Origin of the sequence: Pseudodesulfovibrio sp. zrk46 (assembly GCF_012516435.1) — a bacterium.
In the GTDB taxonomy this organism is placed as follows: Bacteria; Desulfobacterota; Desulfovibrionia; order Desulfovibrionales; family Desulfovibrionaceae; genus Pseudodesulfovibrio.
This window is the reverse complement of record NZ_CP051216.1, coordinates 3873713-3985278: the sequence shown is the minus strand read 5'-3', so window position 1 is coordinate 3985278 and position 111566 is coordinate 3873713. Positions and strand designations below refer to the sequence as shown.

Here is a 111566-nt window from a genome sequence, read left to right as displayed (position 1 = left end):
TCTTATACACCCAAGCGCCCCGGTCTCTATGCATTTGTCTTCGATCCGGTCCCGTACAAGGAAGATGCTGAGAACAACTACATTCGCCACATCACCAAAGTGGTAATCGACGCCTATGGTGAAGGCGAAGAATGGAACAAGCCCCTTGGTCTCAAAACCGAGATCGTTCCGCTGACCCGTCCTTTCGGCAACTATGCAGGTAATGTCTTTCAGGGCATCGTCATGCTGGACGGCAAGCCCGCTCCTTACTCTCGTGTAGAGGTTGAGAATTACAATAAAGACGGCAAGCGCACCGCACCCAATGACCGCATGGTCACGCAGGAAGTGATCGCCGACGGTAACGGTGTGTTCACTTTTGCTTGCCCCTGGAAAGGTTGGTGGGGTTTTGCCGGGCTGAATGCTGACTCCAAGCCCTACAAAGGTCGCGAGCTGGAACTCGGTGCAGTTATCTGGGTGGAAATGAAGTAGAAGCAGATTATTCCCCAAAATCTTCAAAGCCCCGGCAGTAATGTCGGGGCTTCTCTGTTTTGGCAGGGAGAGGAAGTTAACGTAATGTTCGCTCCTGTTCAGCCATATGACGGGCGGCGCGTTCTGCATGCATGAGTCGCAGAATTGGTGTGACAAACTCATCAGGGAATGCCCCGGACATAGCACCGAAGTATGCTCCAGCCATGGATCCGATGACAATGTTTGCCCCTGTGGAGCTTTGTGCGATCTGGAAAAGAGTTCCGATAAAGGTGCCCATGAATGCGCCCATCATCCAGCCATCATTGTTAACGCCTCGGTAGGGTTCCATGCCGCGCATGGTTCGAGAAAGATCTTTAAGGAAGAAACCTGAGAATGCGCCGACAAATGCGGACACTAGTGTGAGCATCATCCCAGGGAAAACAGTGTGGAGGGTGAAAATACCTTCTTGAAGGCTTCCTTCCATGATTCCGGCCAGCCCACCAATGGCGAGCATTCCGTGGAAATTTTTCTCTTTGATATCGAGCTTTGGCAACATACGTATCCCTTTTCAAGGTAGGTAAGGTTTTCCCATCGCTAAGTAATTGCCAGAATCATGCCATTGCAAATGAAATGAACATGGGCTTTAAACGTGCGTTTTAATTGCGTGTTTGTCGTTTCCCTAGTTTACATAATGTTACGATTTGGTTATAGGATCGACGTTTGTGCAAATTGATAACTCGTCGGTTTCGGGGTGGTTTTACGGCCATCATATCTGGGAGGGTACCGGGTCCGATGAAAGACAGGCGTCGTAGTGCAAGCGGCGCTCTTTTAGGGGGAAGGATGAAACGTGCATCCGTTCTGTTTGTTTGTAGTCTTTTCGCATGCCTGATGATGGCCTCCATGGCTCAGGCTGGCGGTTTCCAACTTTTCGAATACAGTAACCGCGGTGTCGCAATGGCAACCACTGGTTACGCTATTGCCGGTGATGCTTCCGTCATCGCTACCAACCCGGCCTTGATGACCAAACTGGAAGGGCAGCGAGCTCTTGCCGGTGCGGTTACCATCTCTCCGCAGACTTCTGTTTATCTTGATGGCAATAAGAATAAAACCAAAGCTAATATCCACTACGTACCTCACGCTTACTACACCCGTCAGCTTGAAGATAACGAGAATGTCTGGTTTGGTATCGGTATGTTCACCCGTTTTGGGCTTGGTACTGAGTATGACGAGAATTGGGCTGGTAAATCCGGTCTGCAGAATGTTCTGCTGGAATCGGTTTCTTTAAATCCCAATCTTGCCTTCAAGTTCAATGATGATTTCTCAATGGCAGTTGGTTTGGAAGTGATTAAGGGTGGCATTGCTCTGAAGCGGACTATTGGTACCTCTGAGGTTAGCGCTGATACTGAAGGGTACGCTGTTGGTGGTAACATTGGTTTTACTTACGACATCAATGATGAACTGACTGCCGGTTTTCACTATCGTGCTCCCATGCGTTTTGTTGCGCATGGTAAGGCTACCTCTGGTACTCAGAATACTCAGAACGGACAGACTATCAAATCTACTCTGCCTTCCAGCTTCACCCTTGGGCTTGGGTATAAGCCGATGGACAAATGGTCCATTGAGTTCGATACCATCTACACTCGTTGGGAAAACACTAAGAGTTTGATTTACGACGGTTTAATTAACTCCGAAACTTCATTGAAGTACAAGAATACTTGGCGTTTCCAGCTCGGAACTGAGTACTGGGCCCAGGATTGGCTGGCGCTGCGTTTTGGCTATGCTTATGACCAGACCCCGACCCGAGCAGGTGATGCTTCCTTCATGCTGCCCGCAAACGATCGACAGCTCTTTTCCACTGGCTTAGGTTTTAAGTGGGACAAATGGACTGCTGACTGGTCCTTCATGTACGTCATTGCTAAGGAGCGAAAAGGCTTAGCCATTGATAACGGTCTTGCCGCAGCTCATCCTGCCTATCAGAAATGGAATGTTGACTTCAAAGACGGCAAAACCTGGATCACTGGTATGTCTATCGGATACGAATTCTAAGGTTATATCCAAACCGTTTACTCAAGCCCCCGCTTCGGCGGGGGCTTTTTTGTTTGTTGACAGGGGAGTTGCCATTGGCGAGCATTGAGTGAGCCATGATAAAGGACGTAATATGATAACGTTTTCGCAGGTAGATTTCAGTTATCCCACGGGGGATAAGGTGCTTTCATCGGTCACACTCGATGTGACTGAAGGGACGCTTGTAGGACTTGTCGGCGCCAATGGGAGCGGCAAGTCCACGTTCATGTCGCTCGTGGCTGGTTTGTATACTCCGACCAAAGGCTCACTATCAGTTGACGGCATGGTTTCTCCCGGCAAGGAGCAGGATATTCGAGCGGTATGCCGCATGGTCATGCAGGACGCTGATTTGCAAATCCTGGGTGCCACGGTAGAAGAGGATTTATTCCTTGGGCGTAAACGGAACGAAGAAAACGTTGTTGCAGCGAAAGCCATGGCAAAACGATTTCGACTCCATGATGTATGGGATAGCCCGGTGCAAACGCTGTCCTGGGGTATGAAACGAAAACTCTGTTTGGCAGCAGCCTTGCTGGATGAGCCTCAAGTGATCTTGTTGGACGAGCCCTTTAGCGGACTAGATTATCCGGGTATGCGTGAGATGCGGCGAATGATTGAAGAGAACAAAGCTGCTGGCTTGACGCAGATTGTCTCCTCGCATGATCTCGAATGTTTCGTGGATATTGTGGATGAGCTGGCTGTTCTTGATGAAGGGCGGTTGGTCCTTGTCGGGCCTCCGGAGACCATATTGGATCACGTAAGTGATCACGGCGTACGTCCGCCTTGCTCTTGGAATGCCGGTCTCGGCATCAAGCCGTGGGAAGGGCGATGATGATTGGTCTGGCAGCGTTTGTCAGGGCTCTTGATCCTCGCCTCAAATTAGCCTTGGCATTGGTGATTGGACCATGCATGTGGCTGCTGTCGCCGTTGTCCGTTGCCGCTTGTCTTGTGATTCTCCTTCCAATTCAGCTTTCTTTGTCCATTTGTCAGCCGTTGGGGCCCAAGATGGTCCGAAGTCTTGGCGTCTTCGTTCTGGTTTGGGTCGTAGTAAAATGTGTGGTGGATGCCTTATCGGGTATTGCTGCAATTACGGTGGTGGAGAATAGTGCTGTGTTGGCTCTCAGGTTGGGTGGACTATTGCTGGTTGGTTTGAGCCTCGCCATGTCGACCTCTCCCCGCGCGCTTGGATTGGCTGTATCATGGGGCCTCCGACCGGTCGTTGGAAAAGAACGTGCTTGGCGTGTTGCTCTGTCCTTGGCGCTCATGGTTCATTTTCTTCCTTTGTGCCTCTCCACCATGAATCAAGTACGGGAAACACTTGCTCGTCGTTATCCCAAATGTAGTTTTCGTGAGCGAATGGTCATTATCCCACAAGCCGTTCTACGTAATCTGGGGCAGAAGACCTGGAATCAGACCTTGGCCGTTGCCGGGCGTGGTTTGGAGCAGCCTGAAGCATGGGAGCCTCATTTTGCTTGGGGGATACGAGACTCTCTCTGTGCGCTCTCTGCCGTTTGTTTGGCAGGAGCATACTTTATCATTTGATGTATCTTGCATTGACGGCATCTTGTTTCCTGCCGTAAATATCGATGGTAGTGTCTTCTCCACTCAAGCATGCGCGAGGTTACCATGACGAATCTCATCAAAATGTTCTCTACTGATCAGGCAAAGCAGTTTTTGGACGCCAATAAGCCAGACTCTTACATGTTGATCGATGTTCGCCAGGAATGGGAATACGAGGAGTTTCATCTCCCTGGGGCGTATTTGATCCCATTGGTGGACTTGGCTGACCGATTGGATGAAGTGGTCACAGATAAGCCTGTATTGGTCTATTGCCGTTCAGGAGGACGGAGCATGGCTGCGGCTATACTTTTGGAAGGTCAAGGCTTCAAGGATCTTACCAACATGGTTGGCGGTGTAATGGCCTGGCAGGGGGATGTCGCATATGGCCCCATGGAACTTGGTATGGCGGAATTCACAGGCAATGAAACGCCTGAGGAGATTGTCTTCAAGGCATATGCCATGGAAGAAAGTCTGCGTGTTTTTTATCTGGGACGAGCTGATTACGCCGAAACCCTTGAGCGTATAGAGCTGTTTACGGAGTTGGCTGAATTTGAAGAGAAGCACAAAAAGACCTTGTTCAACCTCTATGGTCGAATGGCTGGAGCTCCATTATCCCGTGAGGAGTTTGAGAGAAAGGCATTACAGGGCGCATCTGGTGCAGCAGAAGGTGGTATTGAGATAGAGGCTTTCCTGGAGGAATTTGGGGGCGCCTTTGAGGGCGACACAGGCATGCTTGAATTGGCCTCCATGATCGAGGCTCAGGCCCTTGATTACTATCTGCGATGCGCCATGCAGGCGGAGTCGACAGAAGCCAAGGATATGTTCCAGCTCTTGGCAAGAGAGGAGAAAGCGCACCTTAAGGTGTTAGCTCGCCACATGGTGAAGCGTCAGGGTGAGGATTAGCTTTCGAAGCGGCGTTTGAGCATCAGCATCCTCATGTTTGGAATGACGATGCCGAGGATGATAAGTGCAGCTCCACTCATTTGAAGCAGGACTACATTTTCATTGAGGAACATGACGGCTGCCGCCAAAGTAGCGACCGGTTCAACCGATGAAAAAATGGATGTATAGGCGCTTCCGATTTTCTCAATGGACAAATAGAGGAACGTTACAGCCAATACACCGGGGAAGATGCCAAGCCCCAGACCGATGGATACGCTATTCCAGGACTGATTGAGCCAGGCCGTGATGTCGCCTGAAAGGGTGAAGGAAACGGCGGCAAAGGACATGACGTACAATGTCGCGGTCAGTGGTTTTATCCCCTTCAAAAGCACCTGTACCAGTACAAGGTAGCAGGAAAATACCAGCATGGCTCCTACGCCGAACATGAGGCCTGTAGGGTCTACCGCTTTAAGAAAAGCGTCGTAGAACACCAGGCAGCATCCGCCCATGACTAGGGTGAGCGCAGCGACCGTTATCCGGTCGATTTTCATTTTGAGAAATGCCGCTGAGAGCAGCGTGACCGTTACTGGATAGACATACAACACCAGTGCGGCTGTAGAGGCTGGAATGGTTGCCAACGCATTCACGAAGCAGGACGTTTGCGCCCAGTAAACGACCAATCCGATAAAAGCGCATTTGCCTAGATCTCGCAGAGAAATTCGAAGTAAGGAGCGGTCCTTGATGAATAGGTACAGGGCCAGCAATACCGCTGCATAGGTGAAGCGGTACTGCATCATTTCGTTGCCATCGAGTCCGGCATTATAGCCGAGCTTCACGAGGATCGCCATGGAGGCGAAGCTGAAGGCCGAGATGAGAGAGTAGAGAAGGCCCTGAAGCATGTCTTAGCCGAGGAACTTCATATACGTCATGTATTCCTGATTGCCCTTGGGTCCAAGAATCTTGGACGGTACAACCCCCTCAATGACGAGGTTCAGTTCCTCACGGCAGAAGTTGGTGACGATATCCACGGCCTGCTGCCGCAGAGAGTCGTCACGTACGACACCTTTGTCAGTCAGTCCGGGGCCAAGTTCGAATTGGGGCTTGATAAGCACAACCAACTCGCCTCCGGGCCGCAGGAACTGCATGCAGGCGGGCAGAATCTTGGTCAGGGAAATGAAGGAAACGTCGGCAACGATGACGTCCACCGGCTCAGGGATAAGATCTGGTTCGGCGTGACGCACGTTGGTGCGCTCAAGATTGATAACGCGCTCGTCCTGTCGAAGCTTTTCATGCAACTGGCCGTAACCAACATCTACTGCATAGACACGGGTGGCGCCGTGCTGGAGCATGCAATCGGTAAAGCCGCCCGTGGACGCTCCTGCGTCCAGAGCGACTTTGCCGTTGAAGTCGATGTCGAATTCTTCGATGGCGGTAAGAATTTTGTATGCACCGCGAGAAACAAAGCGGCTATCGTCTGGTACCGTGAATTCAGTATCCGGCGCAAATTGCTGGCCCGGTTTGGACACGGGAATCTTCTGGCCCTTGTCCATGTAATGAACCTTGCCGGCCATGATAAGGCGCTTGGCCTTTTCTCGGCTTTCAGTGTAGCCGCCCGAAGCCAGCAAATGATCTGCGCGTTGTTTCTTTGCCATCAATAAATCCAAATTGCTCTGAAGCTAATCTCAGCGCGAAGCGCACAATGGGATTCCAAAGGGTCATAGCCCTTTGGCCGCCGGAGGCGAAATTGTCTGACATCGCCGCCAAAGGCGGCCTCCAATCCTGTCTTTACTTCTTCTCCAAGCCCAGCTTGGCAACAACATTGTTGGCAGTGGTACGGGTGTACTCTTCTGCGGACAATGCTTCTTTCTCTTCCGGGGAGATGACCAGCTCCGGCTTGTTAGCAAGCGCGGTGTCGGGGGTCACTTCAAATTCCGGCGGGAAGGCGTTGTCGAAGTACATGTTCTGGAAGTCCACGAACTTGAGCTGATGAGCGGTGGAATCGAGAATGCAGAGCTCCTCGTTGGAAACAAGACCAAGCTCAAGGGCGCGCTTGGCACCGGCAAAGGTCTCGCCGCCCTGAGTGCAGGCAATGTGGCCGTTCATGTTGGCCTGAATCATGGAATCCATGATCTGCTGCTCCGTGACCTGAATGACCTGGAAGGAATCCTTGCCTCCGATGGCTTCGAACTTCTCTGCGAAGTATTTGACGCGGGGGAAGGAGACCGGGTTGCCGATCATGGCAGCCTGCGCCACGGAGGCGGTAACGGTCATGGGCTCGTACTTGCGCTCCTTGGGATCGTCCACGGAGTAGTAGCGGTAAACCGGGTCGGCGTGGTGAGACTGTACACCGAAGATGCGCGGCAGCTCAGTGATGACGCCGAGATCGTAGAGCTTGAGGAAACCAGCCATGATCGCGGTGATGTTGCCTGCGTTGCCGATAGGCACGAAAATGCATTTGCCCTTCATGTCCCAGTCATACCACTGGGCGCATTCAAAGGCGTAAGATTCCTGACCGAGGATGCGCCATGCGTTCTTGGAGTTGAGCAGGGCAACGCGGTAGTTGTCAGCGAGATGCTCAACGACCTTCATGCAGTCGTCGAAGACGCCGGGGACTTCCAATACGACTGCGCCGGAGCCAAGGGGCTGGGCAAGCTGGGCCGGGGTGACTTTGCCATGGGGCAGGATGACGACAGACTTGATGGCACCGCCAACGTAGGAGGCGTACAGAGCGGCTGCTGCAGAGGTGTCACCCGTGGAGGCGCAAACAGTCAGGATTTCATCCCAGCCGTGTTTGCGAATCAGGGAACGAAGGTAGGAGAAGCCGCAGGCCATGCCGCGATCCTTGAAGGAAGCGGACGGGTTCTGGCCATCGTTTTTGTATGCAGTGGTGAGGCTGGTCTTGGCGTTGAGGACAGGGCTGGACTCCACCACAGGGGTGTTGCCTTCACCGAGATAGACGATGTCTTCTTCCTCAAGTACCGGAGCCATGAGCTCGTAGAAACGGAAAATGCCGCGCAAAGCGGTCTTCTTGGACGCGGCGCGCGCGTCGAAAATCTTTCTCCACTCTTCTCCGGAGGTCTTTTTCAACTCGTCAAAGGTGAGGTTGTCCAGCAGGAACACGCCGCCACAGTCGGGGCAGGTGTAGTAGAGTTCGTCTGTGGGGAATCGCTTTCCGCATCCGAGGCAGAAGTATTCCATGTCACCACGATAGGAAGGAAAGATGTCGGCAGTCATTGTCTCATCCGGATAAAAGGTTTCTCTCTCATTACAATCTAATTGTAAGCGGCGTACACGTTCGCTTAAAACGGTTCGGGGTGCAACCAAAAATACGACACTTGGTTGCAGGCAATTGTTCTGTTTTACCCTTTTTTACGGTTTGAAACCGTATTTCTTGTTTTTTCGGACCTTATGAGTGGAGAAAGTTCTCTTTTTTACAGAATTGTTGACAAAAACGGAAACATTATTCATGTATTCTCCGCATTAATTACCGGGAGAACCGGATACTAACATTAAGGGGATGGATGGAATAATGGATAACCTTCAAAAAAAGTATGGCTTTTGGACAGCCACGGCCATGGTCGTGGGTATCGTCATCGGGTCTGGTGTCTTCTTTAAGGCGGACGACGTACTCAAAGCGTCCGGCGGAAGTCTGACTACGGCTCTTACTGCCTGGCTGATCGGTGGCTGTATCATGATCGTCACGGCGTACGTCTTTTCTAACATCGCCACCCGCATCGAGCGCGTGAACGGTGTTGTTGATTACTTCGAAACCGCTTACGGCGAAAAGGCCGGGTACATGGTTGCCTGGTTCCTTACCTTTATTTACTACCCGACCCTCGTGGCAGTCCTCGCCTGGGTCTCCGCAAACTACACGCAGGGCTTGCTCGGTTGGGAATCCGGCGTTTGGCCCATCTCTGTCGTGTACATGACTCTCTTCTTTCTGCTGAACTATTTCTCTCCGGTTCTGGCCGGCAAATGGCAGGTAACCTCTACCGTTATCAAGCTGATCCCGTTGGCACTTGTCGCCGTTGTGGGTGGCATTGCCGGTATGACCAGTGGCCAGACCATGCAGAACTTCATGCAGAGCGCACAGACCGTGGCTGGCAGCGGCGGTGGTTTGGCCGTGGCCACCCTGTCCACCGCGTTCGCTTATGAAGGTTGGATCATTGCTACCGTCATCAATGCGGAGTTGAAGGACGCCAAGCGTACTCTTCCTCGCGCGCTCGTTGTCGGTACTCTTGCCGTGGCCGTCATCTACATGGCGTACTACCTCGGTATCTCCGGCGTTCTGACTAACGACGAGGTGCTTGCCGCTGGTGACGCTGCTCCTGTTCAGGTCATGGGCATGGTCTTCGGTAACGCTGCAGGCACGCTGCTGACCGTGTTCGTTATCATTTCCTGTCTGGGTACCCTGAACGGCCTGATCATGGGTTCTGCACGCGGCATGTTCTCCATCGCCTCTCGTGACATGGGGCCCTGTGCAAGCCTGTTCAAGCGCGTCAATCCCAAGACCAACTCTACCACCCATTCCGCTCTGCTGGGCTATGTTCTGTCCGCTTTCTGGCTGATGGTATGGTACGGCAACTTCAACGGCTGGTGGGGCGGTTTCATGGATGTTTCCGAACTGCCGATCGCGTTCCTGTACGTGATTTACCTCTCCATCTACCTGTGGGTTATGAGAACTTTCACCGACCTCGGCGTCATCGGGCGTTTTGTCGCTCCCGCGCTCGCTGCTTGTGGTTCTCTCTACATCATTTGGGGTGCGAGCCAGAAGGACATGTTCATCACTTTCGTGGTGGTCACCTTGATCATCGCAGGTGCGGGCGTCGCCCTCATGAACAGCTCGAAGAAGTAACTTCGATTCGGATATGGCAATAAAAAAGCCCGGCTCCATTGGGGAGCCGGGCTTTTTTTGTCGGAGTTGATCAAAGCCTAGATAAACTGGGCGGCGTTGTAGCTGGATCTGACTAGTGGGGCGCTGAACATGTTCTTAATGCCGCGCTTCTTGCCTTCCTCGGCATATGTCTCGAAGACTTCGGGTTCGACGTAGCGTTTGACCAGTGGATGCTGGCGGGTGGGCTGCATGTACTGGCCGATGGTGACAATGTCGCAATCGATGGCTGCAAGATCGTCGAGGACAGGCATGATCTGTTCATCAGTCTCGCCGAGACCGACCATGATACCGCTCTTGGTGGGAATCTCGGGCGCGTACTTTTTAGCCCGGGCCAGGAGCTCCAGGCTCTGCCTGTAATCGGCCTGAGGGCGGATGGTGTCGTACAGATCAGGCACGGTTTCCAGATTGTGATTGAGGATGTTTGGGCGCGCGTCGAGCACGACCTTGAGAGTATCTTCGTCTCCCTGAAAATCGGGGATGAGTACTTCGATGGTGCATTCGGGCATGGCTTCGCGGACAGCATTGATGGTGGCCGCGAAATGGGCTGCGCCGCCGTCCGGGATATCGTCGCGGGTGACAGAAGTGATGACTACGTGCTTGAGCTCAAGACGCTTGGCGGCTTCAGCCACACGAGCCGGTTCGTCCGCGTCGAGAGGTTCCATGGTTCCGGGCGCGATGTTGCAGAAGGCGCAGTTGCGGGAACAGTTGCGGCCCATGATGAGGAAGGTCGCCACGTTCTTGGAGAAGCACTCCCATTTGTTGGGGCACTTGGCAGACTGACAGACGGTGTTGAGTTTCAGGTCGTCAATCAGACCGGTTGTGCAGGAAAAATTTTCGGATTTGGGCAGCTTGATCCTAAGCCACGGCGGAATCCGCAAAGGCTTTTCGGAATTCGTTTGCGAAGACATCTTTTGCTTCCTTCATGTCGATATCTTTACCGGCTTCCTCGGAGATAGACGTGGGCGTCGCTCCCTGGATGCCGCAGAGGGTGATCATTTGAAACAGGCTGACGTCGCGTCCCACGTTGAGGGCCAGACCGTGATAGGTGACCCACCGCTTCACGCCGATGCCCATGGAACATATTTTACGCGACTCGTCCACCCAGACGCCCGGATGGCCGGGGCGGCGCATGGTCTCCACACCAAAGTGGGCGCAGGTCTGGATGACGGCTTCTTCCATGTCGTGGAAAAACTTCTTCATGCCGCCGGGACGTTTTTCAACGCGCCAGATAGGGTAGGCCACCAACTGACCGGGAAAATGGCAGGTGATGTTGCCGCCGCGGGTGGTTTGAGCAAGAGTGATCCCCTGTGCATCCAGAAAGGCTGAATCAACATGGAGATTTTCTGCCCCGCCCTGACGTCCCAACGTGATTACCTTGGGATGCTCCAGCACGTAAACCGTATTTTCCTTCTCGCCAGCCGTGACAGCCTTGAGCGTCTCTAATTGGAGCGCCTCGGCTTCCTTGTAGTCAATTAGACCAAGATCAATAATATTCATTGGACTCTTTCAATATGAACTGTGCGCCGAAGGCGCATATATGGGATCCGAGGCGCGGGGCTTTGGCCGCCGGAGGCAAATCACCTTGCAACACCACGAAGCGGTATCCCTATTATTTCTTTTCCTCTTTTCCTCTGTACGGCAAGATCACTGCCTTGGACTTGAAGTCGATCTTCGGATTGGCAGGCCATTCTTGGGTGATCAACTGGCCGGGGAACAGCGGGCGCTGTTTCTCCCCGTAATCAACGAGAGTGAGGCCTTTGTGTGAACATGCGTACTGTCCCTGACCGCCATGCAGACGGAAGGGTTCGGAAATGGTGCGGACAGCACCCCAGTTTTTACTTCCCTTGCGGGAAAGGTAGAGGAAATTCATGGTTACGCCGTCTTTTTCAAGGCGGGCTTCAGAGGAGAGCAAGCCGAGCCACTTGGGAGCACCCTTGACCGAGAAGTTGAAGTGGCACCATGGCATGCCTTTTCCAAGCGCCGGCATGGGGCATTCTTCAACGTGGGGACAAGGTGCAATGGGCTTGAAGCCGCTTTCAAGCATCTGAACGCGTAGTTCTGAAATGATGCGGCCGGTAAGGCGGACGCCTGTCTCAATGAGGAGAATTCGTCCGGTCTCCTTGACAGAGTTGACCATGTGCTTGGTCAGTTTGTCGGCTTGCGGACGTGCGACACGGCCAGACCAATCCAGTTCGTTGAATGCATTGGCCGCAATGAGGAGGTCTGCCTTGCGGTTGATGCGGTCCATGAAATTGGCTTTTACCGTGCGGACGCGCCATGGAGTGTCTTCTCCTGCGAGCTCCTTGAATAGTTTCAGCCCAGCTTGCAGCGACTTGGGCGCACGGTCCATGCACGTGAAATTGAGTTTGCGGTCACGCAAGTGAGGACGGGACATCCAGAGGGCGATGACTGCCGTGAGCGGGCCAGACCCGAGGTCGACCACTTCGCTGCCGTCAGGGATATCGAGTTCCAGCCCGGTAAAAAGGCGGGACATGCGGTAGAGATTCCATGGCAGAAAATATGTGAGATAGGGCGACAGGAACTTCGCATCGCTCATATACTCGGCTTTGCGTTCAGAACGCTCAGAGGTGAGAGCGCGAGACATGTCGCGGATATCGTATTTGAGATGTTCGCGGTGACGTCCCTTGAGGGGCCATACTTTCTTGAGGATCGCGCCGAAGCGTTCCAGCTCAGCCTCGTTGGCCTCAGTAATATTGGGGAAAAGCCTATCAATCGACATAGGTGAATCGCATCCTTTTGAGATACCGGTCGCCGAAGGCCTCGTCCGAGGTCAGGTCCAGCGCGGTGATGGTGTGGGGCAGCTTGTGGGCGAAGTCGCGCGCCGCCGGGTCGGTGAGAAGCAACGCCGTGCCTTTGAGCGACGTGTTGCCTGCCTTGACGGTTTTGGAACGTGTGCCGGGAGGCAGGAAACCGATGGTTTCGAGATCTCCGAGTCGGACATGTTCGCCCAATGCGCCTGCAATGTATATTCGTGCCAGTCCTGCCGGGCCAATGCCTGCGTGTTTGAGCAATTCTGACATGGCGAGGTTGAAAGCGGCCTTGACCTTGAGAATTTCTTCCACATCCGAAGCGGGCAGGAATAGTCCATGGGGTAGGGCAAAAGCTGGCTCGTCTGCAATGGTTGTCACGCTGGCAGCCAATTTGGTGGCCAACGGAGTGCTTCCCTGCCCGAAGCGGCCGGATTCGTCAAGCACACCGTGGGAAAGCAGGGCGGACGTGAGAGACAGATATCCAGTCCCTGACATGCCGGCAGGAGTAGTGCCGGACCTGTCGTAAAATTCCATCTCAAGACCTTTGGGAGTCAACCTGAAGCCAGTAATAGCTCCCGGTCCGGCCGTACGGCCAAAGGAGAGACCAACGCCCTCAAGGGCAGGGCCCATGGGAACGCTGGCACAGATGCGCTCTTCGGGGGATAGTGCGAGTATGAACTCGCCGTTGGTACCAAGGTCTGCCAGAAGAAAAGGATATTCAGGCTCTTCGCCATATTCGATGGCAACCAACCCGGCGCTGATATCGGCCCCAACAAAGGGGGCGAGCAGGGGCGGAATATATGCGGGCGGCAAACTGGGGCCGAGTTTTTTCTCATCGCCGCCAGTGTAGGAGAGCGTGTAAGGAGCCGAGGCAAGGTCATCGGGCTTCTTGCCAAGCAGGAGGTATGTCATGGCCGAGTTGCCAGAGATGGCAAGGGCGTTACATTGGCCCTGCATATTGATGCCAACGGTTTGGCAGACTCTGGTGATATGATCCACCAGCAAAGCACGAAGAACAAAGCGGCCTTCAGCAGTAGAGGCTGCAGCCAGTCTGGACATGACTTCGCTGCCCAACCCGGTCTGTGGGTTGAGCTCGTTGCCCGTGACGGCTACTTCGCCGTCCACAAGTGCGGCCCAGTGGATGGAAGTCGTGCCCAAGTCCACAGCCAGGGCAAAATCTCCGGTCAGAGCTGCCTGCGCATGGACGTTGCGTTTGCTGCGGAGCGGTTCGGGGATTTCGATCTTACACGGCTCGGATGGATGCAGGCAGGAAAGTCTCCAGCCTTGATCCACCGCTTCCTGGCCGAGCTTCTTCAATTCGTCCCGGTTATAGTCCGGTGCATCAGAGAGGTAGCGAACGCGACAGAAACCGCATTTGCCCAGGCCGGAACAAAGAGGAACGCCGTGCCAGAGTCGGCTCAGAAATATGGTTTTCGCCAGAGTGTCTCCCGGAGAATGTTCCAGGGCAAGGCGGGTGCCATCGTGTGTGGTAACGAAGATGCTCACGTGATTCTCCCTTGATGCCGGGAGACTAGCTCATGGTTACGGGGCTGTAAATGATCAACTGGAGCCTTGGCAAATTGGATGGTGCCTGCTAGCTTCCGTGCCGGGAGTTCCGGAGATATGGTTAAGAATCCGTTCAAGATTAGTTTTGGAAAGAAGTCCGAAGGCGACAGGCAGGCCTATCGCGCTAAAATCGATGGACTGCATGTAAAGATAGATGGTCGACCGGCCGTGTACGTGGCCAAGGATTTGAGTCCCTCTGGCGTGGGGATTGGTTGTCCTATCGGAAAGCGTGAAGGACAGTCGTTGACAATCCACCTCTTTGCAAACGGGAAGATGGTCGCATCGAATTTGAAAGCACGAGTTGTTCGGGCCGCACCAGCCTTTACTGGGCTCACCTTCTTCGACCTTGATCGCAGACAGGCTGATACTGTTCACCGTATTGTTTTGGACGAGCAGAAGCGCCAGGCCGAAGTACGCAAAGGCAACAAGGATACTTCGGATTATACTTTCAATTTTTAGGGCCTAACCGAATTGAAACAAAAGGGGCTGCATCGATTGAGATGCAGCCCCTTTTATTGTCTTGTAACTCGAAAGAATCTAGCAGCGGGAAAGGCGCTTGAGGGCGTCGTTCAGATGTGAGAGCCAGAAGCAGACAAGGCGGTCATATTCTCCTGCCCCTTTGAGAACAGCTTCACACTCGATGCCTTCGGCCTCGAGACGGGATCGCCAACTGGTGTCGTGTTCACCAACCATATCACGGGCAGCGTGCCAGCCTGAACCGAACAGGAAGGGCAGCAGGTATGCCTTTTTGACGCCGTCCTTCTTAAAACGCTGGATCATGACATCAATGCCGGATTCCTCCTGATGTTCCATGACGCCCATGTGTACGGTCTTGTCTCGCTCCTGGAATGCATGGTGAAGCGCTTCGTAATACACGCTGCCGTCGAGCTGGCGCGTGCCGTGGCCCATGAAAAGGACCGCGTCGTGATCGCCTTTACCTTCAAGACCGATGGAGAGGATGGCCTCGGCCACCGGCTCAATGTCAGTCTCGCCGGAAACGAGGGGGAATCCAATCTCTACGCGGTTGAAACCGTCGTCTTTGAGCATGTATTCGTTGGCCAGTCGCAGGAGTTCGTGAAACTCTTTGCCGGGAACAAGGTGGAGTGACTGGATGGCAACGTGTGTCACGCCTTCTGCCAGCAGCTTATCCAATGCCTGTGGGACAGAATCTATAGTCTCGCCTGCTTTTTCCATATGGCCGCGAATGATCTTAGAGGTATAGGCGACACGCACCGGAACGTCAGGATGGGTTTCCTTCACACGTTCGGTGATGTGATTGATGGAGGCCTGGGAATTCTTGTGCCGTGAACCGAAGGCAGCGAGGACGATGGCTGTTTTCATTTATCTCTTATTCTTTTTGACCAGTGCCAGAGAAAAGTAGTGCGGGGTCTTGGGGGCGTCCTTGATGTCCATGAGGATGGACTCGCCTTCCATGCCGAGACGGGAGACCAACACGGTCTTGTCGTCAAGGCGCAGCTTCTCCAGCGTGGCGCGGATATCTTCGAAGTTTTTGTAGGCCTTTAGGATAACAGCGTTGTCGGCCACGTCAAGCTGACGTTCCAACTCTTCGGGATCGGCTACGCCCGATGTGATGAGCAGGGATTCCTTGGATTCGGTCATGATCAGACCGATTTTGGAAGCGGCAGCCTGAAAGGAGGTGATCCCCGGAATGGCTTGCAGATGAAAGCTGGGGTCCATTTTCAGGAGTGTACGCTGGAGGTAGCCGTAAGTGGAGTAAGTCAGCGGATCTCCCAAAGTCAGGAAAGCGGCGTTTTCTCCCGCGTTCAGCACCTTGGAGACGATGTCAGCGTTCTTCTTCCATGCTGCTTCCAACTCATCCTGGTCCTTGGTCATAGGGAAGCCAAGGTGCTCGACGCGAACGCCTTTTTTCAGATGCGGCTCGGCAATGGCATAGGCCGTGGAATAATCGTTCTTGGTGGATGCGGCGGCAAAGATGACGTCTACTTCACCCAACGCCTTGACGGCTTTGAGGGTGAGAAGATCTGGATCGCCGGGGCCGACGCCGATGCCGTAGAGAATGCCTGTCTGAGTCACTGATGGGTTCCTTTAAATGATTTGAAAACAATATTCGTTGATGTGGGACGGATTAATGATTTCCGCCCGGATGCAGCAAGCGATGGACAGCGTTAATGCCCTCAAGCAGTCGCATGGTAGGGCGGGACACGAGGTGCTCATCCACCAGGAAGACGTTGCGATCACGTACTGCTTTGATTCGTGAGGCGGCAGGGCCGTTCATTATACGGCGTACTTCAACCTGATTCATTGCGCCGTATTGGGCCAGATACACATCAATCTTGGCGGCCTTGTGAAGCATACGCTCCAGACCGTAAGAGGCGATGTTGGTGCCGTGGCGCGGTTTGGCGTCAGCGGCAATATTACGACCTCCGGCTGTCTTCATGACAAAGATAGGCATGGAGCCGGGGGAAAACGTAGCAAATTTCTTGTGGATTGATTCGAAAAAGACCCACGGACGTTCGTTCATGGGGATTGTGTCGATGCGCTGCAGGGCCGTCTCGATACCTTCCTTGAATTCTCCGATCATTCTTTCGGCCTGAAGTTCCCGGCCGGTGAGTCGTCCCAGCTTGCGCCAGTATTTGTACATTTCATCAATGGTGTTGGGTTGAAGTGCCAGAACACGGATGCCGTGTTTTTTTAAGGCGTTCCAAAGGCCGGGATAACCACGGAATTGCATGGGGCGAATCAGGACGAGATCAGGCTTGGCTGCAAGGAACTTTTCAACGCCATCATGAGTGGAGAACCGGGGTTTGTTCAATGCCTGATAGGGGTAGTCTTCTGTTTTGCTCACACCAATGATTTCGGTATCGAGGCCAAGATTGAAAAGATTCTCTGTGTGAGCTGCATAGAGAGAAATGATGCGGGTGTAGGGCTTCTCGAAGAAGAAGGTCGTGCCGACGTCATCGGCCATCTGTTCCGCGCGAGCGGATGTTGCGAACAGGAGCAGGAAGAGGAGTGTGTAGAAGAGCTTTTTCACAATAAATCCTATGGTACGTATGTAATAACAAGAGAGTTGGACGAATCACGCATGACCTGTGCCGTGACGCCAAATACGTCGCGGATAGTCTCGGGCGTCAGTGCGTTTCCGGGAGTACCGTGGGCGTGAATCCGGCCGTCCTTGAAGATGAGAACGCGGTCGCAGTAACTGGCGGCCAGATTGAGATCGTGGAGCACGGCGATGATCGTGCGATTATCCTTGCGGGCCAGTCGACGCAGTTCGGTCATGGCGGCCAGCGCGTGTCGGATGTCCATACTTGATGTGGGCTCGTCAAGCAAGAGTCCCGGTGTGGATTGTGCCAATGCACGGGCAAACACCGTACGCTGCTTTTCACCCCCTGAAAGCTCGGACAGGGGGCGTGCGGAAAGATGGGCGATGTCCATGGTGATCATGGCTGCGTGGGCCGCGGTAATGTCTTCGTCAGATGGCCGGGAAAAGCGTGGGATGTGTGGATGGCGTCCCATGAGCACGGCATCGAAAACCGAGAAGGGAAAGTTGAATCGGAACTCTTGCGGTACCATGGCGCAAAGGGTTGCCTGCTGTTTGGGAGAAAGTGCAGTTACGTTGCTGTCGTTGACAAGCGCCTGGCCGAAGACCGGTGAATGGTGGCCTGCCAACAGCGAAAGCAGTGTGGATTTGCCGCTACCGTTGGGCCCGACAACGGCGTGGACCAATCCCGGCTCGAATACGTGATTCAGATTGCGCAATACTTCTGTACCGCCATAGTCGAAACTCAGGTTGTCCAGAGTATAGGTGACGCTAGTCATAACGCCTCCCACTGCGGGTGCGGGTGCGGGTGAAAATCCAACAGAAGACCGGGCCGCCTATGAGGGCGGTGAGTACGCCGATTGGTACCTCGTTGGGCAGCACTGCGCGTGTGAGCGTGTCGGCCAGTAGAAGGAGAATGGCACCGCCAAGACCGGATGCAGGCAAAAGCCAGCGATTGTCGGGGCCGACCACAAAACGCATGAGATGCGGAATGATCAGACCGACAAAGCCGATGATGCCGGAGACGGAAACGCAGACCGCGCTGATGAGGGAGGCGGTGAGCAACAGAACTAGGCGAACCCGTCCGGTGTCCACGCCGAGGCTGCGGGCCGAACGCGCACCGAGCGACATGATGTTCAGGTCACGGGAAAAATAGAGGCAAAGGCAAAAACCGAGTAGGGCGGTGACGCCGGTTAGCGTAGCGTCAAGCCAAGTGCGGGAAACGAAGCTGCCCATGAGCCAGAATACGATGGCAGCAACCCGTTCGTCTGCCATGTATTTTATGAAGCTGATGCCTGCCGACAGTATGGCTGAGACAATGACGCCGGAAAGGATAAGGTTTGTCGGGGCGAATTCACCATCACGACCAGACATGGCGATTACTGCCAGTAAGGTGAGGATCGCACCAAGGAATGCCATAAGGCAAAGAGTGGTCGGTCCCAGGAAGGTCAAGCCGAGGAGCAGGGCGAGAGCCGCTCCGAAAGCTGCTCCTGAAGAAACGCCGAGGGTGAATGGATCGGCCAGAGGGTTGAGCAACAAGCCTTGGAACACTGCACCAGACACGGCGAGACCGAAACCTACAGCGGCAGAGGTGAGGATACGGGGCAGGCGAACTTCAAGCACGACGCTCTGGTAGAGTGGGTCTATTGAATTCACCGCCCCCCGCACGGCATCACACAGGATGACGAGGACGTCTCCCGGTGCAATGGCGATATAGCCCATGCCGGTGGCCAGGATCAGGGAGATGCCCAGAAACAGGGCAAGCATGACGATCATGAGACCGGAGCGGGTATGTGTGCGGAGAGCAGTGGTCATAGTCTTACGGCAGCATGTGAGTCTGGGACTGAGCGTCCTTGAGGTGTTTCACGTAGAGGTCGGCCCATGCGTCCAGAGACCCGAGGCCGCGCAGCTCGGTCTTTACCTTGTAGCCGGCCTTGGTCAGCATGACCTTCCACGAATCGTCCTCGTCGCCAGCCATGTCGTTGGAGGCGTGGTCACCAGCAACTACCATGAAGGGTTTCATGAGGATGTTCTTTTTGCCGGACAGTTTGAGGGCTGCCAGCAGGTCATTGAAATTGGGGAAACCTTCCACGCAGCCCACGAAAATGGGGTACTTGTAGGTAACCTGCATTTCGCGCTGAAGTTCAGCGTAGATGCCGGTGGAGTAGAAATCGTTGCCGTGGCCCATGTAGACAAGAGCCGCGTCCATCTTTTTGGCTTCCTCTACGTCACCCTTGAGGGCAGCAACGCCAGCGGCGATGTCATCCAGATAGGGGTATACGTCACCGGGCATGCCCAGCGCGGGACGACCAAGGCGCATGCGTTTGAAGGGAACGAATCTGGCCTTGAGAGCACGAATGGAGCGGAGGCCTATCATCAGGCTTTCCAGATCGGCAAACTCTTCACCCGCGAAGATATGCAGAGACTGAACAGCGATATCCTCATAGCCTTCGTTCTGCAGGTTTGCGATGGTTGCCAAAGGATTCTTTACGTACAGAATCTCCTTGGGAACTCCCGCATTGGCCTTCTGCCAGGCCGTGTCATTCTGGCGTTTCTGCCAGATTCCGCGGATGATGTCAGAGGTGAACGCGAGCTTAACAGGCACGCCCGGGTTGGCCTTCTCAACCTTGGACTTAATGTTCAAGATGGAATTGAGAGCCTGGGGATAGGACGTTCCAAAGGCCGCCAAAACGATGGCTTTCTTGGTAGGACCTTTCTTGTGGTGCCCAGCCATTGCCGGAGCGGCCAGCATCAAGGTCAGGGCGAATAGCAGCGCAATATTTGCGCCTTTGCAAAAGAGTTTCATGCTTCCTCCAAAAGGGAAGAAGGGCGGTTGAGGGAAATAAAAAATCCCCTTCCTCAACGTTTTCGAGGAAGGGGAACCGTTTTTTCCCTTCTATGCCAGTGGCGGTAAGCCCACGTACCACCGCGGCAAACCAATTACGTCCCAGGCAGGTCTTCCGGCTGGTTCCTCCCACTTTCGCCTTCCCAGGAATAATCCCAGTGGCATATTGAAAGCAGTTCATCGGAACGTCACGGCGGCGGGTCCGCTCCCGAGTCTCACGGGATTCCCTATCAAGTTCAAAACACCTGAGGAGGAACGTATTATGTCCTGTAAGGCCTTTACGTCAAGGCTTCTTTGTTTTCCATGTGCACTCGCGCCTGGAAATTCTGAAGCATTTCCTCTGTATCGATGACCAGAGCATCGGACTCACCCATCATGCCGTAACCGAGAATGGGCACCTCGAAGATCTCTTCAACTGGTACGGTGAAGCCGGTGATGACCACCTGCTGCTGGCGGAGCACTTCGTCCACCAGAATGGCGGCCTTGTATTCGCCTACGCGAACCACGATGGCCTGAGCCATTTCGATGTCCGTTACCAGCGGTACCAGGTCTAGGAGATCGGCCAGTCTGAGCAGCGAATGAACTTCGCCACGCACGTCTACGGTCTCTCGTCCATCGGGCAGTTCCACTACTTCGTTCTTGCGCGGCATGTAGATTTCGACAACGTCGCGGCTGGGAACGATGTATGTGTCGCCGCCCACCTTGCAGACCAGAGCGTCAACAATACCCTCGTTGGCCGAGCGATCCAAGGGAATGGAGATGGTGAACTTGGCGCCCTTGCCGAGCTCGCTATCAATAGTGATGTCGCCATCAAGGGTGACACGGATGGCGTTGACCACTGCATCCATGCCAACGCCTCGCCCGGAGACATCGGTGATCTTCTCAGCGGTAGAGAATCCGGACTGAAGCACGAACTGGAGGATTTCCTCGGTATTGTATTCCTGCCCTTCTTCGGCGATGCCTTTTTCGAGAGCCTTGGCAAGGATGCGATCGGGGTCGAGACCGCGACCATCGTCCTGTACCTGAATGAATGCGCTGTCGCCCTTGCGCCATGCGGAAAGGGTGACGTTACCCGTCTCGGACTTGCCCGCTTCCACGCGGCCTTCCGTCGTCTCAAGACCGTGGTCAACAGCGTTGCGTAAGAGGTGGACAAGTGGCTCGTTAAGGCTTTCCACAATGGTCTTGTCGAGTGCCAGTTCATCGCCACGCACGATGAATTCGAGCTTCTTGCCGATCTTTTGGCTGAGGCTCTTCACCAAACGGTGCATGGGCATGAAAATCTGTTTGAGCGGCACCAGTCTGATGGCATCAACTTCCTTCTGGAGTCGGCTGATGACGTTGTCCAGTTCGCGCAGTGAAGAAGCCACCTGACTCAGGTTGGAGGTGCCTCCCTGAGCGATGACAGCGTAAGTGACCATGAGCTTTCCGACCAGCTCGATAACGCGGTCCAGTCGGTCTGTAGGTACGCGGATGGATGAAATGGCCTGCTGTTGTGCGGGCTTCTCCTGCTTGCCCTTGGCAGCAGGCTTTTTCTCCGGCTCGGCTTTCTTTTCTTCGACAGGCTCTGCTGCTTCCTCTGGTTCTTCTGCCGTTGCAGTGGGGGAATCATCGAAAGCCTTGGCAGCATCTTCCTCGGATTCAATAATTACTTCGGGAGCGGGCTTGGATTCAACAATGCCCATGGAGGAAGTGCCGGTTTCCAACTGGCCGCTGAGAGCGAAGAGAAAACGCTTCTGGGCTTCGCATATGCCCAGCATGGCGGTGATAATGTCGTCGTTTACCGGCGTGATGCCGTCGGTCAGCATGTCGAGGACCGCGATGACGGCCGCGCTGGAGATCTTCATGTGTGACAGCCCAAGCGCATCCACAGCACTCCCGGCGTCCTGTCCGGTAGCTGCCACGTCGAGAATCTGTTTCTCGATTTCTTCGATGCACTGGATGATATTGTCCTGCATGGAATCTCCTGTTTACTGCGTCGTGAAATAAGTGTCTTCGTCAGGGTATACGGCAATGGTGGCATCAAAGCCCCAGCCGTAGAGAGTTTGTTTCGTATCGGGGGTAAGGTTGCACGCTGCAATCTTGAATGTGGTGCCCATGCTGGCCACAGCTGCCCAGGCGGTGGAGCCGAAGGTCAGCACTTCCGTGAGATCGATAAGAATTTTGTCTCCCGGCTCAACCGTCATGATTGCGCCCATGATAGGTTTGAACTGGGTGTCCAAATGTACCCGTGGGTCCTTGACCCTGAGGATGGTCACGCCATCTCGATTCTCAACGGAAACACCCGCGCCAACACTTTGCGACTCATCTTGTCCAACACTGGAGGCTTCCTTGATGAGGTCGAGGATCTCATTCTGTTCCTCATCGTCGTCGATGCCGTCGCGCAACTGCTCAAGCACCTGAAAAATCATGTTTACACCGCGGGAGAGGAGGACGACATTGCTTGAAGTTGCCTCTACTTCTCCAGCCTGAACTTTTTTCAGGAAGTCCTCGATCTTGTGAGTAAAATGCGACGCAGGTTCAAAGCCAGGCATGAACCCTGTTACACCCTTGATGGTGTGCAGGGGGCGTGCAAGGATTTCAATACTCTCAGCGAGGTCGTCTCCCTCGAGCATCTCCAGTCCTTCCATGACCTGAGGATAGTATTTGTCGTTGAGCTCAGAGAAGAACTCTTCAACCATCGGATCGTCGCTCATGAGCTGTCCTACTTATTCAAAAGTCCGAGTTTTTCGAGTTCTTTGTACAACTTGTCCTTGGCGACTGGCTTGACGATGTACGCAGAAGCTTCTCCGTCATAAAATGACTTGAGTACTGTCTGAGGATCATCGAGAGCCGTTGTCATGATAACTTTTGCTCTTGGTTTAAGGGATTCCTCGGCTTCCATCTTGCGGATTTTGCTGAGTGCTTCCACCCCGTCAACTTCCGGCATCATGATGTCCATGAGGATAAGATCGTAGGGCTTGCCTTCGGTGTGAGCCAGCTTGAATGCTTCAACTGCTTCGCGACCGTTGACCACAATGTCCACTTCAAACAGCGTCATCAAGAATGACCGAAGTATCTTTCTGCTTAAAAATTCATCTTCGACTATGAGCGCTCGCATTCATTCCCCCGTCTATCTCAGTATTGCTGACTGCACTTCCTATTCTTATGTAATCGGAAATTTTGTCAATATGTTGATTGAAAAATATAATGCCTCTGAATGGGTGGGTAGTAGCTTCAATGAATATCCTTTCTCATAGCATGTTATTTGCGCAGAATGTTACATAAATCTCGATAATTGGATGCGTTTTTGTAAAAAACTAGCAATTCCATAATGATGTGGTGTTTTCTTCTGAGAGAGCCTTCTGGGAAATCGGTGAGAGGCCAAGGCTTGCTAAACCATATGGGAATCAGGTACCAAGCCTCCCATGTCACGCACCATTACAGAAAAAAGAAAAAAGAAAATCGATGCCGTTTTGGATCAGAGGCAGAAAGACCTTTCTCTGGTCATGGATAACATTTGGGATCCGCACAACGTTTCGGCTGTTTTGCGCAGTTGTGATGCGTTCGGAGTATCCGATGTTCATCTTTATTACACCACTTCACAGTGGCCGGATCTAGGCAAGAAGAGTTCCGCCTCTGCAAAGAAATGGATTCGCCGAACCCGTCACATTGATCCTGCTGCCATGGTCGATCAGTTGAAAGCGGGAGGTGGGCAGATCCTTCGGACCGGTTTTTCCGCGACCGCACGACCTGTTCATGATTTCGATTTCACCAAGCCCACATCCATTATCTTGAGCAACGAGCACAACGGCACTGCGCCGGAAATAGCCGAGTTGGTGACGGATGAAATTTATATCCCCATGTTCGGCATGGTGCAGAGCTTCAATGTGTCCGTTGCCGCGGCAATCATTCTCTACGAAGCTTCCACACAGCGGCAGCGTGCTGGTATGTATGACCAGCCTTCTTTCAGCGAAGAAGAGTTGGCGCAACTTCGTGCAGAGTGGTACGAACGATAAATTTTCGCTCTAGCGTGATTTTTTAATTGAAAGACGGCTTGTTCGGGGCTACATAATCGTCCAAATAGGTTTGCAGGCTTTTACAGTGGATTGACGCTCGCAAGGGAGGAAACTTGCACGACTTGATCAAAGCAATGAACGACGGTGAAGCCGTCGTCTACCCGACCGAAACCCTGTACGCCCTCGGTTGCGATGCGACCAGCGAGGCCGCTTGTCAGAAGATTATCGACATAAAAGGAAGACCGGGGTCAAAACCGCTTCCCATGATTGTCGGTGGAATAGACATGCTGAAGCTGGTCACACAAGAGCAGCCTTCCATGTTGTCCGAGCTGGCCAAATCCTTTTGGCCCGGCCCCCTCTCCATACTGGTGAAAGCTCTTCCCGAACTGCCTTCTGTTTTATCTGATGAGGAAGGCTACACCTCTGTACGTTGGAGCGGGCATCCCTTTGCGGCAGAACTGTCCCGTCGTATGAAAAAGCCTATCGTTGCAACAAGCGCCAATTTGAGCGGCAAACCTCCGGTAGCTTTGCCTGAGGATCTGGATTCTGACTTGCTTGAGCAGGTGGGAGCGACCTACTTGGATCCGCCGTGGCCCAAGGGTGGCAAGCCTTCCACGGTAGTTCGTGTCAAAAGCTTCAATCGTCTGGAAGTCATCCGTGAAGGGGCCGTTACCGTGAAAATGCTCTGCGACAAGGGCTTTTCCGTAACTCTCGCCAAATAGAAAATAACGGGGTTTTTCCCGTTTGAGTGACATGGTAGTCTCCTCGAAAAGGGGGAATGCCTGTGGCAGTATCGGATGAGCCTTTGGCTCCACGAATTCTCATTGTCGAAGACAGCAAAGTTGTCTATCGAGAGCTCAAGCGTTGCATCGAAAGTCAGCTTGGCTATGATGTTGATGTTGTCTCTTCATACGCTGATGCTGATGCATATCTGAAGCAGAATAGCCGTAATATATTTCTCTCCATAGTCGATCTCTACCTCCCTGACGCAACAGAAGGGGAAATAGTAGATCTTTTCTGTGCTCGCATGGTTCCTACCATCGTGTTTACATCCGATTTTTCCGAGGAAACTCGTAAGCGAATGATGTCCAAGGACATCATCGACTATGTGGTCAAGGACGCTCGTGCTGTCGAGAATGTTATTGATTATGTTAAGCGCCTATCCCGAAACAGGGATATCAAAGTGCTGGTGGTGGACGACTCCGGTTCCTTCCGTTTTCATCTCTCATCGCTTCTTCATAAGCAGATGTTTCAGGTAGCTGATGTCGTCGATGCCGAAGGTGCATTGGCGGAGATCGAGAAGAATGATGAATATACTGTGGTAATCACGGATTACCAGTTACCTGGGATGGACGGTGTGGCTTTGACCAGGAAGTTGAGAGAACTTCATAGCAAGGCCGAGATGATTGTTATTGCGATCTCAACAGCTGGGGACCCTTCTCTTGCTGCCCGTTTTTTCAAGACAGGCGTGAATGACTTCCTGTCGAAGCCTTTTGAAGCAGAGGAGTTTTATTCGCGAGTGAATCATAATGTTGATGTTCTTGAGACGATCCGTGCTCTCAAGGATGCTGATAAGGTCAAGAATCAGTTTCTAGGGATGGCCGCTCATGATTTGCGTAGCCCCATCAATGGCATTCACGGGCTTTCGGAAATGTTGTTGGAGGATATGTGCGGTCCCATCAACGAAGAACAGCGCGAAATGATCAGCTACATTCATTCAGCTAACAAGCATATGAATTCACTTGTTAATGATCTGCTTGATATTTCAGTTATTGAGTCCGGTAATCTCAAGCTGCTCAAGGGAGAAGCCGCTCTGGCCGATATGTTGGCTGAACGATGCCGTATTCATTCTCTCGCCGCCTCACGTAAGTCCACCTCCATTGGTTCTACAGTGGAAGAGGTTCCGAATTTTGCCTTTGACTATCGTCGGATGGGACAGGTCATGGACAATTTGTTGACCAATGCCATTAAGTTCTCACCTCATAATTCGAAGATCGAAGTGACCCTCGGGATGGAAGACGGGCATGCCAAGGTCTGCGTATGCGACAATGGTCAGGGAATCCCTCCGGGTGAGGAAGAATTGCTTTTTCAGAATTTTAAGAAGACCAGCGTGAAACCAACTGCTGGTGAGTCGAGCACCGGATTGGGGCTGCCTATCGTCAAGAAGATCGTTGAAGCCCATGGCGGTCGTGTCTGGGTTGAGAGCGTCTACGGTCAAGGCTCATCATTTTGTTTTACCCTGCCTCTTGATTGATTGCTTTTCCCTTCATAGTGTTTGGCCTTTGGGGCGACATCAGGTACAAGGATTCCACTTTGTACCCGTGGCATTTGCTGTCCGGACGGTTATGATTTTACAGACACAGGAGTGTGCAGCGTGGAAGTCAAGGAACCATGCCCTCATTGCGGCGGCGAGATAGTAAGATACCACAACCCCACACCGACGGTAGACGTCGTGATTCTCGTCCCTGACGGAACTCCGGAGGGTGATGGAGTGGTGCTGATTGAGCGACTGAATCCGCCGTATGGCTGGGCGTTGCCCGGAGGTTTCGTGGACGCAGGTGAAACCTGCGAACATGCTGCTGTGCGTGAGATGAAAGAAGAAACCGGGTTGGATGTAGTCTTGACTGGATTACTCAATGTCTACTCTGATCCGAAGCGTGATCCTCGTCAGCACACTATGAGCGTAGTGTATACTGGTGTGCCTCGTGATATCGCCAAGCTTCAGGCGGGCGATGATGCGGGTAAAGTAAAGGTGTTCCCGTTGAACGAGTGGCCGGAATTGGCTTTTGATCACGGCGATATATTGAATGATTTTATGATGACCTATGGTCGTTTGAACGCAAAATAATAAGGTTGATTGCAGGTTATGTCCCTGAAAACCCTTTGTATGACCCTTGGCGATCCGTGCGGGTTGGGCCCAGAACTTGTGGTGCGTCATTTTGCCGATGAAACACCTCGTGCCAATGAGCGGTTGATAATCATCGGGCCTGAGGTGGCCTTGAAGCGCGAGTTGAATCGTTACGGCGTGCCTCAGTTCCATGAAAAACTTGATTCACTCGATGAATTACAGGGCAAAGGCGCTGGTATCTATCTTTTCGAACCTCCGGAATTGTCGAGACTAGGCTTTCCTCCGGGCAAAGCCGTTGTTGAAGGCGGGTTGGCCGCCGGAGCAAGTCTGGATGATGCCGTATCGCTGCTGAACAGTGGTGTGGCTGACGGTCTCGTTACTTGTCCGCTGAATAAGGCCATGCTTCAGAAGGCTGGCTATAAGTTCCCGGGACATACTGAATTCTTGGCTGAGAAATTGGGCGTAGGGGCAGACAAGGTGTGCATGCATCTGTGTGGTCACGATCCTCACAACCACGAATCGCCCAAACTGCGTGTGAGCTTGGTAACGACGCACCCCCGTCTCAAGGATGTTCCCGGATTGGTGACTCGTCAGCGTATCTTGCACTGTTTGCGGCTGACCGCTGATTTCGTGCGTGCCATGAAGCTGGACGGGGAGATCGCAGTCTGTGGATTGAACCCGCATGCTGGAGAGTCTGGCCGCATTGGTGATGAGGAGATCAAGACTATCTCCCCAGCCATTGAAGCAGCCAAAGAAGAAGGGCTGAAGGTCGCCGGACCCATTCCAGCGGATACATTGTTCCACTTCGCAGCCAAAGGCGATTATCCGGCAGTGTTGGCTATGTACCATGATCAAGGTCTCGGCCCCCTCAAGCTACTGCATTTCAGCGAGGCTGTGAATGTGACTCTTGGTCTGCCGTGTCCTCGCACATCGCCTGATCACGGCACCGGATATGATCTGGTGGGCACCGGCAGGGCGTCCATCAAGAGTTTTCAGGCTGCGCTGGATATGGCTCGTCGACTGGTGGAGGCGCGATAGCCATGGCGGACAAGTATATTTTGCTCGATCGGGACGGCACCATCATTTACGACAAGCACTATTTGCATGATCCTGATGGTGTTGAATTGCTGCCTGGGGCCGTGGATGGCCTCAAGCGTATGCAGGAGCTTGGCTACCGATTGTTGGTTCTCACCAATCAGAGCGGTGTGGGGCGCGGTTATTACGACGATGCTTCGGTCAACGCCTGCAACGGCCGGATGGAAGAACTGTTGGCTCCCCACGGCATTACTTTTGATGGCATTTATTATTGCCCTCATACCCCTGAGGATGAATGTGATTGTCGGAAGCCTGCGACCGGACTCATGAATCAGGCTGCAGCTGAGCACGGGTTTGAGCCTGCTGATGCTGTGATGATCGGGGACAAGGAAGCAGACATGGGCGTTGGTAAGAATTCAGGTAGCATCACGATACTGGTTCGGACAGGTAAAGGTGCCAAGCATGAAGAACGATGCAAGGATATCGCCGACCATGTGACTGATGACTTGCGAGGGGCTGCCGAGATCATTGCCAACTTGTAGCTTTGAATTTTGACAAACAAAAAAAGCCGGACTTGCTGCGAAGTCCGGCTTTTTTTTAATGGCGAATGTTAGCGTTTGTTACGCTTGTCGAGGATGTGAGCACCAAAGCACATAATGGCGGTGAACCCGACCTCGATTGCGGTCATGGGAAATGCCATCCATCCAAGTTCTGTCCAGTAATTCATCGTCGCTTCCTCCCTTTGGCAAAAAATCGACCTAACAAGTATGAAATATGCTGTAAAGGATAAAACAAAGGCGGCCAGTGGCCGCCTTTGTGATTTTGATGTGTGTATGGGAAGTTACGCCATTTTCTTTTGGGCGAATTTGAGCATCTTGGCCGCTTCGTTGAAGTCGGGGTTGATGTTCAGAGCATTCTGCGCAGACTGAGCCATCTTGGCCCATTTTTTCCAGTCATAGTACAGTCGCCCAACATTGTAGTGGAGATACTCGTCTTCTGAGGTCAGGGTTAACGCCTTGAGGTAGTACTTCTCGGCAGTGTCAAAGTCCTGCATCTTGCGCAGAACCATGCCGATACGGTTGTACAGATGGATGGCGTTGGGATCATCCTTGAGGGCGTCGTCAAGCATATGGAATGCTTCTTTGTAACGTCCTGCATTGAGGTAGCGGTCCGCAATGTCCGCTTTGAGATCGGTGTCGCCGCCAAAGTCTTTGACCAATTGGTCGAAAACGTCCTTGGCTTCATCCCAATTCTGGTTGTCGAGGTGTTCCTGACCCTTGTCCAGCTCTTCCTGCTTACGGGCTATCAAAGCCTGTGCATCATTCTGTACAGACTGGTTAAGAGCCTTTTGCAGTTCCTGCAGGAGTTCCCGCATTGCATCAAGCAGTGCCCGTTCTTCGCCCGGGGTGTAGCTGATGATGAGCGGGTATACTTCGCGAATCTTCTTGTCGTTGTTGAGACTCTGAGTAACCTTGAAAATCAGCTCTTCAAACTCGTCTCTCTCTCCCTTCATAACCGGGTTTTTCAAGAAAAGAATTAACCCGTCATGGATTGCCTGTACGGCGGCCATGTACTTGCCCTTCTTGAGCATTGTCGTGACGGTATTGAGTTTCTTACGTGAACTTATCAGCTGATTGGACATGTGTACCCGCTCTTGTCAGACGTCGATGCGCTATGCTTATTTGCCGGTGGCCTCTTTCACCATCTCACGGAAGCGTGCAAAAAAGTACTGGCTGTCGTGAGGGCCGGGGCCGGCCTCGGGATGGTGCTGGATGGCCAGCAGCGGTTTTTCTTTGTGGCGAAAACCTTCCAAGGTTTTGTCATTTAAATTAATATGCGTGGGTTCGAGAAAATTCAACCCCTCGATATCTACACAAAAACCGTGGTTCTGGGAAGATATCTCGATCTTTTCAGTGCCGAGGTCCATGACAGGGTGGTTGCAGCCGTGGTGGCCAAACTTCAGCTTGAAGGTTTTGCCGCCCATTGCCAAGCCAAGAATCTGGTGGCCGAGGCAGATGCCTGCGATGGGGAAGTCCTCGTACAGATCCTTGGTAGCTTCTACGGCAGTAGTGACAGCTGCCGGGTCGCCGGGACCATTGGAGAGGAAAATTGCATCGGGTCCGAGCTCGCGTATCTGAGCAGCGGTGAAGTGGGAAGGCACGACGAGCATGTCAAATCCTTCGGCCGCCATGAGGCGCAGGATGTTCCACTTGATACCGAAGTCGTACACGGCCAGTTTCGGGCCAGTGCCTTTCCAGGAAAAATTCTTGAGATCGTCGATGAACTCGCGATCCTTGCCATTCCATATGTAAGGCTTCTCGCAGGAAACACGGTCGGCAAGGTTGAGGCCTTCCATGTTCTCGATGGATTGGGCCTTCTTCACCAGTTCGGCAGGATCTACATCACCGGTAGCCATGTAACCGCGCTGTGCGCCGTGGATGCGCAGATGGCGAGTCAGGGCACGGGTGTCGATGCCTTCGATGCCCATGACGCCGATCTCGGTCAGGTATTCAGGCAGCGGAATGGTAGAGCGCCAGTTGCTGGGGTTCTTGCAGCATTCCTTAACGATGAAACCTCCAACCTGAACTTTGTGAGACTCTACGTCCTCAGGGTTCACGCCGTAGTTTCCGATGAGGGGGTAGGTCATTGTGACCATCTGCCCGGTGTAGGACGGGTCGGTGAGGATCTCCTGATAACCGGTCATGCCGGTGTTGAAGATAACCTCGCCGCTCGCTTCGCCGTTGCCGGTGAAGCTTTTGCCTTTGAATATGGTGCCGTCTTCAAGGGCCAGGATAGCTTTCATCACTCTCTCTCCAAAATGGTCTTCGCTTTTTCGAGGTCTTCAGGCCTGTCTACGCCGTGACAGGTGTGCCTCGTTTCAGTCACGTAAATATCAATACCGTCTTCAAGCAGACGAAGTTGCTCCAGCTTTTCTCGTTGTTCGAGTGGGCTGGGATCGAGCTCGCCGAATCGCATGAGCGCTTCCATGCGGAATGCGTAAAGCCCTATGTGCAGCAGGAATCCGTGGACCTTCTCGTCGCGGTCAAAGGGAACCAACGAGCGAGAGAAGTAGAGGGCTCGTCCGTTCTTTGCTCGAACCACTTTAACGCGATCCGGTGACTGGGCGTCCTCATATCCTATGGCCGTTGCCAGTGTGGCCACATGGACCCTGCAGTTTTCAAACGGCGTCAGCAGGTCGGTGAGCATGTCCGGTTCCAGGCATGGTTCATCACCTTGGATGTTAACCACGACTGCGTCCGAGTCAATGTCGAGCTTGCGTGCGGCCTCCAGAACACGGTCTGTACCGCTCTGGTGATCGCTGGCGGTCATGACCACCGGCACGCCGTGCGCTTGGGCAGCGTCGAAGATGCGCTGGTCGTCTGTAGCCAGTGTAACACTGGACATTTGCGGACATTTTTTTGCCCGGTCGTAGACGTGCCAGAACATGGGCTTGCCCATGATTTCAGCCAGGGGCTTGCCCGGAAAACGCGAGGATTCGTATCTCGCGGGAATGATTCCATGACACTCGGGGAATTTGCTCATCGTCTTGTGCGCTGTGGCTTGTTAAACTTTATTGAGGAATTCGGCAACCTGTTTAGACACGGCTTTCGCGCCGCCCTGACGGTCCCTGATATACGCCTTGGCTTCCTTGACTACTTCCTTGCGTGGCTTGGTGTTGTCCAGGATGTCGATCAGAAGATTGAGCACGTGCTCGGCATCTTCGCCCTCATGGGCAATGCCTTCATCAATTATGTCCCTGCCAACCCAAGCGAAATTAGTCCAATGTGGGCCGGTAACAGGGGTGACCCCGCAGGTGAGCGGCTCCAGAAAGTTCTGTCCGCCCAACGGTGCCAGCGAGCCTCCTACGAAGGCTGCTTTGGCCAATCCGTAGGCCGGAACTAATTCGCCGAAAGTGTCCCACAAAATAGCGGTGCCGGGTTTTGCCGGACCAGTCATCTCTGAACGAAGGGTCCATGTGAGGCCCGCAGAGTCCAGTGCTTTGCCCCATATAGGGACGTGATGCATGTGCCGGGGGAAAACACCAATGATGGCCTTGGTACGGTATCTGACCAAAGCCCGGGCGATTTTCTTGACCGGTGTGGTTTCCTGCTTGCGAACTGAGCCGAAGACTACAAAATCGGAGCGCGTCGGGATCAGATCCTTGAGAGGGTTGTCCTTGCGGGCCATGGGGCCAGCTCCTGCCATGCGGTCGAACTTGATGTTGGGCATGACCCAAACACGGTCACGGCCAAACAGGGTTCCAAAACGGCGACCGTCGGTCTTGGACACGGCCATGACTTTTTCAGGACCGAGTGTCCGAAACAGTTCTGGCCAGGAAAGATACCCACCAAGACTTTTGGTGGTCATGCGTCCGTTGGCAAGCAGAACTCGCACGCCTTGCTTCTTACAGGCGTTCAAGAAGCCGGGCCAGATTTCCGTCTCCAGAATCAGGGCAGCGGTGGGGCGCACATAGGCGACCATGCGTTGCATGATGGCAGGAGAGTCAAACGGAAAATACCATGGCTGCACTGCAATGCCCTGACGGCTTTCGTTAATCTCTTTGGCGGCGCGGCACAGGGTGTCATAGCCCTGTCGGGTGTTGGTAGTGACCAGTACACGCAGGGTTTGGTCAAACTGAAGCTTGAGATTCTTGAGTACTTCCCAGGCAAGATAGGCCTCGCCACCACTGGCTGCCTGTATCCACAGATGAGCCTGTGCGGGCATGCCGTCGGCGAGAGTGCGTTGTTCCCAGCCTTCCTTTAAGCGATGATTGAGTTTGAGGAGAGGGAGAGCGGCCTTCCATGCCACACTGTAGACGGCCAGAGCCGATTTGATGGCAAACTGGCTCATCTTAGTTTTTCCTCTCTTTCATACCTACTTCAATAAGTTTGGCGATCAGGTCGGAGAAGGATAAGCCGATTGCCTTGGCTGCACGAGGCAGCAGACTGGTGGGCGTCATGCCGGGCAGCGTGTTGACTTCAAGCAGATAGGTGTCGCCGGACTCTGTCATGATGAAATCGCCACGACTGTATCCGGTCAGGCCCAGCGCGTCGTGAGCAACGATCATCTGCGCCTGAATGGAAGTGGTGACAGAGTCGTCCACAGGAGCAGGGCAAATCTCTTCGGCGCCATCTGCAGCGTATTTGTTTTCGTAATCGAAAAAGTCGGAGTCGGCTTTGGGAGTGATCATTACCAGCGGAAGCGGGGCGCCATCGAGGATGCCACAGGTTAACTCCACGCCGGGGATAAACTCTTCCACGAGTGCGGATTGGCACATGGCGAACACCTTATCCAGTGCAGCAGGAAAGTCTTCGGCTTTTTTCACCAGCGACATACCCAGACTGGAACCGCCTTTGTTGGGCTTGACAAAAACCGGGAGTTCCAGTTCCAGCGCTGTTTCACGCCCCTGAACAGGTGTCACAAGCTGCCATTTGGGTGTCTTGATCCCCTTGTCTTCAAAGACTTCTTTGGATGCTGCCTTGTTCAGGGCCAGATAGGAGGCAGCGGCTCCAGCACCCTGATAGGGACAGTCTGCCTTGTCGAGCACAGCCTGAATCAGGCCGTCCTCGCCGGGCGTTCCGTGTAAGTTGATGAAGGCAAAGTCAGCTTTCTTGGCGATGGACAGGAGGTTCTTGAAATCATCGGCGGGGTCGAAAAAAGTGACGTCGTGGCCCAGCTCAATGAGGGCCTCTCGGATTTTCTTGGCTCCGGAGAGAGAAACCTCGCGTTCGTCAGACCAGCCGCCCGCTATCAAAATCACATTCATTCAGGTCTACCCCTATGGTGTCGCTCATCATTTGCTCGAGCCTCAGGCCCTGTGCCTTGGTGATCTCGATGCGAGAGCGGATGTAGTCGTTAACGCCGTAGCGTTCAATAAGGTCATCGAAACGGGATTCGATGGTGACGATGGTGTCGTGGCGCACACGCTTGTCCGCATAAATAACGGCCATGGGCATGAAATAATTGGCGACGTCCATCTCGAAAGGCCAGAAAACATGGTGGGTAACACCGCTGGCAATGGCAGGATTGTTAGTGAGTTCAGCCACCCATCCGCCGCCCAGCTGGCTATGATTGCCGCCGTGGCGAATGCAGTAGGTCTTGGCAATGTCGTGAAGCAGTGCCGATGCGCGTACTGTAGGCACGTCTACATTCATGCCGATTTCTTCGGCCTTTTGTGCCAGGAAAGTCGCTACTTGTGCCACTTTTCGACTGTGGGCTGCGATGTGGTCCAGCATGGCGAACTGTTCCCAGTATACTGCACACCGAGCATCATCTGGAACGTCCCAAGACGGGTCGACAACGACCGGCATTGGTGCTGGTAATGGGGAGCGAAATTGCTCTTCAAGAATTTCAGGTGTTTCTTTGCTGCTCATGCGGTGTGTGAAACGGCTCTGTCTTGCTGGCTGCATCATCGTAGCCACCATTTCATTGCTTACCAGCATGTCTGGGAAAAATAAAGCGATGGCATACGGGTTTTGATCAGAATAAGTGGGCTAAATCAGGTTTAGTGTGCTGGTTCATATCTTGTGCAAATAAAAGCCCCGGCCAACAACGAGTCGCTGGCCGGGGTCGCATCCCTTACCTGTCCATATGTGATTTAGTGATTGCCGCAGCCGCCGTGTTCGTGACTGTGGTCAGCACCGCCGCCGCAGGTGTGCTCCATGGCGAAGCGGGGCAGGCTGTCATGGATCAGTGCTTCAACAGCCTGACCGACAGTGGGGGCACCAGAGCCGTGGTATACGTCGATGCCTACTTGATTGAAGCCCTGAAGCGGACGGAAGCCCATGCCACCGGAGATCAAGGTCTTTACTTCATTTTGAGCAAGGTAATTAACCGGAGCCATGCAGCCGCCCTGTTCGTGGGGGATGGCAGGCAGGGTTTTTACTTCCTTGATTTCACCGCCGGCGATCTCCACCAGAGTGTAGATGGCGCAGTGGCCGAAGTGGGCGTCCACACCGGCTTCGAGACCGCCGGGCATTGCAGAGGGAATAGCGACAATGGTATCCATGTCTGACTCCTTATTTTGAATCATGTAAAAGGTTGAGCATATTTGACCAGGCGGCTTCCAATAGCTGGGAGGCCGTCGAGTCTCCTGTTTCATTGATCGCCTTGCCCTGAACCATGGCCTCGGTAACTGCGTTGTCATGGGGGAATCGGCAGATAACCGGATACCCTTTCTCTTGGCAGTATTCTTCAATGGCTTTGGCTTGGGCAAGATTGAGGTCGTGCTTGTTGATGAGCACGGCCACTTTGGTTTTGAATCCTGTGCAGAGCTTTGCCACGCGCTTCAAGTCGTGCAGGCCTGACAAAGTCGGCTCAGTAACAACCACGGCGAGATTGGTCCCAGCCAGTGAGCTGATAACTGGGCAGCCGATCCCCGGGGCTCCGTCGCTGAGGACAAGCTCGTGCCCTTCTTCTTCAGCTCGTTTTCGTGCGTGCTGTTTAAGCAAGGTGACAAGTCGTCCGGAGTTCTCTTCACCGGGGAAGAGTTGTGCGTGAACCATGGTGCCGAATCTTGTTTCGGATTCGTACCATGTGCCACAGTGTTTGGACGGGAAGCTAATGGCCTGTGGCGGACAGAAGCTGACGCAGACGTTGCATCCTTCACAGCGCATGGGGTCGACGGCAAAGCCCTCATCAGTTTGGGTGATGGCGCTGAAGCGACACATGGCCTCACAGAGGCCGCACTTGGTGCATTGCTCCTGGTTGATGATTGCCTCGTTGCCGGAGTAAAACTCCTCGATGCGCTTATGCTCAGGCGAGAGAAGCAGGTGGAGATCCGGTGCGTCCACGTCAAGGTCGCAGAGAATGGCGTTATCTGCGAGGTTGGCGAAGGCGCCGGTGATGGAGGTCTTTCCTGCACCGCCTTTACCGCTGATGATGACTACTTCATGCATGAGACACCTCGTTCACAGCCTTTTGCATGCTGTTCTTCAAGGATTCGAACGTCGGCTTCAATGTCGGAATTGCCTTCACTGGGACGTAGCCGTTGGAATACGCTTCTGCCACGGAACGGTCGAAGGGAATCTCCGCCCAGATTGGGATGTCCTTCTCTCGACAGAAGTCATAGACGTCGTTGTTCCCCACTCCGGCACGATTGATGACTGCGCCCATGGGTTTTCCTATGGGAGAGAATGCTTCCCAAGCGAGGCGGAAGTCGTGCAAGCCGAAGGGGGTAGGCTCAGTGACAAGAACGATGCAATCGGCTCTCATGACGGCAGTGATAGCTGGGCAGCTTACGCCGGGAGGAGCGTCGATGAGAACATCTCCCTGGCTATTTATAGGCAGGTCATTAAGGATCTGCTTCATGAGCGGAGGGCTCATGGCCTCACCGATGCGCAGTCGGCCCATGATGAACTCATTGCCATGAGACTTGCCGGTGACGATTTCGCCCAGCTCCCGTTTGCCGGGAGTAAGGGCCTTTTCCGGGCAGATGGCGATGCATCCACCGCATCCGTGGCACATCTCAGGGAAGGTGAGCAGGGTGTCGCCCATTACCGTGATGGCTTTGAACTGGCAGAGTTCGGAGCAGGCGCGGCAACCCGTGCATTTATCCTCATCCGCATCCGGGACCTCGATATGAGCTTTACCTGTGATCATTTCTTCCGGTTTGAGGAAGAGATGAAGGTTAGGTTCTTCCACATCGAGGTCCACGGCGGTGAGCGGCGTTTCCCAAATGGAGGCAAGGGAGGCGGTAACTGTTGTTTTTCCGGTACCGCCTTTGCCGCTGGCTATGGCGTAAATCACTTGTTGGAACCTTGTTCAGCGTTAGCTTGGCTGGCAACTGAGATTTCACCGGCCTTGAACTTGTCAACGGCTTGGCCAACGGTCATGCCGTCTACATCCTGACCAACCTGAATACCGGCAGCACTCAGCGCGGTGAAGGCTTTGGGACCGACGTAGCCGCTCAGGACAGCCTGTGCTCCGGCGTTGGCTACGTTTTCCGCAGCCTGGATGCCTGCACCCTGATTCATGACCTGAGAGCCGCCGTTATCCACGTATTCTGTGTGCATGGATTCAAGGTCAACAATCACAAATCCTGCCGCACGGCCGAATCGTGGATCTACCTCGTCCTGCAGGGTCGGGCCCTGACTGGTGATGGCGATCTTCTTAATTGCAGCTGAGTCCATCGGGGTGGCTTGGGAAGCGGTTGCAGGACGTTGGCCCTGTCTCGCGCACTGGCCCATGCCTGCGCCTGTCTGTCGGCCCATTCCCTGACCTCGACCTTGACCATTGCCATTACCTCGACCCTGGCCCATTCCTTGGCCACGGCCTTGACCTCGTCCCTGACCGCGCGCTCCTGCGCGGGGGCCTGTTCCGTCAAATCCGGGCATAGCCTCTTCTCCTTGTATTTTTGGGCACTCCCACTTTGGTTCGTTTTCGGCGATATGGTAGTCGCCGCCTTCCAGTTCAATGGCCCAGCCATTGGTCAGGGCCAGCGCAACACCCTTGCGGGCTTCGGCGAGGATGCGGCTCAGGGTGGGGCGGGAGACTCCCATCTTGTCCGCAGCCTCCTGCTGCATGAGCCCTTCTCCGTCCACCAATCGTATGGCTTCGAATCCCTCTATGGAGATCGCCTGGCGAGAAAGGGCGCGCATGGGAACCCCTTGGGGCTTGAAAAAAACAGCCTCCGGCATCCCCTCGACAAATCGTTTTTTCTTTCTTCGGCCCATTCATCCTCCTGGTAGAGTTTTGAACCTATGTTCAAAATAATGATATGCCCATGAAGGTTGAAGTCAAGATAAATATGAACATATGTTCATAGATAAAAGAGTGCAAAGGTAGGGAATAGAAGAGATATATCTGGAAGGATTAGACTTCCCGAATCGGTATAATTCAAAAAAAGTTGGAATTGATTGTATGATCAGCCACTTAATCAGGGATTTTGTTTGCCCAGCGACTGTATTAGGTATATGGAAGTTGCTGACCCTGAAAAAGGGGATGTGCAACTGAACGCGAGGATGCTGATTTGAGCTTTGAATTGTTGGAAAAGTTCCGCGACCCGGAACTCTGCAGAAAGATACTCGACAAGATGCGCTCCGAACTGGACGGAGAACTCCGTTTCATGGAGGTTTGTGGTACCCATACTGTGGCCATTTTCCAGAGCGGCCTGCGCTCCCTGCTGCCTGAAGAGGTGGTTCACTTGAGCGGTCCGGGCTGCCCGGTGTGTGTGACTCATGAGTCTGAAGTCAACGCCTTCCTGGATCTGGCTGAGAAAGACAACGTTATTCTGGCCACTTTCGGTGACCTGATGCGCGTGCCCGGTCATAACAGCCGCAACTTGAAAAAGGCACAGGCTGACGGCGCACGTATCAAAGTGGTCTATTCTCCCTTTGATACTCTCAAACTCGCCAAGGAAAATCCTGACGATATCGTCGTCTTCATCGGCGTCGGTTTTGAAACCACGGCTCCGACAATTGCCGGAACCATGAAGATGGCACGTCAGCAGGGCATTACCAACCTGCGTGTTCTCTGTTTCCACAAGACCGTGCCTACGGCGCTGGAGGCATTACTCACTGATTCCATGACCTCCATTGATGGTTTCATTCTTCCTGGGCACGTCTCTGCCATTATTGGTATCGAGCCCTACAAGTTTATTGCCGAAAAATATGGAAAGTCTGCTGTTGTGGCCGGGTTCGAGCCACTGGATATTCTTCAGTCTTTGAATCAGATGATCGAATGGCGCAACAAGGGCGAGGCGCACGTAGCCAACAACTATACCCGCATCGTCAGCGACACCGGCAATGCCAAGGCGCGTGAAGTCATGTACGAGGTCTTTGAGCCCGTTGATGCTTTGTGGCGCGGTATCGGTGAAATCCCGGGTTCGGGGCTGGAAATTCGTCCTGAATGGGATCAGTTCGACGCCAAAAAGGAATTCGGCATTACAATTGAGGAAGGCCCAGCATTGCCCGGTTGCAAGTGTGGTGACATCCTCAAGGGTATCAAACAGCCTGACCAGTGCCCGCTGTTCAAGAAGGCGTGTACCCCTGCCAATCCTGTTGGTCCTTGCATGGTGTCCACTGAAGGCAGCTGTGCAGCCTATTACAAATATAAGTTGGATTAAGCATGAGCGATAAGGTTCTTCTCGATTATGGTAGTGGTGGACGCGCTTCCCAGCGTCTGATTTCCGATCTCTTTCTGGAACATCTGGGGAATGACGAGCTCAACCGTCTTAATGATGCGGCAGAGCTGGCCATGACCGGACGTTTGGCCATGTCCACCGATTCCTTCGTGGTGGATCCCATCTTCTTCCCTGGTGGTAATATTGGTTCTCTGGCCGTTCACGGCACGGTAAACGATGTTGCAATGATGGGCGCTATTCCGCGTCACATTACCTGCGCCTATATCCTCGAAGAGGGACTGCCCATGGATGATCTGGAGCAGATCGTCAAAGCCATGGGTGAGGCTGCCAGGCATGCAGGCGTCACCATTGTCTCCGGTGATACCAAGGTTGTTCCCAAGGGCGCGGTAGACAAGATCTTCATCAATACCACCGGTATCGGTGATATCATCGTAGACCCAGCACCCAGTGGTGATGCCGCCAAACCCGGTGACGCTGTGCTTATTTCCGGTACCATCGGCGACCATGGCCTGACCATTCTTGGCACCCGAGAGGGGCTTGATTTTGAGGCCAAGGTTGAATCAGATTCTGCGTCCCTTAACCATTTGCTGGTCAAATTGGTGCAGGAATTGCCTGAGGTGCATGTGCTGCGCGATCCCACCCGCGGAGGTCTGGCGACGACTCTCAACGAAATCACCACCAGTTCCAATGTCTGCTGTGAACTCGTTGAGAACTCCATGCCCATTCGTCCAGAGGTAAAGGGCGGTTGTTCTATCCTCGGCCTGGATCCGCTGTACCTTGCCAACGAAGGCAAGTTCCTTTGCATTCTGCCTCAGGAACACGCAGACAAGGCTCTGGAGATTATGCGTAATGATCCATTGGGTAAGGATGCCTGTCAGATTGGCACTATGACCGATGCCAACCCCGGCAAGGTCGTGCTCGAAACTCCGTTGGGCGGCAAGCGCCTCCTTAACATGCTGGAAGGCGAGCAGTTGCCGCGCATCTGCTAATTATCTAGTAAAAAACGACTAATTTTGCCCACTCAGCCTCATTGCGAGGTTTGAGTGGGCTTTTCTTTGGACGACCTTGACAAGTTGCCGAGATAATGATTGCCTAGGCAAGTAATTGGAGGTTCATTTGATGATTCAATACGAATTGGAAGAAACAGCTGGGTTCCTTATTTACCGGGTTGGAAGGTTGTTGCGATTTAAGGCTGCGCAATTCTTTCGAGAGCGGAACCTGGAGATAACTCCTGAACAGTGGGTTCTGCTGTTGCAAATTGCTGAGAAAGAGCAGCCATTAATAAGTGATCTTGTAGATAAAACGGCCAACGATCATCCCAATGTAACCCGCTTACTGAAAGGATTATCCAACCAGGGGTACGTGAGCCGAACTGTTAATCCAGAGGATCGGCGTTGCCAGCATGTGTCTGTATCTGAAGCAGGGCAGGCACTTATTGATGAAATACTCATCGATCTCATAAGCGAGAAGGCAGTCTATTTTGAAGGCCTTGATCAGAATGACGTCGCTACTCTTAATCGGATACTCAAGATTGTCTTGGGCAATTTGGAAGGCAGATAATTTTTTTGTCGCATTATTTGCCTAGGCAAATACTCAATAGGGAGGCTATGCAATGTCGGTCTTATGCTCGAAAAGGGTTGTCGAGGAGTCTATGCTCTATGCACGCAAAGGGTGCTCCTGTTCCCAAGCTGTCGCATGTGCATTTGCTGATGCATATGGGCTGGACAAGAGCCTGCTTCTGGGGATGTCCAGTGGACTGGCTGGAGGAATGAGTGGAGCGGGAGAAGTCTGTGGGGTTGTTACGGCGGGAATTGTCGTGCTCGGTGCACTCTTTGGCCCGAAATCTATCCAAGACAGTGAACGTAGAGAACATGTAATGCAGCTGTCTCATGAGTTTCTTGTCGCTTTTGGTCATAAGAATGGATCAACGCTTTGCCGCGAGCTGAATGGAGGAGTGGATTTGCACTCTGCCGCAGGTAAGCTGGCGCTTCGGGAAAGCGGGAAGCCAATGAAGTTGATAGCCAGCGGAACTCATTTGCTTGCTGATTTGATCTCCAGAGAGGATGAGAAAGTAGTGACTCACCAATAAAAACGGCCACCGGAGATCCGGTGGCCGTTTTTATTGGTGAGTTGTTTGCCTATCTGGAAAGTTTTCTGCTTTCCTCTTTGCGTTCTTCAATAAGCCTGGCGGCACGTTGAGCCAGATACGTGATCTCGGGTTTGGAAATCTGGTCATCGGCACCAACTGTTTCGCCGCGATGGCGGAGTTTGTCGGTAATGAGCGAAGAGAAGAGAATCACAGGCAGATCACGCAACACAGGATCTTCTTTGATCTTCTTGGTCAGGTGATGTCCATCCATCATGGGCATTTCGATGTCAGAAACAACAACTTGTACGAAATCGGTGATGGGACAATTTTCTCGCTGAGCCATTCCCTTGAGTTCCAGGAGACGTTCCCAGCACTCTCGGCCATTGGTGGTCTTTTCTACTCGGAAACCGGCTTGGCCAAGCATGTCGCGGATCATTTCACGAATCAGCGGTGAGTCATCAGCGATGAGAGCTCGGTAGCCTGTGGTCTGCCCAACTTCAAAGTTGTCGTCCAGCTTGAGGCGCATCTCCGGGTTCAGTTCAGAAACAATACGTTCAAGGTCAAGGATGAACACAATGCGGTTGTCAAATTTGACCACACCGGTGATGGAATCACTGGAGAGGGCGGAAACATATTTGTTCGGTGCCTCGACATCTTCCCAACTAATTCGATGAATGCGGGTGACACCGGAGACCATGAAGGCGGAGGTTACCTGATTGAACTCAGTAACGATGACCTTGGGGGGTTCGTTCTCTACCCGTCTCTTTTTAAGCCAGACAGAAAGGTCGAGCAAAGGAATGATGCGGGAGCGGAGATTGAATGCGCCGAGGACAGATTCATGCGAAACTTCCGGCATTTCGGTTACATCCGGCATGCGAATGATCTCGAGAACCTTGGCGACGTTGACGCCGAAATAGCTTTTGCGACTTGCGCGTTGCGCTTTGTGGGTATCGCCGTTTTCGTCGAAATCTTCCTGGTTGAGTTCGATATCGTCGCCTGCCTTGGGTTCTTCCTCAAGGTAGAACTCGACAATTTCCAACTCATTGGTACCTGCCTCGAGCAGGATGTCAGTCGTCTCAGTGGACATGAATGTACCGCGTCCTTATTGAATAGTACGAAATAGGTTTGGAACGATTACGCCATCTTGTAACCGTTACATCGGAATTTCGTCAATGAGAGTTTCTGAGGGCAGGCCGTCAGCGGCCTCCATTTCGGCGATAGTTGCAGCGGCCTCCTCAAGGGCTGCCCAGTCCTCACACTCTAATAGAGAAGCGCGAAGGGCTCGGATGCCCTTGAGACCTTTGGCGTAGCGAGGAATAATAGAACGGATCTTTCTGAAAGAACGTGAATCCCCTTCGTACTTTCTGGTGAGGTGGATGTGTTCGCGAACTATTTCGGCAAGAGCTTTGCCATCCCGAGCTGGAAGTTCCTTTTCATTGCGCAGTGCAACAAAGCGGGCAAATATGGAAGGATCATATAATGCACCACGGGCAAACATGACGGCATCGATACCGGTTTCTTCAATGCAGCGATGTCCATCTTCAGCAGTGAATAAGTCGCCAGAGCCGACAACTGGGATGTCGAGGGCTTCTTTTAGCAACTTGAGTTTTGACCAGTCTGCGGTACCTGCAAACATTTGCTTACCATAACGGGGGTGAAGGGTGACCCAGTCCACGCCGACGTCCTGGAGGCGTTTACCTATTTCTATATATATATCTTCGCCCTTATTGAATCCGAGGCGAAATTTGACACCAACACGACCACCCTCAGGGTGTTCAGCCGCTTTTTTGACCATAATGGTGGCAAGATTAATCAGTTTGTCGGGATCTTCCATGAGTTTGACGCCACTACCAGACTTGAGAACCTTGCGAACAGGGCAACCGGAATTGAGGTCGTAGTTGCGGTATCCCATGCCAACCAGCTTTTCCATGACAGGTTCAAAGTACTCTGCTTCAGAACCAAACAACTGGAGGACCATAGGGTCATCTTCAGGACAGGTCGCAATGAGGCGGCGGGTACCATGGTTCTTGAATGCCATGCCCTTGACGCTGACCATTTCAGAACAGCATACGCCGCAGCCGTATTTCTTGGATAAAAGTCGGAAGGGCAGATCGGAATATCCTGCCAAAGGAGCCAGCCACGGAGAATCGGGTGTAATTGTAAACGTACTCATGATGCGATGCACATAATTATAGATAATAGATGAGTCAAATAATCTGGGAACAAATAAAAAAAATGAATCGGATTGAAGGTCAAAATGGATAGGAGGAAGAAAAATATGATCAGATGAAGGAGGTTGAGGTATCAAATAATAAGGAAATCATGGTGGATTTTTGGAAGAAACGGCCCATGATCCAGTAAAAGATTGAGAGTTGTGAGAGAATGTCGATAGCGAGGGTGAAAATAGCATAATCGCCCGTTTTGCTTGAGATACAGCCATTTTCTTGATGTGGTGAGATTCGTAGCTGCCGAGTTCTAGTAGGGAAGAGATCACTTTTTTCAAAAAAATAGGATTGTAGGGTTGACAGGAGATCGAATTTCACATTAAACCAGCCCGTCTTCGAGCGAAAGATGACTCCGAAACACCGCAACAGCGGGTCTCGAAAAAAAGTCAAAAAAACGCTTGCTTTTTGAAATAAAGATGGATTAAGACTTCACTCCCGGAACGCTGGCGTAGCTCAATTGGTAGAGCAGCTGATTTGTAATCAGCCGGTTGCGGGTTCAAGTCCCATCGCCAGCTCCAAAAAGAAAAAAATGGTGGGGTTCCCGAGTGGCCAAAGGGAACAGACTGTAAATCTGTCGGCATACGCCTTCGGAGGTTCAAATCCTCCCCCCACCACCACAAATTTCTATAAGCCGCGCTGTAGGAGATGTCCCCTTGAGGGGCATTGGTGACTACGGAGAGTGAGCGGGAATAGCTCAATTGGTAGAGCATCAGCCTTCCAAGCTGAGGGTTGCGGGTTCGAGTCCCGTTTCCCGCTCCAGCTCTACTTTCTCAGACGTCACATATACTCCTTACATATACGGGCTCGTCCCGAACAGCAGGCAAAGCCTCCTTGCAAAAGGAGCGCATTACCGGTACAAGCCCGGTCATGGATTCACGCGATCCATGACTTTGTTAATTTTAGAGCACTACAAACCTACACAACTTTTACGTTAGGGGGATCACAATGGGTAAAGCTAAATTTGAACGTAGCAAGCCTCACGTTAACGTTGGTACCATTGGTCACATTGACCACGGTAAAACCACTCTGACCGCTGCCATCACCAAGCTGGCTCACATGGCTGGCCACGGCGAATTCGTCGCTTTCGACGAAATCGATAAGGCTCCTGAAGAAAAAGAGCGCGGCATCACCATCGCCACCGCTCACGTCGAGTACGAGACCGCTAACCGCCACTACGCTCACGTAGACTGCCCCGGTCACGCCGACTACATCAAGAACATGATCACTGGTGCTGCACAGATGGACGGTGCTATCCTCGTCTGCGCCGCTACCGACGGTCCCATGCCTCAGACTCGTGAGCACATCCTGCTCGCTCGTCAGGTTGGCGTCCCCGCAATGGTCGTCTTCCTTAACAAGTGCGACATGGTTGATGACGAAGAGCTCCTCGAGCTGGTCGAAATGGAAGTTCGCGAACTTCTCGACAAATACGAATTCCCCGGCGACGACGTTCCGGTCATCCAGGGCTCCGCTCTGAAGGCTCTGGAATGCGAATCCGCTGACGATCCGGCAGCCAAGCCTATCTACGATCTGCTTGAAGCCTGTGACTCCTACATCCCCGAGCCCGAGCGCGACATCGATATGCCGTTCCTCATGCCCGTGGAAGACGTTTTCTCCATCTCCGGCCGTGGTACCGTTATCACCGGTCGTGTAGAGCGCGGTATCATCACCGTTGGTGAAGAAATCGAAATCGTCGGTATCAAGGACACCATCAAGACCACCTGTACTGGTGTTGAGATGTTCCGCAAGCTGCTCGACCAGGGCCAGGCCGGTGACAACGTCGGTCTCCTGATCCGCGGCATCAAGCGTGAAGAAGTTGAGCGCGGCCAGGTTGCTGCTAAGCCCGGCTCCATCAACCCGCACACCAAGTTCAAGGCAGAGGTCTACGTCCTCTCCAAGGACGAAGGTGGACGTCACACCCCGTTCTTCTCCGGTTACCGTCCGCAGTTCTACTTCCGTACCACCGATGTTACCGGTGTTGTTACCCTGGAAGACGGTGTAGAGATGGTTATGCCCGGCGATAACGCCACCTTCAATGTCGAGATGATCGCACCCATCGCTATGGAAGTCGGCCTCCGCTTCGCTATCCGCGAAGGTGGCCGTACCGTCGGCGCCGGTGTTGTCACCGAGATTCAGGAGTAATCATGCGAATCAACATTCAACTGCAGTGCACCGAGTGCAAGCGTAAGAACTACGCTACGCAGAAGAATAAGAAGAATACTACTGGTCGTCTGGAAGTGAAGAAGTATTGTCCTTGGGACAAGAAACACACTGTCCACAAAGAGACTAAGTAGATTCGATAGAGCAGGGGTATAGTTCCAACGGCTAGAACGCCGGTCTCCAAAACCGGATGTTGGGGGTTCGAATCCCTCTACCCCTGCCAATTATGTCTTTGAAAGCGGGTGCTTAGAGGTCTTGTCCTTAGGGACAAGACCTCGAAACCCGCTCAATAATTTGGGAAAAAGAAGTTATGGCCAGAAATAAAGGCAAAAAAGCTGCTGAGAAGCAGGCCGCTCAGGCACCTACCGGTCTCGTCGGAAAGGCCAAAGAACTGACACAGTTCTTTGAAGAGTCTAAAGTCGAGATTAAGAAGGTTGTCTGGCCGACCCGCAAGGAAACCATCACGACCTGTGTGGCTGTTCTGGTAGTGAGCGTTGTTATCGCCATCTACCTCGGCATTGTTGACCTTGCGCTCTCCAAGGCTGTCGAGGCCATACTGTCCTAAGTCCCTTTTACGAGCAAGGCTGGATCACACATATGGATGCCATCATGGAAAATGCCTCTCCTAAGGCACGCTGGTACATCGTTCACACTTATTCAGGGTTTGAGCAGCGTGTAGAGCAGACCGTTCGCGAGATGATGCGGACCGGGCAAGATAAGGGCCTCATTGAGGAGGTCGTCATGCCCACCGAGAAGATCGTCGAAATGGTCAAGGGTGAGCGCAAGACTTCCACCAGGAAATTTTATCCTGGATACATCATGATCAAGATGATCCTGACGGATGACTCCTGGCACCTGATTCAGTCCATCCCGCGCGTCACCGGATTTGTTGGCGGTAAAAACCGTCCCACGCCCATGCGTGACAGCGAGGCGGAAAACATCCTCAACATGATGGAAAGCCGCCAGGAGAAACCCCGTCCCAAGTTCAACTTTGAGCGAGGCGACGAGGTGCGGGTCATCGATGGTCCGTTCAGCGGCTTCAACGGTGTTGTGGAAGAAGTCAATTACGACAAGGGTAAACTCAAGGTTTCCGTCTCTATCTTCGGACGTCAGACTCCGGTTGAGCTGGACTTCGTCCAGGTTGATAAAGGGTAGCCCGTAATATACTCGCAAACAGCGAAATTTCTCATCGAGGAATACAATGGCCAAGAAAGAAATAGGAAAGATCAAGCTGCAGATTCCCGCAGGTAGCGCCAATCCCTCCCCGCCGGTCGGTCCGGCTCTGGGTCAGCACGGCGTTAACATCATGGAATTCTGCAAGGCGTTCAACGCCAAGACCCAGGATCAGAAGGGACTCATCATCCCCGTCGTCATCACGGTTTACGCAGACCGTTCCTTCGACTTCATCACCAAGACTCCTCCGGCATCTGTGCTGCTGCTTAAGGCTGCCAAGCTGGAAAAGGGTTCCGGTGAACCTAACAAGAACAAGGTCGGCAAGGTCACCAAGGCTCAGGTCCAGGAGATCGCCGAGATGAAGATGCCTGATTTGAACGCCAATGACATCGAAAATGCTATGCTGCAGATTGAAGGCACTGCCCGCAGCATGGGTCTCGAAGTCGTAGGCTAGTGAGGATATAGAAATGCCCAAGCATGGAAAAAATTACCGCAATGCTCTTGGTGATCGCGACACTGCAGTTCGCGTTTCCGTCGAAGAAGGTGTAAAGACCGCTGTTGAAGGCGCCTACGCTAAATTCGATGAAACCGTTGATGTCGCCATCAACCTCGGTGTTGACCCTAAGTACTCCGATCAGATGATCCGTGGTGCAGTATCCCTGCCCAACGGTCTCGGCAAAGACGTCCGCGTAGTCGTCTTCTGTAAGCCTGAGAAGGAAGCTGAAGCTAAAGAAGCTGGTGCTGAAATCGCAGGTTCCGATGAACTGGTCGAGAAGATTCAGGGCGGTTGGCTGGACTTTGACAAGGCCGTTGCCACCCCTGATATGATGGCTGTTGTCGGTAAAATCGGTCGCGTTCTCGGCCCTCGTGGTCTGATGCCTAACGCTAAGACCGGTACCGTCACCATGGATGTAGCCACTGCTGTTAGCGAACTGAAGGCCGGTAAGGTCGAGTTCAAAGTAGACAAGGCTGGTATCCTGCACGCTCCCATCGGTAAGGTCTCCTTTGGTCCCGAGAAGCTTCTTGAAAACCTCCGGACTCTGCTCCAGACGGTTATGAATCTGAAGCCTTCTTCTGCCAAGGGTACTTACATGAAGAGCGTGGCTGTCGCCACTACCATGGGACCCGGCGTCAAGATTGATCCCTTGACCGTTCGTAAGTTCCTGGACGCTTAATCACATTATGGAATGCCGGATGCCCTCTCCCGGGGGCATCCTGTAGATAATCGCACGGGAAGTTGAGTCAGAGACGGCAGGCGGGAATGTTTCCCTTAAAAGCCCTGCTCAGACAACGCTTTGACCTGCTTTCCGGGCCTAAGACGAGGAGTGGTAGATGAACAGGCAAGAAAAAGCCCAGATCATCGAGCAGCTGAACGAAAAAGCTGCGCGGGCGAGCATTGCCGTCGTTACCGACTTCAAAGGACTGACCGTTGAAGAGCTGACACAGCTCCGCGCAAAGTGCTTCGAAGCCGGCGTTGACTACCAAGTCGTCAAGAATACCCTGGCCCGGTTGGCTCTCACGGACACCGCACACGGTGACCTGAGCGAACACTTTAAAGAGAACTGCGCTATTGCGCTGGGTTACGACGATCCTGTCGCCGTGGCCAAAGTGCTGGCCGACTTCGATAAGGAAAACAAAAAGTTTTCCATTCGTTTCGGTTCTCTTGAAGGGAAGTTTCTTGATAACGACGGCGTGAAAGAACTGTCTAAGATGCCCAGCAAGCCTGAGCTTCTCAGTTCCGTACTCGGCACCATGCAGGCCGTACCGCGCAATTTCGTTTGCTTGTTCGCAAACATCGAACGCAAATTCCTGTATGCTTTGACCGCGATCAAAGATCAGAAAGAAGCTGCGTAAACAAGGTTCAAAGCGAATCAATTTCTAAGGAGAATTTATCATGGCAGATATCACCAAAGAACAGGTTGTTGAATTCATCGGCAACATGACCGTCCTGGAACTTTCCGAATTCATCAAAGAACTCGAAGACGTATTCGGCGTTGAAGCTGCTGCTCCGGCTGCTGCTGTTGTTGCTGCTCCCGCAGCAGGCGGCGACGCTGGTGGCGCTGAAGAGAAGACCGAATTCGACGTCATCCTCGCTGGTGCCGGTGGCAACAAGATCGCCGTCATCAAGGCTGTCCGCGCCATCACCGGCCTGGGCCTGAAAGAAGCCAAGGCTATCGTTGACGAAGCTCCTAAGGCTCTCAAGGAAGGCGTTTCCAAGGAAGAGGCTGACGAAGCTGCTAAGCAGCTCGAAGAAGCCGGCGCTTCCGTTGAAGTTAAGTAACTTCAATCGCTTAAGCTATTCATAGCAAAGAGCGCTCACCCTGTAATAAGGGTGTTGCGCTCTTTGCTCTGTCTATGTATATAATGGTTAATTAGCTCCAAAAAAGGGTTTTTAAGCGCTGAAGGCGGCATCTACCCGTCGACTCCTCGTTACATGACCGTGAATGCATGCCTCGGTCATGGCTTAACCACCCAATTTCCTCGCAGCGGCTATTCCACGAAGCCGTTGCTCCGACAGAGGGCAGGGGATATTCTCACCCCGACGTCCTAACCATCAACCGCTCATGCATGAGGGTACAATGGGTCATTTCAGAAAAGAATTCGGTAGCATCAAGACCACGCTCCCTATCCCGCACCTGCTTGAATTGCAGGTCGATTCCTACAAGCGTTTCTTGCAGGAAGGAACTGCTCCGGCCAGCCGGGGTGATTTTGGGCTTGAGGGCGTGTTCCGGTCCGTGTTTCCCATTGAAGATTTCAACAAGACCGCTAGCCTTGATTTTGTCAGTTACGACATTGGTGAACCAAAATACGACGTCGATGAGTGCATCTCTAAGGGCCTGACCTATGAGGCACCCATTCGTATTACCGTCCGTCTCGTAGTTTTCGACGTGGATGAAGAGACCGACAATCGCACCATTCGTGACATTAAAGAACAAGACATATACTTCGGGACTATCCCGTTGATGACTGAAAAGGGAACTTACGTCATCAATGGTACCGAGCGCGTTATTGTTAACCAGCTTCAGCGCTCGCCTGGTATCATCTTTGAACATGATTCCGGTAAGTCTCACTCCAGCCGTAAGGTACTGTACTCCAGCCGCATTATTCCGATGCGTGGCTCCTGGCTCGACTTCGACTTCGATCATAAGGACATCCTGTATGTCCGCATCGACCGTCGACGCAAGATGCCGGCCACCATCCTTCTCAAGGCAATGGGTCTTTCCCGCACGGATATCCTTGATTACTACTACGACACTGAGAAATACACCTTGCTGAAGACCAAGGTGCAGCGTCATGTTGTCGCAGACCAGTACCGCAAGGAAACCGCTTTTGCGGATATCAAGATTGGTGACAAGGTTGTCGTCAAAAAAGACACCGATATCACCAAGGGCGCCTGGAAGAAGCTGGTTCGTAACGAGGTCAAGACCATTGAGGTCGACCCTGCTTCTCTCGTCGGCCTGTTCCTGGCCGCTGATATGGTGGACAATACCGGTGAAGTTCTCGCCGAAGCCGCCGACGAAGTAACTGTCGATCTCCTGCAGACCATGCGTGAATTTGGTATCAAGGAACTGAACGTACTGCACACCCGCGGTATGGACGTTTCTGATTCCCTGCGCAATACACTGCTGTTGGACAAGACCACTGACATGGAGACCGCACAGATCGAGATCTACCGTCGTCTCCGTCCCAGTTCTCCGCCGACTCCCGAGATCGCTTCCAACTTCTTCGAGAATCTCTTCCGTAGCTCCGACTACTACGATCTCTCCAGCGTTGGTCGTTACAAACTTAACTCTCGTCTCAATCAGGATGTGGACCTTAACACCCGCACCCTGACCAATGAGGACATCCTTCTGGCAGTCAAAGAATTGATGCGCCTCAAGGATACTCATGGCCCCGCCGATGATATCGATCACCTGGGCAACCGTCGTGTTCGCCCTGTGGGCGAACTGGTTGAGAACCAGTACCGCATCGGTCTCGTCCGCATGGAACGTGCAATCAAAGAGCGCATGTCCCTGCAGGAAGTGGCCACCCTCATGCCTCATGATCTGATCAACCCTAAGCCGGTTGCCGCTGTCCTGAAAGAGTTCTTCGGTACTTCTCAGCTCAGTCAGTTCATGGATCAGACCAACCCGCTCTCCGAGGTTACACACAAACGCCGTCTGTCCGCACTTGGACCCGGTGGTTTGACCCGCGAGCGCGCTGGCTTCGAAGTCCGCGACGTACATACCTCTCACTATGGTCGTATCTGCCCCATTGAAACGCCTGAAGGACCAAACATTGGTCTCATCGTTTCTCTGACCACCTTTGCAAAGGTGAACGATTACGGCTTCATTGAGACCCCGTACCGTAAGGTCGTCGACAAGAAGATCACTGACGAAATCACCTACATGGACGCCTCCAAGGAAGCCGTGGAAGTGGTGGCTCAGGCCAACGCTCCCCTGGACGAAAATGGCGTCTTCTCCAATCCGCGTGTCAACGCACGACTCGCTGGTGATGTTCAGCTGACTGCATCTGAAGATATCACCTGCATGGATATCAGCCCGAGTCAGACTGTCTCTATCTCGGCTGCATTGATTCCGTTCCTCGAGCACGATGATGCTAACCGCGCACTCATGGGTTCGAACATGATGCGTCAGGCTGTTCCCCTGCTTCAAGCAGAGCAGCCGCTGGTTGGTACCGGCATGGAAGGCCCTGTCGCACGCGACTCCGGCGCCTGTGTGCTGGCAGAAGAGGACGGCGTGGTTCACTACGTCGATTCCGAACGCGTCATCGTCAACTATGACAACGGTATTCACCCCAACTCCGGCGGTGCCAAGCACTACGAGTTCCAGAAGTGGCATAAGTCCAACCAGAACTCCTGCTTCGGTCAGCGTCCGAAGGTCCAGGTTGGCCAGGTCATCAAGAAGGGTGATATCCTTGCTGATGGTCCCGGTATTGACGACGGAGAACTCGCCCTCGGTAAGAACCTCCTCGTAGCGTTCATGCCCTGGTGCGGTTACAACTTCGAGGACTCCATTCTTATCTCCGAACGTATGGTCAAGGAAGACGTGTTCACCTCTATTCACATTGAGGAATTTGAACTCGTCGCCCGTGACACCAAGCTCGGACCCGAAGAAGTCACTCGTGACATATCCAACGTCTCCGAAGAGATGCTTCGCAACCTTGATGAATGCGGTATTATCCGCATCGGTGCGCGCATCAAGCCGGACGACATCATGGTCGGTAAGATCACCCCGAAGGGTGAAACTCAGCTGACCCCTGAAGAAAAACTGCTTCGCGCCATCTTCGGTGATAAAGCTCGCGACGTGAAGAACACCTCCCTGAAGGTGCCGCCGGGAATCTCCGGTACTGTCGTTGACGTTAAGGTCTTTAACCGTCGTTCTTCTGATAAGGATGATCGCACAAAGGCCATCGAAGATGCCGAACTCGCTGCATTTGACACCAAGGAAGTCAAGCACATTGCTTCCTTGACTGACGCCACCCGCGAGCGCATTTGGGCTGCGTGTGAAGGCGGCAAGCTTAAAAAGGACCTTGTTGGTTCCAAGAAAGCTGTCTGCGGCAAGTCCGGTGAAATCGTTGAGCGTGAAGCTCTCAATAATGTCCCGGTCAAGAAACTGGTTGGAGTCTTCGACAAGGAGATCAACGACCAGATCAAGCTGATCGTGGCTGATTACGAATCCCAGGTCGCTTTCATCAAGGAAATTTATGATGTGAAGCGCGAGAAAGTCACCGAAGGTGATGATCTGCCTCCGGGCGTTATCAAGATGGTCAAGGTCTATGTCGCCGTTAAGCGTAAGCTGAGCGTGGGCGATAAGATGGCCGGTCGTCACGGTAACAAGGGTGTAGTTTCCTGCATCTTGCCGGAAGAAGATATGCCGTTCTTCGACGACGGTACCCCCATGGACATCGTCCTCAACCCTCTTGGCGTTCCCTCCCGTATGAACATCGGGCAGATCATGGAAACCCACCTGGGTATGGCGGGCCGCAAGCTTGGTCAGCAGCTGCATCAGCAGATGATTGATGGAGTGAAGGACCTTCGCGACAAGGCCAAATTCATCTTCGAAGATCCGGACATGGACGCCTTTATTGACGCCATGACTGACGAAGAGTTCATCGAAACATGCAAGCGTTGGAAGAACGGTATCGTTGCCAAAACGCCTGTATTCGATGGTGCTGACGAAGAAGATATCTGGGGTTGGCTGACTAAGGCCGGTTGTGATGATGACGGTAAGTTCATCCTTTACGACGGCCGCACTGGTGAGCCTTTCCATAATCGCGTCACCGTTGGTATCATGTACATTCTCAAACTCCATCACTTGGTTGATGAGAAGATCCATGCCCGCTCCACTGGCCCGTACTCCCTCGTCACCCAGCAGCCGCTTGGTGGTAAGGCTCAGTTCGGTGGTCAGCGTCTCGGTGAAATGGAAGTTTGGGCGCTGGAAGCATACGGCGCCGCGTACCTCCTGCAGGAGTTCCTCACCGTCAAGTCTGACGATGTGCAGGGCCGCGTCAAGATGTACGAAAAGATCGTCAAGGGCGACAACTTCCTCGAAGCGAGCCTGCCGGAATCCTTCAACGTTCTGGTCAAGGAACTCATGTCGCTGGGTCTGGATGTGACCCTGCACTACGAGGACCGTAAACGTCAGCCCGGCCCCGGTCAGTATTCTGGCCCCAAGCCGCTGATGCCGTAGGTTCAGGACGTTATTAAGGTAATTAGCCTGGCCGGTCGATTGACCGGCCAGGCATCAAATAACTTTTAAGATAGGGGATATCCATGACGTTGGACGATCTGTTCACCTTGCGTGGAGCGCCGAATCAGACGGCTCAGGGCCGAAACCTGAAGGCTATCCAGATATCCATTGCCGCACCTGAGACCATTCGTGAATGGTCCTTCGGTGAGGTGAAGAAACCGGAAACCATCAACTATCGTACCTTTAAGCCCGAACGTGACGGCCTCTTCTGCGCCAAGATCTTCGGTCCCGTGAAGGATTACGAGTGCAACTGCGGTAAGTACAAACGCATGAAGCACCGCGGCATCGTCTGCGAAAAGTGCGGCGTTGAAGTTATTGCTTCCAAGGTTCGTCGTGAGCGTATGGGCCACATTGAACTGGCTGCTCCCGTTGCACACATTTGGTTCCTCAAAACCCTGCCTTCCAAGATCGGTACCTTGCTGGACATCACCATGGCCGACCTTGAAAAGGTACTGTACTTCGACTCCTTCATCGTTCTTGATCCGGGCGAAACCCCGCTCAAGAAGCATCAGGTTGTGTCTGAAGATCAGTACTTCCAGGTGATCGATCACTTTGGTGAGTCTGCTCTGGAAGTTGGTATGGGTGCTGAAACTGTTCGCACCATGCTGGAAGCGCTTGATCTGCCGACCCTGCGTACTGAGTTGCGTGAAGAGTCTGCTACCACTCGTTCCCAGACCAAAAAGAAGAAAATCACTAAGCGACTGAAGATCGTCGAGGCTTTCCTGGAGTCCGGCAACAAGCCCGAGTGGATGATTATGGAAGTAATTCCCATCATTCCGCCCGAACTGCGTCCTCTCGTCCCCTTGGACGGCGGCCGTTTTGCCACCTCCGACCTCAACGACCTTTACCGTCGTGTTATCAACCGTAACAACCGCCTCAAGCGTCTGCTGGAACTCGGTGCTCCCGAGATCATCATTCGTAACGAGAAGCGTATGTTGCAGGAAGCCGTCGACGCACTGTTCGATAACGGCCGCCGCGGCCGTGCCATCACTGGCACCAATGGTCGTCCGCTCAAGTCCCTGTCTGACATGATTAAGGGTAAGCAGGGCCGCTTCCGTCAGAACCTTCTCGGTAAACGTGTCGACTACTCTGGTCGTTCCGTTATCGTTGTTGGTCCTAAACTGAAGCTGCACCAGTGCGGTCTGCCCAAGAAGATGGCTCTTGAGCTCTTCAAGCCCTTCATTTATGCGGAGCTGGAAAAGCGCGATATCGCCACTACCATTAAGTCTGCAAAAAAGATGGTCGAACGCGAAGACCTCGTTGTCTGGGATATCCTGGAAGATGTTGTCCGCGAATACCCGATCATGCTCAACCGTGCACCGACCCTTCACCGTCTGGGCATTCAGGCCTTTGAGCCGCTCCTGGTAGAAGGTAAGGCCATTCAGCTGCACCCGCTCGTCTGTTCCGCGTACAACGCTGACTTTGATGGTGACCAGATGGCTGTCCACGTGCCTCTGTCTGTCGAAGCACAGATCGAGTGCCGCGTACTCATGATGTCTACTAACAACATCTTGAGCCCGTCCAACGGTTCTCCCATCATCAACCCCTCTCAGGATATCGTTCTTGGTCTGTATTATCTGACCACGCCTCGTTCCTTTGAGAAGGGCGAGGGCATGATCTTCTCCGACCCTGCAGAAGTTGTTTGCGCTTATGACCACGGTGCAGTTGGCCTCCATGCCCGCATCAAGGTCCGCGTCAACGGCAAGATTGAAGAGACTACCACCGGTCGTATCATCGTCAGCGAATTGCTTCCTGAAGCAGTGCCGTTCGACATGGTCAACTGCGTGCTCAACAAGAAAAACATCGCCGCTCTGGTTACCGGCGCCTACCGTATGGCAGGCACCAAGGCCACGGTTATCCTGTGTGACCGTATCAAGGATCTCGGATACGAATACGGTGCCCGTGCAGGCGTTACCATTGGTGTGAAGGACCTCAAGATTCCTGACACCAAGCCTGGTATGCTCGAAACTGCCCACGCTGAAGTGGACGAGATCGAAAACCAGTTCCAGGACGGTATCATCACCCGTACTGAAAAATACAATAAGGTCGTCGACGTCTGGACCAAGGTGACCAACGACATTTCCAATGAAATGATGCAGGAAATGTCCACCGATGTTCTGGTCGATCCCAAGACCGGTGAGACCGAGGTTAACTCCTCCTTCAACCCGATCTACATGATGGCCACCTCTGGTGCTCGTGGTAACCAGGATCAGATGCGTCAGCTCGCGGGTATGCGTGGTCTGATGGCTAAGCCTTCTGGTGAAATTATCGAAACACCGATTACTGCCTCCTTCCGTGAAGGTCTGACAGTTCTTCAGTACTTTATCTCCACTCACGGTGCTCGTAAGGGTCTCGCGGATACCGCGCTCAAGACTGCGAACTCCGGTTATCTGACACGTCGTCTCGTTGATGTTGTTCAGGATGTTACCGTTTCCGAAATGGATTGCGGTACAGTGGACGGACTGGAGCTGACTCACCTCATTAAGGGTGGTGAAATCAAGCAGCGTCTGCATGAACGTGTACATGGTCGTGTAACCATGTTCGACGTGTATAATGAAGACACTGGCGAACTCATCGTTCCGGCCAATACCGTTATTGATTCCAAGTACGCCAAGGCTGTCGACGAATCCGGTATCAACTCCATGACCATCCGCTCCGGCTTGACCTGTAAGGCCAAGCAGGGCGTTTGCGCCATGTGTTACGGTCGAGACCTCGCTCGTGGCCATCTGGTCAACGTCGGTGAGACTGTCGGTATTATTGCTGCACAGTCCATTGGTGAGCCTGGTACCCAGCTTACCATGCGTACCTTCCACATCGGTGGTACCGCATCCAAGGAGATTGAATCCTCCTCCATCGAATCCCAGCACAATGGTCGCGTTGTTACCTCTCGTATGCGTACCGTCGTTAACTCCGAAGGCCACAAGATGGTTCTCGGTAAGAGTTGTCAGGTCGGTATCGTTGATGAGCAGGGCCGTGAACGTGAAAAGTACGTGCTGCAGGCTGGTTCCCGTCTCTTGGTCGAAGAAGGCCAGGATATCAAGAAGGGCACCATGCTGGCTGAATGGGATCCCTACATGGAACCCTTCATCGTCGATGCAACCGGTACCATCAAGTTCAAGGACATCATCGAAGGCAAGACCGTTCAGGAAGACCGTACTTCCAAGGCTTCCTTCACCATCATGGAATACCGCACTACCAACTTCCGTCCGTCCGTCACCATTTTGGGTGAAGATGGCGAACCAGTGCAGCGTCCCGGCACCGATATCGATGCCAACTTCGCAATGCCTGTTGGTGCAATTCTGATGGTTAAGGACGGCGACCAGGTCACTGCCGGTGACGTCATCGCACGTAAGCCTCGTGAGTCTTCCAAGACCAAGGATATCGTTGGTGGTCTGCCTCGCGTTGCTGAGCTCTTCGAAGTTCGCAAGCCCAAGGATCAGGGTGTCGTCTCTTCCATCGACGGTATCGTGACCTTCGGTCCTGAGACCAAGGGTAAGCGCAAGGTTGTTGTTACTCCTGAGATTGGCGACACCAAGGAATTCCTTATTCCCAAGGGTAAGCACATCACTGTCCAGGAAGCCGACTTCGTTGAAGCCGGTGACCTCCTCACCGAAGGTAACCCCGAACTGCATGACATCCTTCGAATCAAGGGTGAAAAGCATCTCGCTCGCTACCTCGTCGAGGAAATCCAGGACGTGTACCGCTTCCAGGGCGTTAACATCAACGATAAGCACATTGAAATCATTGTGCGTCAGATGTTGAAGAAGGTCTCTATCCTCGAGCCCGGTTCCACCAGCTTCCTCATTGGCGAGCAGGTTGATAAGCAGCGCTTCATGGAAGAGAACGCCAAGGTGCTCGCAGAAGGCGGTAAGCCCGCAGTGGCCGAAACTCTGGTTCTCGGTATCACTCAGGCTTCTCTGTCCACCGACTCCTTCATCTCTGCAGCTTCCTTCCAGGAAACCACCAAGGTCCTGACCGAAGCTTCTCTGAAGGGTAAGAAGGATGACCTTCGCGGCCTCAAGGAAAACGTTATCGTCGGTCGTCTGGTACCTGCAGGTACTGGCTTCCGTAAATATACTGACTCCGACATCTCTGTGCCGGAGCAGGCTGAGCGTCCAGACAAGTTCCTGGAAGAGCTCGAAGAAAATCCGCTGCTGGTTCATACTGAGCAGTAAGATTATAACACTCCGAAAGGAGTGCCTAATAGACTGAAAAAACTGGAGAGGTCTCGCCTCTCCAGTTTTTTTGCAGGAAATTGGATCATTGTAACTTAATTGATTCGGGCAAATTGCTTGACAAGGTTCGAACTTTAGGATTACTTGCGGTCCTCTTTGCGCAGTAGTGCGCGTGGTATTGTATTAACTAATGACTGGAGGATTAATGCCTACCATTAACCAGCTCATCCGTAAGGGACGTCAAGTTCAGCCCAAACGGAAGAAGACCCCGGCCCTGTTGGAATGCCCTCAGCGTCGCGGTGTTTGTACCAGAGTATACACCACGACCCCTAAGAAGCCGAACTCCGCGCTTCGTAAGGTCGCTCGTGTACGTCTGACCAACGGCATCGAAGTAACCGCCTACATCGGTGGTGAAGGCCATAACCTGCAGGAACACTCCGTGGTTCTGATCCGTGGCGGTCGTGTAAAAGACCTTCCCGGTGTCCGTTACCACATCGTGCGTGGCTCCCTCGACACCTCTGGTGTTGACGATCGTCGCCGCGGCCGCTCCAAGTACGGCACCAAGCGTCCTAAATAAGGTTATAGCCTCATTCGTAATGCCCGGGGTGGGATGACAAAGTAGGGCGGAGGCTGCCCGAAATAATGTCCCCCCGGCCGAAATTCAAGGAGAAAAAAATGCCTCGTAAAGGTCCTGTCCAAAAGAGACAGATCCTGCCGGATCCTGTATACGGCAGCAAGCTCGTGACTCGTTTCATCAACCGTCTTATGTTGGACGGTAAGAAGAGCACCGCAGAAAGAATTTTCTACAAGGCCATCGAGAACCTGGCTGACAAGACCAACGAAGACGGTCTGCGCGCTTTTGAGAAGTGCCTGGAGAACGTTCGTCCGGCTCTGGAAGTCAAGTCCCGCCGTGTTGGTGGTGCTACCTACCAGGTACCCATGGAAGTTCGTCCTGACCGCCAGACCGCTCTGGCCATTCGCTGGATGATCAACTACGCCCGCAGCCGTGGTGAGAAGGGCATGACTGCTCGTCTTTCCGGTGAGTTCCTCGATGCCTTCAACAACCGTGGCGGCGCTGTCAAGAAGCGCGAAGACACCCACAAGATGGCTGAAGCCAACAAGGCTTTCGCTCATTACCGCTGGTAAACCCGGAGTATTAAAGTGGCAAGAAAAGTACCCAGAGATAAGCAGCGCAATATTGGTATCATGGCCCACATCGATGCGGGCAAGACTACCACTACCGAGCGTATTCTGTTCTACACCGGTGTTTCTCACAAGATCGGTGAAGTACATGACGGCGAAGCTACCATGGACTGGATGGTTCAGGAGCAGGAGCGTGGTATCACCATCACCTCTGCAGCAACCACCTGTTTCTGGCGCGACCACCGCATCAATATCATTGATACCCCCGGTCACGTCGACTTCACCATGGAAGTTGAGCGCGCTCTGCGCGTCCTGGACGGCGCTGTAGCCGTTTTTGACTCCGTTGCCGGTGTTGAGCCTCAGTCTGAGACTGTGTGGCGTCAGGCGGACCGTTACCAGGTCCCCCGCATGGCATTTGTTAACAAGATGGATCGTATCGGCGCTGACTTCTTCCGTTGCGTCGACATGATGAAGACCCGTCTTGGTGCCAAGGCCGTTCCTCTTCAGCTCCCCATTGGTGCTGAGGACGAGTTCGAAGGTGTTGTCGACCTGATCGAAGGTAAGGCTTACATCTACGACCATGTAGACCATGGCGCTTCCTTCTCCACCATCGATGTTCCCGCAGACCTGCAGGACCAGTACGAAGAGATGCGTGGCGAAATGATCGAAGCCATCGCCGAGGAAGACGAAGCTCTGCTCGAGAAGTACATGGCTGATGAAGAGATCACTGCGGAAGAAATCCGTGAAGGTGTCCGCAAGGCTACCAACGCTCTCACCATCTGCCCCGTCCTGTGCGGTACCGCTTTCCGCAACAAGGGCGTGCAGCCTCTGCTCGATGCAGTTGTCGACTACCTGCCATCTCCCCTCGACATCGAGGTGATGAAGGGTATCGATCCGGCTTCTGGCGACGAGATCGAGTGCCCCTGCGAAGATGACAAGCCTCTCTCCGCTCTGGCATTCAAGCTGGCTACCGACCCGTTCGTTGGCCACCTGACCTTCCTGCGCCTTTACTCCGGTAAGATCGAGTCCGGTTCCACCTTCATGAATGGTGCTACCGGCAAGAAAGAGCGCATCGGTCGTCTCCTGAAAATGCACGCTAACAAGCGTGAAGAAATAAAAGAGGCATACGCCGGTGACATCGTCGCCGCTGTCGGCCTCAAAAACCTGGCAACCGGTGACACTCTGTGTGACCTGAAGAACGCCGTTGTTCTGGAGTCTTTGGACATCCCGGATCCGGTTATCGAAGTTGCCATCGAACCCAAGACCAAGGCAGACCGTGACAACCTGTCCAACGCTCTCGTCAAGCTCGCTAAGGAAGATCCGTCTTTCCGCGTGCATACTGACGACGAGACCGGACAGTGCCTGATCGCCGGAATGGGCGAGTTGCACCTGGAAATCATCGTTGACCGTCTTCTCAGAGAGTTCAACGTGAACGCGAACGTGGGTGCTCCCCGCGTGGCGTACCGGGAGACCATTTCCCAGGCGACCAAGGTCGATGTCAAGCATGCCAAGCAGTCTGGTGGTCGTGGTCAGTACGGCCACGTTGTTCTGGAAGTCGAGCCGAATTCTGAGAATGGCTACGCCTTCGAGGACGAAATCAAGGGCGGCGTAATTCCGAAGGAATACATCCCCGCTGTTGATAAGGGCATCCAGGATGCCATGAAGAACGGTATCGTCGCCGGTTTCCCGGTTGTCGATGTTAAGGTCAAGCTGGTTTTCGGTTCCTACCACGAAGTCGACTCCAGCGAACAGGCCTTCTACATTGCCGGTTCCATGGCTATCAAGGAAGCTTGCAAGCAGGCCAAGCCGGTTCTGCTTGAGCCCATCATGTCCGTAGAAGTCGTCACCCCTGAGGATTACCTCGGTGACGTCATGGGTGACCTGAATGGTCGCCGCGGTCGTGTTGGCGAAATGGAAGCTCGCCCCGGTGTTCAGGTGGTTCGCTCCTTCGTGCCGCTGTCCGAAATGTTCGGATATGCTACCGATCTGCGTTCCAAGACCCAGGGCCGTGCAACCTTCACCATGCAGTTCGATCACTACGAGAAAGTGCCGAACAGCTTGGCTGAAGAGTTGATGACACAGAAAGATTAACGACGAGCCGGGATTTTCCCTTTGCTTGACAGTTTGGCTGGTCGGGTGTACATCACCCGACCGCTGCAATGAACTGCGCCGTTTTTGTTACGGACGTACAAAAGTGGCGCGAGCAAAGATAAATCCTTTGAGGAGAAAGCACTATGGCTGCTTCGATGGCGAGCGATCGCATCAGAATTAAACTGAGATCATACGATTACCGTATTCTTGATAAGGCTGTCACCGAAATCGTTGACACCGCCAAGAATACTGGTGCGGCAATTGCCGGCCCCGTGCCGCTGCCGACCCGCATTCATCGTACCACCATCCAGAAGTCCGTTCACGTTGACAAGAAGTCCCGTGAGCAGTTTGAAATGCGCATTCACAAGCGCCTTCTGGATATCCTTGAACCCACCCAGCAGACTGTTGACGCTCTCGGCAAGCTTTCCTTGCCCGCAGGCGTGGACGTCGAGATCAAACTCTAGGAGGATTAGTTATTATGGCTAAGACTCTTGGTATTCTCGGCAAGAAGCTGGGCATGACCCGCATCTTTAAAGATGACGGTACCATCTGCCCTGTTACTGTTATTGAGGCAGGCCCTTGTCCGATCATGCAGATCAAGACTGACGACAAGGAAGGCTACAACGCCCTGCAGCTTGGCTACGACGCCATTGCTGAACGCAAGGTGAACAAGCCCATGAAAGGCCACATGGCCAAGGCTGGTAAGGATCTCTACCGCACCCTCAAGGAATTTCCCCTTGATAATGTGGAAGAGTACGAACTCGGCCAGGAAATCACCGTTGATATTTTCGCTGTTGGCGACAAGATCAAGGTAACCGGTACCTCCAAAGGTAAAGGTTTCCAGGGTGTCATGAAGCGTCACAACTTCGCTGGCTCTCGTGCATCCCACGGTGCAGAAAAAGTTCACCGCGTTCCCGGCTCTGTCGGTAACGCCACCTTCCCGGGCCGCGTCTGGAAGGGCAAGAAGATGCCCGGCCAGATGGGTAACGCCCGTGTAACCGTTAGCAACGTGGAAATCGTTGATGTTCGTCCTGAGGATAATGTCCTCGTGGTGAAGGGGCAGATCCCCGGAGCCAACGGCGGTCTCATCATGCTCCGCAAGAACGGTTAGGGGGAATCATCATGGCAAAATTGCAAGTTGTAGATCAGAATAATACTAAAGTTGGCGACATCGAGCTGGCCCCTGAGGTCTTCGAGGTTGAAATTCAGCCCGAGATCCTCAATCTGGTAGTTCGCTACCAGCGCGCAGCTGTCCGTCAGGGCACCCATGCCACCAAGACCCGCGGTCTGAAGCGTGGTGGTGGTCGTAAGCCTTGGCGTCAGAAAGGTACTGGCCGTGCACGTGCCGGTTCCTCTCGTTCGCCCCTGTGGCGCGGCGGCGGAATCACTTTTGGTCCGCAGCCCCGTGACTATTCTTTCAAGGTTAACAAGAAGGTCCGCAAGCTGGCCCTGCAGATGGCTCTGTCCTCTCGCGTCTCTGAAGAGAAGCTGACTGTGGTCAAGTCCATCGACCTCGCAGAGGTTAAGACCAAGGCTTTTGCGGCCGTTGCTGATAAGCTCGGCCTCGGCAAGACCCTGATCGTCGCCAAAGACGCTGACGAGAAGCTGGTGCTTTCCGCACGGAACATGCCCCACATCAAGGTCATCGAAGCCGACAAGCTGAATGTGTATGACGTGCTGCTGTACCCCGAGCTGGTTATGCTCGAGTCTGCCGCTCAGGACGTTCAAGAGAGGTTGAAGTAATGGATTACTCCAAAGTTTTGCTGAAGCCCGTTGTGTCTGAGAAGGCTAACGACGCGAAAGAGCAGTCCAACCACGTTGCTTTCTACGTTCATCCCGATACCAACAAGATCGAGGTGAAGAAGGCAGTTGAGGCCGCTTTCGAAGTCAAGGTCGAGTCCGTTAACATCATTCGCAAGAAGGCCATGCCGCGCAAGAAGTTTGGTCGTATCACCGGTCGTATTCCGGGATACAAGAAGGCCTACGTCAAGCTCGCGGAAGGCGATAAAATCGAAATCTTCGAAGGAGTGTAAACCATGGCAACCCGTAAGCTGAAGCCTACTTCTCCGGGCCGCCGGTTCCAGACGATCTCCGATTTTGCTGAGATCACCCGGACCACTCCCGAGAAGTCGCTGACCAAAGGCCTGACCAAAAAGGCCGGTCGCAACAACAATGGTCGTGTCACCATGCGCCGTCGCGGTGGTGGTCACAAGACTCTGTACCGCATCATCGATTTCAAGCGTAACAAGCTTGGCATTCCCGCCAAGGTCGCTGAGATCGAGTACGATCCCAACCGCAGCGCTCGTATCGCTCTTCTGCACTACGCAGACGGTGAAAAGCGCTACATCCTGGCTCCTGTTGGCCTGAACCAGGGCGATCAGATCCTCGCAGGCGAGGGTGCTGACATCAAGCCCGGTAACGCCATGAAGCTGTCCCAGGTTCCGACTGGTACCATCGTGCACAACATCGAACTGCACCCCGGAAAGGGTGGCCAGTTCTGCCGTGCAGCCGGTACCTACGCCCAGCTGATCGCTAAGGAAGGCAAGTACGCACTGCTGCGTATGCCCTCCGGTGAAGTCCGCAAGGTCCTCGCCACCTGCTGTGCTACCGTTGGTCAGGTTGGTAATATTCATCACGAGAACATCAAGATCGGTAAGGCTGGCCGTAATCGCTGGCTCGGTCGTCGTCCGAAGGTTCGTGGTGTTGCAATGAACCCGATCGATCACCCGCTGGGTGGTGGTGAGGGCCGTAGCTCTGGTGGTCGTCACCCGGTTTCTCCGTGGGGCACCCCTGCCAAGGGTTACAAGACTCGCAACAAGAAGAAGGCTTCCTCGAAGCTTATCGTCAAACGCCGCGGCCAGAAGTAGGAGTATAATTAATGCCTAGATCTCTTAAGAAAGGCCCGTTCATTGACGGCCACCTTATGAAGAAAGTCGAAGCCGCTTCCGAGAACCAGGACCGCCGTGTGATCAAGACTTGGTCCCGCCGTTCTACGATCTTCCCCGAGATGGTCGGTATGACCTTCGCCGTTCACAACGGTCGCAAGTTCATCCCGGTTTTCGTGACCGAAAATATGGTCGGTCACAAACTCGGTGAGTTCTCACCCACCCGTACCTACTTCGGCCACGCCGCCGATAAGAAAAAGAAGTAGGGTAGGAGGACATCATGGAAGCTAAAGCAGTAGCAAAATTCATTCGTGTGTCTCCGCGTAAGACCCGCTTGGTCGCTGAGAATATCAAGGGTAAGGGTGTAGAGGATGCTCTGAACATCCTCCGCTTCACCCCCAAGAAGCCCGCCAAGATTCTCGGCAAGGTTCTCTACTCTGCCATTTCTAATGCAGAGCAGATGCCCGGCGTGGACGTTGACTCCCTGATCGTTGATTCGGTCATCGTCAACGAAGGCCCGACCTGGAAACGTATTCAGCCGCGTGCCATGGGCCGCGCATACCGTATCCGCAAGCGTACCAGCCACATCACCATCGTGGTCAAGGAGCAGTAGTATGGGACAGAAAGTACATCCTTACGGTTTCCGTCTCGGTTATAACAAGAACTGGATCTCTCGCTGGTACAGCAAGAAAGACTACGGTGCATTCGTGCTCCAGGACGACCAGATCCGCAAGTTCGTTAAGAAGAAACTCTACCAGGCTGGTATCGCTCGTCTCGAAATCGAGCGCGCCGGCGGTAAGGTTCGCCTGATCATCCACACCGCGCGTCCCGGTATCGTTATCGGTCGCAAGGGTGTAGAGATAGAAAAGTTGCGCGAAGAACTCCGCAACAAGTTTCAAACTGAATTCACCATTGAGGTCAACGAGATCCGTCGACCGGAGGTTGAAGCTCAGCTCGTAGCTGAGAACATTGCCCAGCAGCTCGAACGTCGAATTGCCTTCCGCCGTGCCATGAAGCGTACGGTGGGCCTTGCCAGGAAATTCGGCGCCGAGGGTATCAAAATCGCGTGTGCAGGCCGTCTCGCCGGCGCTGAAATCGCACGCGGCGAATGGTACCGTGATGGGCGTGTGCCCCTGCACACTCTCCGTGCCGACATCGACTACGGTTTCGCCGAAGCTGCCACCACCTACGGCGTAATCGGTGTCAAGGTCTGGATCTTCAAGGGTGAGATTCTTGACAAAGAGGTTGAACAGTAATGCTTGCTCCAAAAAGAGTTAAATTCAGAAAGCGGCAGAAAGGCCGCCTCAGAGGCAAGGCCCAACGGGGTAACAGTGTGTCCTTCGGCGAAATCGGCCTGAAGGCATTGGAGCACGGAAAGATCACCAGCCAGCAGATTGAATCCGCTCGTGTCGCCATTATGCGTCACATCAAGCGCGGTGGTAAGGTCTGGATCCGTATCTTCCCTGATTTCCCCGTCACCTCCAAGCCCGCGGAAGTCCGCATGGGTAAGGGTAAAGGTGCTCCCGAAGGTTGGGTTGCACCGGTGAAACCGGGTCGTATCATGTACGAAGTAAAAGGCGTCGACATTGAGCTCGCGAAGGAAGCCCTCAAGCGTGCTTCCTACAAGCTGCCCATCAAGACTGCCATCGTTGTGAAGGAGGGTATGTAATATGCTGTCCATCAAGGAACTTCGTGAACTGGATGACGCTAAGCTCAACGAGAAGTTGGTTGAAACCCGCCAGGAGCTGTTTGGTATTCGCTTTAAGCATGCCACTGCCCAGCTGGAAGACACCCGTGCTCTGAGCGGCGCCAAAAAGACCATCGCCCGTATCCTGACTATTCAGAAGGAACGACAGGGAGCGTAGAGAAATGGCTGAGTTCAAATACAAAGGCAACAGGCGCGTGCTCACCGGCCTGGTCGTCTCCGACAAAGCTGACAAGACCATTGTCGTCCGCGTCGAGACCCTGGTGAAGCATCCGCTGCTGAAGAAGTATATCCGTCGCCGTAAGAAGTTCATGGCTCACGATCCGAGCAATGACTGCGGTGTTGGCGATAAGGTGCAGATCGTTGAATCCCGCCCCATGTCCAAGCGTAAGCGTTGGCACTTGGTGCAGATTCTCGAGAAGGCCGTCTAGGGTTTAGGAGGAAATACCATGATTCAGGTTGAATCCAAGCTCGACGTGGCCGATAACTCTGGTGCCAAGAAGGTCCAGTGCATCAAGGTGCTTGGTGGTTCCAAGCGCCGTTACGCCGCCGTCGGCGACATCATCGTAGTGTCCGTCAAGGAAGCCATGCCTCACTCCAAAGTGAAGAAGGGCTCCGTGATGAAGGCCGTTGTTGTTCGTACTAAGAAGGAAATCGGTCGCCCCGATGGTTCCTACATCAAGTTCGATAACAACTCCGCCGTGCTGCTGAACAATAACATGGACCCCGTTGGTACCCGTATTTTCGGACCCGTGGCCCGTGAACTGCGCGCAGCCGGTTTCATGAAGATCGTTTCCCTCGCTCCTGAGGTCCTGTAAGAGGAAAGATGATGAAGACTAAGATCCGTAAAGACGACAAAGTCATGGTCATCGCCGGTAAGGACAAGGGAAAGATCGGCAAGGTGCTCAAGGTTCTGAAGAAGAAGGACAAAGTCCTGGTTGAGAAAGTCAACATGGTTCAGCGCCACACCAAAGCCAATCCCTATGCCCAGCAACCTGGCGGGATTATCGAGAAGGAAGCCCCGGTTCACGTATCCAATGTGGCTGTTGTGTGCGATGCATGCACCAAGCCCACGCGGGTCGGGTACAAGAAGACTGAAGACGGGAAGAAAGTTCGCTTCTGCAAGAAGTGCAACGAGATCTTCAAATAGGTATCAGTATGACACGTCTCGAAAAAGTATATAAAGAAAAGGTGGTCGCCGAGCTCCAGAAGGAATTCGGTTACAGCTCTTCCATGGAGATCCCCAATCTTACTAAGATCTCCCTCAACATCGGTCTCGGTGCAGCTGCTCAGAACAGCAAGCTCATCGAACCCGCTGTGAAAGAGCTGACCGCTATCGCCGGCCAGAAGGCCGTCGTTACCAAGGCTAAGAAGTCCATCGCGCAGTTCAAACTGCGCGAGGGCATGCCCATCGGTACCCGCGTCACTCTGCGCGGCGAGAACATGTGGGACTTCTATGACAGGCTCGTGAGCTTCGCTCTGCCCCGTGTCCGCGACTTCCGCGGCGTTGCTGACCGTGGTTTTGACGGTCGTGGCAACTTCACCATGGGCATCAAGGAACACACTATCTTCCCCGAGCTTGAAATTGATCAGGTAGAGTTAGTTAAGGGCATGAACGTGACTGTGTGCACGACCGCCAAAACCGACAAGGAAGCCAAGCTGCTGCTCGACCTCCTTGGCATGCCCTTTAAAAAGTAGGAGGACGGAAAGTGGCCAAAACAAGCATTCGCGTTAAGGCACGCCGCAAACCCAAGTTCAAGGTTCGCGCCTACAATCGTTGCCCGATTTGTGGCCGTCCTCGTGCTTTTCTGAGGCGCTACGGCATCTGCCGTATCTGCTTCCGTAACAAGGCTCTCGCCGGAGAACTTCCCGGCGTCCGCAAGGCGAGCTGGTAATTAAGGAGAAATGAAATGGCTGTTGTTGATCCTGTAGCCGACATGTTGACCCGCATTCGGAATGCGTACGGTGCCTTCCATAAGGACGTTACCGTGCCCACTTCCAAGATGAAAGCTTCCATCGCGGGTATTCTGAAGGAAGAAGGTTATATTACCGACTACGCTGTCGAGGACAGGGGCATCAGTATTACCCTCAAGTACGCTCAAGGCAAACCGCTTGTCACTGGCCTGAAAAAGGTCAGCAAGCCCGGTCGCCGCGTATACGTAGGTGCTTCTGATATCCCCCGTGTGCAGAATGGTATCGGTATTTGTATCGTGTCCACCTCTAAGGGGTTGCTCGAAGGCGCCAAGGCCAAAGAGGCCAACGTTGGCGGCGAGCTGCTCGCCGAAATCTGGTAGAGAGGTTCCACTATGTCTCGTATAGGAAAGAATCCCATCGACATCCCAGCTGGTGTCGAGGTATCTGTTGGAGCCTCTGAGATCCAGGTAAAGGGACCCAAGGGTTCCCTGACTACTCCGGTTCACGAAACCGTTGAGTACAAGGTCGAGGATGGCAAGGTGTTTGTCACTCGCGTTAACGACACTCGCGCCGCTCGCGGCCAGCACGGTCTTCGTCGGACTCTGCTCGCCAACTGCGTAGAAGGCGTTTCCAAGGGCTACTCTAAAGCTCTGGAAGTTGTTGGCGTTGGTTACAAGGTGTCCGTACAGGGCAAGAAGGTTGTACTGGCCGTTGGTTATTCCCATCCGGTCGAATTCGATCTGCCTGCCGGTATCGAAGCCAAAGCGGAAGGCTCTAAGCTGACCATTGATGGTATCGATAAGCAGCTTGTCGGTGAAGTTGCGGCTCAGATCCGCCGCGTGCGTCCGCCGGAACCCTACAAGGGCAAGGGCATCAAGTACGTTGACGAAATCATCCGCCGCAAGGCCGGTAAGTCCGGTAAGTAGGGGTAATCGCCATGGCTAAAAGCAAAAATGCACAGAGGCTTTCTCGTAAGCCCCGCATCAGAAAGAAGATCTCCGGTACCGAAGCACGGCCCCGTCTGGTCGTCTTCCGCTCCAACCAGCATCTCTATGCTCAGTTGGTGGATGACGTTGCTGGCGTGACCCTCGCCGCTTCCAGCACTCAGGTGCTGGGCGAGGGCCTCAAGGCCAACAAGGAATCCGCAGCCAAAGTAGGCAAGGACATTGCCGCTAAGGCTATCGAGAAGAAGATTGAAACAGTCGTCTTCGACCGGAATGGATACATCTATCACGGCAAGATCAAAGCCCTTGCCGACGGCGCTCGCGAGGGCGGGCTGAAATTCTAGGTAGCTAGGAAAGTACAATGGAACAAAATGAAAGTGGATTGATTGAAAAAATCGTCTACCTCAATCGTGTCGCCAAAGTAGTTAAGGGTGGCCGCCGTTTCAGCTTCAGCTGCCTGGTGGTCGTCGGTGACGGTGAAGGTGGAGTCGGCTACGGACTGGGTAAGGCCAACGAAGTGCCTGAAGCCATCCGTAAGGCTAGCGAGCGCGCTAAAAAGAACATGATTCAGGTTCCCCTGCTGGACGGCACTCTGCCGTACGAGGTCCTGGGTCGCTACGGTGCAGGCCGAGTAATGCTCAAGCCCGCATCCCGTGGTACCGGTATCATCGCCGGTGGTCCTGTGCGCGCGATCATGGAAGCCGTTGGCGTCCATGACATCCTGACCAAGGCAATTGGTACCAACAACCCGCACAACGTGCTGCGTGCTACCATTGCTGGTCTCGAATCCCTGCGTAGTGCCGAGGAAGTTTCCGCTCTTCGCGGTGTCCCGGTTTCCACGCCGAGAAAGTAAAGGAGATTCGCCGTGTTGAAAGTTAAACAAGTTAAAAGCAAGATCGCTTGCAAGCCCGACCAGGTAAAGACCCTGGCCGCTCTGGGCCTGCGCAAGATCGGTCAGGTCAAGGAGCACGACGATAACGCTGTGATCCGTGGCATGATCTATAAGGTCAGGCATCTGGTGGAGGTAGTAGAATAATGAGACTTCATGAACTCTATGCTTTCCCTGAAGAGTACAAGAATCGCCGCCGCATTGGTCGTGGCTCCGGCTCCGGCTGGGGTAAGACCTCTGCTAAGGGTCACAAGGGTCAGAACTCCCGCTCCGGCGGTGGTGTTCGTCCCGGTTTTGAAGGTGGCCAGATGCCTCTGGCACGCCGCCTGCCCAAGCGTGGCTTCAAGAACCCCTTCCGCGTTGAATACGTAGCTATCAACGTGGGCCGTCTGATTGCCCTGTTCGAAGGTAAGGACGAGATCACTCTCGCCGAAATCTACGATCGTGGCATCGCCAAGACCGGAGCTCCGGTCAAGGTTCTCGGAACCGGCGAAGTGGAGAAGGCTGTGACCATTGAAGCACATCGCTTCAGCGCGTCTGCTGCCGAGAAGATTGCCAAGGCTGGCGGTACCGCCAAAGCCATCGAAGGCTAAATAAGAGTACATCGGAAGGGTTGTTATTGTGGCGATGTCAGGAGTTGAGAATCTTGCCCGATTGCCAGAGCTGAAAAAGAAGCTGCTCTGGACGTTCGCACTGCTTGCTGTCTACCGGATGGGCATCCATATCCCTATTCCCGGCGTCGACAGCGCAGCCCTGAGTGAATTTTTCGCTCAGGCGCAGAACACTCTCTTCGGGATATTCGATATGTTCTCGGGCGGCGGACTGTCTAACATGTCCATCTTCGCCCTTGGCATTATGCCCTACATCTCGGCCTCCATCATCCTTCAGCTCCTGACCGTTGTGTCTCCTGAGCTGAAACGCCTCCAGAAGGAGGAGGGTGAAGCTGGTCGTAAGAAAATAACCCAGTACACCAGATACGGCACCGTACTCATTACCATCGTGCAGGGCTTTGCCATTGCCACCGGTCTTGAGTCTGCTGCCAGCCCCACTGGGGCACCGATGGTATTAATCCCAGGTTGGGGGTTCAAGATCATGACGATCTTGACCCTCACCGCGGGTACCGTCTTCCTGATGTGGCTGGGTGAACAAATGACTGAAAAGGGGATCGGAAACGGTATCTCCATTATCATCTACGCTGGTATTATTGCTGGCCTGCCGTCTGCGGTGGTCAACACTGTTCAGCTGATGACTGTGGGTGAAATCTCCCTGTTCGTACTGCTTCTTATCGGAGCATTCATGGTCGCTACCTTGGCGTTCATCGTCTTCATGGAACGCGGCCAGCGCAGGATTCCGATTCACTATGCTAAGCGTCAGCAAGGACGTCGCATGTTCGGTGGGCAGACTACTCATCTGCCTCTCAAGATTAACACTGCTGGTGTTATTCCGCCGATCTTCGCTTCTTCCATTCTGATGTTCCCGGCGACCCTTGCACAGTTCTCGAACGTGCAGTGGTTGCAGGATGTAGCCTCATTCATGAGTCCTGATTCCATTATTTATAACATCTTGTTTATTGGAATCATCATCTTCTTCTGTTACTTCTATACAGCGATCATGTTTGATCCTAAAGGAATAGCAGAGAACATTCAGAAGCAGGGCGGCTTCATTCCGGGCATTCGTCCGGGCGCTCGCACCAGAGAGTACATCGATAAGGTGCTGGCACGAATCACCCTGTGGGGCGCATTCTACGTTGCCTTGGTTTGTGTTATTCCCATGCTCCTGATCTCGAACTTCGGCGTACCTTTCTACTTCGGTGGAACTTCGCTGCTGATCGTTGTCGGTGTTGCAATGGACTTCATGGGCCAGATCGAGTCCTACCTGATTTCGCGTCAGTATGAGGGCTTGATGGGCAAAGCCGGAAAAGGACGATAACCTTGAAAAAATTCAGGGGTGTCTTCCTCAAGAATGATAAAGAGATTGGCCTCATGCGTGAGGCCAATCGTATTGTTTCCCGTATCCTCGATGAGTTGAGTGAGGCTGTCCGTCCAGGCATTCCCACCATGGCTCTTGAGGATATCTGCCGAGCACGCTGCGAAGAATTCGGAGTGCGTCCGGCATTTTTGGGGTATCAGGGATTTCCCTATGCCCTGTGCTGTTCTGTCAACGAAGAGATTGTGCACGGCTTCCCGTCCAAGGATCGTATCCTGGAAGAGGGCGACATCGTAAGTGTCGACATGGGCGTCGTGTATCAAGGCTTCTACGGAGACTCTGCCCGGACCTTTGCGGTAGGAAATATTTCCGAAGAAGCTAAAAAACTCATGGACGTAACCCGTGAGTCTCTTTACAAGGGTATCGAACAGGCCGTCCCCGGCAACAACTTGTATGACATCTCCGCGGCAATACAGTCATACGTTGAAGGGTTCGGTTTCGGTATAGTCCGTCGATTTGTCGGACACGGGATCGGAAGTCATCTCCATGAGAAGCCTGAGATCCCCAACTTCGTCCCCAAGGGCATGTCCGGTGTTCCTCTCAAAGCCGGTATGGTGCTTGCCATTGAGCCGATGGTCACGGTTGGGACTCACGAAGTTGAAGTGTTGGAAGACAAATGGACCGCAGTGACCAAGGACAGGAAGCTGTCCGCTCACTTTGAGCACACAGTTGCGGTTACTTCCGATGGACCCAGGATATTGAGCTTGTCTGACTGATCTATGGAGATGGACAAATAAGACTTGCTCTTTGTCGTTAAACGCTGTATAAAACGCAGCTTCGTTTAAAAGGCCACCCCCCACGAAAGAGAGGGGGGTATTGGCATTATTGTTATTTAGACAGTTTGGAGACGGTCATGAAAGTCAGACCTTCTGTTAAGAAAATGTGTTCCAAGTGCAAAGTAATTAGGCGCAACGGCGTTCTCCGTGTAATCTGCGAGAACCCCCGCCACAAGCAGCGCCAAGGATAAAGGGTAAATACTATGGCACGTATAGCTGGTGTTGATTTGCCGAGAAACAAGCGCATGGATATTGCGCTGACGTATATCTACGGCATTGGTCGTACCACGGCCCTGCAGATTCTCACGGATACCAAGATCGATTGGCAGACCAACAGTGACAACCTCACTGCTGATGAAGTCAACGCTATCCGTAAGGAAATTGAAGACAATTACAAAGTTGAAGGTGATCTCCGCCGTGAAATCACTACCAACATCAAGCGTCTGATGGACATTGGCTGCTACCGCGGTCTGCGCCATCGTCGCGGTCTGCCCGTTCGCGGTCAGAAGTCCAAGACCAACGCTCGCACCCGTAAGGGCCCCCGTCGCTCCGTGATGGGCCGCAAGAAGAAATAGCGCTGGTTCATTAGTTAATATTCGCGACAGTCTTAATAGACTTTGACGCGTTTTTTAAGATTTTAATTCAACTGGAGATTAGCCATGGCTAGACCTCGTCGAGCTGGGAAGAAAAAAGAAAAGAAGAACATTCCCGTAGGCATCGCTCACGTCAAGGCCACGTTCAATAACACGATCGTGACCTTCACTGACGTTAAGGGCAATGTCGTCAGCTGGGCTTCTGCAGGCGCTCACTTCAAGGGTTCCCGCAAGTCCACTCCTTTTGCGGCGCAGATGGCTGCTGAATCCGCTGCCAAGCGTGCTCAGGATTCCGGCATGCGCACCGTAGGTATTTACGTCAAGGGCCCCGGCTCTGGTCGTGAAGCCGCTATGCGTGCCATCAATAACGCAGGCTTCAAGGTGACCTTCATTCGTGATATCACCCCGATTCCGCACAACGGTTGCCGTCCGCCCAAACGCCGCAGGGTCTAATTAAGGAGAACTATCGTGGCAAGATATACTCAAGCAAAATGCAAGCTCTGCCGTCGTGAAGGGGAGAAACTCTTCCTGAAAGGCGATCGCTGCTACACTGATAAGTGCGCTTACGAAAAGCGCCCCTACCCTCCGGGACACTCCGGCCGCATGCGTCACAAGATGAGCGATTACGCCATCCAGTTGCGCGAAAAGCAGAAGGTTCGCCGTATGTACGGTGTCCTCGAAGGCCAGTTCCGTGATTACTACCATCGTGCCGACAGCATGAAGGGCGTCACCGGTCACAACCTGCTGATGCTTCTCGAGCGTCGACTCGACAACGTCATCTACCGCCTCGGTTTCGCGAACTCTCGCGACCAGGCTCGCCAGCTGGTGCGTCATGGCATCTTCATCATGAATGGCCGCCGCGTGAACATTCCGTCCATGCAGGTTAAGCCCGAAGATGTTATCGAGGTGCGTGAAGAAGCTCGCAAGATCCCTGTGATCGGCGAAGCCCAGGAAGTCATCGCCCGCCGCGGCTGCCCCGAGTGGCTCGAGTCCGATGGCGCTAACTTCAAGGGTACGGTTAAGGCCATGCCCAGCCGGGACGACATCCAGTTCCCGATCAACGAGCAGCTCATTGTCGAATTGTACTCCAAGTAAATAGGGGACTTCATGCTTATTGAGAACGGCGACAAACTCATCAACACCCGCAACTGGAATGAACTCGTGAAACCCGAGAAACTCGTGCGTGACGCTAAGTCTGGCGAGAATTACGGCAAGTTCATCTGTGAACCCCTGGAGCGCGGTTACGCTACCACTATCGGTAACGCCATGCGCAGGGTACTTCTGTCCTCGATGCAGGGGTGTGCCATCGTTGCCGCCTCCATCGAAGGCGTGCAGCACGAGTTCACGACCATGTCCGGTGTACTGGAAGACACGACCGAATTGGTACTGAACCTGAAGCAGGTTCGCGTTGCCATGACCACGGACGAGCCGCAGCGTCTCGTTCTGGAGGCCAACAAGAAGGGCCAGGTCACCGCATCCATGATTCAGGAGAACCAGAACGTTACGGTGCTCAACGGCGACCAGCTGATTGCCACCTTGACTGAGGATCGTCCTCTGAAGATGGAGCTGGAAGTACGCATGGGCAAGGGCTATGTCCCGGCCGATATGCATGAAGGCTTGACCGATGAAATCGGCTCCATCATTCTTGATGCGAGCTACTCTCCGGTCAAGAAAGTAGCATACTCCGTGGAGCAGGCTCGTGTCGGCCAGATGACAAACTACGATAAACTTATCCTCGAAGTGTGGACTGACGGTTCCGTCACCCCCGAGGATGCCTGTGCATACAGTGCCAAAATCCTGAAAGATCAGCTCTCTGTCTTTATCAACTTCGATGAACTGACCTCAGAGGCAGCCGAGGAAGAAGAAGATGCAATTGATCTGAACCCGAACCTCTTCAAATCCATTGATGAGCTCGAACTCTCAGTTCGCGCCACCAATTGCTTGAAGGCCGCCAACATTCAGTTGGTAGGTGAACTGGTTCAGCGTACCGAACAGAGCATGCTCAAGACCAAGAACTTCGGACGTAAGTCTCTCGACGAAATCCGCCGCGTTTTGGACAGCATGACCCTTAAGTTTGGCATGTCAGTTGAGGATTTTGACAAGAAATACCAGGAATGGTTGAAGAGGAAAGAGAAAAATGAGGCATAGAAAGTCCGGTCGCAAACTGAATCGGTCCAATTCTCACCGCACCGCTATGTTCAAGAACATGGCCCGTGCGCTCATGACCTACGAACAGATCCGAACCACCGAAGCCAAAGCTAAAGAACTTCGTCGCATTGCTGACAAGCTCATCACTCTGGCTCTTCGTAACGACCTGCACGCTCGCCGCCAGGCCTACAAGGTACTTGGCAGCCACCAGATGGTGCAGCGTCTCTTTGATGAAATCGGTCCTCGCTTTGAAGGCGGTACCGGCGGTTACACCCGCATCATCAAGCTCTCCCAGCCCCGTAAGGGCGACTGCGCTCCCATGGTCATTATTGAACTGACCAAGAAAGCAGCAGCACCTGCCGAGGAAGCAGCTCCTGTAGCTGATACCAAGGAAGACTAGCTGAGATTTAAAGGGCAGGTCATATGACCTGCCCTTTTTTTATAGTTAAGTATAGATAACATCGATAAATGGGATCGGTTCTATATGGATGTCCGTAAGCTGGAAGCATTCTGCAAGGTCTACGAACTGCAAAATTTCTCAAAGGCTGGAGAGGTCATGTATCTCTCTCAGCCAACAATAAGCTCCCATGTCGCCAATCTTGAGGAAGAGTTGGGCGTGCGTCTTTTTGACCGTATGGGGCGTAAGGTTATGCCAACGCAGGCTGGGCATGTACTATACCGAAGTGCTGTATCGGTATTTGAGCACCTTTCCCAGGCTAGAGCATCCATTGAGATGCTTCGTGATAAAATTGTTGGCGAACTTGTTGTCGGTTGTAGCACTATCCCTTCGCATCACATCATGCCTGGACTTCTTGCTGATTTTTCAGCGAAGTATCCGGATGTAACTTTTGTTGTTCGTACTAGTGACTCGGCCGAAGTAATCAAACGTGTCGCCTCTGGGGATTGGCCTGTTGGAATAGTAGGGCAACTACCAGATGAAGACGGTTTATCCTCTGAAATGATCCTTGAAGATGAAACAGCTGTTGTAGCTTCGGCAAAAGCCTCATGGCTGCCTGACACAGGTAAAGCGTTGTCCATTGATGAGTTGGTTAAACTGCCATGGGTCATGCGTGAGAAAGGATCTGGCACTCGCCGGGTCCTTGAGGGAGCTCTGGAAGAAGTGGGACAGACGCTTGATGCTCTCAATGTGCGGTGCTGGGTTGATGGTACGTGTGAGACTATCGCCCATACATTGGGTGGTGTTGGTGTCAGTGTCACCTCCAAGTTGGCTTCTGAACCATTTGTTCAGAATGGAAGCATGGTTCGCCTCAAGGTTCCCTTTATGGAAGGCGTGCGTAAATTTTATCTCGTTTATCATCGTGACCGTCATATGTTTCCTGCGTTACGAACCTTTGTTGATTTTCTTAGAAAATAAAAAAAGCCCGGCCAAATGGTCGGGCTTTTTTTATTGATCTTATATTACTCAGATTAATTTTGAGGCAGAAAGGTGAGTTCTGGAATAGCATCAATTATGCCGTTGTTTTTGAGATGCTGATAAAACAGTTTAAGTCCTTTCTGTTCATTTTCTCCAAAATCGTAGACCAGTCCATCGAAGTACGAGCACATTTCCGTAGCATTAAGACAGCTGTCTTCCGATGCTAATGTGCACATCGCTGTGATGTTTTCTGATCCCCAATTTTTCCCTGCAAGCAATTTGGCGCAGCCAGTGCGAATCACTTCTCCATTCTTTTCCAGACTCGTCCGTTGAACTATCCAAACACCAAATATGAAGGGAAGTGACGTCAGGTCTCTCCACGCTTCTCCCAAATCAGTGCGGTGAGGGTAGTCTGGGTGATATCTTAGATTGAGGGCCTCGTCGCCAATTGCAAGGATAGCATCTGGTCGTTTACCGCTTTTTAATTCGGAAGTGGCATCACCAGAAACATATTTTACGTTCACTTTCCACTCAGCCAATAGAACTTTGAGTAAGGCAGCTGAGGTGTGCGTCTGAGAACTTACGAGAATGGTCTTTCCAGACAATTCTTCAATCGAATACTGACTAAGAAGAAGTACGCTTTGAACCGGACCGCGGCTTCCAATGGCGATGTTCGGCAACAGGTAATACTTCTCTGGATGTCGAGCATACTCAATACTGGAAGCTGCCGAGATGTCCAACTCACCAGCGTCCATGAGACGGTTGAGCGCCGATGGCGGTCCAGAAACAATATCGAAGTCGCCTTCTATGAGTCCTGTCTCCAGTGGGTGATAGATGGGCAGGACGTTGAGGTAGCCGATCTTGCCGAGTCGAATAGTCATCACTCGACCTCCAGAATTGTATAGTCCATGCTACGCTGTTTTGGTGTGAAACCAGCCGCGTCGACGAGGCGGTGTATCTCTTCTCTGGAGAGCCTGAAAGCTACGCCAGCGGCTTTGACCACGTTTTCCTCAATCATTGTCGATCCGAAGTCGTTACCGCCGAAATAGAGGGCAAGCTGAGCGATTTTCGGCCCCATGGTGACCCAGGAGACCTGAACATTGTCGATATTGTCGAGTACAATGCGGGATACAGCCAGCATGCGCAGGTATTCAGTGGAAGTGAGCTTGCGGCAATCTGGCAATTGAGTGAAGTCCGGTTGGAAAGTCCATGGGATGAAGGCAGTGAAGCCGCCTGTTCGGTCCTGAGTGTCACGTACGGCAAAGAGATGTTGGAGACGATGCTCGATAGTTTCTTTGTGCCCGAACATCATTGTGGCAGTTGTGCGAAGCCCTTGATTGTGGGCTTCTTCCATAACGCCCAGCCACTGGTCAGCAGGGCACTTGTTGGGGGCAACCTCAGAACGTACTTCATCCACGAGGATTTCCGCGCCTCCACCTGGAATGGAATCGAGGCCAGCTTCATGCAGACGACGGATGACTTCGGAGACGGGAATCTTGTTCATTTCGCTCCAGAAGACGACCTCGGGCGGCGAAAATGCATGGATATGAACTTTATAGTTGGCCTTTATGTACCGGAGCATGTCCTCATACCAACTCAGAGGCAGCTCGGGGTGGTGTCCTCCTTGCATGAGTATTTGGGTGCCCCCAAGATCCAGGGTCTCCTGAATCTTTTGGCCAATCTCTTCATAAGAGAGAACGTAGCCACCGTCCTGATCCGGTTCCTTATAGAACGCGCAGAACTTGCAAGCACAGACACAAATGTTGGAGTAGTTGATATTACGGTCAACTACATAGGTAACCACTGGCGCCGGGTGTTTGCGCAGGCGAACCTGATGGGCGAGGTGTCCAAGGTCGAAGAAGTCGGCTTCGTTGTACAGCGTCAGCGCTTCGTCGAAATCAATACGCTGCCCGTCGAGTACTTTTTGATAAATTGCTTCGAGTGTCATCTTTATACCTCGTTGAAGTAGCCGTCGCGTTCAACGGGGGTGCAGCCGCAACCGCGGATCATTTCTTCCAGCTCGGAACGGGTCATACCTTGTTGGCTTGTAGCGCCGGCTTCATGGCCGATTTTTTCTTCTACGACAGTGCCGTCAAAGTCGTCCGCACCAAACTTCAGAGCAGCCTGTGCCTGCTTGACGCCAAGCATTACCCAGTACGCCTTGATATGTGGGATGTTGTCCAACATGAGGCGAGATACGGCAATGGTGCGGAGTTCTTCAAGGCCAGTGAGTGGTTGTTCAATGGTAAGCTGGCTGTTCTCGGTCAAGAAGGGCAGGGGGATGAAACAGGTATAGCCTCCTCCACGATCTTGGGATTCACGAAGGCGAACCAAGTGGTCGATGCGGTCCTCGCGCGACTCGATATGGCCGAACAGCATGGTGCAGTTGGTCTTCATTCCGAGGGCATGCGCTTCTTCATGAACCGCGAGCCATTCATCGGCAGTGGACTTGCGCGGGCAGATCTGTTCGCGAACCTCGGGAGCAAATATTTCGGCGCCGCCACCAGGGAGCATGTCCAATCCGGCTTTGTTCAGGCGAGTGAGAACCTCTTTGGTGGTAATGCCTTCGATGGATGCGAAGTGGGCGATTTCGACAGCAGTGAAACATTTGAGAACCACTTTTGGATAGCGCTCCTTAATGGCGCTCAAGATGTCTTCGAAATAGGCAAGGCCGAGTTTGGGATGGCACCCGCCCACAATGTGGACCTCACGTGGGGCAAGGGCTGCCGCTTCCAGTTTGGCGAGGGCATCTGCTTTGGTGAGAACGAAGCTCCCATCTTGGCCTTCTTCACGCTGATAGGCACAGAACACACAGCCATTGATGCAGACGTTGGTGTAGTTGATGTGCTGGTTAACTACGTAGAAAGCCTTGTTGCCGTGCATCCGTGTGCGGACCATGTTGGCCAGCGCGCCTACGGCCAGCGGCTCGGGACATTCGAACAGCTTCATGCCATCCTCGAATGTGAGACGCTCTCCCTTTTCTACTTTGGCGCGTATTTCGGCCAGGCCCATATTGTCGAAATAATCGTTCTTGAGCAGTTGCATAAGCCCTCCTAGTAGGGTGCATTCGCCAGCCCGTTGCGGAGAAAATCCGTCAGCGAGCGAGCTTTATCTTCAAGTGATTGTCCGGCGGCTTCAATGCCATGGTCCAGCGAAGGGACTGCATAGCCTTGGAGGAACCGGTCTAATGTAGAATGGATATTGAACACGGCTGTCTCGATGTCGAGATCGCTCGGCAGTTCTCCCTGCCGGATTCCGTCTTCAATGAGTTGGCGCAGAAACTTGGCGTGCGCCTTGCGAATTTCGCCGAGAAATTTATCGCGCATGGGGAAGTGCTCGTTAAAGAGCATCTTCAGATATATGCGGTAGATTTGCGGATGGGCATCCACGAACGCGCCACTGGCAAGGAAGCTGCGTTCAATGCGTTGAAAGAAGTCGCCCTCCTGATTGTCGCGGATATCTTTGAGCGGCTTCTTGAACTGTTTCACAGCATGTCCAAAAAGATACTCAAAAAGGCCCTGCTTGTTCCCGAAGTATTTGAACAGTGAGCCCTTAGCAATGCCGAGACGACTGACAATGCGGTTGACGCTGGCTTGATCATAGCCGTGATCCGCAAATTCCTGGGTGGCTTCACTCAGGACGCGTTGCCGCTTCTCGTCAGGCAGATTCTCGAAGGTTTTTCGTTCTTGTGTCATGATGGATATACTTGCTCTTTGGCCCTGGTTTAGTTAGAAGTGACCAGGTGGTCACCATGTGTACAGGTGGCTCGGCATCCTGTCAATAGGGGTGTAGAAAATCAGTTATTCAAGTGAGATGTGATGTCAGAAAAAACAACTCTTGGGTACTCGCCCTGTCCTAACGATACCTTTATCTTTCATGGCCTTGCTTCCGGTCTGGTTTCCTGGCCCAACGGTCTGGATATCACCTTGGCTGACGTAGAGGAACTCAACTCCTTGGCTGCACAGGGAAAAACAGATGTGATCAAGGTGTCGGTGGCTGCTGCTGCCGGAATTCTTGACGAGTACGTCCTGTTACGAGCGGGCGGTGCCATGGGGTACGGCGTTGGACCCATTTTAGTGGCGAAGGGCGAGAGTGACCTTAATTCACTAGATGGCAAGACTGTTGCCATTCCTGGTCGTAAGACTACGGCGAATTTGCTGTTCGGGTTGTGTTGTCGTGAGGCAGGGGTAAATCTGACGCTCAAGGAGATGGTCTTTGACGAGGTGATGCCTGCTGTTGCTGCAGGTGAAGTGGATGCTGGTGTGGTAATCCATGAGGGGCGGTTCACCTTTGCTGAGCAGGGCATGACGCGAATTCTCGATTTGGGAGCTTGGTGGGAAGAGTATACAGGGCTGCCGATTCCATTGGGCGCCATTGCCATTAAGCGTTCGCTTGGTGAAGAAGTGGCTCGTGATATGAATGAAGCGATCAGACAGAGCTTGCTTGGATCACGGGCGAACCCCGATGAAGCGCGTGATTATATTAAACAACATGCGCAGGAAATGGATGACGATGTCATCCGTGAACATATCAAGACCTTTGTCACCGATTACAGTCTGGATGTGGGAGACGGTGGTGTTGAGGCGGTGTCCCGGTTGTTGCGGGAAGCTGGATGCGATCGTAAAGATATATTTATCTCCCTCTAGGAAAAATGAGAAAAGGCCCCGGCAGCGAAAGCTACCGGGGCCTTTTTTGTTGTCTTGGTTTACTTGAAAGAGCGTGGTCTGAACTACTCCTGAGTCTTCTTTTTATCCTGACTTACATATACGCCTGCAATGACCACGGCAGAAGCTGCGTATTGCATCCAGTTCAACCTTTCGCTGAGAATCGCCCAACCCAAAAAGAGGGTGATGACCGGGATGAGATTGATGAAGGCGGTAGCTTGACTGACAGGTATTTTGGAGACTGCGTAGTTGTACATGCCATAGCCGCCAATGGTGACGGCAATGCCGAGGTAAGCAACGGTGGCGATGCCTTCCATGGGGAAGGTTGTCGGCAGGGTCGTGCTGGGCAGGAACAGAAGCGGGAAGAAAAATAATGAGCCTACAAAGGCCTGAATCATGGTCAGGAACCATGGGTTGTAGCGAGAGGATAATCCTTTCATAGTGATGATGTAGCCTACGGCGCAAACCATGGCCAAGAATTCGAGAAAGTTGCCGAGGATAGGATTTGGGGCTGTGTCTGTGGAGACAGCAGCTGCAGAAAGGGCAATGGCACCGATAATAGCTATGGTGAAACCGGTAATGTTACGTTTAGTGATGGATTCGCCCAGAACAAAATGGGCGGCCACTGCAACCATGAGAGGCAATAGAGCGCAGATCATTCCAGCCTGAGAGGCATCGGTGTAACTAAGGGCCAGAGCTTCGAATACGAAGTAAAGGCCTGGCTCGCATACGCCCATAAAGAGCATCTTCTTCCAGTCGCCGGGGCGGTAGTCGTTGCCACCGATGCGTTTAAAGACGAACAGGAAGCAGATCGAGGCAATGATCATGCGGCCAAAAATGACCACCATGGGGTCGAAGTGGTTAAAAGCAATCTTGAGGACAACAAAAGAACTGGCCCATACAATAATGGCGAACCAGAGTGCCACATATGCTTTTGCGTTACCTGAAGTTCCTGTCACGTATTATTCCTCGTTGTGATTTAATGGCGCAGGTTTAGCACCGATTAGCCCGGTTGGGAACGAGTATGTGCATTGCAATTTTGGATGGATTCGATTGGGTAATACGAACAGGGGGCCAAAAACAAGAAAGCCCGCTGATGCGGGCTTTCTTGCGGTGTTCTCTACTGGCCGACCCTAGTGAGGGCATACGGCCAGAACGTTGACGGGCTTATATCCGTTCTGCGGATTCAGCGCGTAGCGGCAACCGAGGTGAGAGCCATCGCGTTTGTGAGCGATGTCGTCCTCGCTGCCGAGGTAAAAGGGGCAGCTGTTGGAGTTGCAGATGAGGATGACATCCCAACCGGTCTCTGCCGGGGGGAGCCAGGGCTCCATAAGTTTGCCGCAGTGCGGGCATTTATGATCCTCAAGTTCGGTAACAATACCGGCATATTCGTGAATAACCATTGCTATCTCCTTTCCCCGATGCCTCGGCACGGGATTCTGTGCGTTGTTAGATAGATAATTCCGGTCTGGACCACGTCAAGGGGCGAAGAGTATTATTTTTCTTCTTCCGGAAGTGAGCGCAGCAATTTGAACAGAGCGCGACTGTCCTTGGGCGGTTTGCCCTTGGCCTTTGCGCGTCGAGCACCGAGCGTGAGTTGGCGTATGCGTTGACCTTCTTCCGGGTGGGCTTCGAAGAGTTCCTGTAAAAGATCATCATCTCCTGCAACCAATGCGTCTCGCATTTGCTCCACCCTGTGGAACTCTTCGGTCTTCACCTCATGCCCGAGCTTGGCAGCTTCGACCATTTCTTGGACGTGAGTGGTGTCAAAGGTGCGCATGAGTTTGCCGACATACTGCAGGTGGCGACGGCGGGCTTCATGCTTTTTCAGCTTCTTGATGAGCAGGAGAGCCTTTTCTACTTCAGGTGGCAGGTTGGCCTCTTTGACCACGCGGTCGCCAAGTGCGGCCAAGTCTACGCCGAGTTGTTGCAGGGCATGCATGTCACGCTTCATCTGAGAGCGACTGACAAGCTCCTCTGTTTCATCAAATTCTTCGGGAGCATACATGTCCCGTTTTTGTTTCTTTCTCATATTCTAAATGGGCGCTTGGGCCAGATCCTGTTCAAGTTGCGTGAAGATAGCCGCGACCCCTTTGGTCATGGCCTGTACCAAATCCTGCGGGTCAGGCTTGGCGAGGGGGATACGTTGCCTGTAACTTTGAGAAAAGACAATGTCGTTGTCAGCGGTGGATTCATTGACAAGGAAGAATTGCATTTCCACGACAGCAGCAGGCTGGCCTGACGAGTAATCCCCATAGAGTGAATTGAGTACGCCTTCCAGAGTTAGCGTGGGTACTACCATGCTTCCCGGCTCAATGATGTTGGAAAACTGGCCGCTGGAAGCCAGCCATTTGCGAAGTTCAGTCGTAATGTTGTTGCTGGGCGCGACGAAAAAGAGATTGTAGAAATCGGATTCGATGCGACCGCCTTCCATCTGATAGACTAATTCACGGGTATTGTAGAGATCGGAGACGGACATTCGGCGAACACGAAGAATGATGTCACTCTGTGGCGCCTGTGTTTCGCCTTGGCGAACTGGTGCGAGTCGATAGTATCGCTTGTCCACCGGGTCGCCTCCAAGCTTTACACAGGAGACAGCACTAAAGGCAGTGACAAGAATGAGGATGAGGGAAAGTATCTTTTTCATGATTCATCTCGTTTATTTATTTTCAGGAGCGGCCTTGCTCGGCGGCTTGCCGAAGAAGACGCCAGAGGGGTAACGCTTGGCGTCGCCACTCAGTTCCTTGATGTTTTGCATAACTTCGCGGGTGTCTTGAAGGATGGCGTGAATATTGGCCTCTTCGCTGGCCACAACTGAGTTGAGGCGGTTGACCAATGCGTGCACTTTGGCGATGGCCGCAGTCATGTCATGGGAAGCGCGAGTTACGTTTTCCAGAGTGGGAGCAAGTTCGGACATCGCCTTGTCCATTCGGGGATCGCCCAATGTTTTTCCTAGCACGTTGGCTGCCTGTTTAAAGCTGGTCATGGCCTCACGTGCTTCTGCGGCTGCCGCGATAACGTCATCCGAGGATTGGTTAACGATTTTATTGATGCCAGCAATTGCCCCAGCGGCGTTTGGAATAAGATTCTCGGCTTCGCTTGCAGCCAGAAGTTCATTTGTTCGGGCCAACAGCGTTTGGGTTTCTTGCAGGATGCCGAGCATGCGGTTACCCGCTTCACGACCTCCTTCGGTTTTCATGAAATCATCGATGGTGTTCACGATGGATTTGACGTCACCAATGATGGAGACAATGTCTTCCTGTTTGATTCCGCTCAATGTTTTACTGATAGTAGTAATGGCTCCCTCAATACGGCTGAGAGTGCTCGGAACAGATGGGATGTAGGCCTCACTTGGCTGCCATTCGATGGGGAGCGGCGGATTCGATGCGGGGTCTACATACACGAAATTCAGAAAGAGCTGGCCGGTCAAGCCGAGGGAGGTCGGCATGACACGCAAGCCTCGGTTGATCTCGTTGTTTATGGCTTTTTTGAAAGCATCGTGATCCATGTCGCGGAAAAGAGAGGGGTCAATGTCACACTCTACTATTACGTAGCGTACTTCACTGCGATTGGCGTTTTCATACTTGTTGGCAACAAAGTCGATGTTGGCAACGCGACCGACTTTTACACCTCGCAGTTTGACGGGGGAGCCGACTTCGAGTCCGTTGACCGATTCGTCAAAGTAACTTTCTACTGTATAGGAGGTCTCAAAATACCGGCCAGCGCCCAGTATGATGATGACTGCCACGAGCATACAGGAGCCGAGGATGATGAAGCTGCCGAGTTTGAAGTAGTCATATTTGCGAATCATATAGTTAACCTTGTTCGCCGGTAGGTTCGGCTACGGGACACCGGATGGCGTCTTTGTCGGCCCCTAAAGACGGGAGCCGGTGGAAGAATCGTTTTACGAAGATATTTTCCGACGTATCGCGGAGCTCTTTGGGATCGCCTTCTGCAACGATGGACTTCACTTCCTTGTCGAGCATGATAACGCGATCCGCAGTTTTGTAAATGGATTCGAGTTCGTGGGTGACAATGACAAAGGTGATGCCCAGCGAGCGGGAAAGGTTAAGGATTAATTCGTCCAGTTCTGCGGAAGAAATCGGGTCCAAACCTGCTCCGGGTTCATCGAGAAAAAGTATCTGTGGATCCAGTGCCATGGCGCGTGCAATGGCTGCCCTTTTTTTCATGCCGCCGGATAGAGCAGCCGGCATTTTATAGAGGGAATTCTCCAGATTGACCATGGCTAGTTTGGACTTGGCTATCATGGCCATTGCTTCACGCGGCAAGTCTGTGAATTCCTCGAGAGGGAGCATGACGTTCTGCAGTAAGGACATGGAGCCGAATAATGCGCCCATCTGGTACATAACGCCAAACTGGCGGATGATTTCGTCGCGTTCCTTCCCAGTGGCTGTGACCAGATCGCGGTCTCCGTACAGGACTTGTCCTTCAAAAGGTTGGTACAGACCGATCATGTTCTTGAGTACTGTAGATTTCCCGCAACCAGAACCTCCAAGAATGACGAATACTTCACCCTTCATTATGTCGAAGCTGATGTTGTCGACGACTACCGTTTCGTCATAACCGCACACGAGGTTACGGACGCTGATGACTGGTTCGTTGGAGTGCATCATGTCTGTTTACCAACCCATGTAGTAAAAGGCTACGGCAAAGAGACCATCCGCAAAGGCGATCAGGATGATGCCCGAAACCACTGCGCTTGTTGTGGAGAGTCCCACGGCACTGGCGCTTTCTTTTGTCTGGATTCCACGCAGGCAACCTACACCTGCCACCAGCAGGGCAAAGGTGACGGCTTTGAGCATGCCACCCCAAAAATCCAGAAAATCTACATAGGAAAATACCCGCGAGGTAAATGTCACCAGAGGGAAGCCTATGGAGACCATTACCACTGCGCCACCAACAAGGCTTGCGAGGTTGAAGTACAATGTCATGATTGGAACCATCATGAGGGTGGAGAGCAAACGTGGCATGACCAAAAAACGCATGGGTGAGAGTCCCATGGTAGTCAAAGCGTCCAATTCCTCATTGACTTTCATGGTGCCAATCTCAGCCGCAAATGCTGAACCTGAACGGGCTGCCAGCAGGATGGATGTGACCAGAGGGCCCATTTCACGGAACATAACCAGACCAAGCATGTTCGGAATGAAAATTTCGCCGCCGAATTTCTCAAGAGTGACAGCGGACTGAAAAGACATGATCAGCCCCATGACAAAGCCGATAAGGGTAATGATGAACAGAGAGTCCACGCCTACGTGGATGCAGGAGAGCAGGACATCTTTCCATCGTACTTGTCTGGGGTGCAGGATTGAGAAGGCGATCATCACCGCGGACTCGCCAACAAAAGATACCATCTCGCGGATTCCATCCAGCACTTCTCCGGTTGCACGCCCCACAGCCTCGGCGATTCCGCGTCGTTCCTTTGTCTTAGTTGTCCATTGGGGCAGATCACATTCCCAGGTCAGTTTGATGAGTTTCTGATACTCTTCTCGCAGGTTGGTCAGCGCTACTTTATGCCCAGTCCGGGCAGCCTCTTCGCGAATCTTGAGCAGCAGGGCGAGACCTGTTCCATCCATATAGGTAATGTTCGAGCAGTCAGCAGTGACTACGCCACTACCTGACTGAATCATATTTACGGCGTCATCCCATACATATGCTGTTCCAGCGGCATCGAGATGTCCCTGGATATCCAGACGGATTCCTTGCGAATCAGGAGTTGAAGTTATGCTTGCGCCGGGATGTCCGGTCGGAAGAGTTCTGTCTGACAAGGTGCCCTCCATGGTGTGAGCAGGCCTGGATATCGATTTTTATAAATAGTGATCGTCAAATATATCAGAGGGCTTTGTAAATGAAAAGCCGCAGATTTTTATTTATAACTCTACGTTCTCAGAAGAGTTGACAAAAAAAGAGAAGAACATTATTCCTTTTAGCTATGAATAACAGAAAGATTGACGAACTGGATCTAAAAATCCTGAACATCCTTCAGGATGATGGCAAGGTTTCCAATGCTGAAATCGCTCGCAAAGTAGGTAAAGCACCGTCTGCAGTCCTTGAGCGTGTCCGCAAGTTGCGGAGGAACGGCATTATCAAGGGGTACGAGTGCATCGTTGACCACAAGATTCTTGGGCGCGCCCTTACTGCCTTCACCGCCATTCGCGTTGAAGAAGGTGTCGGTGCCACCGAGGTTGGTCAGCGTCTGTCAGAACTACCTGAGGTTCTCGAGGTTCATTACACTGCTGGCCGTGACTCTTATCTCGTCAAGGTACGCGTTGAGGACACCGAGGCATTGCAAGCGACACTCGCTAAATTCGGCACCATCGCAGCCGTGCGCGATACCAATTCAACTATCGTGCTGACCACGGTCAAGGAGTCCCGCGTTATCCCGCTTCCGACAACCGACAATTAGACTTTAGCTTAAGGAGTCACAGATGACCACAGACATTTCCTCCCTGGACCCGAGAATTATTGCTCGGGGCAGGGAGTTTTTTTCATCCATTTCCGGCGAATCTCCTTCGGTTTTCAACAAAGGATGGTGGACCGGTAAGGTCATGGATTGGGCCATGAAAAACGAAGATTTTAAGGTCCAAATGTTTCGATTTGTTGATGTTCTTCCATATCTCAACACTTCGGAGTCGCTTTCTCGCCATATCGAAGAATATTTTGCAAGCGATGACTCCAACATTCCCGACGTATTGAAATGGGGTGCTACCAAAACTACTTTTGGCGGTGGTTTGGTTGCTAAAGTTTTGAATAAGACTATTCGATCCAACATCGAATCCATGGCTCGCCAGTTTATTATTGGCCAGGTTTCCAAGGAAGCAGTCAAGGGTATCAAGAAACTTCGCAAGGACGGATTTACTTTCGTACTTGATCTTCTTGGTGAGGCAACCGTTTCTGAACAGGAATCTGCCGCTTACCGAGATGGTTATCTTGAAGTCCTTGAGGCGATTCACAAGGAACTCGGAAAATGGAAGCCTCTTGAAGCCAAGTCCGGCAACCTTGATTGGGGGCATGCTCCCATGGTCAATGTGGCCGTGAAACCCTCTGCCTTCTATTCCCAGTCCAAGCCTGTCGATCAGGACGGTACCGTTGAAGGTATGATCTCCAATATCGAGCCTGTCTACCGCAAGGTCATGGAGATGGGCGGGTTCATGTGCATCGACATGGAATCCCTCAAGTACAAGGAAGCCACCGTCGAGCTCTATAAGCGTTTGCGCACCAAATATCCTGATTATCCGCATTTGGGTATCGTGTTTCAGGCGTACCTGCGTAGCGTTGATGATGACGTCCGTGATTTCATCGGCTGGGCTCGCGAAGCCAATCTGCCGGTCTCTATTCGTCTGGTTAAGGGCGCTTACTGGGATTACGAAACAGTCATGGCCAAGCAGAATGGCTGGCCTGTTCCGGTGTGGACTCACAAGCCTGAGTCCGACATGGCTTTCGAGCGTGTCTCCAAGATGATTCTCGAGAACAGTGACATCTGCCATTACGCTTGTGCCTCGCATAACATCCGATCAATTTCGTCTGTCATGGAAATGGCAGAGGATATGAATGTCCCCGAAGAGAGATACGAGTTCCAAGTGCTCTACGGCATGGCGGAGCCAGTGCGCAAAGGCCTCAAGAACGTGGCCAAACGCGTGCGTCTCTATTGCCCTTATGGTGATTTGTTGCCGGGTATGGCCTATCTGGTTCGGCGTCTGCTTGAGAATACTGCCAATGAGTCTTTCCTCAAGCAGACCTTTGCCGATGAGGCAGACATGGACCGCCTCTTAGAAAATCCGGATGCGACCCTGCGTCGTCAGTTGGAGGACAAGCCTGCTCCGAAAAAGCAAGAAGAAGGGCTTGCTCGTTTCAACAACTTCCCCATGGTGGACTTTACTCTCAAGGCAGAGCGTGATGCTTTCCCCGCATCCATTGCAAAAATCCGTTCTTCCATGGGCAAAAAGGTTCCACTGTTCATTAATGGGCAGGAAGTAGAAACGTCCGATACTCTTGATTCCTATAACCCTGCAAAACCCAGCGAGATCATCGGTTCGGTTTGTCAGGCAGGAACCGAGGAAGTGGACCGTGCCATTGAAGCTGCAAGCGAAGCATACCTTTCCTGGCGCGATGTCGCTCCTGAAAAGCGTGCAGAAATCCTGCTCAAGGCTGCACAGTACCTCAAGGATAATATCCACGATATGTCCGCATTGCAGGTACTCGAAGTAGGCAAGCAGTGGGATCAGGCTCACGCTGATTTGGCTGAGGCTATCGACTTCCTTGAGTACTACGCTCGCGAGATGATCCGTCTCGGCAAACCTCGTCGTATGGGCCATGCTCCCGGTGAGATGAGTCAGCTCTTTTATCAGGGCAAGGGCGTGGCCGCTGTCATCGCTCCGTGGAACTTCCCCCTCGCCATTTCAGTGGGCATGGTCTCAGCCGCCATTGTTTCCGGTTGCCCGGTTGTATATAAGCCCGCAGGTATTTCCTCTGTTGTTGGTAATGGCCTTACCGAAATGTGGAAAGCTGCAGGACTTCCTGATGGTGTCTTCAACTACTGCCCAGGCCGTGGATCTGTTATGGGTGACCATCTTGTCGATCATCCCGACGTCTCGGTCATTGCATTTACCGGTTCAATGGAAGTTGGACTGCGCATTCAGGAGCGTGCTGCCAAAGTGCAGCCCGGTCAGCAACAGTGCAAACGTGTCATCGCCGAAATGGGCGGTAAAAATGCCACTATCATTGATGATGATGCAGATCTCGATGAAGCCGTGCTCGGTGTGCTTTACGCCGCTTTCGGCTTCCAGGGCCAGAAGTGCTCTGCCTGTTCCCGCGTTATCGTGATCGATCCTATCTATGACCGCTTTATTGAGCGTCTTACTGAAGCAGCCGAATCCATTAAGCTCGGTCCGGCTGAAAATCCGGCCAACTACATGGGACCGGTTGTTGATAAGGCTGCTCAGGAAAATGTGCTCCGTTACGTAAAGATCGCTGAGGACGAAGGACGTATTCTCGTCAAGCGTGAGGTGTCTGACGATCTCAAGGCTACGGGTGGCTGTTACGTGCCCATGACCATCGTCGAGGGCATTACCAAAGATCATCGCATCGCACAGGAAGAGGTCTTCGGGCCGGTACTTTCCGTCATGCGTGCCAAGGATATGGACGAGGCCATTGAGATTGCCAACTCCACTCGTTTTGCTCTGACCGGAGCCATCTACTCCCGTAGTCCGGCCCACCTTGAAAAGGCGTACAAGGAATTCCGTGTCGGTAACCTGTACCTCAATAAGCCTTCCGTCGGTGCACTCGTCGAACGTCACGCATTCGGTGGCTTCAAGATGTCCGGTGTCGGTTCCAAGGCCGGTGGTCCCGACTACCTGCTTCAGTTCATGGATCCGCGCCTTGTCTGCGAAAACACCATGCGCAGAGGATTCGCCCCCATCGAAGAGGATGACGATTGGCTTAGCTAGGTCGTGAGTCTATTGGAATAAAACATAAGCCCCTTGGCAGAACGATTCTGCCAAGGGGCTTTTCTTACGAATTAAGAATACAGCCTGCGCTCTACAGCGGCAGCACCATTTCGTGCCACGTTGCGCCACCGTGAGTGGAGGCGGAAGGACCGGCATTTTGAAAACCGTATTTGGAGTAGTAGGGAATCAGGTCATCCTTGCAGATCAGGAGAACTTTGGATTTCCCCATTTCACGGGCGTTGTCGATGAAGCTGGAGAGCAGCTTGGAGCCAACACCGGTCTTGCGGTACTCCGGCAAAACTGAAAGGGAAAAAATGACGATGTTCTGACCATCGGGATCATGACCGATGAGCTGCTTGAACTCCTCGTCAGAGATGTCGTCCTTGCTGGTGGAACCGCTGTTCACCTGTCCAACGATTTCCCCATTGCACTCGGCAACGAGAAATCCTTCAGGGTAGTAATTGATGCGGTTTTCAAGAGAGGAAGTCCAGGCTGCTTCGCTGGGCGGGAAACTACGGACTTCGATAGTGTGGCAGGCAGTAAGGTCGTCAGGGTCGACCATACGGATGGTGATGTCGCTCATGATTTAGTCCAGTTCTACGCCTTCAAGGGCGGCTTCAAGTTCTTCCCAAGTCTCATATGCACTTTCGAGTTCTTTTTCAAGAGTTTCCAGACGGTTCTGGTCTGAAGCCATTTCGTCTGCTGAGTGCTTGAAATAATTGGGATCAGCCATCTTCGTATGGAGAGCTTCAAGCTCAGTTTCCAGCTTCTCAATGAGCGCGGGCATGGTTTTTAACTGTTCGCGCTTCTGTTCCAATTCGTACTTTTCTTTGTAGGAGAGCTTTTTCTTCTTGGGTTTTGCGTCGGGCGTGGGTTCAACCTTGGGCTTGCAGGCCTTCACTGGCTCAGGTTTACGTTCAGGACGCTGACGAAGCCAGTCGTCGTAACCGCCTACGTATTCGGCAACTTGTCCATCGCCTTCAAAGGCTATGCTGGAGGTGACCACGTTGTTGAGGAAGGCACGATCATGGCTGACCAGAAGCAGGGTGCCCGGGTAGTCCATGAGCAACTCCTCCAGCAGGTCGAGAGTCTCGGCATCCAGATCGTTGGTCGGTTCGTCAAGAACCAGCACATTGGAAGGGCGGGTGAAAAGACGGGCCAGAAGCAGGCGATTTCGCTCACCACCAGAAAGAACAGAAACTGGGACCTTGGCGCGGTCCGGTGTGAACAGGAAATTCTTGAGATGGCTCATGACGTGGCGTCGATGGCCGTTAATGTCCACGAAGTCATTGCCGTCGGCTACATTGTAGCGGGCAGACTTGCTCTCATCAAGCTGTTCGCGAAGCTGGTCAAAGTAGCTGATCTGCAGGTTCACGCCGTGGCGGATGGAGCCGGTCTGGGGTTTGAGTTCTCCCAGCAAGATATTGAGCAGGGTGGTTTTGCCCGCACCATTGGGGCCGATCAGACCAACTTTGTCACCGCGCATAATGGCAGTGGAAAAGTCCCCAATGAGCACTTTGTCGTCGTAGCCGTGACAAATGTCCTTGGCTTCGACAACCAGCTTGCCGGTGCGGTCGGCTTCCTGGATGACCATCTTGACCGATCCGGTGCGTTCTCGACGCGCCTTGCGTTCATCGCGCATCTTGATCAGGTCGCGGACACGGCCCATGTTACGGGTGCGGCGTGCCTTGATCCCCTGACGAATCCACGTTTCCTCTTCGGCCAGCTTACGGTCGAAGTTGTGGTTCTGCTTGGCCTCGGCTTCGAGGTCGGCTTCCTTTCGTTTGAGGTAGGTCTCGTAGTCGCAGTCCCAGCTATAAAGGTTGCCACGGTCCAACTCCACGATGCGTGTAGCTATGCGCCTCAGAAAAGCGCGGTCGTGGGTGACGAAGAGCAGCGCAGTGTTCTGGCGCAGCAAGAAATCTTCCAGCCATGTGATGGATTCGATGTCCAAGTGGTTGGTAGGTTCATCGAGAATGAGCAGGTCTGGCCCGGAAACCAGAGCACGAGCGAGCAGGGCGCGGCGCTTTGTTCCACCGGAGAGAGTGTCGAATTCTTCGTCACCGTCCAGCTTGAGGTGAGAGAGGACAGCCTCGATTGTCTGGTGATGGTGCCATCCGCCTGCATCTTCCAGAGCATGCTGTGCTCGTTCCATTGCTGCCACGTGTTTGTCGTGATTATCAATGGCATCTGTCAGGGAGCGCGAGGCGTGGTGATATGCGGACAGGTGTTCGCCGATCTTGCCGAGGCCCTGCGCTACCACATCGTATACCAAGCCGCCAAGGTCTTGCGGAACATCCTGAGGCAGCATGGCCACGCGGGAGCCCTTTGCGTAATCTACGGCACCATTGTCCGGAACAGTGGTACCCTGAATAATGCCGAGTAGAGTGGATTTACCTTCACCGTTACGGCCGAGCAGGCAGACCCGCTCACCCGGTTCGATTTGCATGGACACTTTATCCAGCAGGATAGTGCCGGTGAAGTTGATGGATACGTCGCGCAGGGAAACTACAGCCATGATTGTCCTCAAAGAAAAGGGGGCTGTTGCTACAGCCCCCGGATAATTCCGTTGTATTCGGTGCTACTTGCAGGCGTCCTGGAATACCTTGTGGCGTTCTTCGTAGGGCGGGAAGCCGAAAAAGGCAGAACCGGAGACGAGTACGTCAACACCGGCATCGGTCAGTTCCTTGGCATTTTCAGCAGTGACACCGCCGTCGATTTGAATGAGGGTGTCGGAACCGGCCTCAGTGATCATCTGCTTGAGTTCGCGCACCTTGTCCAGACAGAAGGGGATGAACTTCTGGCCACCGAAACCGGGGTTCACGGACATGATGAGGACCATGTAGAGCTGAGGAATCAGGTACTTGATTGTCTCCAGCGGAGTGTGTGGATTCAGGGCTACGGCAGGTTTGGCGCCGGTGGCAGCGATCTGGGCACAAACTCGCTCCAGGTGGTCGCTGGTTTCGGCATGAACGCAGATGAGGTCTGCACCTGCGTTGGCGAATTCCTCAATGTAGCGACCCGGATCCTTGATCATCAGGTGGCAGTCGAAGAAAAGATTGGACTTCTTGCGCATGGCCTTGATGATGGGCGGACCAAAAGTGATGTTGGGGACGAACGAGCCGTCCATGACGTCAAGGTGGACCCACTCGAGGCCCGCAGCTTCCAGAGCCTTCAGCTCGGTTTCCATATTGGCGAAATCCGAGGAAAGCATGGAGGGGGAAAGTATCATTGTATTGCTCCACGTGTGAGTTGATTGCTGCAAGAGGTGTATCTGAGACCGGCGCGGTGCGCAAGTTTACAGGTTTCGTTTGAGTGGGAAAAACAAGGTGGTTGCAAGTGGGGAAGTAAAGTGTATTGTACAGATCATGGAAGTAAGGGATAAATTTCGTTTAATTGATGGATTTCGACTGCTGTGTCTCTCTATTGCAGTCGTTTTCTTTATGATTGGTGGTGTGAATGCTGCTGAGTTTACCGTCTATGTTGGGCGAGTGGCTCCTTTTACCATGGTCGCTCACAATGGTGAGGTCACCGGAGCTGCCGTGGATTTGATGGTAAATGTCATGCAAATGGCTGGGCGCCCCATTGATCGTAGTCAGGTCAAGAACATCAGTTGGGCTCGTGCTGTCTATGAGGTGGAGCATACGCCTGACTCAATGGTTTTTTGTATGGCCAGAACGCCACAGCGCGAGGATAAGTATAAGTGGGTTGGGCCGATAGCTGAATTGAATCTAGGTCTGTTAGGGAAAAAAGAACCTCGGATTGAGATAACGAATAATAGTGAAGTTGCAGCATACCGTATAGGTGTGGTGCGCAATAGCGGCCCCATGCAGATTCTTGAAGATGTATACGAAATTCCTCACTCCAAGCTTACACTGCTTCCAAGTGATACTGCTCAGTTTAAAATGCTCGCTCAAGGCCGGGTTGATTTGATCACACAAGCTGATACGGCTGCCCCTGATTGGTTGGCAAAACTGAACATGGACCAGAGTGATTATGAAATGGTGCATGTGATGAAAAAACTGCAACTCTATGCTGCTTTCAACAAAGAGACTGATGATGCGTTCATCAATAAGGCACAAGCTGCACTGGATGCGATAAAGGCTGATTGTGGTGCTAAAAAGAAGCCCTGTGCTCTTCAAAAATATTTGAAGGATGGTCCAATTCCACTTCAGCAACCCAGATAAGTATTAAAAAAAAACTCCCGCCAATCAGGTTGGCGGGAGTTTTTTATTTTTGATTTCGAATCAAGCGTTCGGACATGAATCCCAGAACAGTGCCGAGTATTGCAGATGATGCTAATATCGGGACAAACGCTGCCATGTCGGTGGCCGTTGTCATGATGGCGAACGGTATCCCGGTCAGCAGTGCTAGGATCAGTCCTGAAAGCCATCCATCCATGGGCAGGCGGGCATAGGTGATGATGATCCCCAATCCCAACCAGTGCAGGAATGACGCAAGGTTGGCTTGCCATGACAATCCTTGCAGTAACAGGGGAATGCCATCCACAATGCCAGCAGCGGTACCTAGGAGTAGAGCCTTGATAAGTTTGTCCATGGTCTCTCCTAGCTTTCCTTTCCGCTATTTGTCCATCTTGAAGTCGACTTTGATCTTGAACATCTTGTCCGCGGGCAAGTTCAGCACCTTGACGCCAGTGGCTTCGGTGATGGAGGCCAGAATTGCTTCGACAGCATCCATATCCGGAGCGATCAGGGCGAACCAGACGTTGAACTCATTCTCACGCAGATAGTTGTGCGTCACGCCGTCGTGTTTGTTCACTTCGGCAACGAATTCTTCAAGCTTGTCCTCCGGGCACGAGGCTGCGCACAGAGTGGACTGCCAGCCCAGAGCCTTGGAGGTGAAGTTCGCTCCCATGCGGCGGATGACGCCTGCCTTTTTCAGGTCGCGAACACGTTCCAGCACTTCTGCTTCGGGAAGCCCGACTTGTTTGCCGACTTCTTCGTAAGGACGGGAAACCAGCGGGAAGTGGGACTGGATGATATCAAGAATTTGCTTGTCGTAATTATCCATAATTATTTCTTGGGCTGCTTTTTCGGGGTGTAGGAGCAGAGCGGTTCCTCTTTCAGGTAGTGGCCCTTCATGGTCTGGGCGCGGGCACGGCAGCCGCCGCATACCTTCTCGTATTCACAGTGTCCGCACTTGCCGTCATAAACGTCGGGGTTGCGCAGGTTCAGGAATTGCTGGGACTGCTTCCAGATTTCCGGGAACGGGGTCTCGCGAACCTGTCCACAGTCGAGCTCCAGATAGCCGCATGGCTGCACCTGACCACGGTGCGAGATGAAGCAGAAGCCGATGCCGCCGAGACAACCGCGAGACACGGCGTCCAGGCCGAAGTTCTCGAAGTTGACCGGAGTACCTTCTTCCTTGGCGCGCTGGCGCAGGATGCGGTGGTAGTGCGGAGCACAGGTAGCCTTGAGCTGCATGTCAGTGGTCTTGCGGAAGTCGTAGAACCAGTTGAGTACGTCTTCATACTCTTCGGCTGTGATGACTTCGGTGCCAAGCTCCACAGCACGGCCGGTGGGCACGAGCAGGAAGATGTGCCAGGCGGAAGCGCCGATCTCTTCGCACAGATTGAAAATGTCTTTGAAGAGATGGAGGTTGTTCTTGGTGACGGTGGTGTTGATCTGGAATTCGATGCCAACATCTTTCAGATACTGGATGCCGCGCATGGCTGCATCGAAAGCGCCCACTTCGCCACGGAACTCATCGTGCTGGATAGCTTCAGGGGCGTCGATGGAGATGGAGCAACGTTCAATGCCAGCTTCTTTCATCTTGGCGGCTGTCTCAGGGGTGATCAGCGTGCCGTTGGGAGCCATGACACAACGCATGCCCTTGCCTTTGGCATAGGCAATGAGTTCATACACGTCGTGGCGCATCATGGGTTCGCCACCGGTGAAAATGATGATGGGGGAACCTACATCCGGGAATGTATCGATGAGAGCTTTTGCCTCTTCGGTGGACAGTTCGCCTTCGTACGGTTCCGGGTGTGCCTCTGCGCGGCAGTGCTTGCAGGCAAGGTTGCAGGAACGGGTTACTTCCCACGCGATGAGTCGGCAGATCGGGGTGACGCCATCATCAAGGAAACGTTTGGGTGCAGTCTCTGCACCGGGATGTGCGCCGCCGGGGTGGCCGCCTTTACCGTGAGGATGCCCGCCGGGGTGGCCGCCGGGATGGCCTTCAGGAGGGCAACCGCCCATGCCTCCGGGATGTCCTTTATGTTCGCTCATAATATATTCCCTTATTTTTTCAGGGCTTTCAAAACGTCTTCAGTGAAGTAAGTGAGAATCAGGTCTGCTCCGGCACGCTTGAAGGCGACCAGAGATTCCATAATCACGTTCATCTCGTCGATCCAGCCATTCAGTGCTGCGGCCTTGATCATCGAGTACTCACCGCTGACCTGGTAGGCCGCCACGGGAGTATCAAAGTTGTCGCGTACCTGACGGATGATGTCGAGGTAGGGCATGCCGGGCTTAACCATAAGGATGTCGGCACCCTCTTCAAGGTCGGCCACAGCTTCGCGCATGGCTTCACGGCCGTTGGCCGGGTCCATCTGATATGTCTTGCGGTCACCGAACTGCGGTGCAGATTCAGCAGCATCACGGAACGGGCCGTAAAATGCGGAAGCGTATTTGACCGCATAGGACATGATCGGGGTGTTGATGAAGCCTGCTTCGTCAAGTGCTTCGCGAATGGCGGCAACACGGCCGTCCATCATATCGGAAGGTGCGATGATATCAGCGCCTGCGCGGGCCTGAGAAACTGCAGTCTTGGCCAGCAGGTTCAGGGTGGGGTCGTTCTGCACGAACTCATTCTTCACGATGCCGCAATGGCCGTGGGAGGTGAATTCGCAAAGGCAGGTGTCGGCGCAGACGATGAGCTCGGGCCAGCGGTCCTTGAGAAGGCGAATGGCCTTCTGGACAATGCCGTTGTCATCATAGGCACCAGAACCTACTTCGTCCTTTTCGGCGGGGATTCCGAAGAGGATGCAGGATTTGAGACCGTTGGCGACGGCTTCACCAACCTTCTTCTCAAGCTGCTTGAGAGAGAGCTGATACTGGCCGGGCATGGAGACGATTTCTTTCATGAAGTTTTCGTCTTCGGTCTCCACCACGAAATAGGGCATTATCAAGTCACTGGCCGTGACCTCGTTCTCGCGAACCAGTTCACGCATGGTGAGGCTGGTGCGGAGTCGACGGCCGCGGAAAAAATCGGAAGGAATCATACTAACTCCTGGATAGCGTTAATCTCTGAGAAATCCCTGTACCCGATTTCGCTAGAATCGCCAATCAAGTGCACGGACTTTCTCAACAGATAAATCGCGCGCGCCGCGCCGACAAAAGTCTGGGAAAAGAGGAGGGATAGGGAGGCCGGAGGAAAGGGGGGATCAACTCCCTCCCCCCGGCCGCCTGAGACGAACCTCGCTTACAGCGGTTCGCCGGTGATTTCTTCGTCGGTGAGGTAACAGGCGGGATCCTGTGCCCAGAAGTCATCGTAGTATGCTTCGGCACGGGCGCGGAAGTTACCACCGCAGATGTTGAGGTAGCGGCACTTGGCGCAGCGACCCTTAACGTAGGGGCGCTTGTCCTTGAGCTTGTGCAGCAGTTCAATGTTCTCGTCCACCCAGATTTCGGAGAACGGGCGTTCCAGCACGTTGCCGAAGGTATGGTGGCGCATGAACTGGTCAGCGTGAACCTGACCATCCCAGGAGATGCAGCCGATGCCGCGACCGGTGGAGTTGCCTTCGTTCATCTTGAGGAGTTCGAGCACTTCCTTGGCGCGTTCCGGGTCTTCCTTGAGGAGACGGTGGTACACGTGGGGGCCGTCAGCGTGGTTGTCGACAGTCAGGACTTCTTTGGGCTTGCCCTTCTCGAAGAGCGCCCTGGTCTCGTCCATGATCAGGTCGACGACCTGACGGGTTTCCTGGTGGTTCAGGTCTTCCTTGATCAGCTCGGAACCACGACCGGAGTAAACCAGGTGGTAGAAGCAGATGCGGGGGATTTCCATGTCTTCGATGAGACGGAAGAGGTGCGGGATTTCAGGAGCGTTACGCTTGTTGATGGTGAAACGAAGACCGACCTTCAGGCCTTCTGCCATACAGTTTTCAACGCCCTTGAGAGCCTGCTTGTAGGAACCGGGAACAGCACGGAACTTGTCGTGAACTTCTTCTGCGCCGTCAATGGAGATGCCGACGTAGGAGAGACCAACTTCTTTCAGTTCCTTGGCCTTCTTTTTGGTGATGAGGGTTCCATTGGTGGAGATAACGGCGCGCATGCCCTTGGAAGTGGCATACTTGGCCAGGTCCACCAGATCTTCACGAACCAGAGGTTCGCCGCCGGAGAAGAGCATGACCGGTGCGCCGAACTGGGCGAGGTCATCGATGATCTCTTTGGCTTTCTCATTAGAAATAGGGTCTTTGTGAGCGCTGGGATCTACGGCGTGAGCGTAGCAGTGCACACATTTGAGGTTGCAGCGCTGGGTCATGTTCCAGACCACAACGGGCTTTTTATCTTTGGCGAACTGCAAAAGGTGGGAAGGCAGTTGGCCGGACTCGCGGTTGTAGCGAAGCGCGTCGGAAGGCTCCACGGCACCGCAGTAGAGTTTGGAAATACCAATCATTTAAAAATACCTCTCAGGTAAAGTGAAGGTCTGGGGTATCACACATCTTGCCCGGTGTAAAAGGACAAAAAGGACCTCGAGCGGCCCTTTTTGTCTCACCCCTGAGATGGGATGTAATAATTATTATTAGAAAGTCAAGCTTTTGCTGTCTTCCTACTCTGACAGGCGCAGCTCTACTCGGCGGTTCATACGCATGTCTTCTGCGGTCGAACCCTGGTTCAGGGGGCGGGATTTTCCGTATCCAACTGTCTCAACAAGAGCCGGATCAACACCCCATTTATTGACAAGATATTGTTTGACCGAATCAGCGCGATTTTTTGAGAGCTTTAGGTTGTAGGCATCTGTTCCGCGTTGATCTGCATGTCCGGCAATAATGATTTTTTTACCCTTGAGCTCCGGAGAGTTAAGGGCTTCACCGACGGCGTCCACCAAAGCGTAGGACTTGGGATCAATGCTTGCCTTGTTAAACTCGAACTGGATGTCTAGATTCACGCCTTTGACATCTGGGCGGACAGATTCATCTGAATCTTTATTGCCTTTGTCCTGCATTTTATCATCTGAGGGAAGGTCGTTATCACTTGGCATCTTCTTGGCGTCGTTTTCACCTGCGCCAGTCATAGCTGCCTCGGGTGTGGTAAGGTTCGCCTCTACGTCTCGAGCTGATTTGGCAAACTGAAACTTCTTGTCCGGATCAGGGAGCCAACCCTTGAGGGGGATAGCCATGTCCTTTGCAATGCTTCGTATGATTTTTGTAAACGGGGCAGTGCTTAAACGGTGCTCATGGGTGAAGTAGATGTAGTCATCAGGGTTCTTGCTTTCAATGCGTCCAGATTGGACCATTGACCAGAGCAGAGCGCCATTTCCAGCAGCATATACGTTGAGTTTAATGGTGATGGCCGTGTCATCTACAGTGTGACCAGCATAAAAATATGGGACATAGCCCAAGATGAGCAGGTCGGCGCCACGTCTGCGGGCTCTATCCAAAGCAGCATCCAGCCCCTGATAGGGAGTGCCGGATTGGAATTCCTGAATGGTGAAGAGACGTTCTTCCAACCAGGCGTTGTTGAAGATCTCAGCAAATGCATTGCTTAGTTGGAAATAGTCGCTGTTCTGCTGCTGAATGACAAAGGGATGGAAGTACGCAGTCAAGGGGCGATATTGTTTGCTCTTGGGGTGCACCGCCACTTGGAGTGACGACTTCCTGACAGCTGTGTCAGTGTAGACCTTGATGGAATCATTGATTGTCGGGTCCACATATGCGCACGCCGTCATTGTTAGTAACAGTAAGAAAAGTATCGCTTTTTTCATGGCATTCACCGGCTGGTTGTTGCAACATCTCCGGCAGTGCGCGCCACATCAATGACGCGCCCGGGGTTTTAGTCGGTAGAAAAGCAATATGTGTGCCTGAGAATATGAAGTTGTGTAAATGTAGAAAGGCTACGGAAGATCCGTAGCCTTTCTTTGTTTTATTGCAACCTGTCTGTGGGGGATGGAGCTGACTCGATTGATTCAAGTAAGCGCTCCCGCGATTCAATTAGTCCTTGGCGAAGAAGGAGCTTCTTGCCCGTGGAAAGCTTGCGGAATTCGGGACGATCTGCCAACTCGCTCAACCTTTCCATTTCGCTCAGCACGCTGCGGATGAGCTTTTGGATATCCCTGTCTCGCGGGCTCAACTGGGATGCAAGGACTGCAAGGTCACGAATGTCCAGTGCCATTTCCTTGAACTCGCGCGGATTGATCTGCTTTTCGAGTTTGCGTTGTGCCTTGAAGGCTTCAATCTTGTCTTTGAACCATTTGATCATGGTGTTCCTCTAGATGGTAGGCATTGAGCTTTGGAAAACCATCAATCCTGCGATCATGGCGAGAAGCAGGGGGATGAGACAGACCGGGATGACTTTTGCGTAGGAAGTTTTGTGAATGTAACGCAGGCCGGTTATCGTCAAGAACAGCCCCCAAATGGCGGCACAGAACATCCAGCCCAATTCGATTTCAGGCATGGGCATTGGAAAGATGCCGACAATGATGGGTGCGTTGGCATATGCCAGAGCACGGAATGTCCCTTCAAAGCCGCTGTTGTCTGCTCGCATGAGTTTGAGCAGTAAATGGTAAACGGCAGTGATGAAAAACTGTCCAGCAGCAATGAGTGCAGGCATGAACAGAAGCATAACGATGGGGGCCAGCGTTTGGGAAACGCCTGCCATGGCGTCGGCTCCATCAGGCCCAACAGAGGTGGAAAGCCCGACCATGCTCCAGAAGTACTGCACGAAGCCCTGGATCATGGTGATCAGGATCGTGAAGGTCAGAGGCTTTGCCAATCCACCGCCCACCGGCATGACAGAGAAGAAGAGGCGGGGAGAGGTCAGGATCAGCTTGATGGTCATGTACAGACCAAGGAAGAAACCATAGCGGTCGAGCTGTTCAAAAGGCGGAGGAACCAGAGGTGTGTTTTGATCCTCTTTTTCCTCCTGCAATTCATCGTCCATGGGATCTGGAAAATCTTCGCTGAATTCTCCTGTCCAGCCGGGAACCGGTTCGGGATCGTTGTCCTCATTACGATAGTATTGGGACGGCATGGTGTCGTCACCCTCGTAGAGGTGGTCGTCCTCATCTCGGTCCATGTGCCTGTCATCGTAGAATTCTTCCTGTGCTTCAGCAGATGCATCAGGGGGCGTCATGGTGTCGAGCTTTTCCCAGAGCTCCTCTCTAGGGTCTTCGTCGGGTGCGGAAATCCTCGGGAACGTTCTTTCCTCGGAGGCGGGAGCTGCAGGCTCTTGCACAACAGGAGCTTCCTGCTCGGCAGGTTCCTCAGCAGGCTCTATCGGTTCAATCCCCGGCAGAGTGCTCTGACGCAAATCTTTTTTCGCTGCCGGAGCTGCCTTGGCAGTCGGTTCCGGTTGAGCGGTCGGAGCTGCAGGAGTAGACTCTTCCAACTCAAAATCCTCCTCCGGAGGTAAATCGCGGAATTGGAATTTCGTCTGGCATTTCGGGCAGGTAGCGACCTGCGACCTCGGAGGTATTTTAGTCTCATCAACCTCACGGCTGAATTGGCATTCTGGACAGATTATTTCCATCGTCATCTCTTTGTTGACGTTGTTTTATTAATATTGAGTGCTCGTATCCATTTTGTACTGACAAATCAAGTTATCTGCAATGGAATGCACTTTAGGCGGGGTTCTCCTCAAGCAGCATGACCTGGAGTGCGCCCTGGATGAAAGAGGCTTCGGGGAAGCGGCTTCGCTTTATGTGTGGATAGTCGTCGTTGAGGAGGTGTTGAACTCTGTCGTCTGCGGCTTCGTCAAATCGTTTGAGCTTGGCGACCAGTTCTTCAGGTGTTTTACGCAGTCGGCTGTAGTGCAGAATAGGGGCATCCAGCGCAAGAGCCACGCGACCTTCGATGCCTGTGAGCTTTTCATGGACGGGACGTTCGAACCGCACGCCTTCATGATTGCGGAAGAGACGCAGTTGCAGGTCGGGCCAGAGGCCGAAGCCTACTTTGCAGTCGGATTCTTCGGGGTAGAAGGTCATCCGCGGGAAGTAGCATGCTTGAAGCCGTTTGATGAGCATGAGTGCGGTAAATAATGCCCAAGTGTCTTCGCTGAACAGTTCGTCGCCGTCAAGGTAGAGTACCCAATCGCCTTCACATTCATCCAGCATTCGGTTGCGTTGCTCGGAAAAATCGGTGAGCGGGTGTGCGAAATGTTTAATAGGAGCAGCGCACCTGAAATCGGTCTCAGGCACTTCTTCTGCATCCCAGACAACCACGATCTCTTTTACCCAGTCAGGGAACTGTGCGAAAAAAGTATCCAACTCAGGCTCTTCCGGGTTGAGAATGACGCCGACGCTCATATCCGGTGCCTGCACGGCAACGTGGCTGAGGTAAGAGCTGTTGATGGCCTGATGGGAACGGGCCGAAACAAAGAGACGCTGCAGAGACTGGTAGCGAGCCTTGTCATCATCGTTCAACTCTGGATTGAGCACAGTATGGCTTGATTCGGTGGTGGCTCCGGACATGGTCAGCAGGTAAAACTGGGCCCAGAGAGAAATGTCACCGATGACGCAGGTGCGTCCTTCATCTTCCTTCCATGTAGGGTTGGTTTCGAGAAAAGTGCGCACCGCAGCGGTGTCAGTTTCACAGATAATGAGGCGAGCACCGTCAGGAAGTGCTTCTGCCAGAGTCAATGCGGCTGCGCCTGATCCAAGGCCGAAGAGCACAAGGTTGTTAGCGCCGCTTTTGGCGAAAAGTTTGTGTGTACGTTCGGCAAATGTATCCATTTCTTCTTGGGCAACCGCAACGCGTGTGGTCGTTTCGGCGTTGTCCTTGAAGTCAAAGTCGAGGACCGCATTGGTATATCGGGGGATCAGAGAGATGCTCATGATTCTATTCCTTTCTCTTTAAGGAGTTCCAGATAGATGGTTTCGAGTTGTCGGGTTACGGTCTGAGCGCGATAGAGACGGGCAGCTTTTTCCTGTCCGGCCTTGCCCATGCGTTGCGCCTTATCCGGGTGGGTCAGCAAATAGCGGACTGCTGCGGCGTATTCATCTGTAGTTGTTGCAACTAATCCGGTCACACCGTGGTCTACCAACTCCAATTGGGCGTTGTCTTTCAGACCGGCGCACGGATGAGTGACTACGGGCAGGCCGCAGGCCATGGCCTCGGCGATAACGAGCCCAAAGGATTCGCCAGTGTCGTTGGCGTGGGCCAACAAGGAAATATCGTTCATAAACCCGGCGATCTCAGTGTCAGTCTGTACCGGATCTAGAAAGCTCACGTTATCTGCCAGACCATTTACTCGCACGTAGTCATGCGCTTCAGGAATGCCGCCTATTATATTGTATTGGAAGTCCGGGATGTCGCGTTTAAGGATTGGCAGAAACTCCAAAGCCAGCCGTGACCATTTGCCCGGATCGGGGCGGGAAATACGTCCTATTACCGGGCGGGTGAAGTCGTGATTGCTTACTGATGCCCTTGCGAAAAAGTCCGTATCTACAGGGTTGTAAACGAATGAATAGCGGGGTGCGGTCGCAATGATGTTATTGGTGGTGACAAAACGCTTAAGGCAGAAATCCGATACAAACAGAGTGCGGTCAATGATCTTTGCCGAAGGACTGGGGTCATGACGGCCAAACACATTAGTCTCCACCACACAAGGGATCTGGGCCAATTTAATTGGCTTGAGCAGTTCTGGTTCAGGCCAGCCTGCGCGGTGAACGTGGACGATGTGGGGACGGAACTTCTGTAATACCGAGAAGAGGTCACTGCCTATGTGGGTGTCGATGCCGAGCTTGCGAAGTTGGGAAGCTCTTTCTCCGTCCTTCGGGCTATAAACAGCCGGGTGAAATTGGGTCCGGTCTAGATGGGCAACAAAGAGTTGCATTACTTTTTCAGTGCCTCCCAAGCCAAGGGAGTTTGCAACATGGAGGACGCGGACAGTAGAAAAGGACATGGGCGAAAGGTGACATAAGGAGATGGTCTTGTAAATACGCCAAGTAACAGAAGACCAAAAGAAAACCGGCCCGAAGATCGGGCCGGTCTATCTAGCGATTGTTGCTGTATGCATTTGCCGCGCGGAATTTGGCCGCGTTGATGGCATTTCGAAGCTTTGGCGGCGGTGTGGGCTGCTGCGGTTTCTGAACCGGAGGAGCCTGGGGCGCTTCGGCTTGAGTCTCTGGTGCGACCTGTTGAGGGTCTGCAGCCTGCTGCGTTGGAGGCGGGGGCGGTGTCGCTTGCTGCCCCTGCGCGATTTGGGCTTGAGCTGCCTGCTGTGCCTTTTGCGCCTGTGCAGCCTGTTGAGCCTGAGCTGCCTGCTGTACTTGCGCCATCTCAGGCGTCAGTTTCGTCGGAGCTTTCGGAGCCTGCGGTTTTCCTGCCGGAGCCTGTGGAGGCACAGGCGAACTTGTTTGGGCCGTAGCCGGAGCTGTCTTGCCTTCCATAGCGGGGACGATCTGGGCATATGCTGATCGGATGCCGTCAAGAATCTTGATGACGTCGTCGATCATCTTCTTATCCATACGGATGTTCGCCTTGATCAGATGCGACGTGCAGAAATGATAGAGGGAGGAGAGCTTCGGAGTGATGTCGCCGCCCTTTTCCTTGTTCAGGCTCTCCATCAACTCATGGATGATGGCCATGGCCTTGGAAATGTAAATTCCCTTTTTGGCGTAGTCCTTGTTGTCGATCTCGATCTTCGCACGTTTGAGGAACTTGATCGCAGCTTCGTACAGCATGATCAGAAGTTCGCCCTGCGTTGTCGTTTCGACCTGGGTTGCGAGGTAGGCCCGTGCGGGGTTAGCCATTAACTCATCCTCCTGTATTAACTATTGAAGCTGGGTAAGGGAGTTTTCAAGCTGCCCTTGTCGAAGTTGATACTGCCCGAGGAGTGCGTCCAGTCGAGCGAACTTCAGCTTCAAGTTACGTTCCATCTTTTCGATGCGGGTAGTTTCATAAGCGATCTTGTCATCAATGTTATCCATGATGTCATTGTAGTTGTTCTGGAGAACAGCCAGTGGACCGCCTTCATATGTATATTCGTTATAGGGCTGTGTGAGTGCTTCGAGTTCCTCGATCATCTCACCGGTTTTTCCCTGTTTGATTGAGACTGTGCCGCTGTATGTGCCTGCGTTGGTGTTATCAAGTCGCAGAGCCATACCAAGGGTGTCACCAGATGTACTGGTGATTTCCCAACCGGAAATTTTGGCCGCTTCACCGTTGATGGTGGCGCTGGTGATCTGGTTGCCGTCGCTGACGATCTGTACGTCATAGACGCCTGGCTTGGTCGTTCCTTCCACCAATGAGGTGAAGGTGAAGTCCGGGGATTGGCTTTCGCCGATACCGTTGGCTGAGAATAATTCTGCCACGGCATCAGGATCTTCTTTCAGTGCCTCGTCAAACTTTTCCGAGTCGAGCTTGAGCAAGCCATACGTGGGTGATCCATCTTCTGCATCGGTCAGAATACCGATTTGAGACAGAGCGGCGTACTTGTCGCCGAGCAGGGTGTCAGGATCATAGTTAACGAATCCCTGTCCAAGCTCTGCAGTGATGTTCTTCATCTTCTGGGCAATCATATCCACACCGTAGTTACCGGTGAGGATGGAGCCTTCGCCTTCTTCATCTACTTCGGTGATGGCCTGAATCTGAGCTCTGACAACGTTCACCTGTTCAATGAACTTGAGGACGTTGTTCTTTATTTCCGTAGTGTCTGTCACCACGTTGAGCGTGATGTTCGTGCCTATATTGGCTTCATGCAGGTTGAGGGTCATTCCTTCAATGACGTCATCCACAGTATTGCTGGAGCGTTCGATCCAGCCGCCTGCAGCCGAAGGGAAACCGTTGACGCGAATCTGTGAGTTGACCGCGTTCTGAGTTTCATTGAAATCTGATGGGTTGAATACCATGCTGCCTGTATCTGAGATGACCAGCTGGTTGTCTGCTCCCTGATCCAGCCCATTGAGCTGGAGGTGATACACGGATCCATCAAATATGGTGGAAGCACGGACGATACCGCGTGTGTCAGCGTGGTTATTGATGAGGTTGACGAATCCATCCATGGTTGTGCCGGCAGAAATATTGCTGAGAGTGTAGGACTCGCCTGCGTAGGTGAATGAGAAATTCGTATTGCTGGTAACAATGGAGGAAGTCAGTGAGCTGACCCCGGATGCCGTGATATGCACATCGGTGGTAGCCAGTTGGCCTATTTCAATGGTGTGGGATGCTTCCTGGGCCGCATCAGTTGCAGTGGCAGTCAACTGAGTGGTGTGGGTAGAGTTGACGGCCTTGGCCATGAATTCGTTCATGGTGTCAAAGCTTTCAAGTGCCGTCTTCATATTGAGCATGGACGTGTTCAATGACTTGAACTGCTCATTCTTTGTTTCCCAGCTAGCCTTCCAGTTTTCCAGTCGGGTGACACGACGCTGCTCCACATTGATGAGGCCATCAATGAGTTGGTTGAAGTCCGTGCCGTTACCGAGGCCGGTAAAATTGATTGCTCCTGAGGTATACGTATCTGCCATGGCGGTTTCCTTAGTGGAAGATTTTTCCCATCACTTCGATTCGCCAAATGGCTTGCAAGCCCAATGCCATGAGTGCCGTTTGTTAAGCCACTTTATACAAAGGGCCGAGCCCCCATTGGGAGCTCGGCCGCATGTGCGCAATATTTGCGACTTGGATCAAGACTAACCGATGAGGGACAGAGCCATTCTCGGCAGGCTGTTTGCCTGGGACAGCATGGAGACTGCTGCCTGGGTCTTGATCTGGTTCCGGACGAACTCGGTCATCTCAGTTGCCACGTCGACGTCAGAGATACGGGATTCCGCAGCCTGTACGTTTTCGGCCTGGATTTCGAGGACGGTTACGGTGTTTTCCAGACGGTTCTGGAGAGCACCCAGGTTAGCGCGGATCTTATCCTTGGAGACGATTGCCTTATCCAGGGCGTCCAGGGACTGCTGAGCCAGCTGCTGGGTGGAAATGGAGGCGCCTGCGCCAGTACCGGAGCTAAGGCCGACACCGAGAGCAGAAGCGGTCGAGTTGTCGATCTGGATGTAGTAGTAGTCTTCCGAGGAGTCGTTACCAGTACCGAAGTGGACCTTCAGCTTACCGGTGGACTTAAGACCAGCACCGTTGTGGGTTGCGCCGGACAGGTTACCGTTGAGCAGGTTGATGCCGTTGAAGTCAGTGGAGTTGGCGATACGGGTGATTTCCGAAGCCATTGCCTGATACTCGGAGTCGATGATCAGACGCTGGTCAGAGTTGTAGGTACCCGTGGAGGCCTGCATTGCCAGTTCCTTCATGCGGATCAACTTTTCATCGATAACGCCGAGTGCGCCATCTGCCGTCTGAATGAGGGAGATAGCGTCGTTAGCGTTACGCACACCCTGGTTCAGGGCGGTAATGTCGGCGCGCATCAATTCGCGAATGGCCAAACCAGCAGCATCATCCGCGGCGGTGCCGACACGAAGACCTGAAGAAAGACGACGAGTAGACGTTTCCAGAGCTCCAAACGAGGATGCCAAGTTGCGCGAGGCATTCATTGCCATCAAGTTGTTGTTAATAACCAGAGCCATAATTTCCTCCTTGAAATTGTTGCGGCTTCCATGCCTGAGATCTTAACTCTCCGAAGGTTGGGTTTTCCGGAGAAATCTCTCACTTGTTGCCTGCTTCATCGTCCTATGCGTGAAAAACTTTAGGTCTTGTGAACGATTTTTTTTGTTCGCAATACAAGGGGGATAAGATGTTTATTAAGGAAAATTTAGCATGAGAAAACCCCGCCGAATTGCAGATTTTGCACTCGCCGGGGTTGTTAAGTTGTGTTTTTCTGTGTGTTCTAATGCTTTATTTTTATTAAGATAAAATCAATAAACTAATTGCCGAAAGTGCTTTTCATGGTGCTCAGGATGCGTTGCAGTCTGATGACATAGGTGTGCTCTGAAAGGATTCGAGCACGCGCCGCTTTGATTATTTTTTTTCTTTGATTTTCATTTTTGAGGAAGAATTTAATCCGTTCAGGGATTTCTTCAGGTTCATTGTATACAGCCACTTCGGTTTCCGGTTCAAAGAGAGATTCCATTTGCTCTCGATAGTCGGTCAGGAGGAATGCTCCACAAGCGGGAACGTCGAATACGCGTTGGTTTACGGCGCCGGGCATCTGTCTGCTTGTGCAGTTGAAGTTGATTTTGGATGCCGGATAGAAGTGGGGCAGGTCTTCGTAGTAATCAAGGTTGCCCAGATGCCGCCAATTCTTGTTGTCTGCAAGCAGATCCTTCCATCCATCATCGCCTACAATGAGGGGGGACAACGGTAACAATTGTCGTACGCATGAGAGGCGATATTGGCGGGTAGCTTCCCATGTGATCAGGGATTCAAGTCCGAGTTTGTTTTCACGAGTGGGAAGACCGTCCAGAATCGCAGACCATGTTGGTTGCTTGTCTTTAAGATATTCATAGATACTGAGATACCCTGACTGCTGAAATTCTTTGGCGATGGCTTCATACTCTGTGTGCCAGGGAAGAGGGAGACCTGAGGCGGCCAGACTGTTGGCAACAGCTGCAGTCATGGAGTTGCCAACAAAAGAGACGTCGCTTTTCCATTGGCTGGGAATTGTTGTGCCGGAGGTGGGGTGAAAACGTTCCGGATCCGTTGCCAGTGGCAGATAATAGACGTGATCAAAACCCTTTTCGCGCATCTGATCGAGATTGCCAGCATCGTAAGTGAATATCGCCGTATTGGCCGTGCCGGGGTGATCGTACTGGTGCAAGATAAGGTGAGGGTTATCCACGAACCAGGATGCAAGTGGGAGCTGGAGTCGATCGAGGAGTTCGGCAAGAACCCCTTCGCGATCGAGGCCGAAATGATTGACCGTAAGGACAAAGTCGGGGCGGAAGTCCACCATAATCTTAAGTAGGCCCTCAACGAACTCATTACTGCCTATGCCGGTCTGGTCGAGTGTGATGGTTCGATGCTCAATGTCGAGCTGTTGCAGCGCGGAAAGGATTTCGCCGCAGAGGAAATAGCTGGAATCAATGAATAATACGCGGGGTGAGTTCGATTGGAACTTTGGATATCTCGCCATGCTCCAGAAATCTGTTGTAGCGTTGGCTTTCAGAGTATCGGCCACAGTCCCATAATATGGGCGGTTGAGTCGCAAATAGAGTGGTAGAGCTACCGGGGTGAACTTCATGCCACCATGGTCGGACTGCCATTGCGTCAATGTGTTGATGGTTTGCTGCGGATCGTCGTGATCCAGCCACAGAACATCTGGGTGCGAGCCAAACTCCTTACGTAATCCCGTAAGTTCTGTGATGGTTGTTTCTGCATCAACTACGGCTACGGGCTGTCCTTCCGAGACGAGAGTGCGCAGGCAATGGCCGAGGCCCGAGCCAAGCAATACCGGCAGGGTGTCCCTTGGGACGGTCTCAATGAGTGCGTCTTCACGCGCTTCACCGTTGCGGCCCCATAGATGCCATGTCTTGCCATTGATATGGATGCGGATGTCAATGATTCTACCCTGTTCGGTGAGGGCTTCAGCTGTATATTGCGGGCGGCTCATGGTTACACCATGTACTGCATTCCACCTGTCCGGGGCAAGTCTCTATATATTAATGTAATGATGAGGGGAGTGATCTCCTTTGTTCCAACAAAAAAGGCCGCACCATGAAAATGATGCGGCCAGTGATTGCATGTGTGGAAGTGGCTAGTCGCCAAACAGTCCTTTGATGGTGTCACCGACTTTGCCGGCGCCCTCGCTGACGCCGTCCACAGCCTTGCCGAGCTGTTCCTGAAGCTGCTTGCTGACCTGTGTGACGGTGCCGGTTACGTCGCCGGTCATCTCTCCAAGGATAATGGCAAAGGCTTCAGCCGGAGAGGTCTCTTTGTCCTTACCGATATCTTTGAGGTGGATATCGGGGAGGGAGATGCCAACACCATCGTCGCCAAAGGCCTTCAGCAATGAACCGCCCATGTTGATCTTACCATTTTTGACGATGAAGTTTTCAATTACGATCTTCTTTTCAGCACCGGTCTCTTCAGTGGCAGCAGAATCTTGCTTCTTATCTGCTTTCTTCTCACTGGCTACGGTCTTCTTGATGTTGTTGACGATGGTTTTGAAGTTGTCAGTGTTGCCTTTCTTCTCATAGGAAATAACAGGACCGTCCACGTAGATTTCATTGATAACGATGGTGTCTGTGGTCAGGGAATCGGTGTCGAGCTTGACGCTGATTTTGTCGCACTCAACTGCGCTGGGCATAGAGAAACCCTTGGGGTTACCAAGCAGGAAATCATCCAGGGAGACTGCGCCGGAGAAGATGGAAACATCTGCCGAGCCTAGTTTTACTTCGGTTTTGGTGATTTGAGGGCCAAATTTCTCCGTGGCTGTTTTGATGATGGGGCCGAGATTGGAAACGCCGATAATAAGGGCGGCAGCGATGCCGACAACGAGAACGCCAAGGCCGATAAGCAGATATTTTTTCATGTGAACTCCTATGGGAACGTGGTTTGATCTTTGGAAGAATAGGCTACTTGGAGCGTCAGGGCAATGGGGTTTGTGAAATAAATCAGTCAAGTGACGGGAAAGGAGGCTCTGCGAAGTGTCTCATACCCTTGGTTGAGATGCCAACAAGCCCCGTATCCATGGATGGCCCTGGTCTGTCGAGCTGTAGTGGAGCGTTGTCAAACACTGTCGCTTCAAGATTGCGGCAAAGGGCTGCGGCATGATCAGCGGCTTCATTCATCAGTGTATCCAATGATGCTTTTCTTTTTGCTCCGGTAACTGGATGAGTGAAAGAGATCTCCCCGCGGAGACGATCTGCCTGGCGCAGGAGTTGTGGAGCATAAAAGAGCATTGCCAACTCTGCGCCTACACGGGGCAGGGATCGGCGGAGGGAATACAGGATGCGAGCAAGCATGGGACGAGGATAAAGGGCCTGGAAGGATGCATAGATTCTCCAAGCTGTTGCGATCCCATTCTGTGCATCTTCCGTATTCACTTTGGCGGCGCGAGCAAGGTTCGCGACAGGAAGTCCTTTTGTTATGAGATCGGGACATCGACGGAGTAATACTTGGAGTCTGTAGTTCGAGCGTCCGAGTTTTCCCGGGCATGCCACCATATCCATAAGGGATTCCAATGCGCGATGATGCTGTCGGCTCATGGATTTGGCGGTTGCATCATCTGCGTAATAGTCGCCGGTGAAATACCAGACCAGAGGATGCATGGTGACATCGGCAAAAATATGAGAGGCCATACCTACCAATAGAGCTGCGGGGAGTGTCTTGTCTTTGGCTTGG

At 52.9% G+C, this 111566-nt stretch carries 123 protein-coding genes, 4 tRNA genes and 1 riboswitch (2 of these 128 running past the window's edge); of the genes, 68 read left to right on the top strand and 59 right to left on the bottom strand.

The features are described 5' to 3' along the window. A protein-coding gene (locus HFN16_RS18395) for a DUF4198 domain-containing protein (protein WP_210772273.1) crosses the window boundary here: on the top strand, window positions 1-468 show its 3' portion. It extends 273 nt beyond the left edge of the window; the window shows 468 of its 741 coding nt (coding positions 274-741); its start codon lies beyond the left edge, outside the window; it ends in the stop codon at window positions 466-468. Window positions 469-544: 76 nt separating this feature from the next. On the opposite strand, the gene HFN16_RS18390 is transcribed toward HFN16_RS18395, so the two are convergent. Next, window positions 545-1003 carry a hypothetical protein gene (locus HFN16_RS18390; RefSeq protein ID WP_168892124.1) on the bottom strand — a complete coding sequence of 153 codons (459 nt, stop codon included), beginning with the start codon at window positions 1001-1003 and terminating at the stop codon, window positions 545-547. Window positions 1004-1287: 284 nt separating this feature from the next. Between HFN16_RS18390 and HFN16_RS18385 the strand changes: the two genes are divergently transcribed. From HFN16_RS18385 to HFN16_RS18370, 4 genes are all read left to right on the top strand, one after another. Beyond that, window positions 1288-2493 (top strand): outer membrane protein transport protein, encoded by a 1206-nt coding sequence (locus HFN16_RS18385; protein WP_168892123.1) that lies wholly within the window; start codon window positions 1288-1290, stop codon window positions 2491-2493. A 112-nt stretch (window positions 2494-2605) separates the two neighbouring features. Further along, window positions 2606-3340 (top strand): ABC transporter ATP-binding protein, encoded by a 735-nt coding sequence (locus HFN16_RS18380; protein ID WP_168892122.1) that lies wholly within the window; start codon window positions 2606-2608, stop codon window positions 3338-3340. Then, window positions 3337-4050 carry a cobalt transporter gene (locus HFN16_RS18375; RefSeq protein WP_168892121.1) on the top strand — a complete coding sequence of 238 codons (714 nt, stop codon included), beginning with the start codon at window positions 3337-3339 and terminating at the stop codon, window positions 4048-4050. The genes HFN16_RS18380 and HFN16_RS18375 overlap by 4 nt, the downstream gene beginning before the upstream one ends. An 84-nt stretch (window positions 4051-4134) precedes the next feature. Then, entirely contained in the window at window positions 4135-4971 is an 837-nt protein-coding gene (locus HFN16_RS18370) for a rhodanese-like domain-containing protein (RefSeq protein ID WP_168892120.1), read from the top strand. On the opposite strand, the gene HFN16_RS18365 is transcribed toward HFN16_RS18370, so the two are convergent. From HFN16_RS18365 to thrC, 3 genes are all read right to left on the bottom strand, one after another. Then, complete coding sequence (locus HFN16_RS18365) at window positions 4968-5849, bottom strand: DMT family transporter (protein ID WP_168892119.1); 882 nt, start codon at window positions 5847-5849, stop codon at window positions 4968-4970. The two genes, HFN16_RS18370 and HFN16_RS18365, sit on opposite strands and share 4 nt — an antisense overlap. A gap of 3 nt (window positions 5850-5852) precedes the next feature. Beyond that, window positions 5853-6602, bottom strand: coding sequence for a TlyA family RNA methyltransferase (locus HFN16_RS18360; RefSeq protein WP_168892118.1), 750 nt, complete (start codon window positions 6600-6602; stop codon window positions 5853-5855). A gap of 133 nt (window positions 6603-6735) precedes the next feature. After that, entirely contained in the window at window positions 6736-8184 is a 1449-nt protein-coding gene (gene thrC / locus HFN16_RS18355) for a threonine synthase (protein WP_168892117.1), read from the bottom strand. Window positions 8185-8479: 295 nt separating this feature from the next. On the opposite strand from thrC, the gene HFN16_RS18350 reads away from it, so the two are divergent. Continuing rightward, window positions 8480-9805: an amino acid permease gene (locus HFN16_RS18350; RefSeq protein WP_168892116.1), complete on the top strand. Its 1326-nt coding sequence runs from the start codon at window positions 8480-8482 to the stop codon at window positions 9803-9805. 77 nt (window positions 9806-9882) lie between these two features. Here the strand turns inward: HFN16_RS18350 and lipA are convergent, their stop codons facing one another. The 4 genes from lipA to HFN16_RS18330 form a co-directional block, all read right to left on the bottom strand. Beyond that, entirely contained in the window at window positions 9883-10752 is an 870-nt protein-coding gene (lipA, locus tag HFN16_RS18345; protein WP_168892115.1) for a lipoyl synthase, read from the bottom strand. Then, window positions 10700-11341 (bottom strand): lipoyl(octanoyl) transferase LipB, encoded by a 642-nt coding sequence (gene lipB, locus HFN16_RS18340; protein WP_168892114.1) that lies wholly within the window; start codon window positions 11339-11341, stop codon window positions 10700-10702. The genes lipA and lipB overlap by 53 nt, the downstream gene beginning before the upstream one ends. 112 nt (window positions 11342-11453) lie before the next feature. Further along, window positions 11454-12584: a small ribosomal subunit Rsm22 family protein gene (locus HFN16_RS18335; protein WP_168892113.1), complete on the bottom strand. Its 1131-nt coding sequence runs from the start codon at window positions 12582-12584 to the stop codon at window positions 11454-11456. After that, window positions 12574-14121 carry an ASKHA domain-containing protein gene (locus HFN16_RS18330; RefSeq protein WP_168892112.1) on the bottom strand — a complete coding sequence of 516 codons (1548 nt, stop codon included), beginning with the start codon at window positions 14119-14121 and terminating at the stop codon, window positions 12574-12576. The genes HFN16_RS18335 and HFN16_RS18330 overlap by 11 nt, the downstream gene beginning before the upstream one ends. Before the next feature lie 117 nt (window positions 14122-14238). On the opposite strand from HFN16_RS18330, the gene HFN16_RS18325 reads away from it, so the two are divergent. Beyond that, on the top strand, window positions 14239-14640 hold the full coding sequence (locus tag HFN16_RS18325) for a PilZ domain-containing protein (RefSeq protein WP_168892111.1): 402 nt from the start codon (window positions 14239-14241) through the stop codon (window positions 14638-14640). Window positions 14641-14718: 78 nt separating this feature from the next. Here the strand turns inward: HFN16_RS18325 and HFN16_RS18320 are convergent, their stop codons facing one another. From HFN16_RS18320 to HFN16_RS18280, 9 genes are all read right to left on the bottom strand, one after another. Further along, window positions 14719-15522: a sirohydrochlorin cobaltochelatase gene (locus tag HFN16_RS18320; RefSeq protein WP_168892110.1), complete on the bottom strand. Its 804-nt coding sequence runs from the start codon at window positions 15520-15522 to the stop codon at window positions 14719-14721. Continuing rightward, the gene (cobI, locus tag HFN16_RS18315) at window positions 15523-16236 is read right to left on the bottom strand and encodes a precorrin-2 C(20)-methyltransferase (RefSeq protein ID WP_168892109.1); all 714 of its coding nucleotides are present in this window, start codon (window positions 16234-16236) and stop codon (window positions 15523-15525) included. Between the two features lie 52 nt (window positions 16237-16288). Next, window positions 16289-17194, bottom strand: coding sequence for an ABC transporter substrate-binding protein (locus HFN16_RS18310; protein WP_168892108.1), 906 nt, complete (start codon window positions 17192-17194; stop codon window positions 16289-16291). Window positions 17195-17202: 8 nt separating this feature from the next. Further along, entirely contained in the window at window positions 17203-17982 is a 780-nt protein-coding gene (locus HFN16_RS18305; protein ID WP_168892107.1) for an ABC transporter ATP-binding protein, read from the bottom strand. Beyond that, complete coding sequence (locus HFN16_RS18300) at window positions 17975-19018, bottom strand: iron ABC transporter permease (RefSeq protein ID WP_168892106.1); 1044 nt, start codon at window positions 19016-19018, stop codon at window positions 17975-17977. Before HFN16_RS18300 ends, HFN16_RS18305 begins: the two co-directional genes overlap by 8 nt. A 4-nt stretch (window positions 19019-19022) precedes the next feature. After that, window positions 19023-20009 carry a sirohydrochlorin cobaltochelatase gene (locus HFN16_RS18295; RefSeq protein ID WP_168892105.1) on the bottom strand — a complete coding sequence of 329 codons (987 nt, stop codon included), beginning with the start codon at window positions 20007-20009 and terminating at the stop codon, window positions 19023-19025. 126 nt (window positions 20010-20135) lie between these two features. Then, window positions 20136-20312: riboswitch (cobalamin riboswitch) on the bottom strand. Window positions 20313-20326: 14 nt separating this feature from the next. Beyond that, window positions 20327-22003 carry a chemotaxis protein CheW gene (locus HFN16_RS18290; RefSeq protein ID WP_168892104.1) on the bottom strand — a complete coding sequence of 559 codons (1677 nt, stop codon included), beginning with the start codon at window positions 22001-22003 and terminating at the stop codon, window positions 20327-20329. A gap of 12 nt (window positions 22004-22015) precedes the next feature. Then, window positions 22016-22741 (bottom strand): Hpt domain-containing protein, encoded by a 726-nt coding sequence (locus tag HFN16_RS18285; RefSeq protein WP_168892103.1) that lies wholly within the window; start codon window positions 22739-22741, stop codon window positions 22016-22018. Between the two features lie 8 nt (window positions 22742-22749). Continuing rightward, entirely contained in the window at window positions 22750-23145 is a 396-nt protein-coding gene (locus tag HFN16_RS18280) for a response regulator (RefSeq protein WP_168892102.1), read from the bottom strand. Between the two features lie 307 nt (window positions 23146-23452). Between HFN16_RS18280 and HFN16_RS18275 the strand changes: the two genes are divergently transcribed. The 6 genes from HFN16_RS18275 to gmhB all read left to right on the top strand — a co-directional run bounded on the left by HFN16_RS18275 (window position 23453) and on the right by gmhB (window position 28468). Continuing rightward, entirely contained in the window at window positions 23453-24043 is a 591-nt protein-coding gene (locus tag HFN16_RS18275) for a TrmH family RNA methyltransferase (RefSeq protein WP_168892101.1), read from the top strand. 113 nt (window positions 24044-24156) lie between these two features. After that, a complete protein-coding gene (locus tag HFN16_RS18270) occupies window positions 24157-24765 on the top strand; it encodes an L-threonylcarbamoyladenylate synthase (RefSeq protein ID WP_168892100.1) in 609 nt (202 codons plus the stop codon). Between the two features lie 62 nt (window positions 24766-24827). Continuing rightward, entirely contained in the window at window positions 24828-26297 is a 1470-nt protein-coding gene (locus tag HFN16_RS18265) for a hybrid sensor histidine kinase/response regulator (RefSeq protein WP_168892099.1), read from the top strand. 120 nt (window positions 26298-26417) lie between these two features. Continuing rightward, window positions 26418-26891 carry an NUDIX hydrolase gene (locus HFN16_RS18260; RefSeq protein WP_168892098.1) on the top strand — a complete coding sequence of 158 codons (474 nt, stop codon included), beginning with the start codon at window positions 26418-26420 and terminating at the stop codon, window positions 26889-26891. A gap of 18 nt (window positions 26892-26909) precedes the next feature. Continuing rightward, complete coding sequence (pdxA, locus tag HFN16_RS18255; protein ID WP_168892097.1) at window positions 26910-27929, top strand: 4-hydroxythreonine-4-phosphate dehydrogenase PdxA; 1020 nt, start codon at window positions 26910-26912, stop codon at window positions 27927-27929. Between the two features lie 2 nt (window positions 27930-27931). Then, a complete protein-coding gene (gene gmhB, locus HFN16_RS18250) occupies window positions 27932-28468 on the top strand; it encodes a D-glycero-beta-D-manno-heptose 1,7-bisphosphate 7-phosphatase (RefSeq protein WP_168892096.1) in 537 nt (178 codons plus the stop codon). Window positions 28469-28767: 299 nt separating this feature from the next. Here gmhB and HFN16_RS18245 read toward each other — a convergent pair whose 3' ends face one another. The 10 genes from HFN16_RS18245 to HFN16_RS18945 all read right to left on the bottom strand — a co-directional run bounded on the left by HFN16_RS18245 (window position 28768) and on the right by HFN16_RS18945 (window position 37600). Then, window positions 28768-29568 carry a tetratricopeptide repeat protein gene (locus HFN16_RS18245; protein ID WP_168892095.1) on the bottom strand — a complete coding sequence of 267 codons (801 nt, stop codon included), beginning with the start codon at window positions 29566-29568 and terminating at the stop codon, window positions 28768-28770. Between the two features lie 36 nt (window positions 29569-29604). Continuing rightward, window positions 29605-30729, bottom strand: coding sequence for a glutamine-hydrolyzing carbamoyl-phosphate synthase small subunit (gene carA, locus HFN16_RS18240; RefSeq protein WP_168892429.1), 1125 nt, complete (start codon window positions 30727-30729; stop codon window positions 29605-29607). Further along, the gene (kdsB, locus tag HFN16_RS18235) at window positions 30729-31469 is read right to left on the bottom strand and encodes a 3-deoxy-manno-octulosonate cytidylyltransferase (RefSeq protein WP_168892094.1); all 741 of its coding nucleotides are present in this window, start codon (window positions 31467-31469) and stop codon (window positions 30729-30731) included. The genes carA and kdsB overlap by 1 nt, the downstream gene beginning before the upstream one ends. Before the next feature lie 21 nt (window positions 31470-31490). Further along, the gene (locus tag HFN16_RS18230; RefSeq protein WP_168892093.1) at window positions 31491-32777 is read right to left on the bottom strand and encodes a glycosyltransferase N-terminal domain-containing protein; all 1287 of its coding nucleotides are present in this window, start codon (window positions 32775-32777) and stop codon (window positions 31491-31493) included. A 1-nt stretch (window position 32778) separates the two neighbouring features. After that, window positions 32779-33693, bottom strand: coding sequence for a D-alanine--D-alanine ligase (locus HFN16_RS18225; protein WP_168892092.1), 915 nt, complete (start codon window positions 33691-33693; stop codon window positions 32779-32781). Beyond that, entirely contained in the window at window positions 33659-34300 is a 642-nt protein-coding gene (locus HFN16_RS18220; protein WP_168892091.1) for an HD domain-containing protein, read from the bottom strand. The genes HFN16_RS18225 and HFN16_RS18220 overlap by 35 nt, the downstream gene beginning before the upstream one ends. A 224-nt stretch (window positions 34301-34524) precedes the next feature. After that, entirely contained in the window at window positions 34525-34935 is a 411-nt protein-coding gene (locus HFN16_RS18215) for a NifB/NifX family molybdenum-iron cluster-binding protein (protein WP_168892090.1), read from the bottom strand. Between the two features lie 10 nt (window positions 34936-34945). Then, a complete protein-coding gene (locus HFN16_RS18210; protein WP_168892089.1) occupies window positions 34946-35824 on the bottom strand; it encodes an ATP-binding protein in 879 nt (292 codons plus the stop codon). Then, a complete protein-coding gene (locus HFN16_RS18205; RefSeq protein WP_168892088.1) occupies window positions 35817-36674 on the bottom strand; it encodes an ATP-binding protein in 858 nt (285 codons plus the stop codon). The genes HFN16_RS18210 and HFN16_RS18205 overlap by 8 nt, the downstream gene beginning before the upstream one ends. Next, window positions 36671-37600: a DUF134 domain-containing protein gene (locus HFN16_RS18945; RefSeq protein WP_247648381.1), complete on the bottom strand. Its 930-nt coding sequence runs from the start codon at window positions 37598-37600 to the stop codon at window positions 36671-36673. Before HFN16_RS18945 ends, HFN16_RS18205 begins: the two co-directional genes overlap by 4 nt. A 296-nt stretch (window positions 37601-37896) precedes the next feature. Between HFN16_RS18945 and hypD the strand changes: the two genes are divergently transcribed. The 4 genes from hypD (at window position 37897) to HFN16_RS18175 (ending at window position 41098) form a co-directional block, all read left to right on the top strand. Beyond that, on the top strand, window positions 37897-38991 hold the full coding sequence (hypD, locus tag HFN16_RS18190; protein ID WP_168892087.1) for a hydrogenase formation protein HypD: 1095 nt from the start codon (window positions 37897-37899) through the stop codon (window positions 38989-38991). A 2-nt stretch (window positions 38992-38993) separates the two neighbouring features. Beyond that, window positions 38994-39998, top strand: a complete 1005-nt coding sequence (hypE, locus tag HFN16_RS18185) for a hydrogenase expression/formation protein HypE (protein ID WP_168892086.1) — start codon at window positions 38994-38996, stop codon at window positions 39996-39998. Between the two features lie 130 nt (window positions 39999-40128). After that, a complete protein-coding gene (locus HFN16_RS18180) occupies window positions 40129-40569 on the top strand; it encodes a MarR family transcriptional regulator (protein ID WP_168892085.1) in 441 nt (146 codons plus the stop codon). 91 nt (window positions 40570-40660) lie between these two features. Beyond that, on the top strand, window positions 40661-41098 hold the full coding sequence (locus HFN16_RS18175; RefSeq protein ID WP_168892084.1) for a C-GCAxxG-C-C family protein: 438 nt from the start codon (window positions 40661-40663) through the stop codon (window positions 41096-41098). Between the two features lie 49 nt (window positions 41099-41147). On the opposite strand, the gene HFN16_RS18170 is transcribed toward HFN16_RS18175, so the two are convergent. Beyond that, the gene (locus HFN16_RS18170) at window positions 41148-42185 is read right to left on the bottom strand and encodes a chemotaxis protein (protein WP_168892083.1); all 1038 of its coding nucleotides are present in this window, start codon (window positions 42183-42185) and stop codon (window positions 41148-41150) included. 66 nt (window positions 42186-42251) lie between these two features. Further along, window positions 42252-43271, bottom strand: a complete 1020-nt coding sequence (locus HFN16_RS18165) for a tRNA-dihydrouridine synthase family protein (RefSeq protein WP_168892082.1) — start codon at window positions 43269-43271, stop codon at window positions 42252-42254. 494 nt (window positions 43272-43765) lie between these two features. Between HFN16_RS18165 and HFN16_RS18160 the strand changes: the two genes are divergently transcribed. From HFN16_RS18160 to HFN16_RS17930, 47 genes are all read left to right on the top strand, one after another. Then, window positions 43766-43841 (top strand) — tRNA-Thr (locus HFN16_RS18160). Between the two features lie 13 nt (window positions 43842-43854). Beyond that, window positions 43855-43940 (top strand) — tRNA-Tyr (locus HFN16_RS18155). Window positions 43941-44006: 66 nt separating this feature from the next. Then, a tRNA-Gly gene (locus tag HFN16_RS18150) sits at window positions 44007-44082 on the top strand. A 186-nt stretch (window positions 44083-44268) separates the two neighbouring features. Further along, complete coding sequence (tuf, locus tag HFN16_RS18145) at window positions 44269-45462, top strand: elongation factor Tu (RefSeq protein ID WP_168892081.1); 1194 nt, start codon at window positions 44269-44271, stop codon at window positions 45460-45462. Window positions 45463-45464: 2 nt separating this feature from the next. Then, window positions 45465-45614 (top strand): 50S ribosomal protein L33, encoded by a 150-nt coding sequence (gene rpmG / locus HFN16_RS18140; RefSeq protein ID WP_158948338.1) that lies wholly within the window; start codon window positions 45465-45467, stop codon window positions 45612-45614. Window positions 45615-45626: 12 nt separating this feature from the next. Continuing rightward, window positions 45627-45703: transfer RNA gene (locus HFN16_RS18135), tRNA-Trp, on the top strand. A gap of 87 nt (window positions 45704-45790) precedes the next feature. Beyond that, a complete protein-coding gene (secE, locus tag HFN16_RS18130; protein WP_168892080.1) occupies window positions 45791-46045 on the top strand; it encodes a preprotein translocase subunit SecE in 255 nt (84 codons plus the stop codon). A gap of 32 nt (window positions 46046-46077) precedes the next feature. Beyond that, window positions 46078-46635, top strand: coding sequence for a transcription termination/antitermination protein NusG (gene nusG / locus HFN16_RS18125; RefSeq protein ID WP_168892079.1), 558 nt, complete (start codon window positions 46078-46080; stop codon window positions 46633-46635). A gap of 46 nt (window positions 46636-46681) precedes the next feature. After that, window positions 46682-47107, top strand: coding sequence for a 50S ribosomal protein L11 (gene rplK / locus HFN16_RS18120; RefSeq protein WP_168892078.1), 426 nt, complete (start codon window positions 46682-46684; stop codon window positions 47105-47107). Between the two features lie 13 nt (window positions 47108-47120). Next, window positions 47121-47828, top strand: coding sequence for a 50S ribosomal protein L1 (gene rplA / locus HFN16_RS18115; RefSeq protein ID WP_168892077.1), 708 nt, complete (start codon window positions 47121-47123; stop codon window positions 47826-47828). A 157-nt stretch (window positions 47829-47985) separates the two neighbouring features. Then, entirely contained in the window at window positions 47986-48507 is a 522-nt protein-coding gene (rplJ, locus tag HFN16_RS18110; protein WP_168892076.1) for a 50S ribosomal protein L10, read from the top strand. A 40-nt stretch (window positions 48508-48547) separates the two neighbouring features. Then, window positions 48548-48934, top strand: a complete 387-nt coding sequence (gene rplL, locus HFN16_RS18105) for a 50S ribosomal protein L7/L12 (RefSeq protein WP_210772218.1) — start codon at window positions 48548-48550, stop codon at window positions 48932-48934. A 298-nt stretch (window positions 48935-49232) separates the two neighbouring features. After that, a complete protein-coding gene (gene rpoB, locus HFN16_RS18100) occupies window positions 49233-53345 on the top strand; it encodes a DNA-directed RNA polymerase subunit beta (protein WP_168892075.1) in 4113 nt (1370 codons plus the stop codon). A gap of 83 nt (window positions 53346-53428) precedes the next feature. Further along, window positions 53429-57580, top strand: coding sequence for a DNA-directed RNA polymerase subunit beta' (gene rpoC / locus HFN16_RS18095; protein WP_168892074.1), 4152 nt, complete (start codon window positions 53429-53431; stop codon window positions 57578-57580). A gap of 205 nt (window positions 57581-57785) precedes the next feature. Next, window positions 57786-58157, top strand: a complete 372-nt coding sequence (gene rpsL, locus HFN16_RS18090) for a 30S ribosomal protein S12 (protein WP_168892073.1) — start codon at window positions 57786-57788, stop codon at window positions 58155-58157. Between the two features lie 98 nt (window positions 58158-58255). Next, window positions 58256-58726, top strand: coding sequence for a 30S ribosomal protein S7 (gene rpsG, locus HFN16_RS18085; RefSeq protein ID WP_168892072.1), 471 nt, complete (start codon window positions 58256-58258; stop codon window positions 58724-58726). A gap of 15 nt (window positions 58727-58741) precedes the next feature. Beyond that, on the top strand, window positions 58742-60814 hold the full coding sequence (gene fusA / locus HFN16_RS18080) for an elongation factor G (protein ID WP_168892071.1): 2073 nt from the start codon (window positions 58742-58744) through the stop codon (window positions 60812-60814). 143 nt (window positions 60815-60957) lie between these two features. Then, window positions 60958-61278 (top strand): 30S ribosomal protein S10, encoded by a 321-nt coding sequence (rpsJ, locus tag HFN16_RS18075; RefSeq protein WP_168892070.1) that lies wholly within the window; start codon window positions 60958-60960, stop codon window positions 61276-61278. Window positions 61279-61292: 14 nt separating this feature from the next. After that, entirely contained in the window at window positions 61293-61925 is a 633-nt protein-coding gene (gene rplC / locus HFN16_RS18070; RefSeq protein WP_168892069.1) for a 50S ribosomal protein L3, read from the top strand. A gap of 11 nt (window positions 61926-61936) precedes the next feature. Then, window positions 61937-62557 (top strand): 50S ribosomal protein L4, encoded by a 621-nt coding sequence (rplD, locus tag HFN16_RS18065; RefSeq protein ID WP_168892068.1) that lies wholly within the window; start codon window positions 61937-61939, stop codon window positions 62555-62557. Next, complete coding sequence (gene rplW / locus HFN16_RS18060) at window positions 62557-62847, top strand: 50S ribosomal protein L23 (RefSeq protein WP_168892067.1); 291 nt, start codon at window positions 62557-62559, stop codon at window positions 62845-62847. The genes rplD and rplW overlap by 1 nt, the downstream gene beginning before the upstream one ends. Window positions 62848-62850: 3 nt before the next feature. Further along, window positions 62851-63681: a 50S ribosomal protein L2 gene (rplB, locus tag HFN16_RS18055; RefSeq protein WP_168892066.1), complete on the top strand. Its 831-nt coding sequence runs from the start codon at window positions 62851-62853 to the stop codon at window positions 63679-63681. 11 nt (window positions 63682-63692) lie between these two features. Beyond that, window positions 63693-63965, top strand: a complete 273-nt coding sequence (gene rpsS / locus HFN16_RS18050) for a 30S ribosomal protein S19 (protein WP_168892065.1) — start codon at window positions 63693-63695, stop codon at window positions 63963-63965. Window positions 63966-63979: 14 nt separating this feature from the next. Then, the gene (gene rplV, locus HFN16_RS18045) at window positions 63980-64312 is read left to right on the top strand and encodes a 50S ribosomal protein L22 (RefSeq protein ID WP_168892064.1); all 333 of its coding nucleotides are present in this window, start codon (window positions 63980-63982) and stop codon (window positions 64310-64312) included. A 1-nt stretch (window position 64313) separates the two neighbouring features. Continuing rightward, window positions 64314-64955, top strand: coding sequence for a 30S ribosomal protein S3 (gene rpsC / locus HFN16_RS18040; protein WP_168892063.1), 642 nt, complete (start codon window positions 64314-64316; stop codon window positions 64953-64955). Next, the gene (gene rplP, locus HFN16_RS18035; RefSeq protein ID WP_168892062.1) at window positions 64955-65368 is read left to right on the top strand and encodes a 50S ribosomal protein L16; all 414 of its coding nucleotides are present in this window, start codon (window positions 64955-64957) and stop codon (window positions 65366-65368) included. Before rpsC ends, rplP begins: the two co-directional genes overlap by 1 nt. A gap of 4 nt (window positions 65369-65372) precedes the next feature. Further along, the gene (gene rpmC, locus HFN16_RS18030; protein WP_168892426.1) at window positions 65373-65564 is read left to right on the top strand and encodes a 50S ribosomal protein L29; all 192 of its coding nucleotides are present in this window, start codon (window positions 65373-65375) and stop codon (window positions 65562-65564) included. A gap of 4 nt (window positions 65565-65568) precedes the next feature. Then, a complete protein-coding gene (gene rpsQ, locus HFN16_RS18025) occupies window positions 65569-65835 on the top strand; it encodes a 30S ribosomal protein S17 (protein ID WP_168892061.1) in 267 nt (88 codons plus the stop codon). An 18-nt stretch (window positions 65836-65853) separates the two neighbouring features. Continuing rightward, window positions 65854-66222, top strand: coding sequence for a 50S ribosomal protein L14 (rplN, locus tag HFN16_RS18020; protein WP_168892060.1), 369 nt, complete (start codon window positions 65854-65856; stop codon window positions 66220-66222). An 8-nt stretch (window positions 66223-66230) separates the two neighbouring features. Next, a complete protein-coding gene (gene rplX / locus HFN16_RS18015; RefSeq protein WP_168892059.1) occupies window positions 66231-66554 on the top strand; it encodes a 50S ribosomal protein L24 in 324 nt (107 codons plus the stop codon). A gap of 8 nt (window positions 66555-66562) precedes the next feature. Then, complete coding sequence (rplE, locus tag HFN16_RS18010; RefSeq protein WP_168892058.1) at window positions 66563-67102, top strand: 50S ribosomal protein L5; 540 nt, start codon at window positions 66563-66565, stop codon at window positions 67100-67102. 11 nt (window positions 67103-67113) lie between these two features. Next, window positions 67114-67299: a type Z 30S ribosomal protein S14 gene (locus HFN16_RS18005; protein WP_097013558.1), complete on the top strand. Its 186-nt coding sequence runs from the start codon at window positions 67114-67116 to the stop codon at window positions 67297-67299. Window positions 67300-67314: 15 nt separating this feature from the next. After that, the gene (rpsH, locus tag HFN16_RS18000; protein ID WP_168892057.1) at window positions 67315-67698 is read left to right on the top strand and encodes a 30S ribosomal protein S8; all 384 of its coding nucleotides are present in this window, start codon (window positions 67315-67317) and stop codon (window positions 67696-67698) included. A gap of 12 nt (window positions 67699-67710) precedes the next feature. After that, window positions 67711-68244 (top strand): 50S ribosomal protein L6, encoded by a 534-nt coding sequence (gene rplF / locus HFN16_RS17995; protein WP_168892056.1) that lies wholly within the window; start codon window positions 67711-67713, stop codon window positions 68242-68244. An 11-nt stretch (window positions 68245-68255) separates the two neighbouring features. Then, window positions 68256-68606: a 50S ribosomal protein L18 gene (gene rplR / locus HFN16_RS17990; protein WP_168892055.1), complete on the top strand. Its 351-nt coding sequence runs from the start codon at window positions 68256-68258 to the stop codon at window positions 68604-68606. 17 nt (window positions 68607-68623) lie between these two features. After that, complete coding sequence (rpsE, locus tag HFN16_RS17985; protein ID WP_168892054.1) at window positions 68624-69115, top strand: 30S ribosomal protein S5; 492 nt, start codon at window positions 68624-68626, stop codon at window positions 69113-69115. A gap of 12 nt (window positions 69116-69127) precedes the next feature. After that, entirely contained in the window at window positions 69128-69298 is a 171-nt protein-coding gene (gene rpmD, locus HFN16_RS17980; RefSeq protein WP_168892053.1) for a 50S ribosomal protein L30, read from the top strand. Beyond that, on the top strand, window positions 69298-69744 hold the full coding sequence (gene rplO / locus HFN16_RS17975; protein WP_168892052.1) for a 50S ribosomal protein L15: 447 nt from the start codon (window positions 69298-69300) through the stop codon (window positions 69742-69744). The genes rpmD and rplO overlap by 1 nt, the downstream gene beginning before the upstream one ends. A gap of 28 nt (window positions 69745-69772) precedes the next feature. Continuing rightward, complete coding sequence (secY, locus tag HFN16_RS17970; RefSeq protein WP_210772217.1) at window positions 69773-71080, top strand: preprotein translocase subunit SecY; 1308 nt, start codon at window positions 69773-69775, stop codon at window positions 71078-71080. A gap of 2 nt (window positions 71081-71082) precedes the next feature. Next, window positions 71083-71853, top strand: a complete 771-nt coding sequence (gene map, locus HFN16_RS17965) for a type I methionyl aminopeptidase (protein ID WP_168892051.1) — start codon at window positions 71083-71085, stop codon at window positions 71851-71853. A 137-nt stretch (window positions 71854-71990) separates the two neighbouring features. Beyond that, window positions 71991-72104, top strand: a complete 114-nt coding sequence (gene rpmJ / locus HFN16_RS17960) for a 50S ribosomal protein L36 (RefSeq protein ID WP_014324049.1) — start codon at window positions 71991-71993, stop codon at window positions 72102-72104. A gap of 12 nt (window positions 72105-72116) precedes the next feature. Further along, the gene (gene rpsM, locus HFN16_RS17955) at window positions 72117-72488 is read left to right on the top strand and encodes a 30S ribosomal protein S13 (protein WP_168892050.1); all 372 of its coding nucleotides are present in this window, start codon (window positions 72117-72119) and stop codon (window positions 72486-72488) included. Window positions 72489-72572: 84 nt separating this feature from the next. Then, window positions 72573-72959 (top strand): 30S ribosomal protein S11, encoded by a 387-nt coding sequence (rpsK, locus tag HFN16_RS17950; RefSeq protein WP_015416595.1) that lies wholly within the window; start codon window positions 72573-72575, stop codon window positions 72957-72959. 15 nt (window positions 72960-72974) lie between these two features. Then, window positions 72975-73601: a 30S ribosomal protein S4 gene (gene rpsD, locus HFN16_RS17945; RefSeq protein ID WP_168892049.1), complete on the top strand. Its 627-nt coding sequence runs from the start codon at window positions 72975-72977 to the stop codon at window positions 73599-73601. 12 nt (window positions 73602-73613) lie between these two features. Beyond that, complete coding sequence (locus HFN16_RS17940; protein WP_168892048.1) at window positions 73614-74654, top strand: DNA-directed RNA polymerase subunit alpha; 1041 nt, start codon at window positions 73614-73616, stop codon at window positions 74652-74654. Further along, the gene (gene rplQ, locus HFN16_RS17935; RefSeq protein ID WP_168892047.1) at window positions 74644-75054 is read left to right on the top strand and encodes a 50S ribosomal protein L17; all 411 of its coding nucleotides are present in this window, start codon (window positions 74644-74646) and stop codon (window positions 75052-75054) included. Before HFN16_RS17940 ends, rplQ begins: the two co-directional genes overlap by 11 nt. An 84-nt stretch (window positions 75055-75138) precedes the next feature. Continuing rightward, complete coding sequence (locus HFN16_RS17930) at window positions 75139-76029, top strand: selenium metabolism-associated LysR family transcriptional regulator (protein ID WP_168892046.1); 891 nt, start codon at window positions 75139-75141, stop codon at window positions 76027-76029. A 53-nt stretch (window positions 76030-76082) separates the two neighbouring features. Here the strand turns inward: HFN16_RS17930 and HFN16_RS17925 are convergent, their stop codons facing one another. From HFN16_RS17925 to HFN16_RS17910, 4 genes are read right to left on the bottom strand one after another with little or no spacing between them, the layout of a single operon-like run. Beyond that, on the bottom strand, window positions 76083-76910 hold the full coding sequence (locus HFN16_RS17925; RefSeq protein WP_168892045.1) for a menaquinone biosynthesis protein: 828 nt from the start codon (window positions 76908-76910) through the stop codon (window positions 76083-76085). Further along, complete coding sequence (gene mqnC / locus HFN16_RS17920; protein WP_168892044.1) at window positions 76910-77977, bottom strand: cyclic dehypoxanthinyl futalosine synthase; 1068 nt, start codon at window positions 77975-77977, stop codon at window positions 76910-76912. Before mqnC ends, HFN16_RS17925 begins: the two co-directional genes overlap by 1 nt. Before the next feature lie 2 nt (window positions 77978-77979). Beyond that, window positions 77980-79074: an aminofutalosine synthase MqnE gene (gene mqnE, locus HFN16_RS17915; RefSeq protein WP_168892043.1), complete on the bottom strand. Its 1095-nt coding sequence runs from the start codon at window positions 79072-79074 to the stop codon at window positions 77980-77982. Window positions 79075-79082: 8 nt separating this feature from the next. After that, on the bottom strand, window positions 79083-79724 hold the full coding sequence (locus HFN16_RS17910; RefSeq protein ID WP_168892042.1) for a TetR/AcrR family transcriptional regulator: 642 nt from the start codon (window positions 79722-79724) through the stop codon (window positions 79083-79085). A 123-nt stretch (window positions 79725-79847) separates the two neighbouring features. Between HFN16_RS17910 and HFN16_RS17905 the strand changes: the two genes are divergently transcribed. Next, entirely contained in the window at window positions 79848-80675 is an 828-nt protein-coding gene (locus HFN16_RS17905; RefSeq protein ID WP_168892041.1) for a 1,4-dihydroxy-6-naphthoate synthase, read from the top strand. Between the two features lie 83 nt (window positions 80676-80758). On the opposite strand, the gene HFN16_RS17900 is transcribed toward HFN16_RS17905, so the two are convergent. The 7 genes from HFN16_RS17900 to HFN16_RS17870 all read right to left on the bottom strand — a co-directional run bounded on the left by HFN16_RS17900 (window position 80759) and on the right by HFN16_RS17870 (window position 86479). Continuing rightward, entirely contained in the window at window positions 80759-81652 is an 894-nt protein-coding gene (locus HFN16_RS17900; protein WP_168892040.1) for a DMT family transporter, read from the bottom strand. Window positions 81653-81826: 174 nt separating this feature from the next. Beyond that, window positions 81827-82096, bottom strand: coding sequence for a hypothetical protein (locus tag HFN16_RS17895; protein WP_168892039.1), 270 nt, complete (start codon window positions 82094-82096; stop codon window positions 81827-81829). 92 nt (window positions 82097-82188) lie between these two features. After that, window positions 82189-82725: a ribosome biogenesis factor YjgA gene (gene yjgA, locus HFN16_RS17890; protein ID WP_168892038.1), complete on the bottom strand. Its 537-nt coding sequence runs from the start codon at window positions 82723-82725 to the stop codon at window positions 82189-82191. A gap of 3 nt (window positions 82726-82728) precedes the next feature. After that, window positions 82729-83340, bottom strand: coding sequence for an ABC-type transport auxiliary lipoprotein family protein (locus tag HFN16_RS17885; protein WP_168892037.1), 612 nt, complete (start codon window positions 83338-83340; stop codon window positions 82729-82731). A gap of 12 nt (window positions 83341-83352) precedes the next feature. Continuing rightward, window positions 83353-84504 (bottom strand): MlaD family protein, encoded by a 1152-nt coding sequence (locus HFN16_RS17880; protein WP_168892036.1) that lies wholly within the window; start codon window positions 84502-84504, stop codon window positions 83353-83355. A gap of 4 nt (window positions 84505-84508) precedes the next feature. Beyond that, on the bottom strand, window positions 84509-85327 hold the full coding sequence (locus HFN16_RS17875; protein ID WP_210772216.1) for an ATP-binding cassette domain-containing protein: 819 nt from the start codon (window positions 85325-85327) through the stop codon (window positions 84509-84511). A 6-nt stretch (window positions 85328-85333) separates the two neighbouring features. Beyond that, a complete protein-coding gene (locus HFN16_RS17870; protein ID WP_247648380.1) occupies window positions 85334-86479 on the bottom strand; it encodes an ABC transporter permease in 1146 nt (381 codons plus the stop codon). Between the two features lie 164 nt (window positions 86480-86643). Here HFN16_RS17870 and HFN16_RS17865 point away from each other — a divergent pair, with 164 nt between their 5' ends. Together HFN16_RS17865 and pruA are read left to right on the top strand one after the other, a co-directional pair. Further along, a complete protein-coding gene (locus HFN16_RS17865) occupies window positions 86644-87117 on the top strand; it encodes an Lrp/AsnC family transcriptional regulator (protein WP_168892034.1) in 474 nt (157 codons plus the stop codon). Window positions 87118-87139: 22 nt separating this feature from the next. Then, window positions 87140-90157 (top strand): L-glutamate gamma-semialdehyde dehydrogenase, encoded by a 3018-nt coding sequence (gene pruA, locus HFN16_RS17860; RefSeq protein ID WP_168892033.1) that lies wholly within the window; start codon window positions 87140-87142, stop codon window positions 90155-90157. A gap of 91 nt (window positions 90158-90248) precedes the next feature. Here pruA and HFN16_RS17855 read toward each other — a convergent pair whose 3' ends face one another. The 3 genes from HFN16_RS17855 to rpe all read right to left on the bottom strand — a co-directional run bounded on the left by HFN16_RS17855 (window position 90249) and on the right by rpe (window position 93389). Further along, window positions 90249-90740: a GNAT family N-acetyltransferase gene (locus HFN16_RS17855; protein WP_168892032.1), complete on the bottom strand. Its 492-nt coding sequence runs from the start codon at window positions 90738-90740 to the stop codon at window positions 90249-90251. Window positions 90741-90743: 3 nt separating this feature from the next. After that, entirely contained in the window at window positions 90744-92675 is a 1932-nt protein-coding gene (locus HFN16_RS17850; RefSeq protein WP_168892031.1) for an ATP-binding cassette domain-containing protein, read from the bottom strand. A 63-nt stretch (window positions 92676-92738) separates the two neighbouring features. Next, complete coding sequence (gene rpe / locus HFN16_RS17845; RefSeq protein WP_168892030.1) at window positions 92739-93389, bottom strand: ribulose-phosphate 3-epimerase; 651 nt, start codon at window positions 93387-93389, stop codon at window positions 92739-92741. A 136-nt stretch (window positions 93390-93525) separates the two neighbouring features. On the opposite strand from rpe, the gene HFN16_RS17840 reads away from it, so the two are divergent. Beyond that, complete coding sequence (locus HFN16_RS17840) at window positions 93526-94344, top strand: transporter substrate-binding domain-containing protein (protein ID WP_210772215.1); 819 nt, start codon at window positions 93526-93528, stop codon at window positions 94342-94344. 43 nt (window positions 94345-94387) lie between these two features. Here HFN16_RS17840 and HFN16_RS17835 read toward each other — a convergent pair whose 3' ends face one another. From HFN16_RS17835 to HFN16_RS17760, 16 genes are all read right to left on the bottom strand, one after another. Further along, window positions 94388-94714, bottom strand: coding sequence for a hypothetical protein (locus HFN16_RS17835; protein ID WP_168892028.1), 327 nt, complete (start codon window positions 94712-94714; stop codon window positions 94388-94390). Window positions 94715-94738: 24 nt separating this feature from the next. Then, on the bottom strand, window positions 94739-95188 hold the full coding sequence (locus HFN16_RS17830; protein ID WP_168892027.1) for an AsnC family transcriptional regulator: 450 nt from the start codon (window positions 95186-95188) through the stop codon (window positions 94739-94741). Window positions 95189-95190: 2 nt separating this feature from the next. Next, on the bottom strand, window positions 95191-96405 hold the full coding sequence (ahbD, locus tag HFN16_RS17825; RefSeq protein WP_168892026.1) for a heme b synthase: 1215 nt from the start codon (window positions 96403-96405) through the stop codon (window positions 95191-95193). Between the two features lie 11 nt (window positions 96406-96416). Further along, window positions 96417-97400, bottom strand: a complete 984-nt coding sequence (hemB, locus tag HFN16_RS17820) for a porphobilinogen synthase (protein WP_168892025.1) — start codon at window positions 97398-97400, stop codon at window positions 96417-96419. Between the two features lie 200 nt (window positions 97401-97600). Beyond that, a complete protein-coding gene (gene ahbC, locus HFN16_RS17815) occupies window positions 97601-98794 on the bottom strand; it encodes a 12,18-didecarboxysiroheme deacetylase (protein ID WP_168892024.1) in 1194 nt (397 codons plus the stop codon). A gap of 153 nt (window positions 98795-98947) precedes the next feature. Further along, window positions 98948-100102: an OmpA family protein gene (locus tag HFN16_RS17810; RefSeq protein ID WP_168892023.1), complete on the bottom strand. Its 1155-nt coding sequence runs from the start codon at window positions 100100-100102 to the stop codon at window positions 98948-98950. Window positions 100103-100260: 158 nt separating this feature from the next. Further along, on the bottom strand, window positions 100261-100596 hold the full coding sequence (locus HFN16_RS17805; protein WP_168892022.1) for a hypothetical protein: 336 nt from the start codon (window positions 100594-100596) through the stop codon (window positions 100261-100263). A gap of 9 nt (window positions 100597-100605) precedes the next feature. Then, entirely contained in the window at window positions 100606-101724 is a 1119-nt protein-coding gene (locus tag HFN16_RS17800) for a Yip1 family protein (RefSeq protein ID WP_247648379.1), read from the bottom strand. A gap of 232 nt (window positions 101725-101956) precedes the next feature. Continuing rightward, window positions 101957-103168: a glycosyl transferase family 2 gene (locus tag HFN16_RS17795; RefSeq protein ID WP_168892020.1), complete on the bottom strand. Its 1212-nt coding sequence runs from the start codon at window positions 103166-103168 to the stop codon at window positions 101957-101959. Then, entirely contained in the window at window positions 103165-104169 is a 1005-nt protein-coding gene (locus HFN16_RS17790) for a glycosyltransferase family 4 protein (RefSeq protein ID WP_348771061.1), read from the bottom strand. Before HFN16_RS17790 ends, HFN16_RS17795 begins: the two co-directional genes overlap by 4 nt. 160 nt (window positions 104170-104329) lie before the next feature. Beyond that, entirely contained in the window at window positions 104330-105088 is a 759-nt protein-coding gene (gene fliS, locus HFN16_RS17785) for a flagellar export chaperone FliS (RefSeq protein WP_168892018.1), read from the bottom strand. Window positions 105089-105109: 21 nt separating this feature from the next. Continuing rightward, entirely contained in the window at window positions 105110-106801 is a 1692-nt protein-coding gene (fliD, locus tag HFN16_RS17780) for a flagellar filament capping protein FliD (protein ID WP_168892017.1), read from the bottom strand. A gap of 162 nt (window positions 106802-106963) precedes the next feature. After that, window positions 106964-107851, bottom strand: a complete 888-nt coding sequence (locus HFN16_RS17775; protein ID WP_168892016.1) for a flagellin — start codon at window positions 107849-107851, stop codon at window positions 106964-106966. A 296-nt stretch (window positions 107852-108147) separates the two neighbouring features. After that, entirely contained in the window at window positions 108148-109833 is a 1686-nt protein-coding gene (locus HFN16_RS17770) for a glycosyltransferase (RefSeq protein ID WP_168892015.1), read from the bottom strand. Window positions 109834-109977: 144 nt separating this feature from the next. Continuing rightward, on the bottom strand, window positions 109978-110754 hold the full coding sequence (locus HFN16_RS17765; protein WP_168892014.1) for an AsmA family protein: 777 nt from the start codon (window positions 110752-110754) through the stop codon (window positions 109978-109980). Between the two features lie 82 nt (window positions 110755-110836). Beyond that, a protein-coding gene (locus tag HFN16_RS17760) for a zinc dependent phospholipase C family protein (RefSeq protein WP_168892013.1) crosses the window boundary here: on the bottom strand, window positions 110837-111566 show its 3' portion. The gene runs 242 nt beyond the window's last position; the window shows 730 of its 972 coding nt (coding positions 243-972); its start codon lies beyond the right edge, outside the window — the gene reads right to left on this strand; it ends in the stop codon at window positions 110837-110839.

Excerpts from the sequence above, each read along its gene's own strand:
- HFN16_RS18390 (WP_168892124.1), bottom strand. The coding sequence starts at position 1,003 with ATGTTGCCAAAGCTCGATATCAAAGAGAAAAATTTCCACGGAATGCTC.
- HFN16_RS18385 (WP_168892123.1), top strand. The coding sequence starts at position 1,288 with ATGAAACGTGCATCCGTTCTGTTTGTTTGTAGTCTTTTCGCATGCCTG.
- HFN16_RS18380 (WP_168892122.1), top strand. The coding sequence starts at position 2,606 with ATGATAACGTTTTCGCAGGTAGATTTCAGTTATCCCACGGGGGATAAG.
- HFN16_RS18375 (WP_168892121.1), top strand. The coding sequence starts at position 3,337 with ATGATGATTGGTCTGGCAGCGTTTGTCAGGGCTCTTGATCCTCGCCTC.
- HFN16_RS18370 (WP_168892120.1), top strand. The coding sequence starts at position 4,135 with ATGACGAATCTCATCAAAATGTTCTCTACTGATCAGGCAAAGCAGTTT.
- HFN16_RS18365 (WP_168892119.1), bottom strand. The coding sequence starts at position 5,849 with ATGCTTCAGGGCCTTCTCTACTCTCTCATCTCGGCCTTCAGCTTCGCC.
- HFN16_RS18360 (WP_168892118.1), bottom strand. The coding sequence starts at position 6,602 with ATGGCAAAGAAACAACGCGCAGATCATTTGCTGGCTTCGGGCGGCTAC.
- thrC (WP_168892117.1), bottom strand. The coding sequence starts at position 8,184 with ATGACTGCCGACATCTTTCCTTCCTATCGTGGTGACATGGAATACTTC.
- HFN16_RS18350 (WP_168892116.1), top strand. The coding sequence starts at position 8,480 with ATGGATAACCTTCAAAAAAAGTATGGCTTTTGGACAGCCACGGCCATG.
- lipA (WP_168892115.1), bottom strand. The coding sequence starts at position 10,752 with ATGTCTTCGCAAACGAATTCCGAAAAGCCTTTGCGGATTCCGCCGTGG.
- lipB (WP_168892114.1), bottom strand. The coding sequence starts at position 11,341 with ATGAATATTATTGATCTTGGTCTAATTGACTACAAGGAAGCCGAGGCG.
- HFN16_RS18335 (WP_168892113.1), bottom strand. The coding sequence starts at position 12,584 with ATGTCGATTGATAGGCTTTTCCCCAATATTACTGAGGCCAACGAGGCT.
- HFN16_RS18325 (WP_168892111.1), top strand. The coding sequence starts at position 14,239 with ATGGTTAAGAATCCGTTCAAGATTAGTTTTGGAAAGAAGTCCGAAGGC.
- HFN16_RS18320 (WP_168892110.1), bottom strand. The coding sequence starts at position 15,522 with ATGAAAACAGCCATCGTCCTCGCTGCCTTCGGTTCACGGCACAAGAAT.
- HFN16_RS18305 (WP_168892107.1), bottom strand. The coding sequence starts at position 17,982 with ATGACTAGCGTCACCTATACTCTGGACAACCTGAGTTTCGACTATGGC.
- HFN16_RS18300 (WP_168892106.1), bottom strand. The coding sequence starts at position 19,018 with ATGACCACTGCTCTCCGCACACATACCCGCTCCGGTCTCATGATCGTC.
- HFN16_RS18295 (WP_168892105.1), bottom strand. The coding sequence starts at position 20,009 with ATGAAACTCTTTTGCAAAGGCGCAAATATTGCGCTGCTATTCGCCCTG.
- HFN16_RS18290 (WP_168892104.1), bottom strand. The coding sequence starts at position 22,003 with ATGCAGGACAATATCATCCAGTGCATCGAAGAAATCGAGAAACAGATT.
- HFN16_RS18285 (WP_168892103.1), bottom strand. The coding sequence starts at position 22,741 with ATGAGCGACGATCCGATGGTTGAAGAGTTCTTCTCTGAGCTCAACGAC.
- HFN16_RS18280 (WP_168892102.1), bottom strand. The coding sequence starts at position 23,145 with ATGCGAGCGCTCATAGTCGAAGATGAATTTTTAAGCAGAAAGATACTT.
- HFN16_RS18275 (WP_168892101.1), top strand. The coding sequence starts at position 23,453 with ATGTCACGCACCATTACAGAAAAAAGAAAAAAGAAAATCGATGCCGTT.
- pdxA (WP_168892097.1), top strand. The coding sequence starts at position 26,910 with ATGTCCCTGAAAACCCTTTGTATGACCCTTGGCGATCCGTGCGGGTTG.
- gmhB (WP_168892096.1), top strand. The coding sequence starts at position 27,932 with ATGGCGGACAAGTATATTTTGCTCGATCGGGACGGCACCATCATTTAC.
- HFN16_RS18245 (WP_168892095.1), bottom strand. The coding sequence starts at position 29,568 with ATGTCCAATCAGCTGATAAGTTCACGTAAGAAACTCAATACCGTCACG.
- carA (WP_168892429.1), bottom strand. The coding sequence starts at position 30,729 with ATGAAAGCTATCCTGGCCCTTGAAGACGGCACCATATTCAAAGGCAAA.
- kdsB (WP_168892094.1), bottom strand. The coding sequence starts at position 31,469 with ATGAGCAAATTCCCCGAGTGTCATGGAATCATTCCCGCGAGATACGAA.
- HFN16_RS18230 (WP_168892093.1), bottom strand. The coding sequence starts at position 32,777 with ATGAGCCAGTTTGCCATCAAATCGGCTCTGGCCGTCTACAGTGTGGCA.
- HFN16_RS18225 (WP_168892092.1), bottom strand. The coding sequence starts at position 33,693 with ATGAATGTGATTTTGATAGCGGGCGGCTGGTCTGACGAACGCGAGGTT.
- HFN16_RS18220 (WP_168892091.1), bottom strand. The coding sequence starts at position 34,300 with ATGAGCAGCAAAGAAACACCTGAAATTCTTGAAGAGCAATTTCGCTCC.
- HFN16_RS18215 (WP_168892090.1), bottom strand. The coding sequence starts at position 34,935 with ATGGATACCATTGTCGCTATTCCCTCTGCAATGCCCGGCGGTCTCGAA.
- HFN16_RS18210 (WP_168892089.1), bottom strand. The coding sequence starts at position 35,824 with ATGCATGAAGTAGTCATCATCAGCGGTAAAGGCGGTGCAGGAAAGACC.
- HFN16_RS18945 (WP_247648381.1), bottom strand. The coding sequence starts at position 37,600 with ATGGGCCGAAGAAAGAAAAAACGATTTGTCGAGGGGATGCCGGAGGCT.
- hypE (WP_168892086.1), top strand. The coding sequence starts at position 38,994 with ATGAGCGATAAGGTTCTTCTCGATTATGGTAGTGGTGGACGCGCTTCC.
- HFN16_RS18180 (WP_168892085.1), top strand. The coding sequence starts at position 40,129 with ATGATTCAATACGAATTGGAAGAAACAGCTGGGTTCCTTATTTACCGG.
- HFN16_RS18175 (WP_168892084.1), top strand. The coding sequence starts at position 40,661 with ATGCTCTATGCACGCAAAGGGTGCTCCTGTTCCCAAGCTGTCGCATGT.
- HFN16_RS18170 (WP_168892083.1), bottom strand. The coding sequence starts at position 42,185 with ATGTCCACTGAGACGACTGACATCCTGCTCGAGGCAGGTACCAATGAG.
- HFN16_RS18165 (WP_168892082.1), bottom strand. The coding sequence starts at position 43,271 with ATGAGTACGTTTACAATTACACCCGATTCTCCGTGGCTGGCTCCTTTG.
- tuf (WP_168892081.1), top strand. The coding sequence starts at position 44,269 with ATGGGTAAAGCTAAATTTGAACGTAGCAAGCCTCACGTTAACGTTGGT.
- rpmG (WP_158948338.1), top strand. The coding sequence starts at position 45,465 with ATGCGAATCAACATTCAACTGCAGTGCACCGAGTGCAAGCGTAAGAAC.
- secE (WP_168892080.1), top strand. The coding sequence starts at position 45,791 with ATGGCCAGAAATAAAGGCAAAAAAGCTGCTGAGAAGCAGGCCGCTCAG.
- nusG (WP_168892079.1), top strand. The coding sequence starts at position 46,078 with ATGGATGCCATCATGGAAAATGCCTCTCCTAAGGCACGCTGGTACATC.
- rplK (WP_168892078.1), top strand. The coding sequence starts at position 46,682 with ATGGCCAAGAAAGAAATAGGAAAGATCAAGCTGCAGATTCCCGCAGGT.
- rplA (WP_168892077.1), top strand. The coding sequence starts at position 47,121 with ATGCCCAAGCATGGAAAAAATTACCGCAATGCTCTTGGTGATCGCGAC.
- rplJ (WP_168892076.1), top strand. The coding sequence starts at position 47,986 with ATGAACAGGCAAGAAAAAGCCCAGATCATCGAGCAGCTGAACGAAAAA.
- rplL (WP_210772218.1), top strand. The coding sequence starts at position 48,548 with ATGGCAGATATCACCAAAGAACAGGTTGTTGAATTCATCGGCAACATG.
- rpoB (WP_168892075.1), top strand. The coding sequence starts at position 49,233 with ATGGGTCATTTCAGAAAAGAATTCGGTAGCATCAAGACCACGCTCCCT.
- rpoC (WP_168892074.1), top strand. The coding sequence starts at position 53,429 with ATGACGTTGGACGATCTGTTCACCTTGCGTGGAGCGCCGAATCAGACG.
- rpsL (WP_168892073.1), top strand. The coding sequence starts at position 57,786 with ATGCCTACCATTAACCAGCTCATCCGTAAGGGACGTCAAGTTCAGCCC.
- rpsG (WP_168892072.1), top strand. The coding sequence starts at position 58,256 with ATGCCTCGTAAAGGTCCTGTCCAAAAGAGACAGATCCTGCCGGATCCT.
- rpsJ (WP_168892070.1), top strand. The coding sequence starts at position 60,958 with ATGGCTGCTTCGATGGCGAGCGATCGCATCAGAATTAAACTGAGATCA.
- rplC (WP_168892069.1), top strand. The coding sequence starts at position 61,293 with ATGGCTAAGACTCTTGGTATTCTCGGCAAGAAGCTGGGCATGACCCGC.
- rplD (WP_168892068.1), top strand. The coding sequence starts at position 61,937 with ATGGCAAAATTGCAAGTTGTAGATCAGAATAATACTAAAGTTGGCGAC.
- rplW (WP_168892067.1), top strand. The coding sequence starts at position 62,557 with ATGGATTACTCCAAAGTTTTGCTGAAGCCCGTTGTGTCTGAGAAGGCT.
- rplB (WP_168892066.1), top strand. The coding sequence starts at position 62,851 with ATGGCAACCCGTAAGCTGAAGCCTACTTCTCCGGGCCGCCGGTTCCAG.
- rpsS (WP_168892065.1), top strand. The coding sequence starts at position 63,693 with ATGCCTAGATCTCTTAAGAAAGGCCCGTTCATTGACGGCCACCTTATG.
- rplV (WP_168892064.1), top strand. The coding sequence starts at position 63,980 with ATGGAAGCTAAAGCAGTAGCAAAATTCATTCGTGTGTCTCCGCGTAAG.
- rpsC (WP_168892063.1), top strand. The coding sequence starts at position 64,314 with ATGGGACAGAAAGTACATCCTTACGGTTTCCGTCTCGGTTATAACAAG.
- rplP (WP_168892062.1), top strand. The coding sequence starts at position 64,955 with ATGCTTGCTCCAAAAAGAGTTAAATTCAGAAAGCGGCAGAAAGGCCGC.
- rpsQ (WP_168892061.1), top strand. The coding sequence starts at position 65,569 with ATGGCTGAGTTCAAATACAAAGGCAACAGGCGCGTGCTCACCGGCCTG.
- rplN (WP_168892060.1), top strand. The coding sequence starts at position 65,854 with ATGATTCAGGTTGAATCCAAGCTCGACGTGGCCGATAACTCTGGTGCC.
- rplX (WP_168892059.1), top strand. The coding sequence starts at position 66,231 with ATGATGAAGACTAAGATCCGTAAAGACGACAAAGTCATGGTCATCGCC.
- rplE (WP_168892058.1), top strand. The coding sequence starts at position 66,563 with ATGACACGTCTCGAAAAAGTATATAAAGAAAAGGTGGTCGCCGAGCTC.
- rpsH (WP_168892057.1), top strand. The coding sequence starts at position 67,315 with ATGGCTGTTGTTGATCCTGTAGCCGACATGTTGACCCGCATTCGGAAT.
- rplF (WP_168892056.1), top strand. The coding sequence starts at position 67,711 with ATGTCTCGTATAGGAAAGAATCCCATCGACATCCCAGCTGGTGTCGAG.
- rplR (WP_168892055.1), top strand. The coding sequence starts at position 68,256 with ATGGCTAAAAGCAAAAATGCACAGAGGCTTTCTCGTAAGCCCCGCATC.
- rpsE (WP_168892054.1), top strand. The coding sequence starts at position 68,624 with ATGGAACAAAATGAAAGTGGATTGATTGAAAAAATCGTCTACCTCAAT.
- rplO (WP_168892052.1), top strand. The coding sequence starts at position 69,298 with ATGAGACTTCATGAACTCTATGCTTTCCCTGAAGAGTACAAGAATCGC.
- rpmJ (WP_014324049.1), top strand. The coding sequence starts at position 71,991 with ATGAAAGTCAGACCTTCTGTTAAGAAAATGTGTTCCAAGTGCAAAGTA.
- rpsM (WP_168892050.1), top strand. The coding sequence starts at position 72,117 with ATGGCACGTATAGCTGGTGTTGATTTGCCGAGAAACAAGCGCATGGAT.
- rpsK (WP_015416595.1), top strand. The coding sequence starts at position 72,573 with ATGGCTAGACCTCGTCGAGCTGGGAAGAAAAAAGAAAAGAAGAACATT.
- HFN16_RS17940 (WP_168892048.1), top strand. The coding sequence starts at position 73,614 with ATGCTTATTGAGAACGGCGACAAACTCATCAACACCCGCAACTGGAAT.
- rplQ (WP_168892047.1), top strand. The coding sequence starts at position 74,644 with ATGAGGCATAGAAAGTCCGGTCGCAAACTGAATCGGTCCAATTCTCAC.
- HFN16_RS17930 (WP_168892046.1), top strand. The coding sequence starts at position 75,139 with ATGGATGTCCGTAAGCTGGAAGCATTCTGCAAGGTCTACGAACTGCAA.
- HFN16_RS17925 (WP_168892045.1), bottom strand. The coding sequence starts at position 76,910 with ATGACTATTCGACTCGGCAAGATCGGCTACCTCAACGTCCTGCCCATC.
- mqnC (WP_168892044.1), bottom strand. The coding sequence starts at position 77,977 with ATGACACTCGAAGCAATTTATCAAAAAGTACTCGACGGGCAGCGTATT.
- mqnE (WP_168892043.1), bottom strand. The coding sequence starts at position 79,074 with ATGCAACTGCTCAAGAACGATTATTTCGACAATATGGGCCTGGCCGAA.
- HFN16_RS17910 (WP_168892042.1), bottom strand. The coding sequence starts at position 79,724 with ATGACACAAGAACGAAAAACCTTCGAGAATCTGCCTGACGAGAAGCGG.
- HFN16_RS17905 (WP_168892041.1), top strand. The coding sequence starts at position 79,848 with ATGTCAGAAAAAACAACTCTTGGGTACTCGCCCTGTCCTAACGATACC.
- HFN16_RS17895 (WP_168892039.1), bottom strand. The coding sequence starts at position 82,096 with ATGGTTATTCACGAATATGCCGGTATTGTTACCGAACTTGAGGATCAT.
- yjgA (WP_168892038.1), bottom strand. The coding sequence starts at position 82,725 with ATGAGAAAGAAACAAAAACGGGACATGTATGCTCCCGAAGAATTTGAT.
- HFN16_RS17885 (WP_168892037.1), bottom strand. The coding sequence starts at position 83,340 with ATGAAAAAGATACTTTCCCTCATCCTCATTCTTGTCACTGCCTTTAGT.
- HFN16_RS17880 (WP_168892036.1), bottom strand. The coding sequence starts at position 84,504 with ATGATTCGCAAATATGACTACTTCAAACTCGGCAGCTTCATCATCCTC.
- HFN16_RS17875 (WP_210772216.1), bottom strand. The coding sequence starts at position 85,327 with ATGATGCACTCCAACGAACCAGTCATCAGCGTCCGTAACCTCGTGTGC.
- HFN16_RS17865 (WP_168892034.1), top strand. The coding sequence starts at position 86,644 with ATGAATAACAGAAAGATTGACGAACTGGATCTAAAAATCCTGAACATC.
- pruA (WP_168892033.1), top strand. The coding sequence starts at position 87,140 with ATGACCACAGACATTTCCTCCCTGGACCCGAGAATTATTGCTCGGGGC.
- HFN16_RS17855 (WP_168892032.1), bottom strand. The coding sequence starts at position 90,740 with ATGAGCGACATCACCATCCGTATGGTCGACCCTGACGACCTTACTGCC.
- HFN16_RS17850 (WP_168892031.1), bottom strand. The coding sequence starts at position 92,675 with ATGGCTGTAGTTTCCCTGCGCGACGTATCCATCAACTTCACCGGCACT.
- rpe (WP_168892030.1), bottom strand. The coding sequence starts at position 93,389 with ATGATACTTTCCCCCTCCATGCTTTCCTCGGATTTCGCCAATATGGAA.
- HFN16_RS17840 (WP_210772215.1), top strand. The coding sequence starts at position 93,526 with ATGGAAGTAAGGGATAAATTTCGTTTAATTGATGGATTTCGACTGCTG.
- HFN16_RS17835 (WP_168892028.1), bottom strand. The coding sequence starts at position 94,714 with ATGGACAAACTTATCAAGGCTCTACTCCTAGGTACCGCTGCTGGCATT.
- HFN16_RS17830 (WP_168892027.1), bottom strand. The coding sequence starts at position 95,188 with ATGGATAATTACGACAAGCAAATTCTTGATATCATCCAGTCCCACTTC.
- ahbD (WP_168892026.1), bottom strand. The coding sequence starts at position 96,405 with ATGAGCGAACATAAAGGACATCCCGGAGGCATGGGCGGTTGCCCTCCT.
- hemB (WP_168892025.1), bottom strand. The coding sequence starts at position 97,400 with ATGATTCCTTCCGATTTTTTCCGCGGCCGTCGACTCCGCACCAGCCTC.
- ahbC (WP_168892024.1), bottom strand. The coding sequence starts at position 98,794 with ATGATTGGTATTTCCAAACTCTACTGCGGTGCCGTGGAGCCTTCCGAC.
- HFN16_RS17810 (WP_168892023.1), bottom strand. The coding sequence starts at position 100,102 with ATGAAAAAAGCGATACTTTTCTTACTGTTACTAACAATGACGGCGTGC.
- HFN16_RS17805 (WP_168892022.1), bottom strand. The coding sequence starts at position 100,596 with ATGATCAAATGGTTCAAAGACAAGATTGAAGCCTTCAAGGCACAACGC.
- HFN16_RS17795 (WP_168892020.1), bottom strand. The coding sequence starts at position 103,168 with ATGAGCATCTCTCTGATCCCCCGATATACCAATGCGGTCCTCGACTTT.
- HFN16_RS17790 (WP_348771061.1), bottom strand. The coding sequence starts at position 104,169 with ATGCAACTCTTTGTTGCCCATCTAGACCGGACCCAATTTCACCCGGCT.
- fliS (WP_168892018.1), bottom strand. The coding sequence starts at position 105,088 with ATGGCTAACCCCGCACGGGCCTACCTCGCAACCCAGGTCGAAACGACA.
- fliD (WP_168892017.1), bottom strand. The coding sequence starts at position 106,801 with ATGGCAGATACGTATACCTCAGGAGCAATCAATTTTACCGGCCTCGGT.
- HFN16_RS17775 (WP_168892016.1), bottom strand. The coding sequence starts at position 107,851 with ATGGCTCTGGTTATTAACAACAACTTGATGGCAATGAATGCCTCGCGC.
- HFN16_RS17770 (WP_168892015.1), bottom strand. The coding sequence starts at position 109,833 with ATGAGCCGCCCGCAATATACAGCTGAAGCCCTCACCGAACAGGGTAGA.
- HFN16_RS17765 (WP_168892014.1), bottom strand. The coding sequence starts at position 110,754 with ATGAAAAAATATCTGCTTATCGGCCTTGGCGTTCTCGTTGTCGGCATC.